The organism is Psychrobacillus sp. MER TA 171 (genome assembly GCF_023713305.1).
Lineage (GTDB): Bacteria > Bacillota > Bacilli > Bacillales_A > Planococcaceae > Psychrobacillus.
Map to the genome: position 1 here is coordinate 57,672 of NZ_JAMAWN010000007.1, position 115,343 is coordinate 173,014.

Below are 115,343 nucleotides of genomic sequence, written 5' to 3' on the forward strand. Positions count from 1 at the left end.
TAGAGGATACAGAGATTCTTATGGAAGAGAGTCAATTTAATGAAAATGATTCCTACTTAGTTTCTGTCAAAGGAGTTATGTATGCAGATTCTGAGAGGGAACTAGATAAGTACAGTGAGTTTATAGAGGACTCGATGTCTTCCAAACACATGAAAATTGTCTCCACTTGGGGAAGAGTAAAGAAAGGTCTTCGCTCTGTTACGCCCTTCAGTAACAACGAAATTAAAGACTCTGTACGGAATATAGACAGAAGAGCACTTTCTACTTTTTCAACCTTTATCAGTGGTAATGGCCGGTTTAATGGCGGTATACCTATCGGTATTAATAAGATAACCGGTCAAAAAGAGTTCTTTAATGCGTTTGGAACACAGAATTATCGTCCGGATAATTATAATATGGCTATATTCGGAGTATCAGGTTCAGGTAAGTCGTTAGGAATGAAACTGCTCCTTTCAAGGGAGACAACTGGTTTAGGAGTTTATTCAAGAATAATAGACATTGAGGGAGAATTTGTTTCTATTGTTAAAAGGCTTGGAGGCGTGAATATCACCTTATCAGAGGAAAGTGATATAGTCCTGAATCCTTTAGCAATGAATGTTACAACTATACCTTACGAAGAGGACGACGAAGAGTTAGAGCTATTGGAGGATGAGGATGCTCGTGAGTATTTTGAAAAAGATGGGAAAAAGTATATTTCCTTTGTGCCTTTAAGACAGAAAATTAATGAAACAATTGACTTCTTTGACATCATTTGTCGAGGTAAAAACCAAGAAGATGATGGAATAAATGTTTTCGAACGTAATTTCGTTGAAGAAGCAATGAAGTATTTATTCGGACCAGATAGATTTAATTATACTACTCATCCATCTTCCTTATATGAAAAAGGAATACAAGATATAGATGGAAAGATAATTCAATCCATGGTAAGAAAACCAGAACCAACTATTAGTGATGTTTATAATTATCTTTTGGACCACTACAAAAATGAATACAATGCGGAGCGTTTATTAGCAGCAATTAGGCCTTTCCTCAGAGACGGTTCTAAACCAATATTTGATGGACAAACATACTTAGGGAAAAATACAGATTCTATTGATATTCATACTGCTAGACTGATCAACTTTAATTTAAAGCATTTGGATGAAGGTTTTTTGCGTCCCATAGCTTACCATGTCGTTTTAAACTACACATGGGAATATTTTATGAAAAACGTAGACAATGAGATGCTAAAGAAAATTGTATATGCTGATGAATTTTGGAAATTTGTTGATAATGAACAAACTGTATCATTTGGTGAGAATATCGCCCGTCGTGCAAGAAAAAGAAATGGTGGCTTTAGAATTGCCTCTCAGGATTTTGTCCGTATTTTAGAGTCTAAGAAAGCTCGAGGGATTTTACAAAACACACATTCCTATTTCTTCTTAAAACAAAATAAAATTGACCTTGAAGAAATTCAGAAAAATTTTGATTTATCAAAAGGAGAACTTAATATCCTCTTCCAAAATCCAGACAAAGGGGAAGGTATCTTACGTATAGGCCGTTCATCTGTTCATTTACAGACGGATCCATCTGCTGAAGAGATAGAATTTATTGAAAGTAATGCTGCGGTCTTAGCGGAGTCCAAAAAACGTCGACAGTTTATGAGTAGGTCCTCTTGATAAAGATTTTGGAGAAAGGGGGGAAATAAGTGCAATTTGTTGCTGATAAAATTAATGATATTTTAGAGGCTATATTTGTTTGGATCGTGGAGAGTATCAAGAAACCATTTGAGTCTCTTAACTCTCTCAAAGAATTAGTATTTGGAAAAGCAGGAAACGGTGAATTGGTCTGGGGTACTTTTCATCCCTCTGATTTAACAGATGCTTTAGTGCCGGTCTATTATTCAATAGCCACCATAGCAGGGTTCGTATTAATCGCGTTTATAGCAGTTCATGCAATGCGGATAGCGAAGGCTAGCATTAATCCTGGTCGTCGTAATGAGATGATACACTTCTTTTTTGACTTAGGAATAGTTTCGATTGTCCTACTTAATCTACAGACATTTTATGATTTACTTTTCCAAATTAATGGAGGAGTAGTAAGTATATTTAGTGGTTCTTATGAAAGTAATCTAGATACACTAAATGATCAACAGTTTGACGATGGACTGGAAGGTATTTTAGGGTTTTTGTTAGTTCAATTAGTATTACTTGGATTAATGATATGGGCTAACTTTTATTACTTTATGCGTAAAGTAACACTTATTATATTAATGGCCATGGGTCCATTAATGTTAGTGTTCTATTTAAATCCTAAATTCAAGCCTATTACTGGTTCTTGGATGAAGGAGCTTATCGGTTCTATATTTGTGCAAGCAATTCATGCTTTTGTATTTTGGGTTGTCGCTACACTTTCTGCTACTAGCGATGGACTTATCGAAACCGTTATCCTTTATGCTATCTTTATTCCTATTTCAGAAAGTCTAAGAGGACTAATAGGAATGGGAGGCGGTATGCAAGGCACTCTATCTAAAGCAGGAGCTATGATGGGTATGGGAGCACTTGCTGGTGTGTATGGAGCTGCCAAAGGAGCAATGGGTGGCCAAAATGTAATGGATGCTGTAAAAGGTGCAGCAAAAGGTGCCAAAGGTCAAATTGGTGGAGCAAAAGGTGAGAATGGAGATCCAAAGGATATAAAAAATACGCTAGGTTCAAATCCTGGTAGCGATATAGGTACTACTTATAAAGCAGACAAGATGCTTAAAGCTGGTGACATCTTTAGTAGAGCAGGAAAGGCTACTATGGGAGCAGCTGGAGCAATAGCAGGTATGGGACTAGGTCCAGTTGCCTCTATGACAGGAGCAAGTATAGGTACTGTTGGTGGAGATATAGTCGGAGGAGCAGTAGGTAGAGGCGGAGCTGCTTTGGTACAAGGTATCGGAGATCGAATAAGCAAAGGGAAAGAAGCTATTAAAAATAAGCAAGGTCTGCAAACTACAGGCTTTGAAGATGGTTTGGCTAACTCTATTGCTAATCGTGAGACAACTAGTTGGGCAGATTCACACAAAGCAGCTGTCATGAGTGATCTACAAGAAAGGTTTCCGAATGCCTCACCTAAGGAATTAGAATCCCATTTTAATGATATAAAAACAGCGAAGAAAGAAGAATTTAAACAGCAGGCTAAAAGCAATATAGCTTCTCTTAAATCAAGTGGCGGAAATATGGCTAGTGGTAATGCTATGGTAAATGCCTCTTCCGCTGCAATGGCTGAAAATTGGGGCTCTGCTAACCAACAATCATTTAATGAAGCATATGATAAAGAAAATTTAAACGGACAAGCTTATACTCAGGATTATTTAGCCAAACGTTCCAATGCATTTGCAAGTAAAAAAGCGGAGATGAAAAATGCATTTGCTGACATAGGGAATCAGTATGTTTCAAGGAATGCCGTGAATGGTACAGAACCAATTTCAAAAGCAGGATTCCAAAAACATATGAGTAATGCAGTAGCTGGGATGGAAGGTGTAGGTAATGCTAGTGCACTTATTGGTGCGAGTGATAGTGCAATAAATCATGTCACTGGTGCAAATCTAATGAGGGCAGATGGGAAACCAAATACAGGATTCATTGTTGGAGGTTTAGCTGCTCAGAAAACGAATCAAATGAGACAAAGTTATATTTCTTCTCAAACGGCTAAAGGTATTAGTGAAAATGATGCTTCTAGAGATTGGCAACAAAATCATCAAGGAAACGTGCATTCAGCCAATGTAGCAACTTTCTCAGATAGTCTAAATTCAGCTAACAAGGGTCTACAAATGACTGCAAATTCCAGTAGCATAATGGGTAAAATAGCGAATAGTAATACAGCAGCTTTTGTTTCTGGAGCAACAGGTTTTGCTTCTTTAAAACAAGTAACCTCTTCAGCAGCACAGGGTGCTTCTGTAGCACTTAATACAAATAGCGGAGGCAGTTTCACTCAACAGGTAAAAGCAGCAGTGCAAGGCGGTTTTTCTGAGGTTGTACAACAACAAGGTGGAGTAATTGAAGCCCAACAAAAATTACAAAATATGAGTGGTTACGCATTAGGAACAGTTATGGGTGTCAAAGGCTACCAAATTGGGAAACAGGCTGCTACTTCCATTTCTCCATTTATGTCACGTGTACAAGAAAGTATTAGTACGCCTAGTGAAGTAATGCAAATGGCTAGGACGATTACAGATTCCAATGGCAATGTTCAAGTTGCTCCTGGTGCAATTCGCCAAGTTATAACACAAGACAGTTCTTATATAGAAGTACAAACAAAGAGTGGCACGACTCAAATGGTATCTAGAAAAGGTGCTGGTCATAGTGGATTGAAACAAGGGGAAGTCGTATATCAGGACTTACAAGTAAGTAACGATTCGTTAATGCCTATGGCCTCCAAAAGTGGTCAATCATCTGCATATCGATTAGATAGTGGTGGAGCTAGAATTCCTTCTAGAGTGCAAGTGACACAAAATCCAGTTTCTTTATTAAGTGATAGTGTTCAAGGTTCTATGAAAGCTGCTCCTATTCAGAAGGCCCAATTACCAATATTTAACCACCAAGTAGAGAGTGGTCAGTTCTCTGTTGAAGATTTAGGAAGTAAAGGTTTTGAAAATGTACAACTAGTAATGGAGAAAAATAGACAATTTGTTACAGCTAATAAAGAGGGAATTACTTATCGAGTATCACCTGTTTTTGCAGGAGATACACGGATGGGTTCGAATGAGACTATTCAAATACCAGTTACAGTTAGCGGTTCTCAATTGAAACCACAAAGTATTCCTAATAGCTTAAATGCAGTTGCAACAAGTGAAGGAAAATCTTATTACTCCACACAACGTTTCGATGATCTTATCGTGGGATTAGACGAGATAATGCCATCTAAGTACCAGGAACATGCAAGTCGTTCCGTTGCTCGCAGAGAATACCTTGATTCAGTTAGAAGAAAACAAGGGATATTGGGGTGATTAGATGAATAATGAGGAACAAGAACAACGGAAACCCACGATAATTGAACAAAAAGGAAAGCAATTAATTCGTAAAAAAGGAGCAGCTGTTGCAAAGAAAGCAGCAAAATTGGCGGCTAAATTAGCCGTCAAGGCTGCCGTGGCTCTTACAAAATTACTTGTTAGCGCACTAGCATACATAGGAGGCCCAGTCTTATTAGGAATTGCTGCTGTGGGTTTACTAGTGTTGGTAATTTATATGATTGTCACCCTGTTTTATTCTAACGCTCCTGAAGCCTTGGATGAGGAAGCTTTAGGATTAAGAAATCATATCGTAGCCGTAGCAGATGCAACTGTAGATATGTCACGTCCTGAACAAGTAAAGTATCGAGTACCTCATGAGTTAATTATTGCTGCTTTACAATTATACGATTCAGGTGAATATGGAGTGTCAGAGAAAGAAGCAGCTTCTATAATGGCAAAAACTTTGGCCCCGCTGTTTACTTATGAAAAATATGAGGGGCATATAGAAAATGTAATAACGACTTGTGTAGACGGTTCATGTAGTACGGCTACAGAGAAAATACCTTTTATTCTTGAACCTTTGGTATATGTAGAAGCCTGGAATGTAATTATGGAGGCAACTGTTACTCCTTATACAACGGAGTGGCAAACCTCTACTAGTTCATCTACTACATATGAGTCTAGAGAAAAAACAGGACCAGATGGAAAAGTAATCCCTAATGAATATGAAGCAGTTCCAGTAACTACAACAGTAACTAGAAAATCTCGCTCGCATACTTTTTTAGTGGACGAAGTAGAAACAGAAGATTATACCTACTATGATCGTGTCCTATCACAAGAACCATTTGGTTATGGATTACAGGATAGGCTAATAGTAGAAGCGATGTATGAGGTTACAGGGGGATACATCAATTATACAGGCTGGTTGACTGGTAACTCTCTTATTGGTTTTGACGGTGTTGTAACTCCTGGAGCAGGAGTGCCCTTAGAATTTATGGAGTATTACCTTGCTGCAGAAAAGAAATACAAAGTGGATTGGTACTACATAGCAGCTATTCACTTCGTAGAAACTGGGTTTTCTACTCACCCTACCATGATCTCTAGTGTAGGTGCTGAAGGACACACACAGTTTATGCCTTGTACTTGGCTTGGATGGTCATATCCTGCTTGTGGAGGCGTAGGGTATGCAGATATTCCATCTTCTATAAAAACTGATCCATTTCAAATAAAGAAATATGGTGGACTTGGAGTAGATGGTAATGGGGATGGGAAAGCCGATCCGTGGAACGTAGTAGATGCTATATTTTCAACAGCTAATCTATTAAGCAAAAATGGTTTTTCCAAAAACATAGATTCGGCAATAAGGGCATATAACCATTCCGATACTTACGTAACAAAAGTAAAGAATAAAGCAATGGAACTAAAAAACTCTTCCTCCTATGCAGCTGGAGATGGAAAAATACCAGCATTGGCACCTGGTTCCTTTATGCGTCCTGCAGTAGGTAATATTTCTTCTAAATATGGTCCTAGAAATTTGAAAAATGGTTTCCATTATGGGGCTGACATTCAAAATAGTACAGGTACCCCAATAGTGGCTATGGCAGATGGAAAAGTAATTAAACAGTATTCTGGATGCTCAAATAACGGAAGCCTCTTGAGTAAATGTGGAGACGGTTGGGGAAATCATGTGTACATTGAACACGTAGTTGGAGGTCATAAATTTGTAGCCGTTTACGCTCACTTTTCTAAAACAATAGCAACAACGGGTCAAACTGTTAAGCAAGGACAGGTTGTAGGTGCGATGGGGGCAAGTGGAAGTGTTACTGGAGTCCATCTTCATATTGAATTACACAATGGCTCTTATAAACGTCCCCAAAATGTATTAAATCCTGCTTTGTATATTCCATTGTAAAGAGAGGAAGGATTAAATGGAGAGAAAACGTTTGTTGATAGCCTTGTTCATACTTCTATTTATCCTTCTTCTCCTTTATCTCCTATTAGGTAAGGATACTGCTCCTAAATTAACAGATAAAGTAGAAGTAATAAACAAGAATCCCATGGAAATTACAGAGGTAACGGAAAAATCAAAGCATATTGATGAGTTCATATTATCTAAAATACCAAATGGCGAGAATATTTTTTTTAAAAGAGAACAGCATATGCCTCATTCTGAAGAAGAGAAAGTAACACTTGAAGACTTGAAAAAAGAAACCATCCAATTTGTATATTCATCATTTATCTTACAAGATTTAGATCAGTTAACCGTAGCTTTTTCTTCTGAATCTATTCGTTCCTTACAGGACAATCAGGAAAGTGGTAAGCAAGAAGATTTATTGCAAAAGTTAACCAAATTTCTTCAATTGATGAACAGGAATGGCATGTTGGAGAAAATAGATTACCAATTTGAAATAGACAAATACAAACAAGAAACCAATAAGGGATTAATAAATGTTTATTATACAGACAACCTTCAAATCTCTATAGATATTGAGGTTCAGCAAGTAGGAGATGATGAACACTTAGCCTATGAAATTATTACTCCTTTAAAAAACTTTGAGGAAATTATATTAAAGGCTAATTAAAAAAAGGTTCACCCCTTTTAAAATCAGGGTGAACCTTTTTCCATTTGTAAAATATTAAAAAGTATTCCAAATTACGTATACTTAGTTCATAATATAATTAATATGGACTACAAAGGAGGAAAGTAAATATACCTATGTCTTTAATCTATATGGAACTTGTTAAATTAGTCGATGATTATTATAAATGTGATAACGAAACAGTAAGAAGTCAAATACTTGGCGATATTCAACTACTTACTGAAGCGGTGTGTAGTGTAGAAACTGTATCTTAAGAATGATATACTCTGTGTTTCATTAGGTTCCAGGAGTTAAAATAAGCAATGATGGTCATATGGGTAGGTAGCTGCTTTTCTTTTGCAAGCAAATTCCATTCCTTTACTGTCGGTGGTTTAGAAGGGAAATTACTTTTAATGAGCTCTCTTAATTTATCCTCGTCCCATTTAATTGTTCCTCCCGCTCCCGTTTGCTCCTCCATAAACTCTTTTCCCAAATAACGTTCAAATGTTTGAAATGCTGGTAGTTGGTTTTCTGAAGCAAACATATTCCAATCATATATATTTGTAAATTTAGACTTATATTTATCTAAAATCTCCAGTAGTTGCTCTGAATTGTATTTTACTGGTCTATGGGCTCTAGCTTGCTCTAGTGAGAAAGCTTCTTTAGTTAAATTCCAACTTCCAAAATTTTTAATAAGCGTAGAGGAATGAGGTAGCTGATGTTGTTTTGCATACTCATTCCACGCCTTAGTACTTGTTAAATGCTCTTTATGTTCTTGAAGAAGTAATAACAAGCTATCTTTGTCATACAAATTTTTTCTGTTTCTACCCAATTTATATTCTCCTTACACATCCTGTGCAATCCAGTTGATTGCCCATTGTTTATTAGCGTTCGCATAGGCGATAATACGTTCTTTTACATCCGCAGCATACAAAGGAGCAAAAGTATCAGCATTTGGAACTTTTGAGACTAAATCATTGTAATATCCAGTATAACCCCATTCTTTATCATCTGTGTTATTTGGATATGCATAAGGGATTAAATACATAGCTATATGTGTTTCTCTAATAGCTTGTTTAACATTTTCTTTCTTACTCACATCTTCGAAAAATACTTCCATTCGGGCGGAATCAATGTAATACACGTTGAGGTGATCTAAAACCACTGACATTACTTCTGCTCCATCAATAACTCTAGGAGAAACAGAATAACCGTCCCAAACGAACTCAATTTCTATAGCTGGAACATAGTAGTTATCAAATGTAGCTGCAGAGGGATACTTCCTGTTAAATTCAGATAGAAGGAAGTTATAAAGATGCTCTCCCTTTGGAGCAGCATGATAATCTTTTGAAAATAACTGTGAACCTTCTTTATAGCAATCATCTAGAAAGTATTGAGACGCATATGCAGGTAAAGGGTTAGGAAAAAGGATATAAAATTTATTTATATCTTCGCTCTCATTATCTTTACGGAAACCAATTAACCAGTCTTTATCGGTATCAATTGACGCTACAGCTCTATTTAAGTATGCATATGTTTTATTTTTGTTTTCTACTACGACCATCTCAGGCTGATACCATAAATCAAGCGTACTATTCTCTCTAGTTGATTGTTCTTCAAATAAGCGAAACATTTTAACGTTTTCATATTCATGTTGGTATTTCTTTAGTAAACCATTTAATGCTTTATCCTTGCTGTATGCATGTTTCATAGTTGTAGGTTTTATATATCCATTTTCAAGGTTGGCTTTTTGCTCTTGTTTCTGTTGACGCTTAGCCTTGATAAAGAGGGGAAGTACCACTGGAAAGAATAATACAAATAGCAAAGTTCCTAGTACTAGGGAGCCAAAATTAGTCTGACCAAATAATAATAAAAGAGTGCCTAAAGCTAATAATAAGCAACAAATCAAACCAATTAGCACAATACATACAAAAATAAACAAAGCTATATATATTACAGTTAAGGTAGGAATACCATTTGCTACAAGCCCTAGTTTATTCGCTAATTCTACCGCTCCAATTTTATTAAATAGAGGATAGAACCAATCATCCCATTTAACAGCCACTAAGAGTATAGACAAGAAACCCATAATTCCTGCTAAACCGGCTGATTTTTGAATATCATACTGTTGCTTAGCTCCTGCTAGCCATAATAATTCGTTTATCATACTTGACCCCCCAATACTCTCTTTTTATATAAAGTAATGTTATTTTATAAATTATAACATATTGGTCGAATATAGTCAATTAGTAGTAGTGGGGCTGAAAGTATGGACTATATCGGAAGGGTTTTAGATTTTATTCTTCTAATTCATCTATTTCTTGTACCTCTGAAATAGACATCCTATTTAAAACATTCCTCTGCTCCTGTTGAGATAGGTTGGTGTAGAGGGTGGTGGTTTCAATCGTATTATGGCCTAACTGATCTCGTAAGCCTATCAATGAGCCGTTATTATCTAACCAACTATTAGCAAAAGAATGGCGTAATTTATGGGGGCTTAATCTTTTACCCTCTAGGAATGCTTCAGAATACTTATTTATAAGACTTTGAATCGTTCTTACTCCAATAGGGTTTGCAACCCCTTTGTATTTAGAAACAAAAACATATTTGTTTTTCTTATCAGGCTTATAAACCTCTTCTCTAACGTCTAAATAGGCTCTTAAATCCTTTAAAGCAGTAGGGGTGAGGCTAACTGTATCTAAATCATTTCCCTTCCTTACAACGTTAATATCACCTTGTTGAAGGTCTATATCAGTTAGGAGCAGTCCAGCTAGTTCATTTACACGAATACCACTGCCTAAAAAGAGGGAGATAATAGCTGTGTCTCTATAGCGGTCACGTTCAAATCTCTTTTGATTAGCAGGCGATAAGCCAAGAGCATAATAATGCTTCACAAATTCTAAGAAGCCTTTCATTTGTTCATTATTAAGTATAGTTGTATTTATACGTTTAGCTCTTCGTGCTGCCGTTTCTTGTTTTTTAGGTGTTTTTATTTTAGCCATAACATTACGGTAAAAATAACATTCTCCGTCTCCTTTTTCACTCTCTGTGGTTAGATAATTGAATAAAGACTTAAGAGATTGAATAAAACGCGTTACGCTTGCATTTGATCTTTGAACGAATACGTCTTTCGATTTTTCAATTTTAACGTCTGTTAGTTTTTCGATAAAAAATTCTACATCTATTTTAGATAATTTCTCTAGGTCTTCATAAGGTACTTCTTCTGGCTTTTTAGCTTTAGTCTTACCTTCCTCGCAAATCCATTTAAAAAACTCCTTATAATCATGCAAATAACCACTTAATGTAATGGGGGAGTATCCATTACGCTTTTTTGCACGAACATATTCGGAAACATAACTAGGTAATTCTTTTAATGCACGTTCTATATGCTGCTCAGCTGATAAGGTCTTTCTTGTAGGTGCTGGCAATTTTATCTCCTCCTTTTACTATAATTTCTAATTCAAATAGCTCTAATTCTTTAAACCAATGTTCCTTAGTTTTAATCGCATCTGTTCTTCTAAGAATCAACTGGATAATTGTCTTATAATAGTTTAAGAGAGAGATCAATGGTAGCTTGGCAGTAATTTGCCGACCACTATATACTTTCTTTTCTTTAATTTCTACATTTAAATTACAATCTCGAATTAATCTTTTTAACAGAGTATAAAAGAGTTTATTCGTGTTAGTGTAATAAGTTGTTTCTTCAGGAGTGTTTTCATATAAGTTTAAAAAACCATCTTTGAACCATAATGTTAGACAATCATAAATCTCTTTTCTTTTCTTTAATTTCCATATTTCTAAATAGGCGGTGGGGGATAGCTCCATGGCAATAGCTTTTTTCTCATGGACTAAAATTAACCCAGGAGATAGTCTTTTAAATTTTCCTGATAATTCCTTAGTAAAATTCCTTAGTAAAATTCCATAATCATAAAAAAATATTTTATCAAACATATAAACATATTCACTAAGCTTGTTCATTTTTCTCCTTTTCGCTCTAAATCTAATTTTAGTGCAATTATATCAGAATAAATGAATAGTAGAAAGGGGAGTATTTTTGTCTGTATACAACTCAATTGTACCCTGGTGTGTGGACAACTTTTAAGATAAATATGTAGATGCAATACAGATATTTATTTAGTACTGGAGGAGGGGGAGTTAAAATAAAAGCCAATATTATATTGAAATATTGGCTTATTTGAGTTTAGGTTATATTTGTGTGTAATTAATTCTAATATCCGTAAGATTATAATAAGACAACCCTTTTATTACGGTATTTCCTTCATCAAAGATAACTAAATTATTATTCAGTCCTAAAGAACTTTTAAAAACTATTCCATCATAGCCTAAAGACTTTATAAACTCAGTAAGAAATTGAGAAGGTATATATTCGATTTCTGAAGTGTTTGGATTAACCGGTTTAGATAACATTTCTTGCAAATTTAACAATAATTTTCTACTTGTTAAAACCTCCCGAAGGTTGGATGTAATAAACGGAGATTCTAATTTTTCAACACTGGATAAGTCGACTAAAACTAAGTCCTTTGTTGGATAAATAGTAGCAACAGTAACTTCTGCACCTTTCCACGGACGCACTTCAGAAATAGCAGTCTCGGGCGTTTCTGCGCAGTATAATACTGAAATACCAACAGGGTTAGCCCGTCCACCCTTAAGAACCTTTTCAAAAGGAGGGGCCTGTAAGTCTATGATCTCAGTGAAATGTCCAATCCTAGAGCGATAGATGGAACTATCTTCGGATATACTAACTTTTAAATTAATCATTATATCCTCTAATAGACCATAAAGTTCATTTAAAGAAGTAAAAGTATCAAGTTCTTGGTTAGGAAAGAATCTATTTTCTTTTATTAGTCTTTTTTTAAATGTATTCCATAGATCGCTTCCATCTCTGTAAGTAAACGTCTTTTCTACTGTCGAAAAAAATGTCGTTTCGTCAATAGTTTCCCCTAATTCATCATCTTTATTTTCATTCATTATGTCGTATAATAAACTTTCTCCAGTACCATCGGGGAATATTAGCCAATCATCTTGGAGCATATTGTATAAGGTGTCCCCGAAGCCTGATATATCATTTACTAATTGATACGCATAATGTTCTCCATGTTGGGATACCTCATAATAACTTTCTATATTCTTAAAGTATTTATAGTATAATTCAGAAGTGTAAACAACTTGTATATCCTCGTCACCACAATAATGACAATTATCAAAGATGGTACTATGTTTCTCAATATAGTCTCGAATTACTCTATCTTGAAAGCAATTAGCACAACAGTACACTCTTGTCACCTCATCATTTTTTTATTTTTTATTTCCTTTTAATTTTACTCCAAAACAAAGCTGCTACTAAAATTGTGGCTCCTAAATAAGCAAATTTTTTATTTGTTGGTTGGAAGTCATTTTTTAAAGTAATATCAACATTAATGTCTAATTCATTAGTAATAGGCAATGTTTGTTTAGTGGATGTAAGTTCAGAAGTAGATGAGGACTCTTCTATACTTTTTTGTATGCTCTCTAATTTTTTTTCGGTTTTTTTTTGAATAACTGCGTTATCGAGGCTAGATGCCATTTGAATAAAAAAAGCAATGAAAACAGAAATAAGAACAGAACCACTAGCTATATAATAGTCGTTTCCTTTAGATATACCATTGACTAAAACTGCTAATCCTACAAGGGTAGCTACAAATGCTCCCGCTGTTGTGAAAATGGTGATAAAATTATACTCTTTGTATTCTTTATCTTTTAAATTTGATATCCAATATACAACGTGGGTTATTAGCAGAATAGCAACAAATAAAATAACTAAGTAAAAATAAACCATCTATACATCTCCTTATATTAAAATACATTTTCCTCATATATATATCGGTTTTCTTCAAATAGTTATAACCCTTTATTTGAATTCGTCTAAGGGGACGTGTACAATGTTGTACTCTATTTTATCTGTAAAAAAAGAGGTGTACTCAATAATTCGAGTACACCTAAAATTAATTTATGATTTTTCGTCTTTTAAATGCTTATGCATTTCTCTTTCTGATAGAGGTATGAAAGAGTTAGAATTAATGACATGAAGCTTTGCAATCCCTCTAGCAAATTTCCCTACCACAACTTCTTTGACTCCTTGTGCAGTTTTGATATAAGCGCTATATCCCTCAAACCAGTAGTTATTCTGTTTGTCTAATTCATTACGTTTACTTCTTGCTTCTTCAAAAGTTGCGGTGCTACTTTTGAATGCAGCTGGAGGTCCTTGAACCGAAATTCCATTTTTAAGAGTTACATTAATCGTTTCTTTGTTTATTGCAGTAATTATCCCAAGTTTACCATCTGTTGCTTCTACAATTTGACCAGGGAAGGCTGTATCAAAAGTTAGCACGTTATCTTCATAAACTCCATAAGTTATATGAGGGAATATACCAGTATTAAGTTGTTCAACAAGAGCTTTTTTAGCATTTTCTAAAAATTCTTCGTTACTTTCACCAGTTACTTTAAAATTCATAGTTGCTAGTGTTAAAGCAACAGTTTTTTGTGTAAGTTCTTTAGAGTAGTTCGTCATTTTATTTCCTCGTTTCTTTTTAAATTTTATATTTTCGCACTAAATTTGAATTAAGCGCAAACTTAATTTACAAATTAAAAAATTAAATTAGTCAAGAGATTGACTTTCTAATTCATCTAACAGTTGGTGCATACCTTCTTCGCTAACTAACATACCAGGTAATAATTCTTTTAGTTCAGATGATTCTTTTCCAGTAACAAAACAAACAGGCAAGTATTTCTTTAAAACAATTTGTTCGCCTTTACGATAGATTTCTACCTCGTCAGTATTTACATCAACCTTAATTTTACGGAAGATATTAATAGGTATTCTGATTTTTCCTAGCTTATTAATTCGAATAACTTTCCCAGTGAAATACAAAGAAATCCCTCCATGTTGTAAGGTCAATTATTCAATTTTTTGCTTCTAAACAGTAATTTCTCATTAATATACACTCCTTACTTATAGAATTAGATATAGTGATTTATCCTCCCCATTGTTAAGATTTATAAAATAATATTATATTATAATTTATAATAAGTCAACTTTTAACAAAAAAAGAAACCCTATATAAGATTATAAGGATTTCTTTTAATATTTATTATGATTTAAACTGGTCCACCTGAAGATCCTAACATTGCACCTGCAGGAACTTCCCATTTCTTCATAATTAAGTCTTTTTTATTAAAGTTTCTATTCAATGCTAATTGTTGTGGTTAATTAATTGAAAAATCAATATTTTTAGATTTCTTTAAGACGTACTAGAAACATAATTAGCACTATACGAGTGATTAAAGAACTTACCTTCTCAAATAGATTCTAATACTTGCTTGAGCATTTGATGTATTAGTCTTTCTTTAATCGTAGGTATTCCTAGAGGTCTTAACTTGCCATTTGCTTTTGGTATCCAAACTTGTCTAACACTGTCGGATCTAGCAATCATTGAGGGAAACTTTAATTGATTCTAAGAACGCGGATTGATTAGATTCCGCTAGATTCAATACGTTTTCACCGTCAGTTCCTTTAGTTGTCGTACCTTTGTTTGATTTTGTTTGTTCTGTAAGCTAAGAGAATGTTTTAATCAGATAAGATAGTTTCTAGCAAATTTTTGAATACTTTTCCTTCTCAACTATCTTTATAGATAGTTGAATTTCATCGAAGTTATAGTACTGCTTTATCCTAGTCTTTGCGCTCATAGGCGTTAGGTAGGAGTTTCTTTCTTTCCACATTCCAATAAGTGTCGCTTTGCATATACTTTTAGGTGTCTACTTTAGACCTGTAAGTTTATAACCTCAATTGCTGTTATCCCGAATTTCATAATGTCAAATCGTACTTTTCGGTAACTTACACATACATTATGTAGCAGCTCTCTTTTGATAAGCTCAATAATTTAGATCCGTACATTCGCAGTTTAGTCAGTACACAATTGGACATTCTGACCACGAGTATTTTATAGCATCCCGGATTATCTTTAACCTTATTCCGAAGGGAACTTAGGTTAAAGATAATCCGACTTCATCTGGCTTCATACCTTATATTGCTATCACAATAAGAGGCATGTAGGAGACTTAGATTGTTGGTTTCAGCTCAGCGTGACGGCTTTCATTCCCAACTTCCACTTATTAGTTATCCTAACTCTTTACGAATTAGTCCCTCATTTCACGGGTACACCGCTTATAAAGAAACGTGTAGCACTGACATTCATTTCGTCGACTAGTATCGCTGAGTTTGTCATACTACTTAGTGATATTTGAGTTGGTGATGGAAAAAGCGGAAGGACATCAAATACCTGTAAAGGCGCACCATGTCCATTTCGTTTTTCAATCATATAACACCGCTCATTTTTTTCATAAGGCACTGCTGCAATATCAATGTCATCGTGGGGGTACACATACCATTCTTGCTCCTTAATAAAACGGTAAGGAGACAAATCAGGTAGTTTACCTTGTACAAAAATCTCTTAATACTGCGGCAGTTAAACCTTTTTCTTTTGATGCGAACATAGACATCCTTTAACCCTTTATTGGTAATGGACTGTTCACATACGACTGGCCAGACGGATTGCATCTTCATACTTTTACTCCCCTTTCCATAAATTTGAGCATAAAAAAACGCTCATTTGTAAAGGATTGAAAAATGTAGACATAAAGATGTCTTTCAATAGCTTACAAATAAGCGTATAGCAAAAAGTTGCTGTCTAAGATTTCTCTCCCGCCTGGGTGAGAATAGATTAGTAAAGAGTGATTAACTTAGATTGTTAATACCACGTATTCCATAAAAGATTTTTTTAAGTGTCCCCAATTATTATGAATGATTCAAATGTTCATTATAAAATTTACATTAAAATGATGTTTTGGGTTATATTAATAATCAACAAATAATTAAGAGGAGGAAGTCTAATGAAAAAAAGTAATTCATTGTTTGTTTTATTTTTATTTTTTTTATTATTTTCGAGCTTATCTGTTTCTGCCCAAGAAACAAACTCGTCCAAAATAATGTACCAAGGTGAAAGTGAAAACTGGAAGGGTGATTTTACAATTGAAATTTCGGAGGGGGCAATAACAAAACTGGGGAAGATAAAGTATAAAGGGAAAGATGTTGACTCTGTGGGACAAGTTTCATGTACGTATGAAACAATTGCCGGTACAACATCAACTAAAGCTCTATTAGCAGGTCTGGATTCAATTGATTCACCTATAGGAGAAAAGGGTACTCTTTCAAGTAAATCAGTTATAGGAAATAGTAATTTATATTCCAAAATAGACGTTATTCAAGTGACTGTAAATTGGGATGGGAAAACCGAATCATTTGATTTATACAAATGATAAAAATTGCATGAACTATAAATAGATTGAAAATATATCATCAAATAACACCATTCTCTAATACTATAGAGATGGTGTTATTTTCTTGATCGGCAATTCTTCATTGCAACTTTCCCATAGGATTGAATTATTTAGTCTTTAAAAGACATAGAGTAGGCAATTTCTAAACAACAGATTACCGATATTATATTTAAAATCATAAAATCATAAAATCATGTATGTTTTTAATTTTATTAAAATCAAATAAATATAATTAATTTTTAAAAAGGAAGGAATATTCAGTTTATTGTCTAATTAGTAATGTATGCCATGTATAATTTGGGAAATATGGATGTCAAACCAAGTACCGTACTGTGGCATTGTCATCTCCTTTTTTATTATGATAAAAACTCCTCAAATAAATTTTCAACTCTTATTTTTTATTTGAGGAAACCAAATGAAAAAGGAGAAATTATTCTAAGAAAGGAGATAAGAAATCATTCAAAAAAATTGATGATAAGCTTTACGGGTGTTAAAAAAACATTAGGGAGTGAAATACTATGAAGAAAAAGATATTGTCTTTGTCATTAGGTTTATTTTTATTAACTGGAACTTCCGCTTTTGCTGCAACAGGTCCAATTAATACCACTTCTTCAAATACGACTGTTTATGATTTTAACGATGGTGAAATATCTTCTATGTCTGGGACAGTAACGTCTTATGCTGTCGATACAATTAAATCGAAAAATCTTTTTTACAGAGGGGGAACACTTCTAAGTGAAAATGAAGAAGTTGATTATAATAACCACTTTGTTTTAGCGTACAGCCCAGATTTCAAACTTATTAGAGGGTTCACGTACTACGCTGCAGGTATTCACACTGTAATTCATAATGGAGTAACATATACTCATTCTTCCTCTAAGGTCGTGGAGAAGAATTAAGTCTGTTTCTCATTCTTGGGAAAGGAATCGTTTATAAATTGGTATTTTAGATTTACTCTTGGTTGATTACTTACAGATGTGCTAGATCTGTGAACTTCTTTGGCAAAAGAGTGCATGAATCTTTGGTTAATACCCGTTTTATGGACAAACGTCATGGAGATGGGGAAACCCATCTTCTATTTATATGCTTTTATTATATGATATAGGGAGAATTAATATTCATGAAAAGTAACTGTCTCTATAAGATTATACTTTATTTTCTGCTGATTATTTCTTTAACAGCATGTAACAATGTTAGACAAGAAACACAAGAAACAAAAGAAGCCTTAACTCCTTTCGGACATTCTAGTGAGGATTCATTAAAAATTGGATTTGGCGTTACTTCGGATAAAGCAATATCGAATAAAAATTTTACATTTTCAATGAAAAGTTCAGAAATTTTCAGTCCCGAAATAACTTTAATTAATGATAATCCTGATGGGAATGACTTTTCATTAATCTTCCTTCTAGACTATAAACAAATACCAATAATAACAAACAAAGAGAAAAAACTTATTGTAGAAAAAAATCTAAAACCTGTTTCTGAAGAGAAATTTCAAATATCGTTACCTGAGCTTACAGTTGGAAGACATGATTTTTTAGCATTAGCCATTAGAAATTCAGAAGATATTAATTCAGACAACATATATATGTACAGAAGAGGAACTATAATTGTTGATCAGGATAAAGATGTAGAAATATCTTCAAGCAATTTGGATTCTGAAAAAAGTACAAATCTCCCAGAAGGGGTTATATTTGCATCAAAGGAATTACCAGAAACAATAAATGATAGTGTTATAAATTTTACCAAAGATGATGTTCAAAATTTATATTTAAACTTTCATTCTGTTGCCAATAGAAATTACGTTATATTAACGTTTTTAAATAACAATCTCATTAATGAATCAATAGCAAATCCATACATTTCAATTTTAGAAAGCGGAAATAATCACGTTCCTGTAACCATGCCTAAAAGAAGTCTCGCATCCTATAACGAGTTGTTTTTTGCCATTGTTGAAAACCCATATGACCGTGTTGAGGATGATAATGGTTCATTAAAAACTATCCCTTGGGATGTAAATTTTTCAGATAAAATAATTATCAAATAAATTATATTTTTATCATTAATTCTAACTTAACATTAACAAATGAATATACTTGTTTCGTCGCAGTTCTAACAAACAAATTAATTCTACAATAATTCCTTGGAACAACTATTAGAATTCTCGAGGACTCAAAAACTCTTTTTCAGTAACAGATCGAGAACTTCGATAACTATCTCACGTCTGTATTTCAAAGGTTCTTTCAAGAATAATTTAACTGTTTTCTTAAATCTCTCTTTCGTTAAATAGTTCTCATTAATCGAGTGTTGATATTTCTAGACCATTCTGTGCTGCCTGGCAAGCTTTTTGAATACTAAACCTAACCCCCCTTTCTTTCTTAACGTAGAAAGTGGAATTGCCATGCCATTCGGTCTTCACTTACCATTTCTAAGTGAAGTTTGTAAATATATCCCACAATTGGTTCTCCATCTTTTAAAAAAGCTCCTATCACTATAAAGTATGTGATTGAACGAAGAAATAATCCATGTAATCGATGAATTCGATATTTGAATTATAACCAAAAGAATTTAATAGTTCGTTGTCACTTTTCATTTCTTTCTTCCAAAAACTCATTATTCCTATGTACATTCCTCCTTATTAGTCAACAGATGGCAGATTCGATTTTGCCAACATTTTTTTATTAAAATAGTTAGATAATCCGTATAGCATTAACAAGAAAATATAACAGGACATAGTAACGTCCCTTAAAGCCGAGAGTATTAGGAAGGGATTAAAGGATAGTTCCTATAGTGAAAATCAGGGAGATACAATACAATGGAAGTACCAAAAAACAAAGCTTGTAGTCAGTACTAAAACTATTTTCTAATGGTTTATGCATGGCAGCAATTATCATTGCAGAAGAAAAAGCAATTAATAATAAGACAACAGTTTTCAATTTTATACACTCTTTTTCAATAAAAGGAGCGGATCAATTATCCGCTCCTAAATTCTTAAATACCTCTTGGACCTTTAAAAACTCTTCATCGTCTTTAATGTCCTCTAACCTTGTTGTATTGTCATATTCTTCTGACCCTTCCTATCGCTGTTCCAGCTTCATCTCGGACATAAGCATATTGGATATCATCTATAACGACAACATGGGATACCTTTATTAAATCTAATTGAACAGGTTGAAAAATAAATTTTTTTGCTCCTCCGTCATGACCCTTACCTAGAAAATCTTTGATTTTATCTTTATAGTAATCAAACTAATAATACACTAAGGCATAATGATGAAAATCCCCCGAAATTATAATGTTTTCTTCCTCACTTTTTATCGCGTTCTTTTTCATATACTAACACCTTTTCACCTTGTTTTTATTACGCTTCTAACTCATAAATATAGTTGTCCTCTAATAAATCTTGTTCACGGGCAGATACGTGACAGTAATTAGCTTCACAATGAACAGCACTAGCACGGAGAACAGGCGTACTTGTTCCTACCTGAAAGAAAAATCATGTTTGAAAGGTTCATATGAAACCACCTGGTCTAATCCGCTAGGACAACTTTGGTTAACTCTTACTACCTTGCCTATCACAAAAGTATGTACTTCTTGCTTCTTTTTACGTATAGCAGATGCCAGCTTCACCTACAATAAATTCACAATTTGTAAGAGTAACCGAACTACAATGAGCTAAAACTAATTTATTAGCAGCACAACGGATACTAAAAGCATTTTCTACATTCAAATTCCGATAAACTTCAACTGTTTCACCGATCTTAAATGTTCTTCCTCTGTACCTTTTAAAAAATTGCTCCATACTACAAACATCCTTTTCATTTTTTACATTCAATAATTATTATTGGACGCAAAAAAGCCCTTGGACTGTCTGATTTACACAGTAAACTACCCTGTGTTACACAAACGCCCAAAGGCTAATATTAATCGTCACCGTAGAATCACCCGATAAGAGGATTTACAAAAGAAATAAAAATAATTGAATATATTTATATTTTAAAGGATTAAAGTTAAACAAACAACCTATACTTACACCACTCCTAGTTAATCCCTGATAGTATTAACTGAAGTAAAAGGTGATTGTTCAATTAACTCAAGATATTCATTAAAGCAAGAATTGCAATAAGGAGATCCTTCCCAGATAGTAAATGATTTTCTAATAACCTTGTGACACGTATGACAAATATTCAAATAGTGTACTGTAGCGGTCATTTATAACACCCTTTCCCAATAACATTTAATAAAAGCCAAAGTTACATTAAAAAAAATAGTAGATACATTAAGAATCAGCTTTTTTTGCTGCTCCGTCTTCTTTAAGAAACTGAGTAGCTAGATTTACCATCACTTCATTGAACGTTTTCTTTTCTTTACTTGCGTAATCATTTACTGCTTTAAACAAACTCACAGGAAGATCTATAGAAGTCTTGTGATAGCCACTTATAAATGTCCAATGGTCTTCTTCCAATACAATTTCACCAGCTCCACCCTTTAAAAAAGAACGGATAGTTTCTGAAGAGAAGTTTTGGGGAGCAGAAGTATGTATTTTCATGGAGCCAGCTTTTACGGAAAGAGCTATATAGTCCTCATTTTCACGTACTCGAATGTTTTCTATGCCTCTAAATTGATAAATAAAATCAAGAAACAGGTAAGATAAACCATTTTCTTTAGGTAATAATAGATCCGTGTAACCATTCACACGTTCCATAGGTTGGTGAATGGAATATGTTCGCTTGTATCCAAAATGTTCAGCTTTTTCTATGGGGATCCATTTGGTAGAGGTTAGAAAGAATCCCCATTCACCCTTTTCATTTTTAATAACCCGTGTCTGAAGATGCCCGTCTGAAGAAGTAAATAACTGATAAAGAGCGATGTCAAAGCGACTATGATAAAATTCTGTTCTCAAGCCACGAGTTGGAGCAGTTTCTTCTAGCTTGCCTTTAATTTGGTTTGCAGAATCATGGGGAATTACATAGCGTTTTTGTTCATTGCCATAAGGGATTTCATGGACCTCTATATCAAGTTCATTAATTAATTGATAAATTTTTTGTTTCGTTACCCCTAATTTTTTGGCTAATGCTGCGGGGGTAGTTCCGTCCCTTTTCTTCTTCTTTTTAATCTCAGTAAGAGCATCAACTTCCTCTGGATAATACCTGGTCTTTCTATGGTTTCGATAAGGATCTTCTACTTTTCGTATTTTCCCTTTTTTCGCATAATGGTAGACGGTAACTGTGGAGATTCCAAGTAGTTCAGCTACTTCTTGTTGAGTATAATACTTTTCATTTTTATCGGAAGAATCGAACATAGTTATCTCACTCCAAATTTTCTGATGTATATTGCAACATAGCAATTACGAAATGTACATTAAATTACGCTTATTGTTCTAAAACCTATCCCTAAAATCTTGATTAAAATCCCTTCTCTTTTATTACCTGTGTAATGTTTTAACTTTATAAAAGTATCTGGTCTCATTTCTTTTTTTTGCTCTCCTTTACTGACACATTATGGTTCTAGTACGTCGCAATATCTAGGTTATGTGAAGTAAAACCTATTCAATTCTAAAATCGTACTCAGTCATACCCTGATATAATTCACCGAGTTCTTTTAAAACCTCCTGATAGGACATTCCTCTGCTACTGATTCATAGGTTGGTTGTATAATGTAACCTCTCGTAGGTAATATCTATTGTTCCATTAATATCTTGAAGTACTAGTTCTCGTTCATTATCCATACTACAAGCTCCACATATATGATGTGGGTTTACTGTCAAGCGGTCAAACATTAACTTTTTAACACTTCGCTTTTTTGCTATGCAAGAGCGATGTTGCCCATCTGATAAACCAATATGGCCACAAGCATTTCTGCTTCCTGAAATCCCTGTCCTATTTTCAAAATCATTATTGAGATTCATACTATCAAATATTTCTCTGCAATATCCCACACGGGATTCTTCATAATGATGGGCTTTGCAATTTCTAGAGGCGACAGTGTATTCTTCTTCACTTAAATCAAAAGTACATTTCCCACTCGCTAATTTATGGCAGTCTAATTCACTGAAAGTGAAGAAAAATGATTCTCTTGCTGGGTTGATTAATACTTCAGAGTTATTTTTACTCATCTTTGTTCCCCCTGTGATTCTCTGTCTATTGTTCTTTTAGACTACTTATTTATTGCGTAATATTCACGATCTATACATCACCACTTCTTTTCATGAAAATTTAAATTAGAGTCGTGGAGTGTAAGAGTCTTTTTATTAGATTTCTTTCTATCTAATAGGAATATACGTTCTATTTTACTTGTGCATTATTGATTAATATACTATAGTTAAATCATTACATATATTGGGAGGAAATATAATGCTATCTAACAACTTACAATCTTCCGTAGTACTAGTTGAGTACACTGATACATACCATGAACACTTATCCAACTACCATTTAGGTGAGGATCAACTCCAATTTACCAGTATGCCTTTGGATAAAATTAAAAATCCTAATGTCTCTAGCAATGCTAAACATGTATTAATTCTTGAAAACAGTGTACCCGTAGGTTATTTTGCTTTAGAAGATGGAGAAAAGCTTTTTAAATACAGCAATAATTCTAATGCTCGTTTGCTGACAGCTTTCTCGATTGATTCAAGAAATCAAGGTAAGGGATTAGCAAAGAGCGGACTTCGGCTTTTACCTGAGTTTGTTAAAAATAATTTTTCCGAAATTGACGAGATAGTCCTAGGTGTTAATAAAAGAAATATACCTGCTTATAATCTTTATTTAAAAACAGGATTTGAAGATGAAAACGAACTTTATGAAGGTCCAAAAGGTCCTCAACATATTTTGCATTTGAGAGTATAACAGGAGAGCTATAAAGCTCTTCTTTTATTTATTCTTTTATTTACTAAGACGTAGTATGGTTCTAGTACGACGTAATACTTGTGAGTCCATTAAATACATTTGACTAATGTCTTCAAGAATCCGCTGATTTTTAAGCTTTCGAATTTGTTTATTCTTATTTGTTCTTTGTACTGCTAAGAATAGTGGCATCTTAACCCAATCGCTCACTTTTCTTACATTATCCTCAATAGTGGGTATTTCTCCTGTAAAAGGATTTTTAGATTCCTTTGTGATTTTAATTAGTCGATTGTCTTTTTCTCCAGTTATATTCACGTTTTTAACCCATACGTTCTCATTCTCGTGTAAATAAGCTACATTTAACTTATCGAACATTCTATGTGACAAATTTCCATTATGTTCTGCTTGTCTAATGTCAAAATGATATAAAAAGCAAAAACATCCTTCCATTAAATTTTCCTCTAATTCTGGAATAATGTACTTGGATTTGTCTAGATTTTTAACTTGGTCGTTTAATTCATCAATTGTTGTATCAATAAATCTTTCAGTATGTTTATAAACCCCTTCTTTTTTATAAGGCTTTATATTGAATCCTTCGTTTGCAATTCTAGTGATTCGAACGTAATTTCCTAGTTTTGTCGAAATGACAGGAGGATACATTTTTAAGAGTAACTCCTCATAAATAAGAAAAATTTTCCATTTACATTCATTATTACTACCGTTTTCTTTCGATTAATTTTTTTAGTTTCCCCAATTTTTAATTTCTCTTTCTCCTAAAGGGCTACCTTCTTTTTAATATGAAACTACCCTTATTTTAATAAACTAGTTTTACTAAATTAATCCTTGGTAAACCACGTTTATAGTTGTTGGAGTAGATAATGCTGTATCTATTACTTCCGAAAGTCCTCCAATTGTGCTGCAATTGACCATTTAACAGCGATCCATGCTAATCCCCTTACTTTCTTTTCAACGGGTGTTCCACCTTTTGTTTTGCTAAATTATGGGGTCAACATCCCAAACTGACTCGCAATAATGCTCTGTGTCTGGATGATTAACCTTATGTATAGAAATAGCAGCTGAATTATGATTAATGGCAATATCTACGGACAGACCAGTAGCCATTTCAATACCTGTTCACTGGCTCCACCCACCACCCCCTTCAGCAAAGTTGTCTACAATAATTTCTCTGAATAAATTAAATTGTTGCATCGCTATCCCCCTTTTCTTCCCCTAAGCCTCTAAGCATAATTAATAAAATTACTTTTCTTTGTATGTAAAGAAATATTTGGTATATCTAGATTGTAATATAACATTATTTTATAAGCAATTATAATATGTATTAAAATATAATATAAAATAATAAATATTTAATTTTAACTAAACAAATACCCTATTTTTTTATTTAGGCTTTATATATGTATATTTTTATATTATTATAAAGTTACAACTTAATGGAAAATGTATATTTTTAAAGGTTAGATTATTTTTAAATAAAAGGAGGGTGAATGATTTGAAAGTAATTAAACAAAATGTTCCAATGGTAGATTCGCTAAAAGAGCACCTTCAAAACAAAGAACTAGTTCCATTTCTGCAGCAACATTTAGATGAGGCTGATAAATATAATACTCCCAAATTTCAAAGGTTTACTGATACAGATATGATGGTATGGTTTTTACATCATCAAAGTAATATTGACAGGAAGAAAGACCGTTCTGATAGAACCATTAGGGAATACGAAAAAGAGTTAAGTCTTTTTGTGGAACAGCTAGTGCAATATGCGAATGACATCAATTTAGACATTGACAATATAATAGAAGGTTCTCTTTTCAAATCTCTGCAGACGAGGCATTTAAGACGTTACCAGGAATGGCTGGTTAGCAGAAGCCCTTATGTTTTAAAAAATAAAAAGTACTCTCCTGCAACAATTGAAAGGAAAACGACTATTATAAAATCTTTCTTCTCATTTTTGTACAAAGAAGGCTATATTAACGAACCTATTCATTTCGGATTAAAGAAAGCTACCGTTCGATTGGATGAACGTCCAAATAGAGACTTGGGGCCACAAGAGGTAGAATTCATTCTAGATGCATTTAAAGATAGCAAGCATTTCATTATGTTTTCTATTGTGTACGTATTGGTTACTACTGGCATTAGGAATGAAGAATTTTGCAAGTTGCAGGTAAAGGATTTGAAAAAGGATACTATACTGGGAGGGTATTATCTAGATGTTTTAGGGAAAGGAAATAAGCGGAGACATGTACCTATAAAGTCTAAAGTTATTGATAGTATTAAAATGTTTAGAAATGTTAGAGGGATATTACATAATGAAACTGCAGAACCTAGTGCGCCTTTATTTTGTACAAACTCAGGTAAACCATACTCTCCATCGTATTTATCTCAATATGTTTCAAAAGAAATAAATAAAATGTATATAGAAAGAAAGGGAGAAAACATTAAGGTCACGCCTCACTATTTTAGGCATGCTTTTGCAATCATTTCTCGATTAAATCAAGTGGACGTACACGACATTAAAAGATCACTTGGTCATGAAAGGCTAGAAACAACAGAAATCTACTTATCCAAAGTCTTTGAAAAAGAAAATCATGCTATCCATAGTTGGAAACCTGGTTCACTAGGTGAGTATATATAATAGAAGAAACTCAAAATCACTTTTAATATTAAGGAAAGAGATGTTGAAAAGGACGGGAATGTTTAAATACATTTTACGTCCTTTTTTATGTTTTATTTTTATCTTTAACAATCCTTGGAAACTGGACGCAAAATTTTATTTTTATTAAATTCCGTGAAAAAAATAAATTTACTTTTAAAATGCTGATATGTATTTACATTCCTCTGAATACAAAAGGAGGAATAAAAATGAGCAAAAAAAATGAGCTTATGATTGAGATTGAGAAAAAAAAGGGAGTTAAGATTACTATCAAGATACCAGTACCACAAATATTAAGATTAATATCAATAATCTTAAAAGTTCTTTTATATTTTTAATTAAAATCAATCCAGTCATTAAGAAACGTGCATTCATTTAGTTGTTGCACGTTTTATTTTATTTCACTAATAATATTTATTATTCTATTGAGCATAAGGCTTCTTTTTTATTCTATTGAACTTTATAGAAAAATAAAGTTCAATAAATCCGATAATACAACCCATACTTAAAATCAATGTAATAATCTTTATCAAGTAATTAGGGTGTGCAAAGTTAATAGAGATCATTAAAATACCCAGCATTAACCACACGTCTAATACCTGTTCTAATTCCTTATGCAATAAACTATCCTCCTTTTCCTCACTCATTACGAGGTAATTCGCGTAATACACGAAATAAGTTTTCTTTCGTTTAAATATAGTAGTTTTAAATACTATATAAATTAAAATTCCACTTGCAGTTAGAATACCTGTATACAATGACCTTAAAATAAATTATTTTCTCCATCTGTCCAAAAGTTCCTGAATTGACTCTGAGAAATTGTTACTACCAGTTAAAAATTCATCAATTATATATAACCATCCTGGTAAAGCTAAAACAGTACCCATAATAGTTCCTAAGAGAATCCAATGGCCGTGTATATTCCAAAGAGAAGTAATATTATTAATAAATAGTTCGATAAAAGTCAGAGTTTTTGACTTCTTATATTGATAACGTCTTTTTCGTGATTTTATATCTAAGTTTGCAGCATTATCATCTTGTTTTTCAGTCATAGCGGTTCATCCACCTCTTTTATATGACATGTTTTCTACGTAATGCGTATTAACTCACCTTTACAAAACACACTTTTAAATCAATCATCTTCATCCAATTCGTCTAGCTCGCTACAATCGAAATCGTGCTCGAAATCAGTATCTAATTTACCAAAATCAGTATCTTCAGGATAAAGTTCAATAACTATACGTTCACAATTTATACATCTAAATTCAACTTCTACCATTTTCATTGTGGAATACTCCTTTTCGAATTGTTTATTAAGACTCTTCGATTATTCTCTTTATTTCTTCATATCCACCTTCAATATCTTTTCTTTGGTCATCGTCTAAATCGGATGACTGATAGTGTTCTACAAGATGGTTTAAAATATCCACTAAATCTTCTTTTAGAAAAATGGTCACATTATTCATCTCCGTTTCCTACACATTTTGGTTCAAATGTGTCGCAATATCTACGAACTGCGTCATAAAATTTCTAATTATTTCTAATCCCTTCTTGTGAAAATTTCAACTCTATTGTACCCTTTTAAAGAACAAACGTTCTTGAATATTGGAGGGATGGATCGATGAAAAATAAAGCTATATTGGTTATTGATGTACAGAACGGAATGTTTCCATATGAAAATTCCGTTTATAATGGAAAGGAACTATTAAACAATCTGAAAAAATTACTGATGAATGCCCGTACAACTAATACTCCGGTCTTTTACATTCAGCACAATGCTTCAGAAGGAAAACACCTAGAAAACGGTACGGAAGGGTGGGAAATTCATCCTGAAATCTCACCTGAAGAGTCTGATGTAATAATTCAAAAAGATACACCTGACTCTTTTTTTAACACAGACCTAGAGTCCGAACTGAAAAAGAAACAGGTCAATCATTTAATAATTACTGGCATTCAAACTGAGGTATGTGTAGATACAACTACCCGAAGAGCATACAGCATGGGTTATGATGTAACTCTTATAACAGATACTCACAGTACTTGGGATTCTAAAGAAATCACTGCTCAACAGATAATAAATCATCACAATCAGGTATTACGCTGGTTTGCTGACACTAAAACCTCAACGGAATTCGAATTTTGATTAATTAGGTTGCTATTAGCAGCCTCTTTTTATTTATTCCGTTGTTACGTATAATTTGTCTAGTACGTCGCAATGTTTACGTAGTGTGAACTTATATTTTATTAAATCTTTGGTCTGTCTCGTACAAAGTACACTTAGCATAAAACACTGGCTCTACTTTATTTTCAGCTATTTGAACTAAAGAGGTTTTGTACATCTCGGCACGCTTAGCCTGTTCTAACAGCCATTTAATAGTGTTAATATCACGTTCCTCAATGGTTTGCTCTTCATCATTCTCCAACGAATATTTTAAATCAGTAATTAAATCCTTCGCATACCCCAACATTTTGCACTCTTCCAAAATAACTCCTCCTTGTGACGTTCTTTGTTTCTAGTACGTCGCAATATTTACGAACTACCCGACAAAAGTTACCTTAATTCTTGCCTTAGAACCGTATAGACCTTTTGATTTTAATAAATCCAATGTTAGATTTTGGACTAAAACAAATTCCCCATCAATTAATAATTCTGCTGAATTCACTGGATATTCATTTGATCCTTCATCTAAAACTAACCCTTTGATTCCTGAATAAAAAATATAACCATAAATATACCCGTCTTTCTTTCCTGATTGAAAATCGCTCACTATAAAATTCCTCCTTATTACGTTTTTTGATCCAAATGTGTCACAATATCTACGGAATGTGCCTTAATCGTTCTGCTTGTTTTCATTCATAATCTTCTTCCATTCGTTATCTCCGATAATCTGATTTATATATAACTCGGACGTCTCTTTTATAATGTGTACAGTATCAATATTGTCAATTTCAACATCTACTGAAGCTAAGTCAATGTTCTTAAACGCCTTGTCCTGTAGCCATTCTTTCAATTTGTATTCATTATCCGCTATGTCTGGTTCAACCAGTCCCATTAAAACATTGCAACTAACCTCGAATTTTTAACAAACCTGCAATAAAGCCGATGATTAAACAAGCTAAAAGGGGTCCTACCAACAAAACGCGGAAAACATACGCTAAGCAAATTTCGACATGAAGAAAGCCGATTTTCCCTACGCTAAGGAATTATCGGCTTTTTAGTCATTATTTTTGTCGTGTCACTCTATTTATAAAACCAGTTACATTACCAAGACAACAAGAACCTTGAGGGTTGTTTACTTCGCATCCACATCGATTTGCCTTTATGTGCATTGAGATGTTCTGTACAATGGTATTTTCCTCGGTTTTATTACTTTCTTCAGAAACAATTTTTCTTGTCCATCCAAAACAGTAACAAATTGGCGTATTTTCTTTCTCGTCTTTTTGAAAGACTGGTATTTTCAAATCACTTTTAGTAAATATCTGTTCCTTTTCGTTAAAATACACAACATCACATTCTGAAAAAGAGCAAAATTGATAACTGGTATCTGGTTGCAAATTTGCTAAAGCTTTAGGAAGAAGTAAACTTTTAAGCGTTATTAATTTCATCTGTTTCCCTTTATTTTTACAAGAGGGGCAAACAATAGACTTTTCCTTTTCATTCAACTTGGAACAACAATCCTCCATTTTTACTTATATCTCCTTTTTCTTAAAAATCATTTTTATTCTTTAACCTTCAATAGTCGTAAACTGTTTAGAGTAACTAGTAATGTTGCTCCCATATCGGCAAAAATCGCTATCCATAACGTTAACCAACCAGGCATAACTAATAGTAATGCTACTAATTTAATTGCTAAAGAGAAGGTAATGTTTTGCTTGATGATGGCTAAAGCCTTGCGGCTTAATTTGATAGTATATGGTAATTTACTTAAATCATCAGACATTAATGCAATATCAGCCGTTTCTAATGCTGTATCGGTTCCAGCACCACCCATTGCTACACCGACAGTGGAAGCTGCAAGTGCTGGTGCATCGTTTACACCATCTCCAACCATCGCTACACTTTGATGTTTTCCACGAAGTTCTTTAATGAAATTCAGTTTATCTTCTGGTAGTAAATCGGCTTTAATATCTGAAACACCCACTTGTTTCCCGATGGACGTTGCTGTACGTTGGTTATCACCAGTCAGCATTACTGTTTCAATTCCCATATTGTTCAATTTACTGATGACTGTTTTTGATGATTCTCTCATTTCATCTGCTACTGCAATTAACGAAAGGATCTTTCTTTCCGTTCCTAGCACCATCACGGTTTTTCCTTGGGTTTGCATTTCAGTAATCTTTTGTTTTCTATCACTTTCAATGCTTCCGTGTAATTCCTCAAAAAGATTTGGACTTCCTACATAATACATTTCATTATTTACTTTGGCTTTTACGCCTTTACCAGTAATAGACTGGAACTCTTCAACTGTCACACCATTAAAGTTCAACCCATTTTCTTCTGCTTTTCTCATAATGGCTGAAGCAAGTGGATGTTGTGAACCTTTTTCAATTGCTGCCGTTATGGTCATCCATTCATTTTCATTTCCAGCGTACGTCACGATGTCCGTTACAGCCGGAACACCTTTTGTTAATGTTCCTGTTTTATCAAAGGCAATGGCTTTAAGGGCTCCTGCTTCTTCTAAATGGATACCACCTTTTATTAAAACACCATTTTTCGCTGCGTTTCCTATTGCAGTAACAATTGAAACAGGAGTGGAAACAACCAATGCACACGGACAACCAACCACTAATACGGCTAAACCTTGATAAATCCATTCGCTCCATTCACCACCAAATAGTAATGGAGGAACAACAGCAATTAAAAGAGCCAAGATTACAATAGCTGGTGTATAGTATTTCGCAAATTTATCGACGAACGCTTGAGAAGGTGCTCGTTCTGCTTGAGCTTCTTCTACAAGATGGATGATTTTTGAAAGAGTCGTATCTTCCACTCGTTTTGTTACTTTTACTTCGAGTAATCCTTCTTCATTCAAAGTTCCTGCAAAGACCTCATCATCAATTGTTTTTGTTACCGGAACACTTTCACCTGTAATCGCAGCCTGATTTAACGTAGATGTACCTTTAATAACTAATCCATCCATCGCTAATTTTTGACCAGGTTTTACGATCATAATATCCCCGACTTGAATATCATCAACGTGAACCATCATTTCTTTATTCCCACGTCGAATTAACGCTTCTTTTGGAGCAATATCCATCAATGATTCAATAGATTGACGAGCTTTATCCATTGAATAACGTTCTAATGCTTCACTAATAGCAAATAGGATAACAACGGTTGCTCCTTCACCCCATTCACCAATGATCGCAGCGCCTAAAATGGCAATGGTCATTAGCGTATTCATATCAAATTTTAATCTGCTTAGATTTTTAAGACCTTTAATAAATAGAGAATAGCCACCAATTAAAATGGACGCTGCATAACCAATTGTCGGAAGAAAATGCTCTTCTCCATATTGCTCCCCTAAAAACCAACTAATAACAAGCAATATCGCTGAAATATATACTTTAATGTTTTCTTTTTGCTTCCAGAAAGGCTCACGCTCTACCCTTTGTTCTTTTTCATCCCGAATCTTTAGATTCTCAAAAGCTCCTGCTTTTTCTAATGCTTCAATTGTTGTTGTACCTTTAACATAAACTTTAGATGCTCCAAAGTTTACTTTTGCATCCTGAACACCCGGCAATTCTTTAACGTTATTTTCAAAAATTGCTGCACAATTTGTACAAGTAAATCCTTGAACACGATAAGCTTTCATTTCTTGTTCAGATAGCTTTGCTTGTTGATCAGACATTGGCTTTCACCTCATTTTTATGAGCTAAAGCAATAAGGATTAATTGTTTGATATGTTCATCATCAAGTGAATAAAACGCCAATTTTCCTTCTTTTCGATACTTCACAATCCCTTGTTTGTGAAGGGTTCGTAAGTGATGAGATGCTGTTGCTATAGAAGACCCAATGATATTGGCAATGTCACACACGCATAACTCCCCATCTTGGCATAAGGCATAGGTAATTTTTGCCCTATTTTCATCTGCAAGTGCTTTAAATAATTGGGCAACACTAGATATATCTTCTTTTTGCAATTCCCCTTGTATTCGATTGACTTTTTCTTCGTCATAACAATAAATTTCACAAGTATCTTTATTACTCATATCATCAACTCCATTTCATTCAAATGTTTATTTGAATATATTATACCCTTTTTGTTCTTTTCATTCAAATATTTGTTTGAATGAATTTTAGAAGATCGTTTCAAAAAAATTCTTGTGACAATATCAAGTACCGAAAACGACCGTTTTTGGTTATAAATAGAGAAACTCTCTAAAAACTTCGAAATCCACTAAAATTCATAACCAAAAATATAACCAAAAACTAATTACCAATATATCTATCTATTACCCCTTTTTGGTATAGTTAAGGTATTAAAAAGGGGGGATTCTTGTTGAAATTTGGATATGCACGTGTCAGTACACAAGATCAATCATTATCGTTACAACTTGATGCATTGACTCACTACAGAGTGGACCAGACTTTTGAAGAAAAAGAATCAGGTAAGAAAAAAAACCGACCACAGTTAGATGAGCTTCTTAAAATTTTGCGTAAAGGCGACACGGTGATTGTCCATAAATTAGATCGTATCAGTCGGAGTACCAAACATTTAATTGAACTTATGGAACATTTTGAATCAAATGGAATTCATTTTGTCTCTATACAAGACAAGATTGACACCACAACTGCTATGGGACGGTTCTTTTTTAGAATGTTAGCCAGCATAGCAGAATTAGAACGAGATATTATTAGTGAACGAACGAAAGATGGATTGACGGCTGCTAGAGCTAGGGGAAGAAACGGAGGTAGACCGAAGGTTGATTTAAAGAAAATAGAACTTGCTATAAAAATGTATGATAGTAACGATTACTCTTTATCTCAAATTAAGACGGCAACAGGGATTGGAGCGACAACCTTATATCGTTATCTAGAAAAGAAAAAGATATCTAGCAAGGAGTTGTAGCATGAGAGGGAAAGAATTACTAACAGAAGATCAAAGAACGGAATTTGTACGAATTCCAGACGATATGAGCGAAAGTGAACTAGAAACTTATTATACTTTTTCACAATATGACCTTGAAATTATTAAACGACACAGAAGAGATCATAATCGTTTAGGCTTTGCTGTTCAATTATGTGTTCTACGTTACCCAGGATGGTCCCTTTCAGATGTTGGACCTATACCAGATTACATAATCCAATACATAGCTAGACAAATAAATGTTAATCCTAATTCATTTTCTTTATATGCCCAACGAGAGCCAACTAAACATGAGCATATGGAAGAAATCCGTCAAGTTTATGGTTATCAAAATTTTTCGCTAGGGAACTACCGCAAGGTAGCCCAGTTTCTGTTGAATCATGCCCTTCAAAATGGAAATTCAATGTATCTTCTTCGTACAGCACAAGAAGAACTACGGAATCAGAAAATTATTCTCCCTGGTATGACTACTATAGAAAGACTTGTTTGGGAAACTCGTCAACGAGCAGAGGAAAGAATTTTTAAATCATTAACTTGTACTCTATCTAAATGGCAAAAACAAAAGTTAGATAAACTTATTGATCCATTTGTAGACAATAGAAAAACCCCCTTAGCATGGCTTAGAGAACTTCCCGGCCAATCTTCACCTGAAGCCTTTTTAAAAGTAATAAAGCGCTTAGAATATATTCGAGATTTAAAATTAGAAATAAATTCAGAACATATCCATCCCAATCGTTTACTTCAATTATCTCGTATTGGAGCAAGGTATGAACCACACTCATTTCGAAGGTTTAAAGATAAAAAGAAATATGCAATTCTCGTGGCATATCTTGTGACTCATAGTCAGGATTTAATTGACCAAGCAATTGAAATTCATGATCGACAAATGATGATCTTGCAATCAAAAGGACGTAAAACACAAGAAGAAATGCAAAAAGAAAATGGAAAAGCAGTGAATGAAAAAGTCGTACATTTTGCAGATATTGGTTCAGCACTTATCCAAGCACGAAATGAAGGGCTTGATCCATTTAATGCTATTGAAAAGATTATGCCGTGGGATAAAATTGTTTCTTCCGTCGAAGAAGCTCAAAAATTAGCCCGACCGATGGATTACGATTATCTAGATTTGTTAGAAAATCGTTTTTCTTATCTAAGAAAATATACTCCTACTTTTCTTAAGTCTTTTGAATTTCGTTCTACACAAGGTACAGAGCCACTATTGCAAGCCTTAAAGACGCTAAATGAAATGAATGAATCTGGTAAAAGAAAAATTCCAAATGATGCCCCGGTAGATTTTATTCCTAAACGTTGGAAGAAGCATGTTTATGGTGATGATGGAATAATTAACCGACACTATTACGAGATGGCTGCACTAACAGAGTTGAAAAATCATATTCGTTCAGGCGACATATCCGTAGTCGGTAGTAGACTTCATAAAGATTTTGAAGAGTATCTTGTTCCTAAAGAAGATTGGACAACAACTCGTCTTACGGATACTAAACTAGCCGTTCGTTCATCGGCAGATGAATATCTTGAGGAAAGAAGAAAGTCACTAGCTCAACGCCTTACATGGGTTTCAAATAATCTTGATTCTTTAGAAGGAGTAAATATCGAAAAGGCTAAGATCCGAGTGGACCGTTTGGAGAAGAATACACCCGAAGAAGCGAGAGCTTTTAGCCTGTCTTTATATAATATGTTGCCAAGAATAAAGCTCACTGATCTTTTAATGGAGGTAGCACACTGGACAGGATTTGACGAAATGTTGATACATGCCTCAACCAATCGCCCGCCAAAGGGAGAGGAAAAAGTTGTTCTCATGGCTGCTCTCATGGCGATGGGAACTAACATAGGACTTACTAAAATGTCAGAAGCGACACCAGGAGTTACTTATCATCAAATGGCTAATGCAGCACAATGGCGTTTATTTGATGATGCCATAAGTCGTGCACAAGCGACATTAGTAAATTTTCAACATAAGCTTAAACTAGCTTCCTATTGGGGAGATGGAAGTACCTCTTCTTCTGATGGAATGCGCGTACAGGTTGGTGTTTCATCGTTACATGCCGATGCCAATCCACACTATGGGTCTGGAAAAGGGGCAACCATTTATCGATTTACCAGTGATCAATTTTCAAGTTTTTATACGAAAGTCATTAATACTAATGCTCGTGATGCTATCCACGTTATTGATGGATTACTTCATCATGAGACAGATTTAAATATTGAAGAGCATTTTACAGATACAGCTGGCTACGCCGACTCAGTATTTGGATTGAGTCATTTACTAGGATTTCGTTTTGCACCAAGGCTACGTGATTTAGCTGACTCTAAGCTATTCACCATCCAAACGCCAAATGAATTCCCAAAACTAGAAAATATCCTCCGTGGCCGTATTAATACTAAGATTATTCAAGAGAATTTTGATGACGTATTGCGTGTAGCTCATTCTATTCGAGAAGGAAAAGTGTCTGGTTCACTTATTATGGGAAAATTGGGGTCATATGCGAGACAAAATAAACTTGCAACTACTTTGCGAGAAATGGGGAGAATCGAAAAGACCATTTTTATTTTGGATTACATATCTAACGAAACACTACGCCGTCGAATTCAGCGAGGACTAAATAAGGGGGAAGCCATGAATGGGTTAGCAAGAGCCTTATTCTTTGGAAAACGAGGTGAGTTACGAGAACGGGGAATACAAGACCAACTACAACGTGCAAGTGCTTTAAATATTCTAATAAACGCTATTAGCGTATGGAATACCGTTTATCTTACAGAAGCAACAAAATTATTGAAGGAAAAAGGGAATTTGAGAGAAGATTTACTTAAACATGTTTCTCCGTTAGGATGGGAACACATTAATTTTCTTGGTGAATACAACTTTGATACAAGTAAAGTAGCAAGTCTAAATGCACTACGCCCTCTTATTCAATAATACTAAAAGCCGATGATTCCTTAGCGTAGGAAAAATCGGCCTTCTTCATGTCGAAATTTGCTTAGCGTATGTTTTCCGCGTTTTGTTGGTAGGACCCCTAAAATCAAAAATGGACTAATCCAACCTATTAAAAGTTGTTTTACAAGAACCATATTCCCATTATTATACGCTTGAATAATAAAGTAGCTGATAACTAGCGATCCAGAGAAAAGCAGTGGATAGAAAATTTTTTTCATTTTGGTAATCTCCTTTTTTTATAGTAATCATTTCGGTGATGCCTTCATGAGTAATTGTTTAAATTTGAAGTAAATAATCTTCTGACATTATAATCAAACCAACATACAGTTCTGGCTTATCACATAGTGAAATTTGTTCTTTAATGCAATTGATGAAAGCTTCAATTGTTTGCTCTTCTATATCGAATTTTAGAAATAGCGAGTGTGCTTGATTAATGATTTTCATTTGTGTCTGTTTAAAATATGGTTCTACTCCATCTAAATTTCTGTTTAAATAAAGATTAAAGTCTGCATAGTCTAGTAGGTTATTCAGTAATTTGTATTTCCACTTATTTAACTCCATATCAGTCTTCATTATTTTTCCTCCTTATTTCACTTTTTGTATCAACTGTGACGCTGTATCGAAGATCTTTCTAATACTCTTCAACAGAACATTTTCTTACAAAAGATGATTCATTCAAAACTTTATTCATAGCATTTTCTGCATTTTTCTTATGTTTAGCATCTTCCTTATTTTCTGCTTTAATTAATGCATAATATGGGTCTACCACTTCCAAAAACTTCATATCCATTCTCCTTACCATTTCATTTAATTCAAGTAAGATACTGTATAAAATAAATTTTCATTGTCTAGAATGTAACTAGAGCCGAAAAGCAGTCCTAGGAAGCCTGTTGATTATGCCGATCTAGGCTCTTATATGTATTAATATTCGCTATTTGAATAACCACTACTAGTAACAAATCCTTCAATAGACCAAATTCCTTTACCTGATGTTTTTGCCTGTTCTTCTGCATTTTGTAATTCATCTAAATACCGTGTATTCGGTGGGAATACGTAGCCTACTCTAGCAAGACCATTCTCAACTAAAGAGGTTTGGAGCATCTTACCGTCCACTCGTACATACAATAAGGTTCTACCATACCGGTCTATTTTTTCACCTACATCAAACTCACCTGTAATTTCTCCCCTCCCTATTAAACTCTCTGCAAATTCTTTGGCTTCTTTTGCAAAAGGTTGAGGTTCCCCATTATTCTTCTCATCTTTCATTTCGCTGGAGTCTACCAATAGAAGTCGTATTTTTACGGTTTCTCCTTTATTTGGACCTTCTAGAAATTTGGCAGTGAAAGTGTCCCCATCATATAGTGACTTAAATTCCATCTTATATTGCTCTGTTGTCCCTTCAGAATGAATAATCTCATTAGAGTTTTCTGGTTCATTCCCTGTTACTAATTCTTCGATATTTGTTAAGCTATCGTTGATCAGTTTATCAGCTTGGTTCTTTGCCTCATCCTTTACAGATATAATCGCTTCATTGATTTCTATTTCTACCTGGTTTGATAGCTCATCAGCAATTTCTTCTTTAGTAGTATCGGAGCAGCCAGCCAATATTAATAAAATGAACAAAATATAAGTTCTTCTCATCCCCATTAGTAACACACCTCCTCTTTACTTTCCGAACAATATTAATTGTTCATTTAGTTATAAAAATTCAATATATTTATTACTTTTAATAATCATTTCCGTTGCGGGTTTTTCTTTATTAAATTCATTTTTCTTTAGATATCCATAGGCTAGTATGTTTCTGCCTACAAGCTCGGCATCTTTATAAGTAAAGTGGTGGAAGTACTTTTCAAAGACAACCAATGAAAAATATGTGTCTTCTATAGTATCCAATTTTATAAACCATACTTTTTCTCTTCTAATTACTTTTTCAATGGTACCGTGAATAAAATAAGGCAAATCTAATGTCATGTTCTCCCATAAAGCTTTATGGGCGTCCTTGCTACTTCTAATAAGTTCAGATACGGGTACTTTACTCCCTTTTACAGAAATGATAATACTGGCCAATAAATCAGGCTCAACAGTAGTGAAGAGTTTCTTCACGGTTTTTAGTGAACCAATTGACTTCGGGGTGGGAGCGGTTGATTTTAGTACCTTTTCGTCTAATTCAGCTACTTCTTTCTCTTCATTTGACTCCCTGTTTATCACTCGTGGTTCATAATCAGGATCTATAGTATTCAAATTCAATCTAACCAAAATCTCTCTAATACCCTGCTTCCCATAATCTTCTTGGTATTCATTAACCTTGGAGAGTGCAGCTGCGAAATCAAGATCCTTACCGAAGCCACACGTTGCTTTATGTATAGACTCACCCTTACCGCTTGTTTTAAAGTGAGCTGCCACACCCTGTCTTTCAGGTATATAAATTACAGGGGCTCCACAAGACTTATCCATACACTCTAGGCACTTACCGTGAAGTTCTTCATCATAAGATTTAGCAGTAATAAGTTTTTTACTATGCATTAAAATGGCTGAATGCAATTAAATCACTCCTTAAAAGAATTGTTAAATCATTGTTCTTCCGAATTCATCATTTCTTTTTCATAAGGTTTTAGCTTTCCGGTTTCAATCCATGATATAAAAACAGCATCTTCCGCAAATATTTTTTCTCTCTGTGCATTTTTAATTTCTTGAAAACTACCCCAAAAATGCAGGAATCTTTTATTGACTGTCCACTTTAAGGATGAATACACTCTGTAGCTTGCTTCAAATTCGGACATATTTATTTTGTTCACTTTAGCGTCACTTCCCGATAAAGAGAGAGTTAAGTAGGTTATCAACCGTTTGATAAGGAATGTTCATGTCCACTTTTATTCTCTTCAGTATAGATATTTTGATAATTGAATAAGGAGTGAGTCTCTTTACAACTGGGAGTGCAATACATACTTGAAAACTCATTTTCAGTATTGAACTGAAAAACACGGCCACAACCAACACAGTCTTTAGTTTTTATATTGCCTTTTATCATGATTTCCCCCCTTAATTGGATTGATTTACGTTTACAGTAACCCATAAATAAGAATAGACGGAGTGTACAACAGACTTGTTAATATCACGAGTAAAAGGGTCGTGTAAATGACCATGGAAAAAATGTGAAATTTGATTCCCCATTAAAAGTGGATTGTAGGATTTAAACCCCCTATGTGCATCATCCAAATTCATGTCTCCGTACGAGGGGTTTGAATGACTGATAAATACATCAACATGTCTATCTCCTAGCTCTTTTATAAACATTTCGCACTCAGATTCGGTATGCTGACCAACGCCATCACTTTTATAAGTAGGAGCTCCTTCAAATCCAGCAAACGTTATTCCATTTATTATTTGTATTTTGCAATGCATATTTACTACTTCCGTGTCTTCGAAATTTTTAGGATGGCAATGGTTACCAAAGACACCTAGCTTATTACACTTATATTTTTTATTTATTTGACTAACCGTTTTAGATTGAATATCTCCTAGTAGTAGTACAACGTCTGGCTCTACATCGGGTAATTTTATTGTGGTTCGAGTGTCTGCAAATGCTAATATCTTAAGTTCCATTGATTTATCTCCTTCGACTGCTCCATGAGCGTGTTTTAAGTTGCTTATTTATTTTCACTAATTGATAAAACCTTATAGACTTCTTTGTTGGCAGCTGGAGCATATTCCGTTTGTGCTCCTTGAACATATACATAGCCAGCTACTGAAATAGAGATAATAAAGAGAATAAGAGACTTTTTTATCTTTTGTTTCATCATTAATCACCCCGCTATGGCTAGTAAGCCATTATTAATAGCACCACTTGCCCCCTTTCCTTTATGAAAGATGAGCGTTGTATTTGTTTCTTTACAGAGTTCTCTAACTAATTCCATCGTAATATGTCCCACGGATCCTAGGAGCAGCACAACACAATCTGCCTTGTCGATGAGTGGTCTAAAAACACTTTTTACTCCTCCATTTCGTGCTTTTCCTGAATGAAACAATACGTCGCACCCTTTTTTGTTGCCGATTGTTTGAAAAGTCTTTTCTTGATTACCACCAATAATTACAATAGTGCTTTTATTCATCTCAAAAACTCCCTTTTATATTATTTATTAAAGTTATAATATAATATTACTTTATAAATGTAAACAATAATATAAGAAGTATCTACTTTTTGGGTGCTTTAAGGAAAAATCCCCCATTTAAAATTAACTCCATAGTTTCTTTTATTTCTTTTAGAGAGGTTTCACTTGTTTGTATCAATCCTTGTACTTTCTCTTCGACTAATCCTTGAAAATCAGCTAAGGAATACTCATCGATGATACATAAAACTGGAATGCCTTCTTTATTGCATGAAGTAGAAATACATTTTAAATCTCTTGCAATGGTTTTAGAGAAGTAAAGGACCAGGTTTAATTTTTGGTTGCCCAGCTGCTTTGACTTTTCTACTTCCTCTATCCAATCCCTATGTGTACAAAATATTTGATTACTCTGTGGGAATAGAAGAGGCATGAGTTCCTTTAAAAATAAATTTGGATTCGAATTATTTTCTATAAATAAAATATTCATAATACGTGTAACTCCTATCAACAAAAATACCCCTCAAATATCACATATCCAAAAGTATGGAATGTGTATATTTGAGGGGTACACCCTTTTAATTATTTATTTCTTTTATTATACCAAACTCAACTACTCTTAATCTACAAGAATTATACTTGTGGAAAAACGTTAGGTATTAAAATAGAGAGGCTGACCATTATGACTGAAACCATAAACAAAGTTTTGGAGCGCCGATAAAACTCAGGATGCTTAATTAATTTATGACCTAATTTAAACATTAGACCGCAGGCTAAACTGATTACTCCTAAGTAGACTGCTGTGTAGCTCAGTGAGACTATAAATTCGTTAAACAAAGAATCAATATCATTCGTATTCCTAATAGATAAAATTAATATAGGCAGCCCTCTTAGTAATAAAAGAGAAACAAAGGACCAGAACATAGAATTTTGACCTAGTTTTTGCCACTGACCATTTTTAAAAATAGCGGAAAGGATCATCATTAAGGTTCCGAGAACAAAAATTGCTGTTAATGCAATAATTCCCCAGCTATATAACTTTACGCCCAATTCAGTAGAAGATGATATAAGGCCGTCAGTATTAAATTCTTTATTAGGAGTAAATTCTCTACTTCCAAACTTAGGTATATTGGATATGGCACTTAAAAGTGTTGTATGCATTTAAAATCCCCCTAAAACAGTTCTTGGTGTTGTAAAAAGATTTTCTTTTCTTTTATATCCCATATAAGCTCGCCATCTACACAGGGTAAGGTAACATTAAATTTATATTGCTTTTTAACTTCTTTGTAAACTTTTGTTGAAAAAGAGTACCATTGCTTTTCCGTGCGAGGACCGACTATAGGACAAGCTATGACCTCTATAAAGTCCTCTATAGACAAAGTTAAATCTGCTTCGATTACAGACAGTCGAAACTGATGTCCTCTAACGGACAAAGAATTTGTATAGTCTGCGAATGGCCTCAATACTCTAAATGATTCTTTAAATGAATTTAAAACAGTATAACTCTTCGGATTTTCAAATTTTGGGAAATCAATCTTAATGGTTACATCCACAAAATCTAAATCGAATTCTCCTTGTTCAGATATATTGATTTTCATGACAAAATTACTTCTCAGTTCTCTAACACTAGACTTAATGGTACGTTTGAGAGTTGTTAATTGTTTTTGTAACATTTCATAATAAGAGTTAGTAATCGCCATTGGTTCACCCGGTACACCAGAACACCTAACGATAATTATGCCCGTTTTTTTCTTGTATTCTAGTTCAATTTCATTAAGAATGACTTGTTCTGCTTTCGCTAAAGCAAAAACTTTATTTTGTTCATTCCTTGAAAACTGTGAAATTTGTATTACTTCATCCAAATCACTTTTCATTTTAAGTTTGCCTCCTAATAATGGCACGGATATGTATTATTTTAATATTCTTCCATAAGGATAATACATATCATTGTACCTAATCAATCAAATGTTTCAATAAAACTAAAGAATGGTAAAATAAAGGATAAATTACCTACTAATTATATCCTTTCTACTTGATACTTATTTAACCATTAACAAATACCGAGTAGAAAGGACCCAATTTTGCAATTGGTATCCTTTAAATAGGGCATGGTTAAGATGCAATTGAGCTATAATCCCTATCTGCGCCCATATCCCCATAATTATGTTCCTCTATTGCAAAATGCATTGATCTTTCTTGAAGAAGATCGATAGCTTTAGCAATCACATGATTTTGCTCGTTTCTATCTACTAACATGGACAGAATGTCACCTTTATTAAAAGTTCCAAATTCAATTGCATCCACCCAAGCTCTAGCGCTTCCATCACTTACATGAAGATAGCCTTGTTCCTCTCCAACTACTTCTATGACCCATAGTTGTTCACCAAATTTATTATCCAAAATACGTGTATCTGCTTTAGCTGCTAGTCTTTTATTTACAGAAACAGGAGTAGGTTCCTCTTTCCAATCATCCATAGATAACATTTCGTTTTCTACTTCTTCATTAGAAAGAGGCGTTATACAATCGTTATGAATATGATTGATTTGGCTTAAGAAACTAGTTAAGAACTGTTCTTGTTCTGTGTTTAATTGAGATGCTATATATTTTACTGGCTCTTCCACAGTGCTTTGTGAAACCATACTTTCATTAGATTCCTGTATTAGCGGTTGAACAGTTAATGCATGATAGCCCCATAGTGGTTGTACTTCTACTTGGTTCGGAAGCTCGAATTTTGCAAAACTATAATAAAGGGTTTGTCCCATTGTCATAAAAAACAATAAACTCTGTATTGCTAATTGTTCAATCAAGAAAATCATTTCTTTTCCTCCCATATTTTGATTGTTTTCAACTCATATAATTTAGTTATCCAAACAAATCGAATGCTAATTGTCCGTCAGAAACTGCTGTCTTTTTCTTTTTCTTTTCTCTCGCTTTATCAAGAGATATAGAAATGATAGGAGTACTAGACTCTATTTCGCTGTTAGTCTCTTTTGCTAGTTTTGACTGTTTGTTCAAGTTAGTTTGTGGTAAACATAGGTGTCTTAGTATAGCTCCATCTGAAACGATGTCTCTCTCAAATCCAAACGCTTCCACAATATCTATTTTTAAAGTTTTCCCATTCCAGACAAAGCCAGGAATAAGTTTTTGCTCAATATTGTCTGCCAAGACCTCTATTCGTTCTAGCATACATTGCTTTGTAACTCCCTCTTTGATTTCACGGGTTATCCAGTCTTCAAATTGTTTTAAGAGAGATGGCTTTTTCTTTTTACCAATGCCAGCAAGTAATTCTCTAGCCCGGTCAGAGCTTTGAGCTATCCAATCCTCTGCAGAACCTCTTAATGCACTCCCACCTTGCTTGACGCTTTGAATTAGCATGGATTGTAAATCTCCATCATCCCCAAGCATTGCTGATAAACCATCACTTGAAATTTCGCCGTTAATGGCAGCTGTAGCTTTATTTTTCTTAGCAATGATTTCGGCCATATATTGCTGAAAACTATCTTCATATGCTAAATAGAATAGTCTACATTCTTCAGTTTGACCGATGCGCCATGCTCTTCGGCTAGATTGATTGATAGTGAATAAACTCCAAGAGAATTGATAGTAAATTAAAGTAGGCGTACATAACAGATCTAATCCCGTCTTCACTAATTCTTGTGAAACAATACATACGTCATAATCTTCATCTTCTATTTTCTTCTTTAACCATTCACTTCTGGAGTTGGTTTTGGTACTAGACGTATCTAATATGCAAACTTTGGCTCCAATTTCCTCTAGTTTTTGTTTAATCCTTGGTCGAATGTCTCTCCCCGCCACTGATGATCCAGTATCTCTTACATAGACGATAGACTTCCTGCGCTCTTCCATTTCTCCAGTTATGATTTCTTGGAGTTTTGCTTCTTTCGGTAGTGTAATATCTTCACTAAGATGTTTCGCACTCCATATAAGTTCGCGTACTCCATTTGTCATCTTGTAGTATGCGTCAGGAAAAGTAAAAGGATTGTCAGGGTAAGCAATACCATAATCAGTCATTGGTAAATAAAGCATTTGACCATCTTCCCTAGTATCAATTGCTTCTTCAAAACAATAGATCATTTCTTCATATGCCTCTTTTAACTCGGGAGACATAGGAACAAATATAGTAGGTGTATTCACAAGCTCCACTGGATCCGGCCACACATCTTTCAAGCGAACATTAATTATATTTTGGATCATGTATTTGCCGAATATGAAAGGTGAAATGCCTGGCACTACCTTTTGAGTTCTTCGATTATCTCCACCTCGAGAATGAGTATTTGTTTGTTCAATCGCTTCACCTTTTGATGTATAAATGGTTTCTTCGATATTGCCAAACTCGTGATTAAATCTAGTGACCTCTTGATATTTATATCCACTCTCTACCATCATTTGAGGAAATAGTCTCCAAAGAAGATAATATATGTCCTCTGCCTTACCCCCGAAGAGCGTACCTGTACCAGCTACTACTTTTTTAGAGGCTCCTACTAAAGATCCGAGCGCATTCCCCTGAGCAGTATTACCAGACTTTAATTCATGAACCTCGTCTACAATTGCCATATGGAACCACCCTTTCATCTTTCGACGGATGTATTCGATTGTAGCAATTCGACGCGGTAAGCCTGTTGCTTTAGGGTGTTCTGGCAACTCACTTTGTATTTGTTTATATAACTTAGGATTTTTTTGTTTAATTGCGTGCGATATACGTTTTTCATGAGCTGTCCATTCTTTGAAGGAAGAAAACCGTTGAGGAACTCTTCTAGTCCATAAGGAATCTCCACAATGAGAACAAAACGCATTTGCTGGCTTTACTCCATTTTGTATTCGTCTACTCTCTCCAAACTCCTCAGCAGTCATATTGTGAGTAAGCTTTTCCTCCACTTCAAATCCATCTGCATTTATTCTTGATATAACTGCTTCTATGGTTTGATGCGGTTTCCCACAATTAGAACAATAAATACCTTTTTTATAAGAGCTATTAGCTGCTTTCTGTATTGCTGTTACCTTATGTTGGTATTTTACAGCTGGAGCAATTTTAGAATCACCGCGCATCGCAGTAAAGGAAATAACAAAAAATGTTGGAACTAAGGGTTTTTGTCTTCCTTTTGCTACCCACTCCCGATGATAAGCAATTAACTTATCTGCCTTGTCTATTACAAAAATTTTGGCATGGGGTAATATTTCTCTGATTTCACTTGGCCACTTACTTGTTAGGGATGGAGGGCACATTAGGCAAACATGGTATCCTCTCATTCCAATTGAATGGTGGTAACCTTCACTAATAGCAGTCATCATAGCACTCTTACCTGTGGACATTTCACCCTGTATTATCACGGCTTTTTGTTCTTTAAGCCTTTTGACCACTGCTGTTGAACTGTGTCCTTGTACAGGAAAAAGCTCTCGTGGAAAGGAAGAAAAATGTTCTAAAGAATTATGCTCTAATGGATTATGTGTAGGTGTTACTGATTCAGATAGTTTTTTAACCATTGCTTCATTGTAATTTAACAAGTACGTAGTTAACTCTTCTGTTTCTTCTACTTTCTTCCCATCACCTTGACGAGGAAAAACTATTTTCTTTTCTATTAGCAACCGTTCTATAAATTGGTCGGCTGCTTCTTCCGTAAGATCTAAAGAAAATAAATCAACACCCTCTTGAAACAATTCACCATCATAGTAAATCTCATGTTTTATCAGATGTTTGCTCTGAATTAACTCATGTAAAACGGTCTCTTTCCATTCGGGCAAAATATGAAGTCCGAACTGAGATCCACCTAGTAACTGAGCTATATCATTGGCTGGATTTCCCCCTATTGATAAAACATATCCACTATTATTAAGTATTGATTCGTGTACTATAGCAAGAGCTTTTCGAGTCCTGCTAAGAGTCATGGGATACATTTCGTATTTACCTTTTTCACTAAAGAGGTATTTTTCTCTCTTAAATAAATAGTTAGTATTAGTTTTTTCACCATTACCAAAACTAATGCCTCTACTCCCAATATCAATGGATGCTTTAATGGATTGTAAAGCAGAATCGCTACCACTGATGATGGTAAATAACAATTTTTCACCTTGACCTTTGTTTCCTTCAAGACTAGCTAAGCCATAGCAAAGAACCTCATGGTACGCTTCTTTTAAAAATACTTGAAGCATTTTAGGGTTATCTTCTGTTTCTTGTAAGTATTTAGTCATAAAATACACTCTCCTTAATAAAAAAAACAATTTAAACCAGGCATCGAATAAAATGCACAGTTAAATTGTTACTCCTCATAAATTATCTTTGATAATTCATATTTTCATTTGTTATTTTTACGCTACACTCTTGTTTTGTTCCACATCTCTCATTCCGTTTAAGGGCATACAAAGAGCTGTTGCTACCCGTTCAAAACCTGCTATTAATGAGCTAGCAGTTTCTTGAATCATAGTACCGTATTTGATCAAAGATTCTCCTTTATCTTTAGACCAACCGTAAACATACTCAAATGAGTAATTACTTGTGTCTAGGCCAAAGTAGGAACAAATGATAAAGGCGGTACCTTCTGCAACACATTCTTTCTCTTCTTTTGATGATTTAGTATCATGACGATGAACTCTGCTATGAACCAATTCATGCACAGCTGTTTTTGCTCGATGGTTAATACTAAGGTTTTGATCGACCATTATATAATGTTCCACCCTATTGTAATAACCACAAGCCCCCTCCGCATCTCCGTTCTTTAATGGACAATTATCTTCAGAAGCGAGTAGCTTAACCCATTCAAATATACGAATAGCTTCTTCTGATTCTCCAGTTAGTTCTAGTTTATAATCATCAATAGGTAGAGGATCACCATCTGTTTGTGATACATCAAAAACTGGTACACTTGTATATCCAATTAATTTAGATTCCTCGATTCCTGAAGCTTCGTCTATCTCTTTAATAATACGAGGTGCTAGAACACGCAATGCTTTCTCTCCTTTACGCACAGAACGGTTTAATTCTTTCCATTTTAGAAAGGAAGCAATAAATCTAGCATGTGGCATCTGAGCACGTATTAACATCATATTCCTAAATGAATAGGTTGGTATTAACGACTGCATAGCTAACATAGCTTTAAAAGCTTCAGGTTCATATTGAAAATTTAGTACCCCCGTTTGAAGTGTATCCAGTAATACTTGGACCTCCTCTTGCATTTCTTCGGCTGTTTTTCGTTTGTACGAGGTTTTAGCCATTAATTAACACCCTTTCCCAAAGTTTTATATATTTTTTTCTTACAACAACAAAAAAAGCCTTTGGAATGATTGTTTATATAGCGTAAAAAACACTATAAACACAATTAGTCCAAAGACTTTATATTAATCGTCACCGCAGAATCCCATAAGAGGACTTGCAAAAAAAGAAAGAAAAAAATATTACATTTATTATAACTCACACAGGAAAGAAAAACTATAATTACTGTTAAATAATTGAGACATTTACATTTTCCTCTTCTATAGGTAAGTGGTAATTGGAGATTCCACTAAACTTCAAGCCGTTACAATTAAATCCTCTTTGAATAAAACTTTCTGCAATGTTCTCTGCGTTTGATACACCTTCAGTAAAATCTAAAGTCCTGGTCATGTATGATTCATGGTGAATAACCAAAACTTCCACAGGCTGCATGGGTTCTTCTAAATGTACAATTAAGCCAAATTCATAACCTTTTATTTCATCTAAGCTAATATAATCAATCTTTGTGATATTTTTCATTTTTCATTTCTCCTTTTTCTGCAAATTGACCAATAAAAAAAGCCCTTTGAATACCAATATGTAGAAATCTACATAAGGCTCCAAAGAGCGTAATTAGTCAGCACCTGCGGATACCAAATGGGTATCGCTTTTAACAATGTCATTATAACATTTCAATTATAAATTGAAAAGCCAAATTTCGACAGGTTAAAGTATGCAAAAAATTCTTGTTTATCCTCGGTCAATATGATTTATTAACTAACTTTCTAGAAATCGGAGAAATCATATGACTGTTAAAAATCATTTTTTCACCCTTCTCTAGGGAGTTAGGAATAAAATCAACTTTCATATTTTCAATATACAATGGTTCATCTCCGTTTAAAATATCGCACATGGAATCAGAACGAATAGCTCCTCGGTATTCAAATGCTATATCCAGATCACTACCATGATTGTGTGTTCCTTTAATTCGACTTCCTACAATTGCAATATTTTTTAATTCAAAATATTCGTCTATAGGTGCTAACCTATCCGCAATATGTTCTCTGACGATTTGAAAAATATCTTTGATCATTATTTGTTCTAGTCCAATAGTGTTCATATCACTAACTCCCTTTAATCTAACGTAAAGAATAAACTCACTTACTTTTTTTATTATGGCCAACTTCAAATAAATATATCTCTCATTTCTCCGACATATCTATATTTGATATTTAGCTTATCCTTTGATTTTAGGAGTTCTTTTTCTGAACTAAATCCTATTGCATTTTGATTTTTTCTCTGGTCAAATGTCTTTGCTATTAGGAAAGTTCCTACAATATCTCGATGGAAATTATCAATTGTTAATTCAATGATTGGAGTATTCACCATCATAAAAGCATAACCATCAAATAAGATATTAACTGAATCAAAAAACGTTGCAAATGATGGACAGATTGAGTTTAAATTATTTTTAATAAATGTTTCTCTAGACATATCACCTAAAGGTTCATAAGTAATTATATCCTCTATAATTTCCATACTCTCATTTACTTCTATTTTCAAAAAATACTCTAATTTTCTATTCATCATAACCACAACCTTTTATTAAAATTGGTCTTACTAAATTTATAAACTCACTCATAGCAGCATGAATCCGATCCTTTTCTTCTCCCCCTGGATAAATGTTTCCTCCGATACCACATACTAAATAATCACTAGTCCAGCGAAGCTGTTTTAATTCTTTTATTACATAGCTTTCAAATGCTCTAGCGACCAGTTCTACATTTGAACTCCAGTACTTTCCGAGAATCCCTTTATCCATTTCTATTGAACTTTGTAAAAGAGCCGAATGGTTTACAGTGTATGGAACTCTGAGTACTTGCTCACCAGTCTTTTTAAAATGGTATTGAGCTAAAGCCTCAGCTTTTTCTCGAATAAATCTCTTACGTTTAGTAGTATACTTTTTAATCTCTTTTTCTCTGTACGTAGTCGGTACATACCCATCTAATTGTCGCTGTACCTTCCCGTCAAAGTCTCTAATCTCAATGTCCATAAAAGACTGAAGATTACCTTTTACTGCTTGGTACAAAGCTTCAAAAGGTTCATAAACGTTATATGTGTTTTTTACATTTCTCACATCTATGTGGGCGATAGAAGTACCTTCTTTAATAGCTTTTAGCAAGTTGTTCATCTGGTCTTGTACTTCAAAGATGGCTGTTCCTTCTGTTGTTTTAGAGAGGAATCCCATCTTGCCATTTTCAAAGCTATGACTAGCATTGTATAAATAGCTGTCTAATGCATGGAACCATTCATGAGCTAAAATACCAAGAGACCCATTATGTTTGGTTAAGTTAATGACATTTTTAGAAGCTTCATAATGTCCTAATGCTCTTCCACTACCTCTCGCACCAAAGGCCATTGCTAATAAACCATTAAGGCTCACTGCTTTTTTTGGTATAGTTAAAATCTCTGCCAGATCAATGTATGCTTCAGAAGCCTTAGTCAGATGGAAAGCTGCTTTATCATCCTCCACCCAATTGCCAAATTCACAAGCTCGAAAACCATAGGCATGTACAAATTCTTCTGGAGTGGAAATGTAAAATGAACTTCCTGCATTTCTCATTGGACTACTAGGAATGTCTCTCTTCCAACTATGTCCTTGTGGCTTATTACTCGTTTCTTTATTCGCTTTTGGAGTTGGTAGAACAGCATCCCAATTTTCCTCATTAATGTATTTGAAAATAGAATCTTGGGAGGACGTTTTATAAAAATAATTTTTAAAAGGTCCTTCAAAGTCCTTCAATGCTAAATCATCTGCTAGATCTTTTAGCATTAAATATCCTTTTTCTTGAGACTTGAACTTTTCATGACTCCTTGCTCTTCTGACGAAATAGTCTGCAGATAAAAGAGCAGAAATATATCTATAGAAACTTAAAAAATCCTCAACAGTATGAACTCCCTCTAGTCCTTTACTTAAGATTAGTAGGGTACGAGTATATCTCTCACGTGCTTCAGCCGAATCAGAAGACTCCTTTGGTATACGTCTAATAAACAACTGCATAGCCTTAGCCACTCCAGGAAGGACTCCGCGCTCCCTACAATACTCTAGGGAGAACCAGGAAAAGAATGTCTCTCTCTTTAGTACCTCAGCTGCTACACGTACATCCATATTTTCTATTTCCTTTAAAAGTGCCAAAGAAGGTTTCGATAGAAAATTTACTCTATATGCACTTATATCTTTTGCTGCTCCGCCTATCTTTTCGCCCACGTCATAGGAAATGGAATTGCCTTTTTGTTTATCCGAGCGTATGTCCTCTATTTGCTTCACTGGTGGAATTGTTAGCTCACCTGATAATTGTTCTAGAAATTCAATCATTGTTATTTGGTTTGTTTGCATTGTTTTTTCTCTCCCTTAATTTTTTTAATAAAAAAAAGAATCCTTAAAAGGATTCTTTTTTGCTGCCTCTCTATTACCAGGTATATCGTTTATACTTTGTTGATATAAAATCGATATTAATAATTACGATGGTTAATAAAACTTGTCGCTGTCCATCTACCATACGTTCTCGTAGGACACCCGGATTATTCATTGTAGGAGCTTTAAACCATAGGTCTAATAATAAGTGCTTACCTTCTATTCTCGGCCTCATGCTCGGCCCATCCACTAATTCAAAGCTTACTAACTCAAACGTTAAGCTAGGTTCCGCTTTAAAATATCCATTTTTAATTCCAATAGTAGAAATCGTTTTTTCTGAGATAAGTGTGGAAAGGCTAACTAAATTTTTTTGATTGACTACCCTTTTTACTATATCTTCACTTTGTTCATCCCACTCAAATGATTTATTTATATTAGCTGACATGCTACTCTCCTTTTTAATAAAAAGAAAAGGATTCCATATTCAGAATCCTTTTTTCTCTTGACTAAGTTATTTGAACTCTCTCAGGCTTCTTATATCATTTCTAATATATTAAGCAATTTTTTTAATAGCTAGTAAATATAACGTTCCATCTCTAAATCCTATTGCTAGCTCTACAATTTCTCCAAATTTATCCGCAAGGTCTTTTCCCACTACTTCGGCAATAGAACCAATATAGCGATAGATAAAACCTTGCTTAGGACAATGCTCAATATAACTCCCTTTTGTTTTTAATAAATTTAACACTCCCTCTTTCATAGCATTCATTCTTCCTTGTAGAGTAGATTCACTCATACATAACACCCTCTCCCAAAATTTTTACTATCCCTTTTATAAATGAACACAAAAAAGACCCTTGGGTTGATTATTAACATAGTAAAAAACTATGAAACACAATCAGCCCAAAGGCCATAATTTAATAGTCACCGCAGAACCATTCATGAAGGAAGGTTTGCATAAAAAAGAAAAGAAATAGTATTAACATTATGTTAGCAGATTTGTTTATGTCTGTAAATAACAGGCTTTTAAGGATAAAATGATCTTTAATGAATATGCAATATAACAGGGTTTTTTACTGCGTCAATAACTCCCGCAATTACTATCTCTAACTGACGCAGTATATGAGGCAAATATCCTTTCACTATTTTCCGGGTTTTAAGGAGCGGAACACTTCACTTTGAAACCTACGGATAAAAAAGGAGGTAAATTTACCTCCCAAGTTTTTCAAAATACAAATTCTAGTTGTTCCTCAAAATCGATTTGAAAATTAAATAATGAGGATTTGTTAATCAGTTACAAACTACGGAAAGAATTAGCTGCTAAATAAAGGGAAGTCCGTTACCTTAATGATAGTGGTTTTTTACCTTTATTCACCTTGTAACACTTACTCACGAATTTCTAAGAAGATTTTACCCAAACTTTATATCTTCTATCATCTTCATCCAATGTGATTTCTGTAAGGACTCTTAATTCCTTCATCCCAGCAAGTCTAAAAGCTAAGGAATAAGCAATTTTATAATCAGGTGTGTCATAACCATCATACAGTCTTGCATAAATTTCATTTCCTATTGAATCAGCCCATACATCTGCTTCGTAAAAACTATCGAATATAATATTTTCTCGTTTCCATTTTGGCATCTTTTAACCTTCTATCTGGGAATTTTATTTTACTGCACATTCAAGGTTAAGCAACGTGACATTTTTAACACCGTTAATCGATGTAGGGTTAGATCCTGACCAATAAAGTCTAACTATATCACCGGATTTAAGATTATAATTTTTACCTGATACCTGATAAACCTTCATACTACCATGAAAATTATACTCCGGGACTTCATAGTGACCTGGGTATGGTGAATTAGCTTTAACATTATTTACCCATGCCGACGCAGATACATCTACTCCAGGTCTGTATTTGTGGTAAGCACTTGGTTTTATGAAAAATCCAAATTGTATTGAACGATTAACTGAACCAGTGTTTGTTTGTATGGTCACATAAGATTCTCCATCGGGACTATTGAAGGTTCCTTGGCAGAAAGGAAGCTCATCATCTTCCCCTAAGGGTTCTATTAAATCAATAGGATACTCAACACTAAGAGTCGAATCGGATTCTGGGCTATCAGCTAAAGCAGGTTTTAACTGGAAAGAAGAAAATGATAATAATACGAGTAAAAAAATAGAAATAGACTTTAATAGTTTTTTCATAAAAAACCTCCTAAATTTTGTTACTTCTATTATAAACTGAATTATCATAATAATCTACTAAATCAATTAGATATTTATATTATGCTAAATTCCATTAATTAAATGAATATATATCTGGAGGGAATATCCCATCTTTAGAGGAAATTCCTTGGTTTTTCTATAAACTCAATGATATGAGGTATAGCATGGGGCTATTATACTTTAAGCTAAAGTTCTTTCTTACCGACTCTATACGGTATATTTATGATACTACATTTCTATATAATATTTAAAAATAGCAAGGAAGCTCTATCTCATAGTTAATGGGATAGAGCTTTTCTTTACTCGCAAATGTTAGGAATGACATCATTAGATTCCTTTACCTCTTTTTTACTTTAAGAAAAAATTCATTTTTTTGATTCTTTTATGCCCACTTTGCATATGTTATAAAAAAAGCAAAGGGTGGTAACATGAATGTAAAGCTTAGAAAAGATAGTTGGACTCTGGAAGACGACAATCTTTTAAAAGAAATAATCTTAAATAAAATAGAGCAAGGACAGACACAAATATCAGGTTTTGAAGAAGCAAGCATTTTATTAGGTCGTTCAAAACAAGCCTGCGCTTTTAGATGGAATAAAAATCTTCGTCCCACCCTTTTTAAAAGGGAATCAACTAAAAAAGAAGTATCACTATCAACACAAGAAACAACCGACTCACCGACTATAGAAAATCATCTGCAGTTAGCGATGAAAAGTTATGATGAGATGAAACAAACTTATGAAAAAATTACTCTTGAATATAACTTGTTAAAAAAAGATTACGAACAAATAGTTAATTGGGTGAAGCAGGGGAAAACGTATGTATAACATTTAAGAAGGTTATTATTATAAAGTATTCTGGATATTACACCTTATAAATAGTATGGCTTGAAAACAGACGCATAAGTGGTATAATAATGGTATAAGATGAATAAATAAAAAAGACTACCTGATGTTCCAGCATCAAGTAGTCATGTAATAGTATCGCTTCCAAGGCGATTAGCGCATTAGGTAAGTAAACCGTCCCAAATTGCTTTCACGGCTAAGGGGCGGTTTACTTTTTTTGTGAAAAAGTAAATGACAAAGCAAGTATAGTTACGATTAGTGTACTGAAACCAATCATGATACTTAGCGATTCAAAAATCGTCATGTAGATCATCTCCTTTCCCTTCACATTTAGTGAAGTAATGGAAAAAAAGATGCTCTAACCGCCCTCGAAACCGAATTCTATTACTCTCTAATTATACCATATTTAATCATATAATACTTCTAATTCCATATAAAAAGGGAGGTAAATTTACCTCCCAAATGTATCAAAATACAAATCCTAGTTGTTCCTCAGAATCGATTTGGAAATTATAAAGTTGCTGAGTTGCCTCTTTATTTTTTCTTGTACGATTCACAAAAAATACCTCTGCAATTTTATTCGCAATTGCTTGAAATATGCCTCCATCTACTGACTGCCCTATCATCTCATATGAACGAATTTTACCAATACTATCTGGATAAGAAAACCAGGATGGAACCTTAAATATTTTCATTAGTTCTTTAAGGGTTAGAAATCTAAAAGATTTTTCATCTTCACTTAATATATACGAGTTAGATGCTGATTGGCTTGTATAACGTTTTGGTATACATTGAAGCTCTGTCGCATTGCCTTTAACAAATGTCTTATCAATACTTCTGTCCTTCCAGGAACCGCCGTTTTTACCACGCTCATTAAAGTTATTAAGCCAAGTATCTATAGGTTTCCACTCATAATTAGGAGAATCCTTCTTATCAAATAATTCTCTCACTTTTTTTCGACGTGGTGCAGCTGGTGGTTTTGGAAAACGAAAGGCTAAGAATTCTTCTTCTGTTTTAAAAGCACATGCATAACCTCTTTTTCTTCTGGCAATAGAACCAAAATCAAAACTCTCAATAGTTGCTTCGCTCCAAAATGGATACTCGTCAAGCAGGAGTGATTTCAGACGTAAATATCCTTCAGTTTTGTACCATTTCGGCACATTTTCTAAAAACACAATTCTGCTCTCTGCTGCTCTTATAATTTCAGTTGTCGCAAGGATTAAATCATCCATGATTCCTTCCATCCCTTCACCTAACGTACTCGCCTGATTGCACGGCAAAGTTGCAAGAATAACATCCGCTTTAGGTAAAGCAGCAACGTCCCTTAGATCTCCATTGAATAAATAACTATTAGGAAAGTTATGAATAAACGCTTCAGCGCTGTCTTCCTCTAATTCAATAGCTCCCACACTCGTAAATGCTCCAGTTTCTTCAAAAGCAGCTGTTCCAAAACCAGCTCCGGAACATACGGATAATAGCGATATACGATTATCAGATGGTTTTACAAATGTCTCCTTATCGAAAATATTAAATATCAACGGTCTGATAACTACTTTACAATCCAGTGTTTGTAAGTCTCTAAAAACGTTTATTTCTACCTTTTGACGCACCCTAATAATCGATTTATAACGAATACTAGCTGTATCTACTAATGGTTCGACAATAGGACTCTCTCCTCTACCTATTGTACGACCACTAACCGAAACGGTTGTGTCCTTATTAGTAATGGGTTTAGTTTGGATAGTAATTTCTTTAGTTTCTTCGTCTATTGACACATATAAACTTTGCCCTTTCTCGAATCCAGCACGCTTGCATACTAGAGATTGTAACCAGACTCGTGGAGTCTCAGGATCATTTTTACTTGATACGGTGTAAACTTTCTTTAGTAATAATTCGTAACCTTTAGCTCCCTCTAAATCTCTACAATTGGTTTCAGTACCTCTCTTAATTGTTGTCATTACTAACACCCTTCCCAAAGAATTTTATCTTCCCAACAAAAAAAGCCTTTGGATAATTTGATAAAATAGCTAATAAGCTACTACACAAATTGTCCAAAGACATAGTTAGTTATCTCCACAGAACGTAATTTTCTACGTTTGCATAAAAGAAAATTGAAAAGATTTATATAAATATTAGCAGAAAAATGCCTTGGCGTAAATGTTCTTCAAAAAAGTACTTAAGTACATATAATAATATTTCTTGACATTTTTAATATACCTTAAAGGTTTCAAATTATTTTTATCGAACCATACATCATCGTTATCCAAGTAATGTTATAGATTCATAATGGGTGCTTATAATATTACAAACGTTTAAGGAGGTGTATAGTTTATGTCTACTTATGAAGTACTAAGCATTAGGTTGTCGCTTGTAAACATTCTAATTGCAACAGTTAATATCATTATCGTCGCTGCTTACTAAATAGAAAAGTCCTACGGGGCTTTTTTTATTTAACGGGAAAGTATTTCCTATCTTTCTTATCCTTCTCATGGGTAACTTTAAATTCTCCGGATTGTACATATGATTCAAGATGCATCGCGATGTCAGGATATATTTTAGGTTTTCCTGTTAGAAAACGTTCTCTAGGAGCTCTATGTTTCTCTATGAGAACCTCACAAATTACTCTAGTGCTAGAAATGCCGCTCAACACCATTTCGTGGGCTTTATCTTGCAAATATGGAATTGAACTAAATACTCTATCTGAGGTACCAAAGTCTAAATCCAATGCATTGTTTACGAAAAAGGATGTCCTAGAAGCATTTGTAGTCTGAAATCTATTAATGGTTATAGGTTCATTATTAACTTCATCTATTGCTGGTTCTCTTGAGTCATGAAATTCATTTAAGTCTCGAATTAAAGCATCTATTTGACGATCCAAGAGAGGTAAATCAAGCTCCCTCATATCATTCAGTTCTGGTTTTAGAATATACCCCTCTGGTAGCTCACCAATATTCTTCTCAAAAGACCAACCACTCTCTATTTTTTGGAGCACTTCATCTAGCTCATAGTCAATTTTTAAAAAGCCTTTTTTTACAGCAGATACAACCTCAGCTGGTAATTCCATGTGTTGCTCAAAATGGTTCAAGCCAAACTTAAGTACCTGGTTAGTGGTTAAATGGCGAACAACATATTGATACCTTAAAGGTCTTCCACATTCGCAACAGGTTTCTTTGTTAACAAAACCACTATCTATGTAATCCTCTAAAATCCATTCCTCTAATAACATTTCAGTTTCCTGACTAGTAACATCTTCCGGCAGCACCATTCCTTTATAGCTGGCCATAGCATTTGCAAAAATGGTTTTTTTACCTCGTTTTAATAAAAAATTAAGATAGTCTCTTTGGGCAGGAGTAGTTAAATCTAACAATTCTTCCCGTTTGTTTATTGGCAAATATTTTTCTCTTCGAAAGGAATCACGATGTGTTTGGTATTCTAGTAGATCGATGTTCATTTGTTCATCTCCAATTAATTATAATCTTTTTGTTATTATACAAATTTCCACAACTAATTGGTATACTCTGGAAGAAAAGTTCTATGTTTACTCCTGGATTTTCGGTCTACAAATATAATCATTGAATTTCTATGATAAAATAGGTTAAAATACGAACATATATTCTTATTGAAGGGTGGTTTTTCTCAATGATAGATAAACGTAGAAATGTAAAATGGACAACTTCTATGATGCTTCCAGAACATGTGGAGTTGTTAAGACAGTATAAAGAAGAACAAAAATTAGTTGCTAAACCCTACATTGATGAATATGTAGTTGTAGAGCTGCAGGAGGACCTAGAAAGGGCTTATTTAATGAAATCAGATGTAACAGTAAGGACTTGGATAAAAGGCAAAATAAGACAATATAGGGGCGAAATGAAGGGTGTTGATATTTCAAAGAAATCAATAGCTCTAGAGGATCCCTTTAAAATCCATGATATACAAGTCGAAGATATTGTATATGTTCAAATAAATAATTAAAACCAACTAAATCTTCTATTATTTAAGCAATTTTTTAGAAAAAAAGTATAAGAAAATCATTTTTTTGGAAACCGAGGTAAAATTATAGAAAAGGAGGAATTATAGATGGCAATACCTATTACTCAACTAGAAACCTGGTCAAATCAAGGAGCAACGGAAACTCCCAAAGCATTACGAGAAAGGATAGAATCTGCTCTAAAAGGAAACAGTTCCCTTATTACTAATAAAAATTCGGTGTCTATTTACCTGCAAGGTTCTTATAGAAATAGTACAAATATTTATGGTAATAGCGATGTTGATGTTGTTGTACAGACAAATAATATGTATTTTGATGATATTTCTGCTCTGAGTAGTACTGAAAGGGATCTATACAATGCTCATACTTCCCGTAGTAGTTACTCCTGGTCTGAATATAAAAAAGAAGTATTAGATACACTAGTAAACTCTTTTGGTTATAACAATGTGGAAGTTGGTAATAAATCTATAAAAATAAATACAGGTACTTATGAAGCTGATGTAGTCCCATGCGTCCAGTATAGAAAGTATAGAGTTTACCAGGGAAATACTGAAGATACTAATACCTATAGTGAAGGTATGAAATTTTTTACTTCGAAAGAGAATCGAGAGGTTATTAATTACCCAAAATCACATTATGAATACGGCGTTCAAAAGAATCAACAAACAGAAAAGGTGTACAAAAAGACAGTTCGAATTTTTAAAAATATGAAAAAGACTCTAGTTAGTAGAAGCGTTTTGGAGAAAAGCACTGCTCCATCTTATTTTATTGAAAACCTATTGTACAACGTACCTAATGATCACTTTGTTAAAAATAACTTACAACAAACAGTCTATAATGTTTTATTATGGTTAGGAAAAAACAATAATAATATGAATTCATTTGTATGCCAAAATGAGATGCTCTATTTATTTGGCAATACAAAGGAACAGTGGAATACAAGCGACGCCAGTAAGTTTATTAATGAATGTACATTGTTATGGAATGGATGGGGGGAGTAATGCATCAATATAGTGTAGATTATGATAGAAAGACAATATACTTTCTCTTGGTTACGGTCTCTATACTCATTACTAGTGGGATTAATAGCTTTTTCTCTTTAAATAATATTCATATTTCGATTACCTGTTTTTCTATTTTTGGTGTTCTCTTCGTTTGTTTTGATAAATGGATTTGGAAATGGAAAATTCTCCATACGCTAGGTATAGTGAAAACACCTAATCTATCTGGTACTTGGAAAGGTTCTTTATTTTCGTCATATCATAAATTTGAAAAGGCTTTACCAGCAGAAATTCACATTAAACAAACCTGGACACAAATATGCATTTCAGGAAATTTCAATCAATCAAAATCGTATAGTATTAGTGCTAATATAGAAACTAACAATGGTGCTAGGACCATACTAAGGTATGTCTATATGAACAAAAATAACCTGGCAAAGTCTGAAGGTACTATGAATTCTCACAGCGGTCTTACTGCTTTAGAGTTTACCTTAAAAGAGAATAGCACTGAAGGAAAGTATTATAACGAGCCCCCGGATAATGTTAACTATGGTGAACTTCAATTAGTAAGAAATTACAAGACCCATGAAGCTGTTACACATCTCTCTGATGATGAAAATAATGAACAATAAAAAAATCATCTTACCTTTAGTTTACTAATAAGGTAAGATGATTTTTTTCTATATTACTTAAATATACATTACAGTCATACTTTCTTGATCTCTATACTCGTGAGTTAATTGATACATCATTTCTGCTACTGCAGTTGTGTTTAAATCTAATGCTCTAAATAGATTTTCATAAGTTAATGTTCCGAGATTATCGGATCCACCTTCAGCTCTAGTAACTGTTTTTAAACCAACGCCCGCTTTTTCAGCAAGCTCTCGCTGAGTTAATCCCTTCTCCATTCTAGAAGCGAAAATTATTTTCCCGTAGACTGCTCCTAATCCGTATAGCTTTTCCTCTAGATCAGAGTGTCCTGCAGTTAACTGGCCATCTAATAAATTTCTTGGTTTCTTTTTCATATTAATCCTCTCCCTTTAAGTATAATTCAGGATTAGCAAGAACTCGTTGGAACATTTGATAAGTTAAGTCCCTCATCTGATCTGTTTCATCACTAGGAGGTTGCTTAGTCTTCTTAAAAACCTTAACAAATACATAGGATTCTACCCCATCATAAAAGAAGGGAAAGAAGGTGAAACGTAAATGTTCATTTTCGTTTAAACCATAACGTAATTCATAGATAGGTTTGACTCCTAATGGTTTGACTATTTCATACCGTTTGGTCCGTTCCATACCATCCAGATCAATCGTTATCTCCACGTTGTCTTGTAAAACACTTAATGGTGTTACCGTTAATAGGTCTAACGCACGTAATATAAATAATAGATGCATTTTAGCTTTTACCGAATGAAAAGATTGTTGTCTTAACCTTTCTAAGAAATCAGATACTACTTCCTGATTGTTCTCATCTGCTATTGTGATTATTGGTCTGTACTTTATCATAGTATGCTCACCATACCATATATGACTCTTATTTTCAAATAATTTAGGTCATATATGACTCCTTGTTTTTTTATTAAGCTGCAGCTAACATCCAAACTCCACGTTCTACAGAAGTAAATTCTTTATTTAGTTGCAGGATTTGGCGTACTTTTGCCTCAAAATTTGGGTTTCTTTTTGCTTTATTTGTGTCTCTCAAAATATTATAAATATCTGCAAGCTTCGCTTTTCCATTACAAGTCTGCAATGCTGCTTGTACGAGATCACGCCAAGTTGCTAATGTCGAATCCTGGAGATTTTTAATTACTGTCATAGTTCTCTGTACGGGAATGGACCATATACTATTCTTTTTAAAGACAAGTAGATGTTCATGAACAATTGGTATGAACTTACCATTATAATTTTTGTTCTGAGAACGAAAATTGTGCTGTTCCTTTATTATGTGGCTGTCAATATCTCCATACCAAGCTAAGTCTTTAATCATGGAATAGTATTTGCCTTTTAATTTCATATCCCCAATAAGCATTGCGTGTCTCCCTCCATTGAGAAGTGAGTTGTATATCTTCGAATTACAGATATTCATTTTATAAATGAACTCCTCATAACTGGAGCAGCGACTCAAATCATCTGGATGGGCTTCACTTCCCCACATTTCCCCGCTGTATGTGTGCATGGTGTGATAAGGGGGATGAGAAAACACAAAATCACTTCCGGATGGTATTTCATCCGTCAATATATTAAAGCTCTCTCCAAACTTCCCATTTAGATCCAGGTGAATAGAATTTTGGTACCCCAAGCTACGCGCTACTTCAAACCCTGTTCCTCCTCCAGCAAAAACCTCTACAAAAAATTTAGGCTTGTACTCATTTAACAAATCTTTAATTAGATACCCTGTACAATTCCCTTTGTATTTGTTATTTCCCCATTTACCTCTATCTGGATAAGATACAATTGATTGCATTAAAATGTCTCCCTCTTTATATAGTTTAATCTCATGAAGTTAATTAGTAAGTATCATGGCAATTAGGCCAAAGAACAGAAAGCATACAAGACAATCACTTGTATGCTAACCATATGTTCAATCACTGTTCGCAATGTGGTTTAAAAGTAATTGATATTCGTAAGAATTCTTTTTATATCCGTACTTCTTTGCTACCACTTTTGCTTTCTTATTAATATCCTTCTTCCATGAACGAACATTTAGATAATGTTTTATAGACTCCCTACCTTTTTTCACATAAGAAACGATTGATTTCATTCTATTGACTCCCCTCATTTATCAATAATTAAATACTCTTCGTTAAAATAAACTTAGTTGTATTGGCTTTTCCTCAAATTTGGACACTAGTTGAAGACTGACAATCACATCTGAGAAATAGGCTTTACTCCCATCGATTTTTTGAATATTGCCTATACGTTTGGCATGGGACGAGAATGAATAGAAGACCTTTTCTCCTTCTTCAAAGCCATAATCAATGTTGTCAGTAAGTACTCTATAAAAGTGAACATAGGCATTCCTAGCATGAGAGTTCAATTTAGCGGATTCAACCATTTGCTTGCTTAACTTCCTAATAGCCTGCATATGCTCCGATCCAATCAAGGAATACATGAATGTATTCACAGTTTCTTTATAAATTAACTCTTTACTATATATCAATTTTTCGTTAGATGCCTGAATTACTCTTTCTATAAATTCTCGCGAAATTATCATACTTGCCCTCCTAAAAGATGCAAAAAAGCATACAAAAATCTTATTGTATGCCTTCTAACAACTCTTCTTGTTTATCTAAATCAAAAAATAGCGTTCATCTTTTAATCCTCGCTCTAGCGTAAGAATCTCTCCAAGTTCTTATTTCTTTTAATTTCTTTTCTAAAGAAATAGAGAAAGGATAATTCTCATCCATGTTTGCTCTAACATCGTCTGCAGCAGTCATATAATATTCAGCCAGTTCTTCTAAACTTTGAACAAGCTGAATCATGCTGCTTAATACATATTGCTCTTGTTGTTCCAAATTACTCTCTCCCCTATTACACGAGCTTTTTAACTTTAGAAGGTGTGATGATCTTTACAGAAACTTCACGCTTCGTTCGTTTTTTAGTAATCGTCGTATATTCAGTATGCTCCTCTGTTACTTGTGTAGAGACAGTCTCCATTCCTTGAATTGCATGAAGTGAATCACCTTCACCGAGTAATCCATTAACCGCTCCCGAGGCCAATAGCAATGCCATCTGACCTTGAGCTATGTTAATGATTGGGTCCCCACCAATTTCTAACTGTTTAGGTTTAGTTCGTTGAATAAATGCTTGAAATCCTTTATTTTGCTGGATAGCTGGTATAAAGTCGCTTTTATTCTGAATACGACTATAAAACGTTGGTACCTCGCTAACCCCAGCAGGAATACTCCAAGTTTTGTGGCCTACTAATTTGTTAAGCGGGGAAACTTCTTTTAATACAAAAGGCTCGCTCTCCATCCGCTGCAAAAATTCAAAACACTTTTGATTTAAAGAAATAGTGTCTGGATCCTTTTTAATACCGATAAATACACATTGTCGATAGTCAGGATAATCCTCATCAGTAAAACGGGTAATTCCAATCTGATCAAAGTTGGAGGATAAAAATCTAGCAATCTTTTTATCTGCAAAGCGATAAGAAGGAATTACATACATCATCAGACCACCAACCGAAAGATAACGACTGTTGCGAATTAACTCTGTATACTCTTTTCTTTCCGTATGTTCATCGCCAACGCCTAACATAGTATTGTCATATGGCGGATTGAGATAAATCATTGAAAAGATTCCGTGGGATATTACCATTGATTCAATAGGAGCCTGGATAGCAGTCTTAAGGGTTTCTTTCGCTTTAGCAGCTCGCCCTTTGTCCAGTTCAACCCCATACGTATGAATAGTAAAATCACTTTCCTCCCTGGCTTCCGTTAGTTGTTGTAATATCAACCCTTCACCACATGTAGGATCAAATACAGAAGCCTCTCCTTCAAATGATAGCAATCTTCGTAAATACTCCCCTTGTCTTGGAGGGCTAGCAAAAAACCCCGCTTTAAGTTTGCTTCCTATCTGTGACACAGTGCTGCCCCCTTCACTAAGTAAGTTGGTTCAGACAAATTAAGTTGTTTTTCCTCTTTTGTTATTTGTGTGTGTTGACGTATCCACTCTATCTGCTTTTGACTAAGGGATACAGACCCACCATTCTTACCGTGTCCAACCATAAAGATACTTCCGAATAACTGTTTAGTATAATCCTCTACTGGATCGACTATACAAATATTCTCTTCTTGTTGTTCTTGACACTTTGGATGCCTCATCCATAAGTCGATATCATTTGTTAAATGTAGACAATATAAACGTCCACCTATAAGTGACATGACCTCTTCGTAACACGTAAAATTAAACTCTTTCCAGTAGCTACTACCTGGTTGCATGATTAGTACTTTTAAATTCAAAGTATCTTCCCCTCTCAAAAATAAAAGGTATATCTGCATATAAGCGATATACCCCCTACATTTATTATTTTAATTAGTTAATCTACATCTTCGAGGTCAAAAAACCAATTCAGTCCTCGTTTGAACTTAGATACTTTATTAACCGGTACATTTAAACTCCAATTTCTCTCTCCAGCCATTCTCCAAAGGATACGGTCATCATTGCTAGTAAGCAGTTGTTTAATAATTTTAACTGCCTCTTTCCGTGCTGCCGCTTTATTTTGAGTTCGTAACCCATAATAACGGATAGCTCCATCCGACGTTCTCACTTCAACACGGTAAGTACAATCGACTCGTGGTACCGTATTGAAAACCTCTCTTCCTACTCTCTCCATAACTGAAATTTGTTGTACTGCTCCGATGTTTTTAGACATCAATAACACCCTTTCCCAAAGTTTTTTTACTAATTAAATCCTTTTGGGCGCAAAAAAGCCTTTGAGCTGATTAATAGCATAGCAAAAGATAAAAATTGCTATGAAACACTAATCGCCCAAAGGCTATATTTAATCGTCACCGCAGAATCGTTTCCAAAAGGAAGATTTGCATAAAAAAGAATTTAATAAGTATGGTTTTATTATACCATCCTTGTTTAAAAAGGAAACTTTATTTTCCGTGAAATTTGGGGGAGATTAAGAAAATAAATATAAAATTCTCTTTTTAATTTAGATAACTGATTGGAAAATGATAATAAGTAATGGAAACTAATGTTAAAATAGTTGAATAAAAGTTTTTAGGGGGGATAAGGTTGAGTAATTTTACGTATCAGTTACCTTTTACAGAGGAAAAATTACTAACTGGTGTTTTGTTGGAACTTAAAAGAGCAAGGGAATCAGAGTTATCTATGCATTTACAAAAATCTGTTCTATCCATAGAAGAATTAGGTATGTCTTATTATATAGACAATTCTTCTGATAGCAGATGGAATGCAACGGGGATAAATATAAAATTTATAGTAAATCCAAATTATCTAGACAATCTTGATACGATGGAAAATAAAATTAAGTTAGAAACTATATGTCAACGGCTTATTCCTGCAACAGTGGGTTTTGATATTAAAGAAATTCTTTTTGTTCCTGATTTAATTTCAGATTTTGAGTTAGAGGATGATATTCTTCTGGAATTTGAAACACGAGTTAATACTAGTTCTAATTCTATTTTGAAGAGTATCCTTCCTGAAGATATAAGAGAAAAAGGTTTGTATATGGCTGAAACGTATACTTATCTATACTTAGTTGAAAACTCTTTGAGGTTGTTTATTGAAAATGTAGCAAAGGAATCTTTTGGAGAGGAATACTTTGAAAAACTTACCATTTCAAGTTCGTTAAGAAATACTATCACTTCTCGAAAAATTAAAGAACAGAATCAAAAGTGGCTGAGCGTTCGAGGTGGTAATGATTTATTTTACTTAGATTTTAAGGATATTTCGACTTTAATAAATAATAATTGGAATTTGTTTAAAGAATATTTTCCTTCTCAAGAATTTATAAGTCAAAAAATCACAGAGATGGCCGATTGTCGAAATCTTATAGCACATAATAGTTTTGTATCCAAAGATGAAAGAGATTTAATGAAAGTTTATTATAACTCTATATTGAAACAGATAGAGCAAACAATGAAAAAGAAAACAATCGAATCCCTATTTTAAGGTAAAAAAGATCATTACAATATATATGTAATGATCTTTTTTTTATTTAATAATTGAATTTTGTTGGTTCCACAAGTAACTTACAAACTGGAATATTTACAAAGCCTGAAGGTACATAGAAAGCAGGCTGTTCTACTACTCCTGCTTCTATCAGAAAATCAAGCACGCCTGTATTCTCAGAGTAGTCCCTGATTGCAACATGGTTTTTGGGTACCCCTACACGAAGTCCGGTAGTAACAGTAGCTATATCCACTTTTGTTCTAGGATTTTTTAAATCAATCCATGTCTGTCCCTCATATTCTAGTACCTCAATCAATACTTTTTTTCTCCATTTTTCAAAACGCATAGTCTTTTTCATATAAGCACTCCCCTTTGGATTAATAAATTTTTCTCCCAGGCATGTAATTGAAACTAAGACACTGATATGGTTTTCGGTCTGCAATACAAACCAAAACTAAAGAATTGTTCCAAATTAACATATTAGATTTATAAATATAAATTTTATTTTGTGGTCTCATATATTCTTCGAATTCATCTATAAATTGAATTTCCACGCTCTCTAAGTGACGATCAAATGTAGTAACGCCAATAGTGTTTTTTTCTTCTACTATTTCTACTTCAATTGGTAGTTGATAGCTCCCATACATTTCTTTAAACGCTTTAATTGCTTCCTTAACACAGGTAGTCTCTGCTACGTAAAAAATGAATTTTTGTTTGCAATTTTTACACATGTTTATTCACTTCTACATAACATGTTTCATGATTTATGTTATTTTTTACCCCTCGCTTAATCTGTAACGCTCTTCTCTGTGAAACTGGTTGTTTTGTTAACAAAATTACATCAGTATCGTTATGAAAATTTTTAATTACTACATTAAATTTTTGTACCATGATTAAACTCCCCTTTTATAAATAGTCTTTGATTTACTACATAAACCAACTTAGTGTAAGGATTTCCTCATCTACAGAAAGATGTAATAGACTTCCGTCTTCATACATGGCCTTGGCATCACTTAGGCTCACTGTTCCTACTCGTGAGGGATTTCTTAATACAAGAAATAGATTGCCGTTACAGTCCCATATCGTGTCTCCTATAGCAATTTCACCAACATCTCGACCAAGCTCTTTCCAAAAAACTAGTTCATTGACTACCTTAGAAATATCAATCTTATTTTCTAAATCACATAGACGGCTGCTTAAAGCAGTATTTACTATGTCTTCTTCATTGTTTGAGCGAGAGTTAAAAGAATCTTCTCTGATTAACTCTCTTTTAATACGATTAATTACTGGTCCAGGTAGTTGTTGAACAAAAACAGCTGTATTCATTTTTGTTTTCCTCCCATTAATAAAAACAAGGAAAGAGTTTCATCCTCTTCCCTTGTAGCGAATGATATTTAATTATTTTGGCACTCCCGATAATCTGTAACTACTACCAAAAAGTCTATGCATAATAAACTTCTTGCTCGTTTTCAAGAAATGAAAAGAGGTCAACAGCTTTAGGTTGAAACGCAGCTGCTACAGACTCAATACAATACATTAATTTGCTTAAATTAAAGCTATTGATTTTCCGATTTCTAACCTGCAGGTTTACTTCTCCAGATGGCATAAGCACAATCCCTACTCCTTTATGCTCGTATAATCCATACATGGAACAACGCTCGTATCGTTCCTCTTCAGCCAATTTCACTAAACTTTCTTGGGAATTTTTCGTTTGATTAATCCACTCGATTCCACTGAAAAATGGTGTAAATCCTCCTAAGAAATGATCCATCAACTTAACAAATGTATCTGGATTCCCATGATAGAGAATACGATAACCCATGGAATCAGATCCTTTTGAAGAAAACGGAATAATTTGTAACCTGGTTCCGTTTTTTTCCCATACAATAGATTCTCGCTCGGCCCATTTGAAATGTAGTGGAAGTAACAAAGGAAATATCTCTGATGGTTCTTTTTCCATAAAACAAGTTACTCGATAGTAAGGTTGCATAGCATAATCCCCCCTATCTTTTGATAAATAGTTCTACTGTTAAAACCATTTAACATTCATAACACCCTTTCCCAATTTATTTGTATATCAATTATTTTTAGACAACAAAAAAATGCCTTTAGGCTGTTTGATCACATAGCAAAATAAAAATGCTATGAAACACAAAAAGCCCAAAGGCATAAATTAATCATCACCACAGAACTACTCTTAAAAGAGTGAGCTTGCAAAAAAAGTAAAATAAATTGATATATTATAAATCATATCAAACGACTATTTATACTTCAAGTAGCTCATTAAAATTATTCTGAATAGGACGCGAATGCAATAAAATTAGCTATTGCCAAAATTTTCAACTTCTCAAAAGTCTCTTTAGATATATCTAAGTATAATTCTCCATCTTCTAACTCTTTATATTCTTTAGGAGCTTCCTCTAAAGGAACCCTAATTATTTCAGATACCACGTCTTGAACTTGCTGCCTATTTACATCTTTAGTGACTTGTCTTTTATATAGAGCTAATTCCACGTAAAGAAAGAGTGTTGATGTACCATTTGATTCTTCAATGTTTTTAATTCTTGTGTATGTATAACTCATTTCTTGGTAAAACAACAAGATAAAACACTACTTTCTTTTTTAAATATCCCAAAATTTACCATAAAGCATTAATTATGGTTTTTGAGTTGCTTATCTAATAATAGAGCAATATTTCTTATAAAACAATAATATTTTATTATCAAGTGTTTACAGTTATGTTAAATATCTTTTAAAATTTACTCATATTGCTAAATCTTGATTCTATATACCACTAATAATGACTTGGTTTTTTCCATTGTGCTTAGCTTTATACATATTTTCATCCGCTAATTTAATTATTTCTCTACCGTTCCCATTTCCACCTGCTACTCCCACACTAACAGTTACTTCTGTTTTCTTCTCTACTTGTTCACGAAACTGTTCTGCAAGTCTTTTAGCATTTCCATTTAGAACAATAGCCACCATTTCTTCACCACCAAAACGACAGACAAATCCCTTATTATTAATAACTGATTTAAAGATTGCCCCAACTTGTTTTAAAATTCTATCGCCATGTTCATGACCTTTCGTGTCATTTAAATATTTAAAGTTATCAATATCTATGAAGATAATAGAAATGGATTGTTCCTCTGCTAATTGTTCTGCCTTTTTCAATAAAAATCCTTTATTAAATAGCCCTGTGAGTGGATCTGTAATGCTATTCATACCAGCACTCCTGAATAGCTTTACCATTCTCTCGAAGTACCTTAAACATTCATATAGCAGTAAAAATAGAAGTAATACACTATAAAAAAAGCCCCCGCTTTCAAAAGGCAGCCATTGTCCGATACCGCTAAATAATCCTATAAATAAAATTAATAGTGCTCTAATTCCATCTTCTTCAATATTCCCATTCTTAATACTGTATAGTTGATACACTCCATAACCCAAAAATAGTAGTGTAACAAGCGTTCCTGCAATCAAATAAGTAAAGAAGTAAGAAAGAAAAACAGCTATTAATAGTATAAAAAAGAATAAATTCTCCCTATACTTGGGATGCTTTTCTTTGAATACTGCCATAGGAAGTAATGTTAAAAGTACTACTATACTTGCTATATGATAGGGTTTGTCCCAAAAAAACAACCGTTCAACATTAATATACACAAATAAAAAAGTAGATATTACAGTGGCTAACAAGTATCCAATCATCATATATAAATCATTTTTTAGCTTCATTTTTACGTATAAATAGCATGAGAAAATACTCAACAATAGTGCTAATATCGGAATATACAATAAAGGAAACAAAGATATTTCTATAATCATTTAATTACTCTCCCCTAATATTATTTATAAAAAAATCTCCTACTAAACATTGCTAGCAGGAGATATTTTCATATTTATTAATGTGTTACCGCGGGATCAAAATCTTGTAGACTTGATTGATCTCCATGATAGAAAATTACATCACCATCGATAAGCGGGAAAACATAGCCATATGGATCTGTGAAGCTGTATTTAAAACCTTCCCGTTTCCATTGATTTGTCAACTCTGCATTTATATATTGCAAATGAGGTTTCGATAAGTCTCCATCTTGAATGGACTCGATATCAAAATTAACAATTAGATACCCGTCACGTAAAAAAATAGGATGTGTCTTATTTAACCTGTGAGTGAGACCATAACCTGCTATATCTCTGCCCTCTTCTACTATATAGAGGTCATTTGGTAAGCTGTATTCTCCGTACCATTGCTGCTCCGATGAAATAGCATCATCTTGTGGAACCATAGCATTAGCTGGCACTGAGTTAGCTAATGGGCCTATGAATGTACGTAACTTCCAATGAAGAATCTGATCTCCATAAGGACCAGTGGCATTCTCTTTCTTTGAATAATCTCTTTCAAAATTACGTATAAAGGTATGAATGAACTGATTGTTTTTTTCATTCACATAACCATACTTATCAGCATGACGGTAATAATAGTCTGCTGTGTTATGCAATTGAGAAGTTGGCACGTTTCGCAAAGGTTCATTTAATTTAACCATTCGATACTCTTTATCCTGGCTCGAACCAACCTTCACAAAGTAGTTGGAATCATTATGATAATAAACATCTACTTTTTGTCGATTTTGTCCGTTTTTATCTACAAAATAGAAAGTAGGAGTAATGTGTACACCATCATTCTGCTCCCTCATATCTCCTTTTGTCTTTAGATCAAATTTAAACTGATAGCCTGTTTTGACTGCAACATTCTTATATCCATCTGGATGGCTACCATGACGAATCGGTAATCTAAATGGTTCTGCAAAGGTAGTACGAGGTTGTCCATCAATCATTTTGTCTCCAACCCAATAATGATTACCAGTATGCTCAATTAATCCACTAGTAGTACGGAATACAGATTCCCAATTGTAATCAAGTACATCTGTTACACGAAAATCATATAATCTACCAACTACATCAACTTCTATAGTGTCATAGGCAACGTGGTTCTCCATCACCCCGTTAGGAGTACGATAGGTTAAATTCAAATTGGCATGATGTTCTTCAGGCAATTCAGCTGGAGCATTAATTGCAATGCTACGGAATTTCACTGTATATTCCCCTTCTGGCACCCATACAGGCATAAAGAATGTTACTTCTTTTTGATTTAAAGGAACCTTAATCCATGTTTCCTTGGGATAAAAAGCACTCTTATCAGCTGTATAAACATCAAATGGGAACTTAACTTGTTTCCCATCTGTTTTTGTATACTTAGCATAATCTCGATTGCCATAACCAGGAGCCATTCCTACATCTAAATGTTGTCCTTCTGTAGGTAAAGTAACGGTAAATGGTCTATCTAAGATAAATGCGTGTCTGTCTGTGTCTGCATTTGCAGGAGTAGCTCTATTCGGCGGATCTGTTCTTTGGTCATGTTCCTTATCATCTGAGGCTTTAGCATACATAACAACAGGTGTATGAACAGTAACAGTATTAATCTTGGTAGGTGATGTACCTGTAAACTCTCTGGTACCTCCACTTGTGTTCACTGTATGAATTGTTTCATACCTTGCTGTTATAGAACTTGGTGTTTGCCACTTATTCACTTTAGTCGGCTCAATCTGTAAAGATGATTGTTCTACTTTTACCTGCGGAGCCTTTGGAATAGGTGTTGGCGTTGGAGCATTCTGAGATGCCATACCATTAGGCATCGAAGTATAACCGTCTACATTTACATAGTCATTTTTTACATCTGGAGGACGGCTACCTTTATTAGCTGAACCTTCAAAATCAGGAGATGGAGCAGAAGGCTGCGTCTCCCCACCTTCTATTGTTTCTAATCCTAAGTAAATACTTTGACAATCTTTAGGGAATACATGATCACCTACGCTTGCACTGTGATTAGAGTTAGCTGAGACCCGTTGAAAATTGGGTACAATAACCATCTCATTAGGCAGTGCATAATTTCTAAAGATAGCATCATTAAAGGAATACACAGCTAAATGTCCGATTTGCCAATAAGAAACGCTATAACCATCGCTTACGACTTGTTCTTGGCGAACGTGTTCATATTTGTAGGTATTTGCTGCTTTATCCAGCCATCTAAGTATATAGTCTTTAGTCACTTTAACTTGATAAGTAACCGAACCACTCATACCTTGATACCTATAATCACTTAAATACTTTTCGGATTGTCCCTCTACCTTTAGATATTCAGATGATGGTATTCCATATTTTAAAACATTAAAGATACCACTTTCGGGAGATTCAATTATCTTACCGTTGGGGTCTGCCAACATATTACTTTCTCCCATAGAACCTGAAGCTCCTACACTAACATCTCTTGGACAAGATTCAGTAGGCGGTGGTGACACAGGCGGTGGTCCAGGATCAGTAGGAGTCGTTCCTCCTGGTGGTGGATCCGTTGGCGGTGTAACAGGCGGTGTAGTACCACCTACTGGCTTAATACGAAAATCATATGCATATAAACGCTGACCAGCATCAAATATATAGAAAGGACCAGTTTTTCCTTCCCAAGTTGCTTCTTCTCTATCAAAAGCCCAAGAAGATTGATATATATCATTTACTGCCCAATGGTTACTGTTTAAATGACCTTGATAAGTAGTTGGGTGACATTTCCCTAACCCTGGTTGAGTCCATGGTGCTGTTCCCGTTCCAGTTGGTTTACCTTGGGTAAACTCTGTACAATCTCTAATACTCACTGGATAATGTCTAGGTGTGTACACAGGATACTTTAAAATACCTTGAATTTCCCATCCAGCAGGAGGAGTATAGGCATTTTCACTTTCAAAACCAACTTCTACTCTCCATGTTGGATTACCATTTTGAACATGCCAATTATGCCAATTATTTCTTGCTGTAGTATAGGATGATAGTAACCACCTTAATCTCCCTTGACTATCACTAGATAAAGAACCACCATAAATACCTAGCCCCAGCCTAGCATCTTCTCTTCGATGGACATAGGATTTATCTCCTCCAAGACTATCAATTGTAGGAGCCGCCTCCACTGCTTGCAAATCTCCAAACAGTGGTGATAGCGGTGCCATTAATATTATGCAAAATATAATTAATGACTTTTTAAGCTTTTTCATTAGTAGCTTTTCTTACTCCTCACCGTACATTATTTGAATTAAACGAAGATTTCGTTTTGAAGGAGTTTCATACAAAACATTAGTTGCTTCACGTTTGACATACATCCCAGCACCAACACCGTAATATCCATTACCTTCATTAAGATAACGATAAACTCTAAATTCATCGCCCTTTTTTAATTCACGTACTATTGAATATTTACCATTGTCATCGCGTTTCCAAAGCTCAACAGGACGTTTTATAGTAACTTTTCCTAATTGACCTTTCCAAAGTTCGGTTTTCCCCCACATAACCTTATTCATCAGAGGAAAAGTACCACCAGCCTTGGCTCTTTGCATAGATTCTTCCACTATATCTACGTTATGAAAAAAGTATGCTTTAACTTGACCTTCTTCACGTATTCCGCTCATTGCGAAGTAGTAAATTCCATCACTGTTATATTTTTTGGGTAAATTTACTGCAAGAGCAGCGTAATAATTCGAGTTAGAGAAATCACTAAACTTCATCATCCCCTGTCGAACTATTCCACCTTCTAAAGACCATTTATCTGGCTCTCCTTTAAGAATATAATCTGTTGTAAATATAATTGGAGCTTGTTTTTGTTTGCTGGCTAAATCATTATTGAAAAGTAAGCTTGCATTTACATATTTAGGTTTTTGAATTGACCAATTAACCCACTCTATATTCCATTCTTTCTTCGGTGGATCAACACGAATTAAAAGGGTCCCTTTTCTTTCACCAACGTGGATTTCCTTATTTTCAAAATCAAATTTCAACTGCTCAATTAAATGATTATCTGGAAGATTTTTTGTTGCAGCTTCAACTTGAATTGGTTCTTGTCCAACTCCTTCTACTACTCCACCCAAAATACTCAGAGCTACTGCTCCTACTACTGTCCACTTACCTACTGTTTTTAACATTTTTCATTTCCCCTTTCGATTATCCTAATCTCTTTATAAAGAAATACAACATAACCATTTCTTACCTTAATTATACTATAAAATTCCATTAGGTGCAAGCACTTGCAAGCACTTAAAGAGAGATGTATAATAAATATAAATAAATGAGAATGGAGTAATCGTATGGCTAAAAATAATAAGTTAGTAACTCGTACAAAATTTTCTAATTCACTTAGAAATGATTTGAATCACTCATTGTTAGCATTATCAAAAGAAACAGATATTCCCATGTCAAAGCTATTAGATCAAGCGATTGAATTACTTCTTAAAAAGCATAACTTTTCAAATACTAAAGAATAAGCTGCCTTTTGGTAGTTTTTCTTTAGCTCCTCACTCCTTTCGTCTATTACAAATAAAAAACCCCCACACAAAGTCTCTGTACTATTAAGCACAGTAATTTTGCGTGAGGGTATTCCTCTTTGCCATATTATGTAATTTAATTTCTTTAAGGTGAATCAATATTTGGCTGGTTATTTTTCACCAAATTACATAAATAGCATACTAAAATTTCTCTACTTCGTCAATCACTTCTGCTATCCTATTTTTTACTTACCCACACATGGTTATAAAAAATGTGATGCTTCTAAAATGTAGGAAGGCACCATTCTATTTAAAATATAAAAATATTTTAATACTTATTTACAACCACATCCATCATAACTTTCGGATCCATTAGGTCTTAAAATGTAAAGTGCTGAACAATCTGTTGAAACTGAACAACATTCCCTTTTAGCCTTACAAATGTATTCACTTTTTGTTGTAAATTCTTCTTTTTTGTTATTGTTATCCTTATCCATTTCTATCACCTCCTTTAATAAGATTTTAAGGTGACAATCGGATTTGAACCGATGATGAAGGTTTTGCAGACCTTTGCCTTACCACTTGGCTATGTCACCATTGTAATAACTTTACATTTAATAAAGAGCAATAAACTATAAAAAATTCAAAATAATTTAATATAAATTTACATGATTTCTTTTTGTTTTTAAGGATACATTCTCCTCTTTATAAGGTGTAGGAACAAAAAACCTATACATTATTTCAGAAAGGGGAAAATTTCATGATTTTAGATGGTAAAAGGTTAACCGATCAGAAGGATGTACAATTCGCGTTAAAAGAATTAAAAGAGAAGGAGGATTTTAAGAAAATAGTTGAATCTTTACAAAAAATTACCTCGTTTAATTTAGAGCATTTAGATGTAAAACTGGTTTATATTTTCGATACTCGTTCTTTAATTACTGGAGAATTAGCAACTGGAGAAATGATTATTGTACGTGTTAAAAATAATGTCCAAATTTACTATGTTAAGTATAAAGATCAAAATGGGAACATTTTAGGTGAAGATTACACAATTGAAGTTTCTAATAAAAATGGGTATCTTGAAGTGTACTCTTATATTAATAAAATGGAACATTTAAAGACATTTGAAATTAATGCATTAGAACTATTTGAGAAAAAAATAAATGATAAATTAATTGAAAATAACGATTTTGTTCCGTTTTCAAGTTTTATAGAACAAGATTGGGGGATTCCGTTTTGTCTTATTGGATATAATCATTGTGGTCCGGGTTGTGGTGACGGATTGACTTATGGTGGTGGTATACCTGCAAATGGAGTAGATAATTGCTGCCGTGCTCATGATCGTTGTTGGTCAAGTTTTGGTAATGGTGATCCTTGTTGCGATAAAATATTAGTGGATTGCGCTAAAGCAAATAGCTATTCCGGAACTAATGCAGCTGGTTTAATTGTGGGATGGTTTACTACGAATGCAAACAGATGTTAATTTAAAATAAATTACAGAATAGATCACATCTATAGATAGAGCACTTATAAAAAGTGTTTTATCTGTAGGTGTTTTCATATACATAATATATGGCGATTCTGCAAAGGGTTAGAAATAATAAATAAAATAATAAATTCACACTGTACACCTTTGGTGTTTCAGAACATGATATACATTAATTAATATTTATAAGATGTATTAAGCTGATCTTTGGATATGTCAAGTCAACATATTAACTACTTATAATCGAACAAAGGGGGATGTTCTTTCGATAAAGAAGAAAAATTGTGTACACTCATAGAAATTCAACTTTTTTCAACAAACTTAATAGGATATTTAAATTATTATTTGCTTTTATTTATTTTCATTTTTTAAAATTTTCAGTTACAATATACTTGTAATATTTTACCACGCCTAATACAGAAGGGAGTGAAAGTTTTGCAAAATTTTGTTTATATAACGATAGCCACAATTATTATAGTTACAATTATATCTTCCATACTACGAAAAAAGAATTATTCCAAGTATTGGTTACCAAGTGTTATATTAATAGGGATATCATTTCTAATAGCTTTAATAAGTTTTTTTACATTAGACGGCTGGGCTTCAATGAGTTTTTTGTTTATGTTTATTTCAGTAACTATAGGTTCATTTATTGGTACCGCTATTTCAATGCTAACAAAATTCAAAACAATTTAAATCAAAAAAGCAAAACGTTTTTGCGTTTTGCTTTTTTGACACATTTTTTATACTATGCTTTTGGACTGCAACAACATTTTAAACCATATTCTCTTTCAATAAAATGTTGAAAATTTTTCAAACGTATTGAATAAGTTATTGCTAAGTCTTGATAAAAACATTTTTCGTCTTCTTCACAACAATCAATACATTTTCCAATATTCAATAAGTCTGTCTTTAAATCATTATATTTAATAATATCATCCTCTATTTTTCTCATAAACGAATCTCCAATCTCCCTTATTTTTTTCTAATTGCGTTACGTAAAGTCGCTATTGCTTCTGTTAATTGTTCCAGTTTTATTTCTAAACGGACCAGAAGATAAATAGCGAGTGCAACAGGAAAGCCAAAATTACTTACAATTGTTACCCACATTGGAAAATCAAAATAATCCATGGGAACTCTCCTCTCTTAAGCAAGCTGTATTAGTCCATTACCCTCTTCTAAGTAAGAATTTCCTAGTTTCTTTGCATGTTTAAATAAATAAGAATAACTTAAAAAGGAAGAGATAACAGGATCGTGATGTTCTTTGTGTAAATTTAAAATTAGTGCTAACGCTCCTGACACATAGGGAGCAGCCATTGATGTACCTGATAATAGGGCGTACTGTCCGTTTAAAAATGTAGATAATATTGCCCCTCCGGGTGCTACAAAATCTAAATTTATATTTGTATTTGAATACGAGGACAGTGTTAGGTCTTCATTTATAGAACCGACTTGTATAACCTCCTGGTAGAATCCTGGATAAGATATTTCTTGTGTATCTGGCCTACCGTCACCATCATTTCCGGCTGCTGCTACAATAAGAACACCCTTTTTTCTTGCCTCTTTTATCACCTCATAAAGCTCTTCAAAATGTTGAACTCCACCTAATGACATATTAATAATAGATACTTTTTGGTTCTTAGGACCATTCCATCTAATCGCATAATTAATTGCTTTAATAACATTTTGTAAGTTACCTTTTCCGTTTTTATCAATTGTCTTAAGAACAAGTAATTGGGATTTGGGAGCCACACCAATTATTCCTTGATTATTTTCTCTAGCGGCAATAATCCCTGCAACATGCGTTCCATGTCCACGGTAGTCCATATAAATATTTACATCTCCATTATCATCAGTTGTAAAATTATAACCATCTATTATGGCTTCTTCTAAATCAGGGTGATTAAAATCGCATCCAGTATCAATTACAGCAACTATAATACTTTCTCCTTTATTACTCTTTTCCCATGCTTCTCTTGTTTTAATAAGATCAATTCCATATGGTATTCTCTCAAGTTTATTAACGATAGATTTAACTTGATAGGGTGATTCTACTATTTTTTCCATATAAATTCTCACCTCCAAATGTTTATATATAAAAGTGAAATAAGTAGTATAATATTAAAAAGATGGCACTTTATAAGTGCCATCTTTTTAAATAAACTCTTTGGTATATTTCTCTTTTGAAAAGCCAATAATTTTCTTTTCCGTCTGTGCATTTTCATCTGTTATGATTAATAATGGAATACCAGGAGAGTTATACCCCTTAAACTCATTGAAATTACTTAGTTCTTTAGTATCCTTCATTGTGAAAGGCATATTTTTTTCAGTAAGCCAACCTTTAGCTTCTCTGCAAAAACTACATTCATCATTCCCGTATAAAACTATATTATTTTTCATATGTTTTCCTCCCCTTCTTATAAATTAAAGTGAATCATCTGCTTTAAAAATAAAAAACTAAATATAAAAAGTTTCAAAATTTACTTCATCAGTATTATAAGATAGAATATAAAGAAATGGGAACATACATTCTTTTTTTATACATTTTTTTGATTATTCCTTCCAATCTTTCTCTTTTATAGATAAAGGAGGAATTATGTTGATGAATAAAATACATGACTTCTATCTTAAAAACAAAAAGAAAATGAGCGAACCAATTATTAAGAATTTTTTGAAAGATAAAAAAATAAATTGTTGTTTAACAAAGCTATACAAGAGCCGACTAGTTACAATGAGGAAAAATTAAATACATCATTCGCTAGATATTATCGTAAAGTAAAAATTATTAATTACATTAGTAACTTAATATACTACTACTCAATTGATTTTGATAAAAAATTATCTAAAAATTCTAGTCGACAGTTACTGATATTGGATTCTTCGACAAAGTCGGATGGAAATGACTTAAACTCAGTGAATAAAGATTTCTTATTAACTTCAAAAGAAGATTTAACGTATAAATCATTTAATAATAACAACAGTATTAAGGAGCAAATTATCAATCAAAACATATATTATGCATTATCTCATTTATCACCAAAGCAATTGAAGATTTTAGATTTAATATATAGTTATAATTGCTCCAATAAAGAAGTCGCAAAAATACTAAATGAATCTGAACAAACTATTTCTTACAATCACAAAAAAGCAATTGAAAAGTTAAGAAATCGAATCAATAAAGAGAGGAAGATTCAATGAAAGAGCCTAATTGTTGTTATACAGATGAAATCTTATATCTTGAATTAATAAAAGAGTTTAGGCCGAAAATAAAAAAGAGTTTACAAAATACTCCTGTTCAGGAAAGAGAGGATTTGGAACAAGAGATAATGATAAAAATTTATGAAAAAATGAATTTTATCCAAAGCCTTAAGGCTCCAAACTTTTTTGAGTTTATTGAAGAAAATAACTATAAAAATACTGAGAACGACTAATTACGTAATATATCACAATAGGAAAGTGATTTCTTGTCAAATTATATTTGTAAATTAAATATCCCTCCATTATCGAAAGTTTGGCCTGCCACACTAACTAATAAGATTTAGATTAGTAAGGATTCTTATAGAATCACCTAAGAGACAGCATAAAATATTAAAAAGTTCTAAACCAAATCTTTTATTACAGTCAGATTGGCCATTCTTTCTTAAACTATTTACTTTCCATTTCATTTTCAAAATTAAAAAATCACCTTACCCAACACTGGATAAGATGATTAATGTATTTTACTAGGTATACAACACTGTCATAACTCTTGTTCTCTGTAATTGAGACATCATCTTCTTTCCACCTTTTATGTTATATTCTCGAATAATTACAGGAATTTATTCACTAATTCTTTAAGTGGTTACATTAATTCTTTATGTTTAGCCATTACAATCATTTCAAACGGTTTAAAAAAAAAGGGACATATATAGGTTTCTATAACAATGAAAACTTAATGACAGTTGATAGTGTTCTCCCCCCTTCTTGAATAAGAAAATAAGGCACTACTTAATCTCTGAAGTCCCTAATTGGCACTTCTCTTATTGTTTTTTTAATCTACTTACTTCGAAAAAATTAGAAATGACCACTCCAATCAAACCACCAATTATAGCCGTACTAATTGCTGATAGCACAAATACTATTACAGGAGGATTGCGATCAATTAATATATATATCGTAAAAAAGATTCCAAGAATGGAGCAGACAGTAGCATATAGATAATGCCGCTTGACGGATTTAATGGTTGACCGATTATCCAATGGAACGACCTCCTTTTATCTAAGAGACAACATAACTATGATAAAGATCTAAACCCAATCGTTTATAATATTCAAATTGGTCATTCCTTCTTAAATCATTAACTTTCTTTAATATTGTTCCATGCGTTCTACCCAGAACTCTCGATATACTATCCTTTTTAGTAACTTCCCATATGGAACATATGTAAGCGAGCTCTTCTTCTGTAAACGGTTTTCCATGGTTTTCGTGGAAGCTTGAATTATATTTCATTCTATAGTTTGATAACGTATATTCAAACCCATTTAACATATAAGATCTAGTCAAAATAAATCACCCTTTCTAATTAACTCAATGGATATAATGAAGTCGTATTCACTTCTCATTAAAGGAGAAATGAATACGAACATCAATCGAAATTATTTAGTTTTTCAAGAAAGTGAACTTAGTAAGCTCCCGCTTCACTTTGTATCCTCCGCCAACATGTAAATATTCATCATCTGCTCGATAAATTCGATATTTCTCTCCGGCTTTTAAGGTTCTTTCAGCTGTACCATCTGGTTTGTACAAAGTCATTGGCTTATTAACTGTCATCCAGCCAAACACATAAGTCACTCCGTCTTGTACCTCAATAAACTCTCCGCCTCCGATAGAATAACGTTTATTATCATAGGAATAAACTTTATATTGTTGTCCCTTTTTAATAGTTCGGATGAAACGACCATTCTTATCATAAACATTCACACTATCTTTCCTTACTTCCCCTTTGCCAATATGGACAGTAATTGCCTTAGATGGAGCAGCATAGAATCCATCCGCTAATTTGTAGTAGCCTTTAAACGTATCATACACGAGATGTAGAGAACCTTTATCGGCTTTCCCACTCCGAATTAAGTTTCCGTCTTTGTCTAGCTTAAATAAGGATAAATCTTCATTTGCTTTCATCGTTGCAACTGACATTCCATGTATATTAGGTAAAACAGTATTAGGGATAGCTAAATCCTTATAAACCGAAACTTTTACTGTATTCGTTTCTAGGTTAGTACCGTTGGCTACGAAAACGCCTTTTAATATATACTCTCCGTCTTTACCGAACACTAGATCACGATCTACTTCAATGACGCCTTTATCCATTTTTCCTAAGTCTATTTCAACTACTTTTCCATTGGCTCCGATAATTTGAACACCTGGGTTCGCTGTGAGATTAGTTGCTGCTCCAAGTCCTCTAGTTCCTGCTGAATTGGCATGAATATATAGTTTAGAACCATTCAATAAATCTTTCGCATGAATCTTGATTTTCACTTTAAGTTCTGATGTTTCAGATACTTCAATTTGAGGAATTTCCATCACAACAGCCGCATACTTATTTTCAACTACCATTACCTTTTCTGAAGGTTTAGGAAGAACAATCTCCACAGGTTTTTCAATAGGTTTGTTCACTACTGGAGGTTCTGTTACTGGCGGTTGTGGTTTCGGCTGAATGGATTTCCATAATGTCTCCATTTCCGCTAATGCGTCGTTTTTCCACTGGCTGTCTACTACCAAATTAATCTTCTCCTTAGCAAACTCAATGGTTGTCTTTGTAGGATTTTTCTTTGCCTGATTCATTGCATTTATTGCATCAATTACGGCTTGAATTTGCTCTTTCGTTAGTTGTCCAACCTCATCCGTGATTGCACCAACAGCACCCTTATATGAGTCAAAATCACCCTCCACTAGATTTTCAAATCCAGCATTGATCCAGTCAGTATAATCGCTACTACCTGGAGCAGTAATAACATGCTCTAAGTATGCTCCTCCTACGCGAGTTTGGAATCTTGACTTTAATTGGCCATCTTCTAATTTGATTAACTCTGCTTGTGCAAGAGCTACTGTTTCATCTGTAGGTTCTACAATTGCCGTTAAGACTTGGGCGAAGGATTTAGCCATTTGTTCAAGATATGCTTTGTCACTAGTAGTGACAAGTTCAACTTCCTCGAAAGCCTTTCTCACATTGTCTTTGTTAAAGTATTGTTCAGTTGTAAATAATTGATTAAGTGCAGCGAATACTTGAAGCATATTCTCCTTCATGACAGATTCTTCTAGCTGAGTAACCATTTCAGATAGTTTGTTACGATCGGCTTGGGTTAAATCTAATTTGGTTTTCTTCACTTGATTAACCACATTTACTACTTGTTGAATAGCTTCCTTAGTTAAAGGAGAAATATAGTCAATTAAATTTTCCTGGTATTGTTCTTCTAAAGAACTATCCACATTATCAAAGCCACCAATAATTAACTTTTCAACTGTAACATCAGTAGGATTTTTAATAATATCCTCTATTACCAGATCCCTTATCTTATTTAGCAAATCATCTTTTAAGGAACCATCAGGTAATTTGTTAATTGCCTCAATAGCTTTTTTAATATCTTCACTGTTGCCTGATTCTAGGGCATTTTCAACCGCATTTACTGCATCGATAGCGTTTTGAACATCCTCAAATGTTAGATTGCCTCCTAAATCATCCTTCAACTTGGTTAAAGCATCTTGATACTCTTTTTCAAGAGCTGGATTCACGTTATCTAGTCCTAGGTTAATTAAATCATCAGCTGTAACTTTATCTGGATTCAGAATAATACTATCCATTACCTCAACATTTAAAGCAGAGAGCAGACTTTTTCTTAATTCTCCGTTTTCAAGTGTTCGTACAGCCTGTAATGCTTGTTGTACATTCCCTGTAGTAGAACTATCCATAGCAATTTCTACTTTGTCAGTAACTGAGATTACTAAAGCTACTTCGGTGAGTGAGAAATTTGTTCCCCTAGTATCCTGAATGTATTTGGCCATATTGGTGTTATAAGCGTTTAGGTTACTTTCATTAATAGAAGTTTCTAATCGGTTATAATCATCTTTCTCTTGTGTAGAAGGACTAGCGATTAAATAAACTAGCGCCACGTCATCTACAAGCTCTGACATTTTAGTTTTAAAGCTACCATTTTCTAACGTTTGAACAACTTTTTCATACTTTAAAACATTCGGTTTAGAAGGCTCATTTATAGCTTTTTGGTAGGCTGCCCATACAGCATCCACAAGATCAATTAGTTCCTGAAGTTGTTCTTTTGATACAGGTTTAGGCATACCTGGTAAGACATCGTTCAGATATTCGATATAGGAATCGATTAATTTACTGTCCGTATCTAAGTTAGCAAAATCAAGTAACTCTTCTGTAATGGCACCCGGATCGTTCACGATGTATTCAATAGTTATATCCTCTAACTCCTGTAATAGCTTGTCTTTCAAAGTACCACCGTCTAGATTATTTACTACGTCATGTGCATTACGGATAGTTTCTGCAGAAGGATTTGTTTTAGCATCTTCCACGCCATTGATAGCATCAATTATCTTTTGAATATCTTCTACCGTTAGATTATTCGGCTTATGTTCTTTAGCGTATTCTTCTAGGGCTTCTTGGTACTGTGGAAGACGTTCAGTTAGTACATCTTCAATTCCAATGTTCTCTAATTGTTTTTCCGTTACATTTGTAAAGTCACCATTTATTTTATCTAATATGGAGCCATTCACTGCCTGCTTAGTGTCTTTTACAATTTGTGCATTAGAATCTAAACCAGCTAACAGGTCATTTACTCGTTGAATGTTCTCATCTGTTGGATTCTCTTTAACTTGTTCTACTGCATTTACAACATTGATAATTAGCTGCAGCACTGCTTTAGTAATATCTTCTTTAGCAACATCCCTTAGGTAACCTTCTAAGAAGTCTTGGTAAAGTGGAATGTGATTTACATCATAATTCACACCAATAGTATCTAAGGCAGGAGCAGTCATAGAAGAAGGACTATGAACTACCATAGCTAAGTTCATCTCAGGACGCTTATCTTCTTTACTAGATTTATAGTTCCCATCTACAAGGGCTTTAACAGCATTTTCATAATCTGTGAGTTTAATTTGGGTTAGTTCTTTTTTGAATTGACCGGTAACATCTACTACATTGTCTACAGATTTGATAACCTGTTCTAATAATGATTTCGTTAGTGAGCCTTGAACTGCTATAACATCTGCTAAATAAACTTGGTACTCTCCTTCTAGCTCTGCATTAATAGAAATGTCTAAGAAGTTTTCTAAAAGGTCCTCTGTAAGTCTAGTCGGATTTAACTCGATGCTTTTTAAGAAACCACTCTCAACATCTTTTAAGAAACCATCTTTTACTTCCCCGTCCTCTAGTTGATTAATTAAGTCTAGGGCAGCTTTCCAATCGTTTATCTCATTCGTCTTTTGTGCTTGATCCAACGCATTTACAACATCAATAACTAATTGAATATCCTCCGCTGACAGGTCTCCCTTTTCCGTTAAATATTCTGCTAGTTTGTTGTTATATTCTGATACCAGGTTTTCTTGAACATCTTTCATTCCAGCTGTTTCATAGTCTGACTTAGTTGCACTGTCTAAATTGCCTTTCAAATAATCTAACGCATTTCCAGATATAGCTTTATAGAAAGTTTCTTTTACTTTACCCTCGGCCAAAACATCAACCTTAGGTTTTACTAGTAACCATTCATCAGGATTATTTGTTTTCTTTAATCCTTCTATAGCAATATAAGCCTCTAATAATACTTCGTGTTCAGACTTAGTGAAGTCTTGACGGTCTTTTTTAATATCCTGCTCATATCCGCTAAGAGTAGATTCATATTCTGCAGGTGTGCCTGGCAACTTAATAACATAATCGTCACTAGATAAGTCTGCTGTTGAACCAAACGGATCCTCTGCTTTTACTGTAATCGTGTAAACTCCAGCTGAGAGTTCTTCCTTACCAAAACTAATAGACCAAGGATCTTCTTCTCCTGTTGTTGGGATAACAATAGATTTAGAGATATTATTTAATGTCACAGTAACCGTAACATTTTCTTTATCTTCGTCTTTTACAGTACCTTCGATAAGAACGGAATCCTCTTTCCCTACTACCTTTGTTTCTGCGTCTTTAAATGTAAGGACAGGTGCAAAAGAACTCACTTCGATTTCAAAAGAGATTTCCTTCGATGTACTGTATTTGTCGCTTGCTGTAATGCTAATAGTTGCTTTCCCTTGTTTTAGAGCCTCTACCTCTAAAGTTGAATCCGTTACCTTAACACCTACTTCACTAGGATTATTAGAAGTGACAGTATACGTTAACTTGTCCCCTTCTGTATCCTCGAATAACGTTGATAAATCAATCGTTTCTATTTTAAATTTAGCCAGCGTTTTATTGTCTACCTTACTTAAAATAGCAGGAGTATGATTTACATGGAATGAAACAGTTTCAACTGTTACATTTCCGGCTTCGTCTGTAGCTTTCACCGTATAAATATAGGAACCACTCTCTTTAATGGTTGTGCCCGTAAATGATTCGCCATTTATAGTCACTTCCGAAGTGAATTTATTTTGTTCTTGTACTTCGAAGCTAAGAGTAACTTCATTTACATAAGTCTCACCATCCACTACCCCTTCAATTTTAATCACTGGTGCCACAGAATCTACATTGGATATAGTAAGAGTGCTCTCTTCTGAATAGTTTCCGGCTCTATCTTTTGCTCGAGCAAAGACTTCTGTATTAGTCGATACTTTAATTGGACCAGTGTATTCTCTCCAGGTGCCCTCTGCTCCTAATTTATACTGTTTCTCATGAGCATCATTTGGATATTCAATAGTAACAGTCACTTCTTTATTGGTTGGAGCAGTATTGTCTACTGAAATAATTGGCTTGTCAGGTTTCTCAAAATCTAGGTTAGAAACAGTGACAAATTCAATGCTTTCATTTCCTGCTGCATCTTTTGCATAGACGGTATACGTATCATTTTCGCTTACCATAAATTTATCATTTTCAATAGCCGTGCCATTTATATGGAAATAGCTTATTTCTTGTGTCCCTTTTGCCCATTTCTTCTCAACTACCGGGCTTCCGTCTGTGACTAACACATCAACATGTATTTCTGTATTAATTGGATCTATTGTCTCTGGAGTTAGAGTAATTACAGGTGCGTCACTGTCAATATTTGTGATATTTACCTCTGTTATTTCAGAAACATTACCAGCAGCATCTTGGGCTCTTGCAGAAACTTTTGTATTTTGAATTAATGGAATCTTCTCTGTGTATGAATTCCACTCTCCATCCCCCAATTTATATTCTTTTACAGCAGCATCATTTGGATAAGTAATTTCAACTATTACCCCTTCTGATGTTAGTTCTTGGTTATCTATTTTAATTTGTGGTTTTTCAGGAGCAGTAAAATCGATATTGACTGGATTTGGAATAGTAGATTTAGTAATTGCTCCATTAGAATCTACGGCTCTAACTTCTATATTGGAGAATGTACCTTCTCCAATTTCATCTACATTCCATTCAAGTTTGTAGGAACCTGTCCCTGTGATAACCGACGACTTAGTAATTCCATTAATAGTAACAGTTACAGTAACTTCATCCCCATCTAAGTCCTCTATTGAACCAGAAAGTATAACCTTTTCTCCATGTTTATAATTAATTTTATTTAACGGCTCTAATTGAACTGTTGGTGCTTGGTTAGAAGTTCGTACACTTTTAACTTTGACATTTGGTTTTAAATACATAGTTGGTCTCAGATAAGCTGCAGGATAGATGGTATCTGATGTTCTTTTTGAAGCTGTTTCAGATATATATCTACTTGAATCAACTCGAGCTCTAAATCCATGATTGTCAATACCGTATCCACTATACTGATAAACATCTCTTAACCAAAACATAAATCTCTCATCCGAATTTATAGTTAATAAATTCCCATATCTCCTAAACTCTTCTACTGACATTAAACCAAATCTAGCATTGGAAGTAATCGTACTTGCAGTAGTTTGTTTAAAAGCAGGAGTTTCCCATGTACTTAGATTTATTTGGCCCATATAAGGTCCCATTTCTTCAGCAAAACGAGTGATTGTATAATATCCTGGGCTTTCAATTTGCTGATAAGTAGGAGATCCTAGACTATAGGTTTCAGAATAATAACCTGGTTCAAAAAGTTGAGGAGCTACATAATAATTTTGCTGGAATATTTTTTCCGCAATCAAATAGCGGGATTGCGGGTCTAATACTATCCAAGTCTTACCTGCAAACTCTATTACATCACCAGCTTCAAAATTTTCTATTTCTTTATTATAACTAGGGTTTATATATGGTTCATCTACGGATTTATATGATGCTAGCTCTAGAGTGCTAGTTGGATTTAAATACATAACTGGAATAACCCCATAAAATCTATTCTGAGAAGGATCTTGCCCTGATGATGCATCTACTCTTGAGTAATAACCAACACCAATAGTTGTATTATTTGTACTAGTGGTTAGTGTCCACATTCCAGAAAAGTCTTCTGTACTTAGTACTCCTGTTTCAGGATTAAAGTGCTTACTGTATTTCTCCCATTCTGTAGCTGTAAGTAATCCGACTTTGGATGAAACTTTACGTGAAGCTTCATTATTGCGTGGCCCTATATTCCATTGCGTACTTTGTACCTGTGCTTTTTCAGCTTCAGTCAATATAGCCATCTGGCCAAAGTAATATTCATTTAACGTTTTTCCTAATCCATTCGATATATTGTAGAAATTGTTAGTTCTGGAATCACCAAAAGACCAATTTTTAAATAAAAATGATTTTTTAATGATCATTCCCTTAGAAGGATCTAATACTATCCAATCTTGTTTACCAAACTTAACTATATCGCCAGCTTTGAGAGTATTAATCACTACTTGTTGTCCAATTTGATTTGGTTCTGCTGCAAATGCTTTATTATCTCCTTCACCCTGAATAATTAACTCTAATCCCCCACTAGTCCCTAAACTTGCGACTACTGCAGTGGTCATAATCACTTTTCCAGGAGTAGAATTTATTACATTAAATGGAGTAATTAATTTTTCTTTTTTCTGTTTATTTACTTTCATCGTTAATTCCCCTCATCTTTTTCTTATTTATATATTTATTGAATTCAACATTACCTAGTAAAACTGCTCCAATTAGAAATAAAATTGCCCCCATATAGGTGAGTTGAAAACTTAGGGAAATCAGCGAAAGGCAAACCGATAAACCTAAAACAATAGTGGCCTTATTTTCTTTTATCATTTGTACGACTCCTTCTTATTTCTTAACATTGAGACAAGATTTTTCTATATATCCAGCTTTAGCAGCTTCTTTCTTGGAAGGGTAAATTTCCTCCACTTGATAAGGAAATCCACAAGATTTATTGAAGAAGATCCTTTCCCCATTAACGGTCGCTGCTTGTATGACATCTTCTTTTAATAATTTGGTACCAGCTAATGCAAATTGATTAAATGTTCCCTCTGCACGCTGATAGGGATAACCCTGTAGGAATGCAAATACACCAATATCATCAACCGTGTTGTACCAATCATCTTGAGGAATTAATGGAAGCATAAATTTGTATGTAATACCTAACCGATTGGTATAAGTATTATGTTCGTTGATGTAGTAGGCTAGTTCTTCTTGAAAAGTATTTACAATAGTGTCTCTGCGGATTCTTTCAAAAGTATCTCCATCGTGCAGGAGTGGTATATTTACATCTGTTTTTATTTCATTTCGATTACCACTAACCCATTCATTCATACCAACATCAAATACGGTCACATAATCATCAAGCGTAAAAGATATAACGTTTCCTAAATCATCATGGTAAGTAAAAGGAATTTTAGGTAGCCAGGTTCTTTTTAGTTCTTTTAAGCCTTGTGCATTTGTAAACTCTCGGTACACATTAAAATGTGCTCCATCATAGTCAAGGATTGCGAATACAGGTATATATCTCGCCATAACATCTTCAGTAATCTTGTCTTCTACTTCCATATTTAAAGACAGTGTATGAATAAAGGTTTGAAATGCTGGCTCTGGATTAACACGGTTAAATTTTAGCGAGTTATAGCCCGCTTCTGCAGAAGGGTTTACATTTGTTCTTAATTGATCAATTGCATCATGTGATGCTACGGTCATTGCCCTGTCATATTGTCTATTTAAATCCGTGAATGCTTTTGTATCTTCATAACGCCATAGAGTAAATACAAGAAGGGTAGAAATGATTAAAATATAAATTACTGAAAAACTAGTAATCCTCATTTAAAACCATCCCTCCATACGGTATGGAAATCACTACATCATTTCCTCCTATGCCCAAAGTGAAAAAGTCAAACATCATAGTTGCCTTTGTTTTAGACATGTTTTCTACATAAACAGAGAAAAAATCATCCTTTGATAGCTTATACATTCGCTCATTTTTGGGAACAGGATTAGATTCATCAAAAAGAAAGTTTTTTATCTGCTCCCAGTAATATTCGTCGTAATCAACTACATACTCGCCTGTGAATGTAGCTGGATTAGTTGGATCTGTATAGATAGGGGTATAAACCTTTTTCTCGTGCTTTATTTCTGTTCGGAATAAGATAAACCCTAGCTCTAATTCCTGTTGAAAATCTTCATACATCTTTGGTGTTATGTAGCCCTTAGTTCGTACATTATCTACAAAGTCCGTTACCGCTTGTTCTGCTTTTAACTTCTGTAGATTTTCTTCATTTTTGAAAACATAATAGGTAGGTACACAGAATAGGAGCAGCAACGCTATAAAATAAGATAATAATTTAGTAAATGAATCTGGCACAGTTGCCCCCCCTTTAGATCACAACTTAGTAAAATTAATTTTGATAATTTCTCCACTATCATTCATTTCAAATACTTTGCTATATTGAGCTTCTAAATCAACGGTTTGTTGATAGGTCAATACATCTGCTTCCGTCTGAAATAAAATTCCGTCCACTTCGATTAAAATATTCTCTGTGCTTAGCCGATACAGTTTGGCTACAACCTGGTTTCCGTTCCAACTAACTTCTTCTGGAATGTGTGTCTCTTCTATAAAAATTGTTGCTGCAGAAGGAATATGCTCATATGCAGAAGCCCATTCCGTCATGGACCAAAATGTATAGGCTAAACTTAGCAGCATCAATATGAATCCCAATGTAAACTCAATTGTGCGATCAATAGTTTCATTCATCATAAAAATATGGGGGATACTAAAAGCTGTATCCCCTTCCTCCTTTTTAGGTAATGGAGTAACATACCATTAAACTTGCTTAGTTTTGTTGGAACTTAATTGCTCTTATAACTTGGTTAGAGTCACGAATTACTGTTGCTTTAAATAATCCTGATGGATTGACATACTCTGCATGAGTATTATTGTTAACATTCGTTGGTTTTGGAGCAGCAGTTATGGAATTACCGTCACTTGAGACAGTATTGTAGTACCATGAACCATTTCCAGTACCAGTTTTTACGTAGATTCCAAGAGTTCCACCAGCACCGTCTTTTTCAAATTTACGTAAAGCATTTACCACTTGTGAACCTGCTACTTCAGTGCTGTCGAACGTTAAATACTTTGTATCTTTTAACTCGGACGTAACGCTACTAAACTCGGACGTTGCTGCCTTACTACTGTCTGTTGCTAAAATGAATACACCAACCACCAAAGTAATTAATGCTAGAGCAAGAAATATGGTTGCTCCAAATGATAGGGATCTTTCTGTACTGTTTTCCATTTCTTATTTCTCTCCTTTTTTGTTGAAAATGTATTGCTCTATATACTAAACAAGTCTATTGACTTGGCCGTACCATTAAATAAAGTACTGGAACAAAGCAAAGAAGATTATTGAAGTAAAAGTGATTGCCGATATAATCAATGCCTTCATTGGATGTTTGTCCATTTTATTGTTCTCCTTCTTTATTGAATCCGTGAAAATAGTTCTACCGATTCGGACAAAGCAAGATATACCAATGGAATTACGAGATAAAGGAACGTTAATGTGTATAGCGGAGCCATTGCTAGCTTGTTCGCCCACATACCTTTGGAATTTAAGGAACGAAAATTCGCCTCTTCTCTTTGCTCTAAGTAATATTCTCGTTCCATCTCTATATCATTAAAGGACTCGTATACAGAAATTCGAATGACCGCTAGCTTTAACCTCTCTACTATTTGTTGAAAAGGTTCAAAGCTTACTTGATCATTTAACTTTTCTAGAGCTTCCTCGGGACCAGCATCATAGTTTTGAATTGCTTCTTGTAAGGGTTCTTTAAAGATAATTCCAAACCGTTCTAACCAGGTCAGTAACGTAAAGACACTAGTGCGCTCGAATTCTTTTAAGATGTTGAGTATGACCAGATAGCGATAAACTTCATTTTCCATATCTTTATAACGAATAGATCGTTGAAAATTTAGAATAAGGATTGGGATTTGAGCAGCACCAAAAGCAACTACGAATGAAATTAGAACCTCCCACCACTTAAGGAATGCATTTTCAACATCAACCCATTTATCAGTAATTCTATTAACGGTCGCTTTAAACTGTTTATCTCCTTCATCTGTTACTCCTAATTGCTCGGCTACATAACTTTGTAACTTCTCAGGTGTTAAACCTTCCATCTTTTGAAGGTCCTCTATCACCCTTCTATCGAAAGCTGCTGTCTCTTCGAGTTCTAACATTTCTTGTTCTGCAATATTTCCAGTCATTAGCGATTGTGGAATTGCTGAATATAAAGAGGAGTGTTTTTCCCTTGCATGACCTAAACTAAGCCCTCCTACAAGTAATAGAAATACTCCTACTGCTATTAACATTCTTTGAATCGTTAGCCATTCAACTTTTAGTGGTGAATTAGCATCCTTTAATAGCTTGCTAAGAGTTAAATGTTGTTTTGTATTTTCTGCTGGAGAAAACATTTTTGCTAAAGTACGAACAATTCCTACTTTTTCAAACAACCATTTTTCTATTTGAACTTTTTTTAATTTGGCGCGGTATTTGGCTTCTGTGATTTCACTGATTTTTCTAATCAACAAGTAACTTAGTATTGCCACGCCATATACAAGTATCTCTGCTAAAAACCCCAATCGAGAGGTATAAAATGTCTCCATTATCGGAAAAGAAGAAATACCCCATTTTTGAAGTGGTAAAGCTAAGAAGACTGGAGTTAATGCAATTAAGCTAGAATAACGAACACGGTAAGATAGTTTCGCTCTAAGAAGTATTTCAGAGTTTAATAGTTGATTTACAGCTGTTAACCCCTGTAGAAAGGCACTTCCTTTAGTTTTACCGCCCATTTGAATGACACGATCACCCTGTTCCTTAATGGTTACTGCTAAACCAGCAACAATTTTTAAGAATTCATTAGGGGCAACCTCGTCATACTTGTTTAATTCTTCTGTAGGATCAGCACTCGTTAAGATCTGATACATTCTATCTGCTTGTACTTTCATCTCCGGACCAACAAATTGCATACTCTCAAAGATCGCTTCATCGACCATTTTGGTCTGAGTATAATAAAATCTAACTCGGTTATTAAAATCTCTTTGTTGCTTTAACAGTCGGTTCTCTACTCGATAAACGAAAAAATCTAGCATTATCCCTGAGACAAACAGAAGGCCAAGCAATATCCAAAAGACAACTAACCATCCTGGTTGAAGAACAATTAAGGAGAGAACTACTAACGTAATAACCGCAAATATTTTAAATACGATGGTCATTACAGCTTCACGAAGGTTATACATATCGTAGACTGCTAGTGTCTCTATTCGAAGACTAATTCTTGCTAAAATCCCTTTAAGTACAGGAATACGCATGAAAAAACTATAAGACTTCTGAGCAAATTCCTGATAGCGCGTCTTCCAATGAGGCTTGCTTGCAAATACATCTAATTTATTGTTTTTCGATTTATTCCCTCGAATACTGTTATAAACGTATCCAAGGGCTATAATTACCATCCCGCTTATAGAGATAAACAAAATGATTTTCAGTAGAGTCATGAGGCGTCACCCCAGTGTTTCTCAATAAATTCTTCAAATTCTTTTCGATCTTCTTCAGATAGTTTTCTTTTAATTTCTTCTTGTCTTTTCTTACTAATTGGATTAACCGCCACATACTTTCCTTCTCTAAACTCTACGATATTGCTTTCAACGAACTGTTTTCGATGAGTTTGTTGCTGAAAGTATTTAGTAGCAGACTCAAGCATAATGTTTAATCTTTCTTCTTGTGACTTTGGTGCAGGTAGTTCTTTGTATACTTCGCCATTCCCATATACAGGGATACATTCAGTTATACGCTCAATAAATCGTTCTCCTACATAGTTCTGTTCTGGATGAATATCAAATTCAATTACATTAACCACTTCTTGTTCAGCTGACTTTTCATCTGAAAATAGTTTTTCTCTCATCAAGGATCTTACTAGGTCATTAACTAAATCTTGTAGGGTTTTTGCATGGTGAGTGAATAATGTAAACAAGCTTGCAACTTGAGCAGATTGAACCACACTTGCCGCTACTGGAGAAGTAGCTGCCTCCCCTACAATATTTACATGGCCATCTGTTTTCTTTATGAAGCTCATTAGATCCTCACCTGTAACAGTTTCAGTTTCTTGGAATGTTAAGATGTTTCGTTTGGGATATAATTTTCGTAGACCTAACTCAAACATGGTTTCTACTACACGAAGGTTTAATGATTCGTGTATATATCCAACTACTATTTGAAGTAAGGTAGTCTTACCAGAACCTTGTGCTCCTGTTATAGCTGAAACTCTGTTTCCTTTGACAAGGAATTTTATTACGCCGATAGGTAATTCCGCATTCTCTTGTGTAATCAATTGTTCAATTTCTAGCTTTTTACTGTCATATTTCTTACGGATAAAAAAGTTCCATGACTCTGCTGCAGCTGGTCGAGAAACTGTTACACGAGAACCGTCGTGCATCTCATTAACCATTAATGGCTTTGATTCCGACAGTTGACCAGGATAGTTATACTTGTAAACGTTCCCGACAATCCTACGGAGTTCCGCTACTGTTTCAAAATCCAAGAAACTAATATGGATAGTCTTACCTTGATACATTATCCAAACACTTCTAAAACCACTGAAAGTATTGTTCACCATACTTGTAACTAGCAGTTGTTCATCATCTATATTTTCAAAACTAGAAGGAACATCTGATACTCCTCCGGACACACCATCGATAGCCATATCACGTATTTCATCAATCACTCCGAAACCTTTATATGAACTATAATTTCTCTGTGTGATGACACGAATTTTGTCTTCAAGAGAAAGGTTTTTTACTTTTTCTTTAAAAATAGTTCGTATTTCCAATTCATTTATCCGAAACCCGCCACCTTTTTTAGGTTTGGCAAGTTCATATTCATCAATCATTGTTCCAAGAGCATATTTTCCATGCTTTTTTTGATACACATATAACAAAATGTCAAAGCACTCACGGGCACTTAATTGATTAGGTCTATCGAAAGGAATAACCCAGTTAATATTGTCTTCATTAAAGCCATAGCCTTTCGTTAACTCATCAAACATAAATTCCCGAACATAGGTCTTAGCCGAGATGTTACCCGTATTACAATTTCTCAGCATTTCTTTGAGCTCTTTTTGCCTCTTCTTTTGACGTTCAAATTCTGTAGGGTTAAGCCCTAGACTATATAAGTCCATAGTGGTTAATTCCGTCATACGATTGGATATATACCTTTGAATTGCTGGAAGACTGTATTTTTCTCGTTCGTGCTCGTTATCTACTGTTACAACGTTTCTGTTTTGAAAAAAACGAATACCGACCACTAGCACAACAGTAGATATTATGAGAAGGATGATTAGTAAGTTTAATTGGAAACTCATAAACCATCTTCCTCCTTATCAAGCCCTAATGCTTTCCTTACAGTTTCATTGACAGTTCGAATAGCTCGTATGAAGGAGTATGCTGGATCACCATTTTGAATTCGATTTACTCGGTAGAAAAACTCCGCCACACTGTGATTATTCATTGCATCCAAATAAGTTGGTGAAAAAGGTACAGGAAGGATTGGAACTTTCACTTTATGAGCTCTTTTTATATTTCTTACAGTGAGAGAAGAATTTTCCTCATATCTACTAATCAAAATAATATAAGGCTTATTTCTTAACTCCGACGGAAAATAATCTCCTGTGAAAAAACGCTCAAGTACATATTTATTTTGTGGTAAACAAACCACAACTAAATCTGCTGCTTCTAATAGGGTCTTACTAGTTTCATTGTGTACACCTGCATGTGTATCGACCCAAACGGTGTCATAATGTCCCTTAGCTGAATATAGTATTCTGCTTATCGTGCGAAGGTTATCACTTGCTGAATCCTCATTTTCTTTCAAACTCCCAATGAGTAAATCCATTTTTCTCTTGTAGATAGTGTCCGTATAATCTGGAATATCTTCAGGTTGTAATAAATTACTTTTTACTTTTCGTTCAAGTGCCTGTATTCCTGAATTTTCAAAACCTACCGCTCTTTTCTCTTTGCTATAATATGAATCCAATGGAGAATAGGTTAGCTGAGTATGAGTAAGTAAAGAATGACTAGACTGTTCTAATGAAAACAATGAAGCAATCGCTGCAGCATTTGCAGATGTTCCTCCTTGCCCATGAATCGGGGACCAGAAAACTATTAATTTTCCCATGTTACCCCTCCTTTCTTTTTATGCTTATTTCATTAATGCCGGTTGTTTTTGTTTACGGCCAAAGTTGAAGAACGAAGGCTTCACTGCCTCATTGATTTCTTTAATATGCATTTGATATATTTCAGAAACTATTTCGAATAAAATATCTTTGTATTGCTTATTTAACTTTTTGAAAGGAATCATCTGCTCGTGCTGCATTTGAATGCGAAGCGATTGTTCCAGTTCATCCGGCTCTATTAAGTAATTGATAGATCTCCAAGTAACTCGATGGTTCATTAGATTATCAAAATATTCATCTAGTAACTTATAAGTAGAAGTAAAGGTGATCCGCTTCATTGTGGTACTTTCTGTTTCATCAAATAAGAAATGGAGCAGTTCTACATCACGGCTTTGATTAATTTTTTCATCATCACCTACATAGAAACGTTCACTAAAAGCGGGCCACTCATTTATGAGTAATTCAGTAGAGTCTATGTCTACAAAAATCACATCGTAGTTTGTTGCCTTTTCGTTTTCACTTCGGAGCAGTTCCTCTACTTCCATCCAATTTTTAGCCCCGCACAGGATGTCTATATTGTGAAAGTCATAAAGTGATTGCCCTTCTTCTAAATGGGTATAACCATTTTTGTAAAACTCTTGGGAAGTAGCGTCTATGACTAACACTCGTTTTGAAAGGCTCGTAAGTACATGGCTAAAATAAAACGTAAAATCTGTCTTATTCCGGGTTCCAATTAACTGAATTAGTTTCATTCTGATTCACTTCCCTCTTCAATTTCACTTTCTTGATCAAATTGGTTTAAAGCATTTAATTCATCAGTTTCTCTTTGTTGTTCTGTACGCTCTTGCTTCACTAAGTTTTTATTAGTAGCTTCACCTTCGCGTAATTTTTGTCGTTCCTCTTCTGCCATTGCTTCTAAGCCCATTTCTAGATTTGCTCGATTTTGCTTTTCTAAATTAAGCTTTGCTATATTGACAATGTTTGGTGAGCTTTGTATTAGAGAAAGAACATTTTGTTTTACTGGATAAGTGATTTGAGAACCTATTTGCATTTCCCCATCTACATAAGGTAAAGCATAAATCTTCGCACCCTCTAAATAAGCATCTACCACAGCTGAACTCATTGATAGAATCTCAGCCTCGTCATTATCCAACCACATTGTAAGCCCGTTTCTTTCCTTCACTTTCTTTTTAGAGAAGATAATGTAATCATCCCCATTAGGAAACTGGATACGAACATCGACATATTCATTAGGAGCTAGCTTAGTTGGTAATTCTATCAATGAATACTCTACTTCTCTCACGTCATTTTCCACGTTCACATCTTGATAGACAAAAGAACTGACCATTATCGTTTTTTCCTCTAAATCTGTTCGAGCAAAAAATTGAGCCGTTTCAAACTGTGTGGGAATCATAATGTTTTCTGCTTTTGCTGCAAAAGGAAGGGACACTTTTACCAACATGTCTCTAGTTATCTGATCTCCTCTTTCGACTTTCCTTGTTAAGGCATAGCCAACCTCACTCTGTAGGGCAGTTAATTCTAACTCTTCCATCTGTTCCTTATATTGCTGTTTGAGGGCAAGTTCTCGTTCCTGCGTTTTCTGATAGTAGAAGTAACCACCTACGCCTGAAATGATGAGCATAGTTGCAGCACCGATTAAACCAGACCATATTAATTTCTTCGTTCTTAAACGAATTTTCACGTTCTTATTTCCCCCTTATTTTTTCACCTAAATTCGAACTCACATGATGTAACTGAGATATGTAAGAAAACAAAAAATACCCCAATCAAATAGATAAAGTCGTCAAAAGACGCTCATTCTACATGATTGGGGTATTCCCATTTTTTTATATTCAATTAAGTTTCAAGAAGTTCAATTATGATAGGTATTCCCTTTTATTACAAAATTTTATTGAAAAGGGAATCCTTGAAAAGTGTTATCCATAATTTATCATGCACCTATTTAAAAGTCAATAATTGATAATAAAAAAGTGGGTATTATTCTATACCTTGTTGACCTACTAGGTGGTGCTATAGTAATTGTTCTTATAAAAGCAACTTATCGTGGAAATCGATTAATTATTGAGAAATTACAGTAGGGAAATACGAAATTAAGTTTTGAAAATCTGCTGTACTCGGTTTTTTTATGATTGCCAAAATCTTAATATCATTTTTAGCTGCATTTTTAATAGCCACTCCTATTTCATAAGGATGATTATCATATACATATTGAAAATCATTAATTACTAAGCAATTTACTATAGAATCGTTTATTAAACGTTCCATATGTTGTACTTGCAACGAATCATTTTGTAAGTATTGAATACAGTATAATTGTTCATATTCACCTGAAGAAATCTCTTCGCTAAGAGAAATTACTCTACCATTAAGTGCGTTAGTCAAACCACCAAATTCCTTTTCATAATCATAGACAACAACTTTTTGTCCTTCATTAACTAATTGCGTAATATAATTCTTTACGGTCGCGTTCTTACCAGTGCCTATTTCACCAACAATCGCTATGTTACCTTTTACCATTTTAAGCTCATGCTCTCCAAAACTTTGTTTTAACACATGAATTCCTCCTCTTATTATCCAATGATATAAAAAACTCCTAATACAGCTACCGTAATAGCTACACTAACTACACTTGATATAATTAACATGCCTCTTGAGAAGGTTTTCTTAGGTGACTTAATAAATTCACCCAGCACATCATAAAGAATCTCCTCTACATCCGTAGATGGTTCATAAGGGCTTGCTTGAATGGGGAAAGAATATACAGAACGCCATTCTAACCTTTCCTCTAAGTCCTTTCTAACACTTTCAACTGCTCCAGGTATGAGATAACATACGTCTTCATGATTCGGATATATCTTTTGGAAAGCCTCAATCCAATGTAACTTCCACTCATCTCCTGAGCATACAACGCATTTCACATGGGAGCGTCTAAACTCTTCCAGGTAAGGAGTGTCTTGTATACTCCCTAAATCCAATACTACATATTCATATAGCGGAAATATCTCATATAAATCTTGTCGTTCTCTATATTTGTAATGAGTAATTCCTTGCATCTCGAATGTGTTTATACTGGATAGCATTCTTTTTTCACCCTCGTATAAGGTGTGAATACGATCATAATCCTGTGATTCATTACCTTCTACCAGTGCAACAGAATGTCCTAAATCCTTTAAATAACTTGCTATACTTATAGCGGTATGGGTTGCACCTATATGAGGGACCACGCCTGCCACACTTATTAAAACTGTGCCAATGATAGCGGACCGTTGTTGTACCCTCTCTATAGGCATAAACTCAATAATGTCCCCTAATTCCAACTCTGTCTCAAACTGTTTTTCTTGCTTGGCTTCCGCCTTTGCTTTGGGTATCTTTTCTTTTTCTACTTTTGGAGTATCATTACGCTTGGGTAATGATACTTTTCCGGCCAATTCTTTTAAATCCTGGGTTCTTTCCGATAGTTGCTTACCAATAGCTGCTTTCTTTTCACTAAAATCAATTTTAGGCTTTTTAACAGTGGATGCTACAGGTACCGCAGTAACCTCATTATTTTCCCCTACTTCTAATTCTTCTTGTTGTTCTCCTTCACTGGTATCTGTTGTTTCATCAAAAGATAGAGTAAGACCGCCAACTTTGAATTTTGAAACATTAGCATATCTAGGTGGAGCAGTTAACTGTTCCAAGAAATTTTTAGCGATTATTTGTCGTTCATTAAAAATATCAAGTACATTATGTGCGACTAAATCACCTAAGAACGGATCGTTTTTTGGCCTCTCACAAATGAAGACCACACGCATATCTTCCCGATTGACTCGCCAAGAATTGATAAGGGTTAATAATTCTTTTTCCTTATCTTCTTTTGTATGTAAGTCACTTGGTAAGTAAATATCATGTAAAATAAGGATATTTGGATTTTCTAATTCAATAATATCGTTTAAGTATTTCCGATGATGTACGTCATTGTCTATTACTTCAAAAGCGCCCTCTTCAAAGTATTTCCGCAAAATGTTCGCCATAGACGGCTCGCCTACTGCAAGGAGAATGGACAATATAGAACCTCCTTCAAACAAAAAAATACCCCAATGATGTAAAAAAAGAACGTTCAGTACGTTCATTTACATCATTGGGGTATTCCCGTTTATTTATATATAATTAATGGTTAAGTTTATATAGGGAACTGGAAGAATAAGTTTCCGCTTACTCTTCCAGTGTGTTCTCTTCGCAAGATTAAAAACCTTGAGAAAAGGTGTTATACACATAATTTATCATTAAACATATGCTAAGTCAATATAGCCTGGAGCAGCTGATAGTCTCTTACTACTTTGCTAAATAAGAAATCCGAACACGTTGTACTTGATCTTTCTCCACCTTGCCAAAGGCAGTCTCTAGTCCTTTACTTTCATCAAACCATTCGTCAATAACGAACCATACGTCAAAAGGAAACGTATTTAATCTCAGTTGTTCGTGAATGAATAGGGCCATACTTACAGAGGAAACAGAAATGGCTACTACTTGTAGATCAGTATGAGCAAATCCGTCTATTTTAATTGTATTATCCCTGTTATGCAGATAACGTAACTCTTCTAAACGTGATTGGAAGTAGCCAATAAAATTTTGAGCCATTTGAGCTCTCTCCATAATAATCTGCAATTCCCCTTCTGGGCTATTGACCTTCATCACTGCAAAAGGTTTCTTATACTTGCTAAAACCACCGACATAAGGGTACCAAGACCAACCTCTCACATTTTTGGACTCAATCCCTAGACAACGAATTTCATTCATAGCAACGTATCTTTGTATACCCATTGAATTGTCTAACCAGGATTCCGCTGCAATGAATTTGGACTCTGGATAAAGATGAGAGAGAAGCTTATATCCCCCTATCCCAAGTGTATGAGGACCTGGGGGACGGATAACTTCTTTTCCATCTTCCTCAATAAAAGCTAATCTGCACTTATGACGTTGCACAAGACCATACTTAGCTAAATGGCGTAGGTGCTTACTGGTAGCCGAAGAAGATTGCAAGGAAGACATATATCTCCTTAATTGATCTTCATTCGCTGCTCCGGCATCTCCAACTACTTTAAGTACCGTTAACATATCTTTATTCAGTTTAGAAGTGTTTATTAGCTCCAATACCTGTTCCGTCCTAGTCAAGGGTATGTATGAATCGGGAAGCGCTACCGTTGACTTGAAATTGGGATGGTCCCAAATCGAAATGGTACCATCCTCCCGAGGAAAAAGTTGGATCATTGCCTGTTCCATTTCAACAGGCGAACTTGTTTGATTAACCATTATTCGTCAAATAAAAATGAACCAAAGTCTTTTTTATTCCGCTTCCCTCGTGGGTAACCAATAATAATTACTCTTCCTCTACGAGCTTTTGTATCTATCTTCTGCAAACGACATGAAACAAAATCATCAATACTAGGCTCATCCAGTGCTCCAACTTTGCTAGCCTTCAGTTCTACTCCATCTTCAATTTGTACATAAATACCATGAATAGGGTGAACTTGCGTAACACGACCAGCAATCACTTGCCCCACTTGAAGCATATCAGCAGCTATTTCCCATGGATCTTTAATTGCAGCTTTTCGAGAAACACGAACTGCTCTCTTTTCTTTATCGAACATTAAGACTTTAACCGTTATTTTTTCTCCTGGTTGTGCATCTACTACATCTCTTTCTCTCCATGACCACTCATTACGGTACATATATGTGTCTTCCCCATTGATATGTACATAGATAATACCCTTTTGCTGATTATAGCCAGTGATAATACCATTAAATTCAACACTATCTAGTAGGTTGTTCTTCTGTAAATCTTCTAACTGCTCCCAAAATACTTCTCGTAATTTTTCTGCAGCTTGTTTCTCTGAAAGAATAGCTATGCTACTAGGTAAATCTAAATGAGTAATAACGAAGGATTCTTGTAATGTAACAAACTGCTCCAGATTACGGAAACTACGTTCTTTAAACTCCGAAGCAGGACAATAACCAGTGATTCCACCTGGTAAAGCTACAATCAAAGTGCTCTCTTCTTGCATCTTTGGAGGTAATTTCATTGATTTAACACTGCGAATAACCCCTGTAACAATTTCACCATTTCTCTGGTGATTTGCTAACTCTTCTAATTTCGCATTGGATTCCCATGACTTAGATACTTTCACTTTCGGAGTAACTTTTTCAGTAGTAGATGATAATCCTTCTGAATTTACTACCTCAGTAACCTCTTCACTAGTTTGTGTTGCTATTGTTTCCTCAACTTTTGCCTCTTCTGATTTTGAAACCATGAAGACACTTCCTCTCTGTTTGATTTAATTCACTCAGTATTCATTGGTAATTCAATCATTCCCTCGGCAGAATCATGCCTTCTGAAACACATAAAACCCCTCATTAAGAAAACGATGGTTACATCGTCTGCAAAATGAGGGGTACACCCTATAAATTTATTAAATTATTCTAACCGATTGACTATATTGTACAAATACATCTATACTCATGCAAGATTTTTTTTATTTAGAATCAGTATCATTGGCTTTTCCAGTCAATTTCTGAATGTCCTGTATGAACTGTTCACCCTTTTCGCTCAATTGACTTTGTGTATAACCACTTCTTGTAACAGGAGCAGGAGCAGATGTAACACTTGATTCAACCTCTACAGGTTCATATAGCTTTGAAAGTTTCGCCTTTTTCTCTTCCATTACGTCCTTCTCGCTCAAGACTTTTATAGGCTCTATTGGAGCAGCTTGTACGCGTGGAGTAGTAGGCTGACTTTTTAAAGAGATTTGAGAGAAATCAATTATTTCAGGCATAATCTCTTTAGAATTTGATTCTTTGTCATTTGAGTCAGTACTCCTAGGTGAGACGGGAGCAGTTGATCTATCATAAGTATGAGCAGGAGCTATATTGCTATCCGTTGAATCGCCATATCGTACCTCGTCTCTAGGTTGCGTATCCATTGCAATATTAACGATACGTTCAATTTCATCTACATCAGACTCATTAATTTTCTTAGCAAGTTCAAGTAAATCCTCTTCACTCATTACCACCTGTTCATTCTTATAGTATTTATTATTTTTATTCTCTGTTTCTTCTATGCTTTCAATAACATCTAGAGTACCTGCTCCTAAACGATAGTTTCGTCTGCTTTCCAACCATACATTTAACGATTTCTCATCTGCTACAATTTTTGCTTTAGTATAACGTTCTTCAGGAATAAAGTTAGCATCTATTTGTACGACTGGCATAGGTTTATTATGGACAACCAATTTAACCGCACATTGAAAAGCTTCTTGATACATAATTTCTCCGCTCGTCATTGCCATATCCCTTACCTTAGAATAAGACGAGCCTGAACGTGATACTGGATCTTCTTGTAATGGAGAGACTGACATCTCACTTTGCCCTTCTTCATAGACGTATTTTTCTCCAAACATCTTAGAGAAAAAATCAGCATCATAAGGAGACACATCCCCATAAACCATACGGTTACGCAAAGTACCTATAATAGTCATCATATAGAATTCACCAAATTGGTCGGCCATTTGAGCAAGAGATTGCATAATCGGCGTGATGATAACCTTATATTTACGTGCCTGTGCTGGGAACTCTCTAAAGGAACTATAAAAATAATCCGGTGCTTCATCTATAACAATATGGTGAAATGGTGATACCTTTGGTTCTCGTCTGAATGTACCGTTTTGCAGATTCATTAAAACAATCTTCCCTAGCACTTTAGCTAAGTCTACTAGCTCACCCTTAGCTGTATTAACAAGGAGCAGTCCACCCATCTCGAAATGTCTATCAAAGTCAAAATCACTGTCACCGAACAGCACTCGACGAATCAATTTATTCGCGCCAATATCATTTAGGATGTTTCTTAATCCCTTAACATCTGTCTCAAGGGCATCCATATATATAGGATCTCCACTATCATTTCGTTCTTTAATTACGGAATTACCCTGTCTAATAACCTTAGGAATAAGATTTAAGTTAAACCAATCGTCAATCCCTTTAACAATCTTCCAATGATTTCTCTCATCTCTATTTACTATTTCATTTATTTTATCAGGAATAGTGGTCTTTAAAGCAAGGTGCATTGTTCTTACCAGCTGAGGGTCATTATACATATCCAACAACATATCCAAATTGACATCTTTATTAGGATCATGCAACTTCAATAAGTATATATGGTGTTTCAAATGGTTACGTTGGGCTTGTTCGAAATAAAAACTGCCTCCCCCGGATTTGTTGTCACTCAACCCTGCTATAATTTGAGCAAAAACTTCAGCTACTTTATCTACAGGCCCTCGCATTGGGTTAATACTTGGCGTGTTAGGGTCAAGTGGATTTATATATGTTATAGCTTCATCAGGAATTCCATGAGCTTTTGCCAATTGGTAGACATTTTTACATAAATCGTTTGATGGTTCTATGATGGATAGACCATTCAAATATCTCCCTAGTACATTTTGAGATTTATAATCCGCACGCTGCGATATGGTCGGATATGCTTTCACAAAACGAACCATATGGTCTAAATCTTGGTCGATTATAGGTTCTGCTAAAGCAGCTGTTTTCCCAGTTCCAATACTACCTACAATTACCGTCCCAAGTGTTCTGTCTCCTCCTGGTGAAGTAACCATCTCCTTATCCACGGATGTTTCCCCTAAGTATATATCCGGCATATAATCTGTTTTTTCCAACTCGCTGAATTTTTGTAACCATCTGCCCCTCCATTGGAAGTTAAAGAAGGCCTTTCTTAATTCCACATCAAATTCAACATACTTATTCAATAAAAAATAACTAATAAAGAATAAAACTAGTACAGGTATTATGGTTATCATCAAATAAAAACCTTGTACCTGTCCTATTACTAGATTTTCAAGAATACCGTTTGTATCTACGTTGTTACCTTCAAATATATGTGCAAGCCTCTTATCAAAAAAAGGTAATAACCTTCTTCGTGCTTCAGACATCCCATAAGCAGCTATACTTCCCCATAGGGTCAATAACGAAGTAAGGAATATTAGTACTCTTAGCTTTGGTGTTTGAAAAGCCTTAGCCCTTGTACTAATCAACCAACTGAATGCTGTTAATCCCATTACTAGTAAGACTGCTACGACACTAACAATTTGACTGTCTCCAAAAAGGAGCGGGAAATAAGCTGTTTCTACACCTATCTGCTCCGTTCTGAAATATGAGGCTACCCTTACCCATGACCGCATACCAAAATATAGAGTAGTTAACCAGAAAAGGAAGACTGTTAGGAAAGGAAACCATACACTCCATTTAGACTCGTTTATCATATAAACAACTTCACCTCTTCTTTCTTATAAGGCGAAGCAAATTTTTTGGAGTAAACTTGTTTCTCAAGGTCACCTTTACTTATATCAAGAGAAGATATGTCCCTTAAATAGATGTTTTCATACAATTCATGGCCATATACATCTTCATCCGCTGACAATTGTTCACTGTAGATTACATTCAAATATAAAGGATTATCTCTATTGCTTGGAACTAAGTTATATTCATTAGTTAAATAAGCATTATTTCTCATACGTTGATAGCTGCTTACTGATCCTTCTTCCGAAAATAAAATTAAATGTCTAGATACTAGGACTCCTTTTTTCTTCATTTGAAGGAGTAACTCTCCATCTAACCTCTTATCTCTATTAGGGAGCAGCACCTCGTTTAATTGCTCTATCTGTAAACTGTAGTCTGTTGCAATATGTTTTTGCATCTTGTCATACCAGGAGCCTGTACTAAAGATGCGATCAATAGAAAGTATTGGACCATTGTTTAATAAATGCTTCACTATGCTAGGAACTCGCTTGGCTGTAGCAACATAAAAGAGAAGGTTTTCTTTCCATTCTGTATAGGGTGGAAATAACTCTTTTAAGGAATTAATTCTTTTATCCCTATTTTCTTTTCGCAAGTCTTTGCCGACAGCAAAATCTAAAATACTCGAATCAGTAACAGCGAAAATAACTATTAATTCTTTACCTATGCTATCCAGATATTCAGCCATTTTTAGATATCGAATATACTTTTGATTGATTTTTTCACCACGTTGGCTACCAGTGTCAACCTCAATAGCAATAATTCTATTATCTTTTTCAAAAACCCAATCTGGTACTATTAAGCCTTTTATTTCATCAGAAACTGTTTCTTCTGATACCCCTAGATGAGGATGCCTACTACCTCTAATATGTGAGAATCCCTCAACACTTATTGGATTACTTAATAGTTCCAAAAAAGTGATATTAGCTAAATATGAGGTTGCTCTAGTGTGCAATGAAGGTAATCTTCTTCTCTTTGATAGCGTCATAACTTTCCTTGCTACCTCTTGTTCAATAAATCCATGACTTGTCAAAACCTCATACCCTCGTTTGTTTAAGCGATAATGATAGTAGGTTAAGCCAGCCAGTTGCCCTTTCTCACTTAAACTTTCTTGCAATCGGTCCAATAACCCAGATTGAACGAACTTTTTTAACCGATTAGAAATCCAATTGGAGTTACGTTCTCTTCCGTAAGTCATTTGGTAAAGGTCATGAATACTTGGTGCTCTCATAGAACCGTGTATATAAATTTGTGAGAGTAAGAGTAGATCCTCGCCTTTTAATACAATACCAGTCCATTGTTCGTCCTTTGGCAACCGTATAGTAGGATAATCATTGTCTAATAACTGTTTATACATAGTTCTCCTTTCTAAACGAAAAAACCCCGACAACAAATAAAACAAGTGCTGAACTTGTCTCATTGATTGTCGGGGTACTCCCGTTTTTCTATATAAAATTTTCACTTCGGGAGAAGTATAACATAATACAAAATCATTGCCTATAAATACTTACATTAATGTGTATTTGAATGTAAAAGTGCTTTTTCTTTTAAATTGTTTTTAGTGAATAATGACACTGTAATTAATTACAATCTAAAACAAGTGGACTCACATGCAGTTCTAATATTTAGTATCGCTTAGCAAATGTCTATTTACTTTGGTCTTTTATAAGTTAGAAGATATCTTAGGGTGAACACTCTACACACACGGTCTTTACACACACCTTTCTCCCCTTCTTTAATGTGTGTGCAGCAATGCCCTTTATAGGATGTGTGAAGATTATTTATAGTAAGTGCCATGAATAATATAAGAAAATACTGAAAAAGAATAAAAAAACTTTTAAATAAAAAGAACAAAAAGAATAATTTTTGCCCACTCATTAATGAAAAGAAATAATTATTCCGTTGAAGAAAAAAGATTCCTATTTGACCGTTAAAAGATAAATCTTTTTATACATTTACAATGTCTTCGATGATGAACAACAAAATAAGAGAATCTGAGAAATTGAAAAGAAAAGAAAAGAAAAAAATAAAATAATTTTCCCTATCGTTTAACAGATAGGGAAGTTAAAGTTTTTTCTATACTAGATAGAGGATATTACGGATGGAGCCCCTAGAATAAAAAGTATCTCACGGCTCTTAAACACGTAGAAAGGTTAAAGTAAATATTAGATATATATAAACTAAATTTGAAAATGAAGGAATAGATCTAATAAAATTATTAGTGAATTTATTTCAAATTTTAATCTTTATTAATCTATATTCTTCAATTACTGCGGAAGTAACTGCGTTATTAATAGCGTAAGTTACTATCGCTTATTTTATAAGTGTTTATAGCATTAATTTTTAGTTGCATTTTCTATAAAAGACGTTTATTATAAATCTTATAATAAGTATTGCGTCAGTAATTGAATCAATGATGGCGTGAATGAGGAAGTCATTGAAGCATAAATAGATGCAGTAAAGATTTTATGAAAGTAGAGGTGATACTATGCCGTTAGAAAAGAGAGATATATTCGAAATATTAACCAATAGTCTTTCAGAAGAAAGTAAATGGTTTTTATTTGCCTTATCTACTGAAAAAGTACCTTTACACAAGGAAAATTTAAGAGACGTAGCAAACGAACTTTTCAAGCGAGTTAACGCTCATGATAAAAAGAAACAATTAATTACTTCTCGCCATAGCTTAGACATTCATACAGCAAGATTAGAAGGCGCAGGACTAGTTAATGTCCAAAGAATCGGTCAAATACGAATTTATTCTTTGACAGAGTTAGGTACGGAATTATTAAATTATTTAACAAATAAACAGACTAATTAAGAGACGGAGTGAAAAAGATGAACAACCAAAAAAGTTCAATTTTAAAAGATGAAAATATAAAACTAAGCCTTAGATTTGGTTTCCTTGGTTTAGGTATGGGTGGCGGTTCAATTGCCGCAGCATGTTCGGAAACTTTAACAAGTGTTACTAATGCTCGATACCCTTACACAGCATTACTTATTAATACAAACTCACTGGACTTAGATAAAGTGGAAATTAAAAATCCTAACACATCCAAACTTCTTATTGGAGATGGTCGTGGAGCTGGAAGAAACATTGAATTAGGAGAAAAGATATTTACTGCCAATACTGACAAAATAGTGAGTAGTATAAATAAACAATTTAATAATACAGATTTCCTTTGGATCGTTGCTGGTTTAGGTGGAGGAACTGGTACGGGATCTATTATAGAAGCAATCAAAATACTAATGACTAATGGGTTCAACAAGAAGTTTGGACTTATACTTACCCTTCCACGTAAAAATGAAGGACAAACCGTGTTAGCCAATGCATTACAACGATTACAACAAATTAACAATGCTATGAAAGGTCTGGGTTCGATAATCCTTGTCGATAATCAAAAATTATACGATAATTTCAGTGAACATAATCCCAATGCTTCTGTATCTGAATATCTTCAATTTTCTAATCGTTTTGTTGCTGAAACTCTTCATGAAATGAATGTGGTAACATCTACATTTAAACCAGTGGGAGAAAATCACTTTGATAGTTCAGAGTTTTTGAATTTAATTAAAACACCAGGAGTTTTACATTTCGCTCGCTTCACAAGTAAAGCATCAGAAATTGATTCTTCTCAAAGTATTTCCCATATAGGAAAGCTAAAGGAACAAATCGAAGATGGCGTTTTGTCTGATGGTTATAATTTAGGAAAGACTTCTAGACTTGCAGTAAGTATTTTGGCTAATCAATCAACAGCAAATAGATTATTTAACTTTGAATTTGCTAACTCTATTGAGGAAGAAATCAACGACTTGGCTCCCCTGTCTAATGAAAGACCGATAGCACAATATGTATATCAGAATAAAGAAGTAAAAGATGTTTATTTCTATGCAGTCTTTGCTGGACTAGCTTTACCAAAGAGAATCAATGAACTTGTGCAAGAAAACAATAGATTAATAGAACTTCAAGAAAGTTCATTCAATGAACCCGAAGATATTTTCGCTGGTTTAAAGCAAAAACAAAGCAATGAATCAAATGAGGATGCTGATTTTTCATCTTTATTTGGGAAAAAAGAAACTAACAAAGATGAAGGAAAGTCTGAACAGGAAATGTTTGAAGCTTTATTCGGTAAAAAAGAATAATTTTCTCTTTTCTTTTAAAAGGGTTAGAATGGTCACCCCTTTCTAACCCTTTTTACAAAAGAATAGAAAAGAAAAGAAAAAAATAATAATAGACGAAGTGAAAAAAGAAAAGAATAGAAAAGAATATTTTTTTTAAAGTTCCATAACGTTAATTTATAAAATATTTTTTCCTATCCTTTTGTTTTATCAAAGAAGAAAAGAAAAGATTATTTTTTTCAGTAAAAATCTTTTCTTTCGAAGAGAATATTTCGATTTTCTTTTCTAAAAAAGAAAAGAAAGCCATTGAGAAAACTTTTACAATTATGATACTGTAAACATACAGAGTTTGGTCGTTACAGGAGGAATGTAAGATGGAGATAAAAGAAAAAATAGAACATATCAAAGAAAACTTGAAATTTGATCCTTTGTTTGAGGTCATTCAAAATGCCAAACTTGAAGATGAATTATTCCAAGAAGAATTTTTACAAGAAATTGATATTAAAAAGCATTATGGTACCGTCAAAATAGCGGAATGGTTTTCAATGAGTGATTCTGGCTTACGTTATTATATAAAACCATTTCCTTATTATCTATTTGATGAAGATGCACCTAATACAGATACAGCATATCGATTAAGTTTTATTTCTATAATCAAGTTGAAAATGATCACGATGCTAAAGGATGAATACAAGATAAAAGGTCTGGAAAGATTAATTGGCGGAGCTCATATTTCTTATTCTGATACTACTACCTTGCCGACTAAGAACCCATTTGAACCTCAAATAGAAAAACTAGCGTCAATCGTTGAACAAATAACTAAAACAGGGCTATTCCAGATAGAAGAAAATAAAGAAGAACTGAATATCTCATTAAGTGATAATTTTTTAAACTTTATAAAGTACACACTTACTCCAGCTGAAATTGAAGTAAATCAATTGAAGGAGAAGGAAAACAGGTTACTAGCAGATATAAAGATAGAAAATCTTCGCCTTGATCACACTAATTCAAGAATTGAAGACATTTCTAGATACATTCAAGTGATGGAGTTAAAGGATCAATCTGAAAAGAATAAAGGTTTCCTTAGCAAACTTTTTGGTTCTACAAATAACCAGAATGATACCATTGCTTTTATTTCTAAAGCTAAAGAAGAATATGAGTTTTTGAAAGAAAAGTTAAATGTAGTAAAAGAGACAATAAAAAATCAAGAAGTAGAGTTAAAAAATACACGTTTAGAAATAGTTCAAAAACAAAAATCTATTGACTCTAATAATCATTTTTTAGAGGAAGGAGAAGATAAAGATGTTTAACATTCAACTTTTTAATGTAAATAACTTAGCTAAATTAACACTAGTGGGTATGGTACTATCTGCGGCTGCTTTATTTTTAACTAAATTAATATAAACATGAAAAAAGCCTCGGTACTTTTGCACCGAGGCTTTCTTCTGACCACTCCACCCAAATAAAAAAGTAATTTAAATGAAGTTCCATAATTAAGTTGTTTTAATCGTACCAAATGTTTTATTAAAAGACAAGCAAGATTACGAATTTATTTGTAAAACAAAATATTATTGCGATAGGCTTAATATTTTGTTACTCTATAAATGACCACTCACAACGAACATCGTCAAATAATGATAAATTCGGCTGAAGAAGCTATTATTTTATCGTATTTGAGGATAGTCGTTTATTTCTGTATACATTTTACAGAACCCAAATATAAAAGTATTTTTTTGTTGGTTTCTTTTTAAAAATGAACAGAAAAAAAGAACTTGCCACCACAACAAGTTCTAAGGTCTTTCCTAAATTTTCGATTGAATGCACGTACAGCTACCAACTGTACCCATCGGCCTGGCTTGCTACCAACAAGTAAGAGCTGAGAAATTAAATCATAATCTCTTTCACTTGGATCATTCTCAAAAAACGAGAAATTCCGGGGCGTCTTTCTTATTGCCAAAAAAGGTATGTGCAGTTATTTATTATAATAACAAACTCAAACCCTTTTGACAACTAGAAAAATTGGCCTTTTTGAAAGAGTAATATAGTGTACTTTACTGTTGTTTTCGACAAAATATGACACGTACTCTTCGACTTAGCTGCTTCTTTAGGTTTTTATTCTAAGATTTTACCACTGTACATATTTACAGTGATATTTTTTCCATAAATATAAAATCTGCCTACAAGATGTAGAAGGTCCTACAGAAATAAGGGGATATTAACATGAGTAATTTATATGCTTTAAAAAATGATATAAAAATTGGCTACGCTAAACCATCCAAGAAGCATATGTTTAGTTTTGCTAAAGGAGATCTTCCACTTAACGGGAGTACTATGAAGTTTCTTTTAGCCATGTCCAAATATATTGATTCAACCAATAGAATAGTAATTGACGTTAATATACTCGCAAGAAAATTACATATACAAAGAAAAACTCTACAAGGAATTTTGAGAGAAGCTAAGTATTACAAGCTAATCTACTTAAAAGATGGTTTTTATTATTCAAATTTTCATGTAGTTACTAAAGGTAATTCTACAGAAATGGAGTACATTCGTTTACTGGATGAATACACTTCTCCTGTATTCTTAAATTACACATTAAATCTCCAAAGATTACTCTGCTATTTTTTAGCTGCTTCTCCTATGGGGACACAGCAAACATACAATATTGTTCAGTTATACAACAATAAAATGAAAATGAAAAAACATCGTGGGATAGATACTGTAAAGAAAACTGGTGGACTTGATATTTTTCCTACCTTCAAAGACTTACTTAACGGCTTATCTGTCTTAGTAGAAAATGATCAGATTGAGTTAAAGCTAATAAACAAGGCAACCGGCCGTAGTATTAAGCTTAATTCATCGAACAAAAATACTAAGGATATACTATTTGCACATTTTAATATGACTGAAGATAAAAGAAAGAATAGAATAAATAATGATGTACTTTACAACGAATTAATTCAGGTGAAAATCAGTAAACGCTTGTGTCAACAAAACTGTAAAGTAATTGCTACAGAATATGAGATTGAAGAAATGGCCCTTGCTAATAACTTCAGTTTTTTCGATATGCCCGAAACTCAAAGAAACTATTTAATTGGAATTAAAAATAGTTTAATGGGTTTTTGTCCTCAATCAGGTGCTACACTTTTTAGAAAAACACTACTAAACTATTTTTCTGAAAAAGGTCCCCTGGTTCTTTATCATGCACAAAGAGAAAAAGCAGTTAATTACTTCGTTGATTTTTATCTATTACCAGAAGTACGTAACATTTTAACTGGCGCTGCCTTACACCAAAATATTATGGCTACACAATTACGTGACATTAAGTTCAACGAAATACTTACAGCTGGGTATATTGTGTCTTTAGGAGATATTTGCGGTTTTATAAAGTTTTATTCTAAATATGGTTCCACAGGGGACATGTATTTGTTACATAGCAATTTGAGAAAGCATTTCATAAATACCAGTACTTTTAAACATGAGGGTTGGTCCAAATTTAATGAAAAACTGGATTTACAAGTAGAACCAATAATTAATACCTGTAAAACTGTTTTTAAAGAAGACGTTCGTTCATTAGATACTTATCTAACTAAATTAGCTGAAAGTGGCGTTATGTCCAATAAAGAGAAGCTAGAAAAAGAGTTAGATAGACTATTAAATATTGAACCAATAATAAAAGCGAATTTAAATGAGTTAATACTCAATATAGAGGATGAAGATGAAAATAGAATGAAAGTCCCTTTTTATAATTGGTTAGAAGAAAGAGAATAATTTTGAAAAAAATTCTAATCGCACCTAGAAAGATCTACTTATTATTCGTAGGTCTATTTGTCATGCTTTTAAATATTCTATTTTGTAACCAAATTTTTTTATAACTAAAATCTAATAGATTTACCGAAGAGATTCAATTTCCTATGCCCATTACTTCCATTTTTTAACTTATTAAAAAGATTATAATAAAAACAAAAAATATATATTTAACTTTAATAAGTTATATTGTTCCAACTTTAGTTAAATGTATATTGATGTATATTCCATTTTTTTACTTTATGTTTAGAAAGCCTATGTTTAATAGGACTCTGCTCGGTCTATTTTGTGCAATATAAATTATGTATAGGTTTTGATATTTTATTTGTTATTAATTTTGTAATTAAATTTGATATATAATAACTTAAAACAAACTAAGAAATATTCGATATAAAAAAATATGCTAGACTAAACATAAAGAAAAAAGAAAGGAGAAAACAGTATGCCATTTGGCTATGAAAATTATCGTTTAAAAAATGGAATTAGCCCAAAAACTGTTGTGAATGAAGTAAGTCTCATTCAATCCTTTTTAAAATTCGTGGATGAATATTATAATCGCTCAGTTGCTCCTCATGAAATACGACCAATAGACGTTAAAAACTTCTTGGATATTCAAAGAAAAAAGCCTATAAAAGATTCCACTGTAAACAGAAAGCTTGTATATATAAGAGTTTGGTTTAACTACATGTGGGAGCAAGGGAAGATACCTGTAGACTTTATGGAGAAGTTTAAATATGATGTATTAGATCTCACACCTAAAACGCATAAAATTACTTTAAATTATTTTGAATTACTCAGTAAAAGAGATAATGTCTATAAGAACTCAGAAATGCCTTTAAATGCAAAGCTATTTTTTTTATTTGATTTAAGGGGCATGAGAAGAAGAGATACATTAGGAGTGACTATAAAAGACATAACAGATCTTGGAGATGAATTAAATGTCCTTGTAGAAACAAGAGATGGGACTGCAACCTTTAATCTTACTCATCCAGGAGAGATTAGTGTATTGCTACAAGCCATAGAGAGAGCCGTATTTAGAGACACCCAATACCTTTTTACTGTCAAGAAGAAGGACCAGTATCTTCAAGAGCAATTATCATCTTCTTCAGCAACCAACAAAGCCTTAGCTAAAGTGCTAGGATTTAACTTACACTCTGAGGTAGTAAGGTTTGCATACGTACACTATTTACACATAGCAAAACAAGCAAAATTAGAAGAAATACAAGAATTACTAGGTACAACCAGGGAACGAGCTGCAAATATATTAAAAGAGGCTCTTGTTCGAGTAAACAATGTAGATTATAATATGCAAAGAACCTCTTAATTTTGACTATAATAAAATACTTATAATGGGAGCACCCCATAGTAGACGTGAAGAGAATACTTCGCTTACTATGTGGTGCTTTTTTTCATACTAAACATTAAAAAGGGGAGGAATATTAAAAGCATGCATTGTATCCAAACATACAAAAATCCTAAACAGATTAATCAATTACAAGCACTAGAAAACTTGACTATCGTTTTGTTACTTCAAAAGCCCATATTTAATAGTTCAAAGAGATTAATACAAGTACCGTTCAATGAAAATAAAATACTGTTCCTCGAAGAATATATTCTGAGGTATAATCTTAGTTCTCATGTGACTTATAAAGAAAACTTAGTAACATTACATCACTCAATAACTGTAGAAAATCTTGTGAGAGATTGGACTCCAAAAGGACAGGTAATAGGTATTAATCCTAATAAAGTATCTAGTGATTTATTTATGCTTTGGATATGTCTATTTGCAAAGAAGACTGATAAGAATGTGATAATTGAAACAGAATTAGAGGATCAAGTGAAACTTACCATATGTCGATTTTTCCGTTTATATTTACAAACAAACTTGATAGATAGGGGTAATATTTTTCAGATAAGGCCCTTTACAAACCTTATCCTAAAATCGTACCAGGAAAATAGATTTTTAGAGGAAACAAAAGAGCTGAACAACTTATTAACTGATAAAGATAGAAATAAATTAAAAAAGATATTGAACTCTTGGGAGGATTATAATGGTGTCTCATAAAAAAAATAGCTACTTATTTTTGGTAATAGCTGCTTCGTTAAGTTTAAGCGCTTGTTCTGACTCGATTTTTAAAGAAAGGGTTTCGGAGAATGAAACAAAGAATTTAAAAATAGAGAAAGATGAAAGTGAAAAAAGTAATGATGAATCTCCACCAGCTGAGGTTCATATATCAGATGAACAAAAAGAAGTTATAACTGATTCTGAAACAATAACTTCTGCTGAAGATGCCGTAAAAAACAGTGAGCTATCGCTGAGACAAGAATTAGAAATTATCGAAGTGCCAGAGAAGGATGTATATACCGACGTTAACGAATTTTCTCAGTACGTAAATGGATTGTTTTTTCTTTATCATTCAAAACAAATAGATGCTGAAACATTCTATAACAAGATAAATCCTCACTTTAGCAAGGAATTTACAGAGTATCTACCAAAGGATAAGGAAGAACAAATTCAAGTGTTTAATGTACTTCAGAAAACTTTTATAAAACAA

Annotated in this window: 123 protein-coding genes, 1 tRNA gene and 1 pseudogene (2 of these 125 cut by a window edge); 30 read left to right on the plus strand and 95 right to left on the minus strand. The window is 33.9% G+C overall.

Features of this window, described 5'->3' with window-relative positions:
- The 4 genes in view from M3627_RS08535 to M3627_RS08550 are tightly spaced (at most 29 nt apart) and all read left to right on the plus strand, a layout consistent with a single transcriptional unit that may run on beyond the window.
- On the plus strand, window positions 1-1,658 hold the 3' portion of the coding sequence (locus tag M3627_RS08535; RefSeq protein ID WP_251554140.1) for a VirB4 family type IV secretion system protein. Its footprint begins 460 nt before the window's first position; only the last 1,658 of its 2,118 coding nucleotides appear in the window; its start codon lies off the left edge, out of view; its stop codon occupies window positions 1,656-1,658.
- A 29-nt stretch (window positions 1,659-1,687) separates the two neighbouring features.
- Window positions 1,688-4,969, plus strand: coding sequence for a type IV secretion system protein (locus M3627_RS08540; protein WP_251554149.1), 3,282 nt, complete (start codon window positions 1,688-1,690; stop codon window positions 4,967-4,969).
- Window positions 4,970-4,973: 4 nt separating this feature from the next.
- Complete coding sequence (locus tag M3627_RS08545; RefSeq protein ID WP_251554166.1) at window positions 4,974-6,884, plus strand: peptidoglycan DD-metalloendopeptidase family protein; 1,911 nt, start codon at window positions 4,974-4,976, stop codon at window positions 6,882-6,884.
- A 16-nt stretch (window positions 6,885-6,900) separates the two neighbouring features.
- Entirely contained in the window at window positions 6,901-7,554 is a 654-nt protein-coding gene (locus M3627_RS08550; RefSeq protein ID WP_251554171.1) for a hypothetical protein, read from the plus strand.
- A gap of 268 nt (window positions 7,555-7,822) precedes the next feature.
- Here M3627_RS08550 and M3627_RS08555 read toward each other — a convergent pair whose 3' ends face one another.
- The 10 genes from M3627_RS08555 to M3627_RS08595 all read right to left on the minus strand — a co-directional run bounded on the left by M3627_RS08555 (window position 7,823) and on the right by M3627_RS08595 (window position 15,989).
- Window positions 7,823-8,383, minus strand: coding sequence for a hypothetical protein (locus M3627_RS08555; RefSeq protein ID WP_251554173.1), 561 nt, complete (start codon window positions 8,381-8,383; stop codon window positions 7,823-7,825).
- A 12-nt stretch (window positions 8,384-8,395) separates the two neighbouring features.
- Window positions 8,396-9,718 carry a hypothetical protein gene (locus M3627_RS08560; RefSeq protein ID WP_251554175.1) on the minus strand — a complete coding sequence of 441 codons (1,323 nt, stop codon included), beginning with the start codon at window positions 9,716-9,718 and terminating at the stop codon, window positions 8,396-8,398.
- 130 nt (window positions 9,719-9,848) lie between these two features.
- Complete coding sequence (gene xerS, locus M3627_RS08565) at window positions 9,849-10,979, minus strand: tyrosine recombinase XerS (protein ID WP_251554386.1); 1,131 nt, start codon at window positions 10,977-10,979, stop codon at window positions 9,849-9,851.
- Window positions 10,945-11,529, minus strand: a complete 585-nt coding sequence (locus M3627_RS08570; protein ID WP_251554388.1) for a hypothetical protein — start codon at window positions 11,527-11,529, stop codon at window positions 10,945-10,947. Before M3627_RS08570 ends, xerS begins: the two co-directional genes overlap by 35 nt.
- Before the next feature lie 228 nt (window positions 11,530-11,757).
- A complete protein-coding gene (locus tag M3627_RS21045; protein WP_251554414.1) occupies window positions 11,758-12,846 on the minus strand; it encodes an RES family NAD+ phosphorylase in 1,089 nt (362 codons plus the stop codon).
- A gap of 28 nt (window positions 12,847-12,874) precedes the next feature.
- Window positions 12,875-13,387 (minus strand): hypothetical protein, encoded by a 513-nt coding sequence (locus M3627_RS08580; RefSeq protein WP_251554416.1) that lies wholly within the window; start codon window positions 13,385-13,387, stop codon window positions 12,875-12,877.
- Window positions 13,388-13,558: 171 nt separating this feature from the next.
- Window positions 13,559-14,119, minus strand: coding sequence for a hypothetical protein (locus M3627_RS08585; RefSeq protein ID WP_251554424.1), 561 nt, complete (start codon window positions 14,117-14,119; stop codon window positions 13,559-13,561).
- Window positions 14,120-14,206: 87 nt separating this feature from the next.
- Window positions 14,207-14,479 (minus strand): transition state regulator Abh, encoded by a 273-nt coding sequence (locus M3627_RS08590; RefSeq protein WP_251554439.1) that lies wholly within the window; start codon window positions 14,477-14,479, stop codon window positions 14,207-14,209.
- A gap of 427 nt (window positions 14,480-14,906) precedes the next feature.
- Entirely contained in the window at window positions 14,907-15,041 is a 135-nt protein-coding gene (locus M3627_RS20820) for a hypothetical protein (protein ID WP_285841676.1), read from the minus strand.
- A 711-nt stretch (window positions 15,042-15,752) separates the two neighbouring features.
- A complete protein-coding gene (locus M3627_RS08595) occupies window positions 15,753-15,989 on the minus strand; it encodes a hypothetical protein (protein WP_251554441.1) in 237 nt (78 codons plus the stop codon).
- Window positions 15,990-16,497: 508 nt separating this feature from the next.
- Here M3627_RS08595 and M3627_RS08600 point away from each other — a divergent pair.
- From M3627_RS08600 to M3627_RS08610, 3 genes are all read left to right on the plus strand, one after another.
- The gene (locus M3627_RS08600; protein ID WP_251554443.1) at window positions 16,498-16,923 is read left to right on the plus strand and encodes a hypothetical protein; all 426 of its coding nucleotides are present in this window, start codon (window positions 16,498-16,500) and stop codon (window positions 16,921-16,923) included.
- 539 nt (window positions 16,924-17,462) lie between these two features.
- Window positions 17,463-17,843 carry a hypothetical protein gene (locus M3627_RS08605; RefSeq protein WP_251554446.1) on the plus strand — a complete coding sequence of 127 codons (381 nt, stop codon included), beginning with the start codon at window positions 17,463-17,465 and terminating at the stop codon, window positions 17,841-17,843.
- Window positions 17,844-18,064: 221 nt separating this feature from the next.
- A complete protein-coding gene (locus tag M3627_RS08610; RefSeq protein ID WP_251554456.1) occupies window positions 18,065-18,991 on the plus strand; it encodes a hypothetical protein in 927 nt (308 codons plus the stop codon).
- Between the two features lie 444 nt (window positions 18,992-19,435).
- On the opposite strand, the gene M3627_RS08615 is transcribed toward M3627_RS08610, so the two are convergent.
- The 4 genes from M3627_RS08615 to M3627_RS08630 all read right to left on the minus strand — a co-directional run bounded on the left by M3627_RS08615 (window position 19,436) and on the right by M3627_RS08630 (window position 23,059).
- On the minus strand, window positions 19,436-19,573 hold the full coding sequence (locus tag M3627_RS08615) for a hypothetical protein (RefSeq protein WP_251554458.1): 138 nt from the start codon (window positions 19,571-19,573) through the stop codon (window positions 19,436-19,438).
- Between the two features lie 975 nt (window positions 19,574-20,548).
- Window positions 20,549-20,746 (minus strand): hypothetical protein, encoded by a 198-nt coding sequence (locus M3627_RS08620; RefSeq protein ID WP_251554460.1) that lies wholly within the window; start codon window positions 20,744-20,746, stop codon window positions 20,549-20,551.
- Between the two features lie 477 nt (window positions 20,747-21,223).
- Window positions 21,224-22,246 carry a helix-turn-helix domain-containing protein gene (locus M3627_RS08625; protein WP_251554476.1) on the minus strand — a complete coding sequence of 341 codons (1,023 nt, stop codon included), beginning with the start codon at window positions 22,244-22,246 and terminating at the stop codon, window positions 21,224-21,226.
- A gap of 336 nt (window positions 22,247-22,582) precedes the next feature.
- Window positions 22,583-23,059 (minus strand): hypothetical protein, encoded by a 477-nt coding sequence (locus M3627_RS08630; protein ID WP_251554478.1) that lies wholly within the window; start codon window positions 23,057-23,059, stop codon window positions 22,583-22,585.
- Between the two features lie 238 nt (window positions 23,060-23,297).
- Between M3627_RS08630 and M3627_RS08635 the strand changes: the two genes are divergently transcribed.
- A complete protein-coding gene (locus tag M3627_RS08635) occupies window positions 23,298-23,792 on the plus strand; it encodes a GNAT family N-acetyltransferase (protein WP_251554495.1) in 495 nt (164 codons plus the stop codon).
- A 36-nt stretch (window positions 23,793-23,828) separates the two neighbouring features.
- On the opposite strand, the gene M3627_RS08640 is transcribed toward M3627_RS08635, so the two are convergent.
- Window positions 23,829-24,449 (minus strand): hypothetical protein, encoded by a 621-nt coding sequence (locus tag M3627_RS08640; protein WP_251554503.1) that lies wholly within the window; start codon window positions 24,447-24,449, stop codon window positions 23,829-23,831.
- A gap of 263 nt (window positions 24,450-24,712) precedes the next feature.
- Window positions 24,713-24,998 (minus strand): annotated as a pseudogene (locus M3627_RS08645) (DNA cytosine methyltransferase); the annotation flags it as partial.
- Between the two features lie 292 nt (window positions 24,999-25,290).
- Here M3627_RS08645 and M3627_RS08650 point away from each other — a divergent pair.
- Together M3627_RS08650 and M3627_RS20825 are read left to right on the plus strand one after the other, a co-directional pair.
- A complete protein-coding gene (locus tag M3627_RS08650; protein ID WP_483315284.1) occupies window positions 25,291-26,439 on the plus strand; it encodes a tyrosine-type recombinase/integrase in 1,149 nt (382 codons plus the stop codon).
- Window positions 26,440-26,666: 227 nt separating this feature from the next.
- Entirely contained in the window at window positions 26,667-26,795 is a 129-nt protein-coding gene (locus M3627_RS20825) for a hypothetical protein (RefSeq protein WP_285841677.1), read from the plus strand.
- An 84-nt stretch (window positions 26,796-26,879) separates the two neighbouring features.
- Here M3627_RS20825 and M3627_RS08655 read toward each other — a convergent pair whose 3' ends face one another.
- The 4 genes from M3627_RS08655 to M3627_RS08670 all read right to left on the minus strand — a co-directional run bounded on the left by M3627_RS08655 (window position 26,880) and on the right by M3627_RS08670 (window position 27,914).
- Window positions 26,880-27,077 (minus strand): hypothetical protein, encoded by a 198-nt coding sequence (locus tag M3627_RS08655; protein ID WP_251554521.1) that lies wholly within the window; start codon window positions 27,075-27,077, stop codon window positions 26,880-26,882.
- 153 nt (window positions 27,078-27,230) lie between these two features.
- Complete coding sequence (locus tag M3627_RS08660) at window positions 27,231-27,509, minus strand: hypothetical protein (protein ID WP_251554533.1); 279 nt, start codon at window positions 27,507-27,509, stop codon at window positions 27,231-27,233.
- Window positions 27,510-27,589: 80 nt separating this feature from the next.
- Window positions 27,590-27,742, minus strand: a complete 153-nt coding sequence (locus M3627_RS08665; protein WP_251554542.1) for a hypothetical protein — start codon at window positions 27,740-27,742, stop codon at window positions 27,590-27,592.
- A 28-nt stretch (window positions 27,743-27,770) separates the two neighbouring features.
- Complete coding sequence (locus M3627_RS08670; RefSeq protein WP_251554551.1) at window positions 27,771-27,914, minus strand: hypothetical protein; 144 nt, start codon at window positions 27,912-27,914, stop codon at window positions 27,771-27,773.
- 164 nt (window positions 27,915-28,078) lie between these two features.
- Between M3627_RS08670 and M3627_RS08675 the strand changes: the two genes are divergently transcribed.
- Window positions 28,079-28,600: a cysteine hydrolase family protein gene (locus M3627_RS08675; RefSeq protein ID WP_251554560.1), complete on the plus strand. Its 522-nt coding sequence runs from the start codon at window positions 28,079-28,081 to the stop codon at window positions 28,598-28,600.
- A gap of 91 nt (window positions 28,601-28,691) precedes the next feature.
- Here M3627_RS08675 and M3627_RS08680 read toward each other — a convergent pair whose 3' ends face one another.
- From M3627_RS08680 to M3627_RS08705, 6 genes are all read right to left on the minus strand, one after another.
- Window positions 28,692-28,940 carry a hypothetical protein gene (locus M3627_RS08680; protein ID WP_251554581.1) on the minus strand — a complete coding sequence of 83 codons (249 nt, stop codon included), beginning with the start codon at window positions 28,938-28,940 and terminating at the stop codon, window positions 28,692-28,694.
- Window positions 28,941-28,994: 54 nt separating this feature from the next.
- Window positions 28,995-29,225 carry a hypothetical protein gene (locus M3627_RS08685; protein WP_251554590.1) on the minus strand — a complete coding sequence of 77 codons (231 nt, stop codon included), beginning with the start codon at window positions 29,223-29,225 and terminating at the stop codon, window positions 28,995-28,997.
- A 63-nt stretch (window positions 29,226-29,288) separates the two neighbouring features.
- Entirely contained in the window at window positions 29,289-29,510 is a 222-nt protein-coding gene (locus tag M3627_RS08690) for a hypothetical protein (protein WP_251554592.1), read from the minus strand.
- Window positions 29,511-29,679: 169 nt separating this feature from the next.
- Window positions 29,680-30,141 carry a putative iron-sulfur cluster-binding metallochaperone gene (locus M3627_RS08695; RefSeq protein ID WP_251554624.1) on the minus strand — a complete coding sequence of 154 codons (462 nt, stop codon included), beginning with the start codon at window positions 30,139-30,141 and terminating at the stop codon, window positions 29,680-29,682.
- Between the two features lie 35 nt (window positions 30,142-30,176).
- Window positions 30,177-32,309, minus strand: a complete 2,133-nt coding sequence (locus M3627_RS08700) for a heavy metal translocating P-type ATPase (protein ID WP_251554634.1) — start codon at window positions 32,307-32,309, stop codon at window positions 30,177-30,179.
- Window positions 32,302-32,670, minus strand: a complete 369-nt coding sequence (locus M3627_RS08705; RefSeq protein ID WP_251554645.1) for an ArsR/SmtB family transcription factor — start codon at window positions 32,668-32,670, stop codon at window positions 32,302-32,304. Before M3627_RS08705 ends, M3627_RS08700 begins: the two co-directional genes overlap by 8 nt.
- Before the next feature lie 290 nt (window positions 32,671-32,960).
- Between M3627_RS08705 and M3627_RS08710 the strand changes: the two genes are divergently transcribed.
- Both M3627_RS08710 and M3627_RS08715 read left to right on the plus strand, forming a co-directional pair.
- Window positions 32,961-33,530 carry a recombinase family protein gene (locus M3627_RS08710; protein ID WP_251554648.1) on the plus strand — a complete coding sequence of 190 codons (570 nt, stop codon included), beginning with the start codon at window positions 32,961-32,963 and terminating at the stop codon, window positions 33,528-33,530.
- Window position 33,531: 1 nt separating this feature from the next.
- Window positions 33,532-36,483 carry a Tn3 family transposase gene (locus tag M3627_RS08715; RefSeq protein WP_251554663.1) on the plus strand — a complete coding sequence of 984 codons (2,952 nt, stop codon included), beginning with the start codon at window positions 33,532-33,534 and terminating at the stop codon, window positions 36,481-36,483.
- 20 nt (window positions 36,484-36,503) lie between these two features.
- Here M3627_RS08715 and M3627_RS08720 read toward each other — a convergent pair whose 3' ends face one another.
- The 24 genes from M3627_RS08720 to M3627_RS08835 all read right to left on the minus strand — a co-directional run bounded on the left by M3627_RS08720 (window position 36,504) and on the right by M3627_RS08835 (window position 53,430).
- A complete protein-coding gene (locus M3627_RS08720; protein ID WP_251554665.1) occupies window positions 36,504-36,719 on the minus strand; it encodes a hypothetical protein in 216 nt (71 codons plus the stop codon).
- 58 nt (window positions 36,720-36,777) lie between these two features.
- Window positions 36,778-37,074 carry a hypothetical protein gene (locus tag M3627_RS08725; protein WP_251554667.1) on the minus strand — a complete coding sequence of 99 codons (297 nt, stop codon included), beginning with the start codon at window positions 37,072-37,074 and terminating at the stop codon, window positions 36,778-36,780.
- A gap of 58 nt (window positions 37,075-37,132) precedes the next feature.
- Window positions 37,133-37,285 carry a hypothetical protein gene (locus M3627_RS08730; RefSeq protein ID WP_251554669.1) on the minus strand — a complete coding sequence of 51 codons (153 nt, stop codon included), beginning with the start codon at window positions 37,283-37,285 and terminating at the stop codon, window positions 37,133-37,135.
- A 137-nt stretch (window positions 37,286-37,422) separates the two neighbouring features.
- Window positions 37,423-38,148 carry a thermonuclease family protein gene (locus M3627_RS08735; RefSeq protein WP_251554674.1) on the minus strand — a complete coding sequence of 242 codons (726 nt, stop codon included), beginning with the start codon at window positions 38,146-38,148 and terminating at the stop codon, window positions 37,423-37,425.
- Between the two features lie 51 nt (window positions 38,149-38,199).
- A complete protein-coding gene (locus tag M3627_RS08740) occupies window positions 38,200-39,042 on the minus strand; it encodes a hypothetical protein (protein ID WP_251554676.1) in 843 nt (280 codons plus the stop codon).
- Window positions 39,043-39,071: 29 nt separating this feature from the next.
- A complete protein-coding gene (locus M3627_RS08745; RefSeq protein ID WP_251554678.1) occupies window positions 39,072-39,296 on the minus strand; it encodes a hypothetical protein in 225 nt (74 codons plus the stop codon).
- Between the two features lie 41 nt (window positions 39,297-39,337).
- Window positions 39,338-39,529: a hypothetical protein gene (locus M3627_RS08750; RefSeq protein ID WP_251554680.1), complete on the minus strand. Its 192-nt coding sequence runs from the start codon at window positions 39,527-39,529 to the stop codon at window positions 39,338-39,340.
- An 11-nt stretch (window positions 39,530-39,540) separates the two neighbouring features.
- A complete protein-coding gene (locus M3627_RS08755; RefSeq protein ID WP_251554688.1) occupies window positions 39,541-40,104 on the minus strand; it encodes a metallophosphoesterase family protein in 564 nt (187 codons plus the stop codon).
- 44 nt (window positions 40,105-40,148) lie between these two features.
- Complete coding sequence (locus tag M3627_RS08760) at window positions 40,149-40,298, minus strand: hypothetical protein (protein ID WP_251554690.1); 150 nt, start codon at window positions 40,296-40,298, stop codon at window positions 40,149-40,151.
- Between the two features lie 6 nt (window positions 40,299-40,304).
- Window positions 40,305-40,610 (minus strand): DUF2325 domain-containing protein, encoded by a 306-nt coding sequence (locus M3627_RS08765; protein WP_251554699.1) that lies wholly within the window; start codon window positions 40,608-40,610, stop codon window positions 40,305-40,307.
- A gap of 82 nt (window positions 40,611-40,692) precedes the next feature.
- Complete coding sequence (locus M3627_RS08770) at window positions 40,693-41,094, minus strand: hypothetical protein (RefSeq protein WP_251554708.1); 402 nt, start codon at window positions 41,092-41,094, stop codon at window positions 40,693-40,695.
- Window positions 41,095-41,237: 143 nt separating this feature from the next.
- Window positions 41,238-41,765, minus strand: a complete 528-nt coding sequence (locus tag M3627_RS08775) for a hypothetical protein (protein ID WP_251554710.1) — start codon at window positions 41,763-41,765, stop codon at window positions 41,238-41,240.
- Window positions 41,766-41,776: 11 nt separating this feature from the next.
- Complete coding sequence (locus M3627_RS08780; protein ID WP_251554717.1) at window positions 41,777-42,478, minus strand: hypothetical protein; 702 nt, start codon at window positions 42,476-42,478, stop codon at window positions 41,777-41,779.
- Window positions 42,479-42,716: 238 nt separating this feature from the next.
- Window positions 42,717-43,421, minus strand: a complete 705-nt coding sequence (locus M3627_RS08785; protein ID WP_251554719.1) for a hypothetical protein — start codon at window positions 43,419-43,421, stop codon at window positions 42,717-42,719.
- Window positions 43,422-43,467: 46 nt separating this feature from the next.
- Window positions 43,468-46,812: a DEAD/DEAH box helicase gene (locus M3627_RS08790; protein ID WP_251554728.1), complete on the minus strand. Its 3,345-nt coding sequence runs from the start codon at window positions 46,810-46,812 to the stop codon at window positions 43,468-43,470.
- A 117-nt stretch (window positions 46,813-46,929) separates the two neighbouring features.
- The gene (locus M3627_RS08795) at window positions 46,930-47,832 is read right to left on the minus strand and encodes an ArdC-like ssDNA-binding domain-containing protein (protein ID WP_251554737.1); all 903 of its coding nucleotides are present in this window, start codon (window positions 47,830-47,832) and stop codon (window positions 46,930-46,932) included.
- 226 nt (window positions 47,833-48,058) lie between these two features.
- Window positions 48,059-48,349: a hypothetical protein gene (locus M3627_RS08800; protein ID WP_251554740.1), complete on the minus strand. Its 291-nt coding sequence runs from the start codon at window positions 48,347-48,349 to the stop codon at window positions 48,059-48,061.
- Window positions 48,350-48,569: 220 nt separating this feature from the next.
- Window positions 48,570-48,929: a nucleotidyltransferase domain-containing protein gene (locus M3627_RS08805; protein ID WP_251554750.1), complete on the minus strand. Its 360-nt coding sequence runs from the start codon at window positions 48,927-48,929 to the stop codon at window positions 48,570-48,572.
- A 65-nt stretch (window positions 48,930-48,994) separates the two neighbouring features.
- Window positions 48,995-49,396, minus strand: a complete 402-nt coding sequence (locus M3627_RS08810; protein ID WP_251554756.1) for a hypothetical protein — start codon at window positions 49,394-49,396, stop codon at window positions 48,995-48,997.
- Window positions 49,389-51,206 (minus strand): LPD1 domain-containing protein, encoded by a 1,818-nt coding sequence (locus M3627_RS08815; RefSeq protein WP_251554758.1) that lies wholly within the window; start codon window positions 51,204-51,206, stop codon window positions 49,389-49,391. The genes M3627_RS08810 and M3627_RS08815 overlap by 8 nt, the downstream gene beginning before the upstream one ends.
- 73 nt (window positions 51,207-51,279) lie before the next feature.
- Entirely contained in the window at window positions 51,280-51,669 is a 390-nt protein-coding gene (locus M3627_RS08820; RefSeq protein WP_251554760.1) for a hypothetical protein, read from the minus strand.
- Between the two features lie 108 nt (window positions 51,670-51,777).
- Window positions 51,778-52,020 (minus strand): hypothetical protein, encoded by a 243-nt coding sequence (locus M3627_RS08825; protein ID WP_251554762.1) that lies wholly within the window; start codon window positions 52,018-52,020, stop codon window positions 51,778-51,780.
- Window positions 52,021-52,623: 603 nt separating this feature from the next.
- Window positions 52,624-52,863: a hypothetical protein gene (locus M3627_RS08830; protein ID WP_251554764.1), complete on the minus strand. Its 240-nt coding sequence runs from the start codon at window positions 52,861-52,863 to the stop codon at window positions 52,624-52,626.
- Window positions 52,864-52,887: 24 nt separating this feature from the next.
- Window positions 52,888-53,430 (minus strand): hypothetical protein, encoded by a 543-nt coding sequence (locus M3627_RS08835; RefSeq protein WP_251554766.1) that lies wholly within the window; start codon window positions 53,428-53,430, stop codon window positions 52,888-52,890.
- Window positions 53,431-53,879: 449 nt separating this feature from the next.
- Here M3627_RS08835 and M3627_RS08840 point away from each other — a divergent pair, with 449 nt between their 5' ends.
- Window positions 53,880-54,275 carry a transcriptional regulator gene (locus M3627_RS08840; protein WP_251554774.1) on the plus strand — a complete coding sequence of 132 codons (396 nt, stop codon included), beginning with the start codon at window positions 53,880-53,882 and terminating at the stop codon, window positions 54,273-54,275.
- A 226-nt stretch (window positions 54,276-54,501) separates the two neighbouring features.
- On the opposite strand, the gene M3627_RS08845 is transcribed toward M3627_RS08840, so the two are convergent.
- The 3 genes from M3627_RS08845 to M3627_RS08855 form a co-directional block, all read right to left on the minus strand.
- Entirely contained in the window at window positions 54,502-54,597 is a 96-nt protein-coding gene (locus tag M3627_RS08845; protein WP_251554782.1) for a putative holin-like toxin, read from the minus strand.
- Between the two features lie 163 nt (window positions 54,598-54,760).
- Window positions 54,761-56,251, minus strand: coding sequence for a DNA cytosine methyltransferase (locus tag M3627_RS08850; protein ID WP_251554785.1), 1,491 nt, complete (start codon window positions 56,249-56,251; stop codon window positions 54,761-54,763).
- 488 nt (window positions 56,252-56,739) lie between these two features.
- Entirely contained in the window at window positions 56,740-57,744 is a 1,005-nt protein-coding gene (locus M3627_RS08855) for a DUF3895 domain-containing protein (protein WP_251554795.1), read from the minus strand.
- Between the two features lie 188 nt (window positions 57,745-57,932).
- On the opposite strand from M3627_RS08855, the gene M3627_RS08860 reads away from it, so the two are divergent.
- From M3627_RS08860 to M3627_RS08870, 3 genes are all read left to right on the plus strand, one after another.
- Window positions 57,933-58,265 (plus strand): YolD-like family protein, encoded by a 333-nt coding sequence (locus M3627_RS08860; RefSeq protein WP_251554802.1) that lies wholly within the window; start codon window positions 57,933-57,935, stop codon window positions 58,263-58,265.
- A 105-nt stretch (window positions 58,266-58,370) separates the two neighbouring features.
- Window positions 58,371-59,282: a nucleotidyltransferase domain-containing protein gene (locus M3627_RS08865; protein WP_251554805.1), complete on the plus strand. Its 912-nt coding sequence runs from the start codon at window positions 58,371-58,373 to the stop codon at window positions 59,280-59,282.
- The gene (locus tag M3627_RS08870; protein ID WP_251554807.1) at window positions 59,282-59,914 is read left to right on the plus strand and encodes a Cap15 family cyclic dinucleotide receptor domain-containing protein; all 633 of its coding nucleotides are present in this window, start codon (window positions 59,282-59,284) and stop codon (window positions 59,912-59,914) included. Before M3627_RS08865 ends, M3627_RS08870 begins: the two co-directional genes overlap by 1 nt.
- A 57-nt stretch (window positions 59,915-59,971) precedes the next feature.
- Here M3627_RS08870 and M3627_RS08875 read toward each other — a convergent pair whose 3' ends face one another.
- The 9 genes from M3627_RS08875 to M3627_RS08915 form a co-directional block, all read right to left on the minus strand.
- The gene (locus M3627_RS08875) at window positions 59,972-60,307 is read right to left on the minus strand and encodes a helix-turn-helix domain-containing protein (RefSeq protein WP_251554822.1); all 336 of its coding nucleotides are present in this window, start codon (window positions 60,305-60,307) and stop codon (window positions 59,972-59,974) included.
- 1 nt (window position 60,308) lies between these two features.
- Entirely contained in the window at window positions 60,309-60,788 is a 480-nt protein-coding gene (locus M3627_RS08880) for a hypothetical protein (protein WP_251554824.1), read from the minus strand.
- A 73-nt stretch (window positions 60,789-60,861) separates the two neighbouring features.
- Window positions 60,862-61,746, minus strand: a complete 885-nt coding sequence (locus M3627_RS08885; RefSeq protein ID WP_251554826.1) for a DNA methylase N-4/N-6 — start codon at window positions 61,744-61,746, stop codon at window positions 60,862-60,864.
- Window positions 61,747-61,863: 117 nt separating this feature from the next.
- Window positions 61,864-62,043: a hypothetical protein gene (locus tag M3627_RS08890; protein WP_251554828.1), complete on the minus strand. Its 180-nt coding sequence runs from the start codon at window positions 62,041-62,043 to the stop codon at window positions 61,864-61,866.
- Window positions 62,044-62,085: 42 nt separating this feature from the next.
- Entirely contained in the window at window positions 62,086-62,496 is a 411-nt protein-coding gene (locus M3627_RS08895; RefSeq protein ID WP_251554830.1) for a hypothetical protein, read from the minus strand.
- A 94-nt stretch (window positions 62,497-62,590) separates the two neighbouring features.
- Window positions 62,591-62,797, minus strand: a complete 207-nt coding sequence (locus M3627_RS08900; protein WP_251554832.1) for a hypothetical protein — start codon at window positions 62,795-62,797, stop codon at window positions 62,591-62,593.
- Between the two features lie 16 nt (window positions 62,798-62,813).
- Window positions 62,814-63,869 (minus strand): DUF6094 domain-containing protein, encoded by a 1,056-nt coding sequence (locus M3627_RS08905; RefSeq protein WP_251554849.1) that lies wholly within the window; start codon window positions 63,867-63,869, stop codon window positions 62,814-62,816.
- Window positions 63,857-64,246, minus strand: coding sequence for a DUF3846 domain-containing protein (locus M3627_RS08910; RefSeq protein WP_251554863.1), 390 nt, complete (start codon window positions 64,244-64,246; stop codon window positions 63,857-63,859). Before M3627_RS08910 ends, M3627_RS08905 begins: the two co-directional genes overlap by 13 nt.
- 77 nt (window positions 64,247-64,323) lie before the next feature.
- Window positions 64,324-64,659, minus strand: a complete 336-nt coding sequence (locus tag M3627_RS08915; RefSeq protein WP_251554877.1) for a DUF6018 family natural product bioysynthesis protein — start codon at window positions 64,657-64,659, stop codon at window positions 64,324-64,326.
- A 371-nt stretch (window positions 64,660-65,030) separates the two neighbouring features.
- Between M3627_RS08915 and M3627_RS08920 the strand changes: the two genes are divergently transcribed.
- Window positions 65,031-65,930, plus strand: a complete 900-nt coding sequence (locus tag M3627_RS08920) for a Swt1 family HEPN domain-containing protein (RefSeq protein WP_251554884.1) — start codon at window positions 65,031-65,033, stop codon at window positions 65,928-65,930.
- A gap of 46 nt (window positions 65,931-65,976) precedes the next feature.
- Here M3627_RS08920 and M3627_RS08925 read toward each other — a convergent pair whose 3' ends face one another.
- The 8 genes from M3627_RS08925 to M3627_RS08960 form a co-directional block, all read right to left on the minus strand.
- Window positions 65,977-66,288 carry a hypothetical protein gene (locus M3627_RS08925; RefSeq protein WP_251554886.1) on the minus strand — a complete coding sequence of 104 codons (312 nt, stop codon included), beginning with the start codon at window positions 66,286-66,288 and terminating at the stop codon, window positions 65,977-65,979.
- A 19-nt stretch (window positions 66,289-66,307) separates the two neighbouring features.
- Window positions 66,308-66,661, minus strand: coding sequence for a hypothetical protein (locus tag M3627_RS08930; protein WP_251554888.1), 354 nt, complete (start codon window positions 66,659-66,661; stop codon window positions 66,308-66,310).
- Between the two features lie 196 nt (window positions 66,662-66,857).
- Complete coding sequence (locus M3627_RS08935) at window positions 66,858-67,256, minus strand: hypothetical protein (RefSeq protein WP_251554890.1); 399 nt, start codon at window positions 67,254-67,256, stop codon at window positions 66,858-66,860.
- Window positions 67,257-67,371: 115 nt separating this feature from the next.
- Window positions 67,372-67,920 (minus strand): hypothetical protein, encoded by a 549-nt coding sequence (locus M3627_RS08940; RefSeq protein ID WP_251554892.1) that lies wholly within the window; start codon window positions 67,918-67,920, stop codon window positions 67,372-67,374.
- A 299-nt stretch (window positions 67,921-68,219) separates the two neighbouring features.
- A complete protein-coding gene (locus M3627_RS08945) occupies window positions 68,220-68,513 on the minus strand; it encodes a hypothetical protein (RefSeq protein WP_251554894.1) in 294 nt (97 codons plus the stop codon).
- 201 nt (window positions 68,514-68,714) lie between these two features.
- A complete protein-coding gene (locus M3627_RS08950; protein ID WP_251554902.1) occupies window positions 68,715-69,758 on the minus strand; it encodes a GGDEF domain-containing protein in 1,044 nt (347 codons plus the stop codon).
- A gap of 77 nt (window positions 69,759-69,835) precedes the next feature.
- Window positions 69,836-73,033, minus strand: coding sequence for a DUF5704 domain-containing protein (locus M3627_RS08955; RefSeq protein WP_251554910.1), 3,198 nt, complete (start codon window positions 73,031-73,033; stop codon window positions 69,836-69,838).
- Between the two features lie 12 nt (window positions 73,034-73,045).
- Complete coding sequence (locus M3627_RS08960; protein WP_251554911.1) at window positions 73,046-73,954, minus strand: hypothetical protein; 909 nt, start codon at window positions 73,952-73,954, stop codon at window positions 73,046-73,048.
- A 162-nt stretch (window positions 73,955-74,116) separates the two neighbouring features.
- Between M3627_RS08960 and M3627_RS08965 the strand changes: the two genes are divergently transcribed.
- Window positions 74,117-74,293, plus strand: coding sequence for a ribbon-helix-helix domain-containing protein (locus M3627_RS08965; RefSeq protein WP_251554913.1), 177 nt, complete (start codon window positions 74,117-74,119; stop codon window positions 74,291-74,293).
- A 335-nt stretch (window positions 74,294-74,628) separates the two neighbouring features.
- Here the strand turns inward: M3627_RS08965 and M3627_RS08970 are convergent, their stop codons facing one another.
- Together M3627_RS08970 and M3627_RS08975 are read right to left on the minus strand one after the other, a co-directional pair.
- On the minus strand, window positions 74,629-74,790 hold the full coding sequence (locus tag M3627_RS08970) for a hypothetical protein (RefSeq protein ID WP_251554915.1): 162 nt from the start codon (window positions 74,788-74,790) through the stop codon (window positions 74,629-74,631).
- A 28-nt stretch (window positions 74,791-74,818) separates the two neighbouring features.
- Window positions 74,819-74,889, minus strand: a tRNA-Cys gene (locus M3627_RS08975).
- 164 nt (window positions 74,890-75,053) lie between these two features.
- Here M3627_RS08975 and M3627_RS08980 point away from each other — a divergent pair.
- Window positions 75,054-75,776, plus strand: coding sequence for a phospholipase A2 family protein (locus M3627_RS08980; RefSeq protein WP_251554917.1), 723 nt, complete (start codon window positions 75,054-75,056; stop codon window positions 75,774-75,776).
- 429 nt (window positions 75,777-76,205) lie between these two features.
- Window positions 76,206-76,475, plus strand: coding sequence for a YesK family protein (locus tag M3627_RS21050; RefSeq protein ID WP_353056458.1), 270 nt, complete (start codon window positions 76,206-76,208; stop codon window positions 76,473-76,475).
- A gap of 52 nt (window positions 76,476-76,527) precedes the next feature.
- On the opposite strand, the gene M3627_RS08985 is transcribed toward M3627_RS21050, so the two are convergent.
- The 4 genes from M3627_RS08985 to M3627_RS09000 all read right to left on the minus strand — a co-directional run bounded on the left by M3627_RS08985 (window position 76,528) and on the right by M3627_RS09000 (window position 78,179).
- The gene (locus M3627_RS08985; RefSeq protein WP_251554918.1) at window positions 76,528-76,734 is read right to left on the minus strand and encodes a hypothetical protein; all 207 of its coding nucleotides are present in this window, start codon (window positions 76,732-76,734) and stop codon (window positions 76,528-76,530) included.
- A 20-nt stretch (window positions 76,735-76,754) separates the two neighbouring features.
- A complete protein-coding gene (locus M3627_RS08990) occupies window positions 76,755-76,910 on the minus strand; it encodes a YvrJ family protein (protein ID WP_251554919.1) in 156 nt (51 codons plus the stop codon).
- 15 nt (window positions 76,911-76,925) lie between these two features.
- On the minus strand, window positions 76,926-77,846 hold the full coding sequence (locus tag M3627_RS08995) for a S8 family peptidase (protein WP_251554920.1): 921 nt from the start codon (window positions 77,844-77,846) through the stop codon (window positions 76,926-76,928).
- Between the two features lie 87 nt (window positions 77,847-77,933).
- Window positions 77,934-78,179, minus strand: a complete 246-nt coding sequence (locus M3627_RS09000) for a thioredoxin domain-containing protein (protein WP_251554921.1) — start codon at window positions 78,177-78,179, stop codon at window positions 77,934-77,936.
- A 291-nt stretch (window positions 78,180-78,470) separates the two neighbouring features.
- Here M3627_RS09000 and M3627_RS09005 point away from each other — a divergent pair, with 291 nt between their 5' ends.
- Window positions 78,471-78,977: a sigma-70 family RNA polymerase sigma factor gene (locus M3627_RS09005; RefSeq protein WP_251554922.1), complete on the plus strand. Its 507-nt coding sequence runs from the start codon at window positions 78,471-78,473 to the stop codon at window positions 78,975-78,977.
- Entirely contained in the window at window positions 78,974-79,210 is a 237-nt protein-coding gene (locus M3627_RS09010; RefSeq protein ID WP_251554927.1) for a hypothetical protein, read from the plus strand. The genes M3627_RS09005 and M3627_RS09010 overlap by 4 nt, the downstream gene beginning before the upstream one ends.
- Before the next feature lie 588 nt (window positions 79,211-79,798).
- On the opposite strand, the gene M3627_RS09015 is transcribed toward M3627_RS09010, so the two are convergent.
- From M3627_RS09015 to M3627_RS09105, 19 genes are all read right to left on the minus strand, one after another.
- Entirely contained in the window at window positions 79,799-80,017 is a 219-nt protein-coding gene (locus M3627_RS09015; protein ID WP_251554929.1) for a hypothetical protein, read from the minus strand.
- A gap of 19 nt (window positions 80,018-80,036) precedes the next feature.
- A complete protein-coding gene (locus M3627_RS09020; protein WP_251554931.1) occupies window positions 80,037-80,321 on the minus strand; it encodes a DNA-entry nuclease in 285 nt (94 codons plus the stop codon).
- 96 nt (window positions 80,322-80,417) lie between these two features.
- On the minus strand, window positions 80,418-87,926 hold the full coding sequence (locus M3627_RS09025; RefSeq protein WP_251554941.1) for a hypothetical protein: 7,509 nt from the start codon (window positions 87,924-87,926) through the stop codon (window positions 80,418-80,420).
- Window positions 87,913-88,104 carry a hypothetical protein gene (locus M3627_RS09030; RefSeq protein WP_251554943.1) on the minus strand — a complete coding sequence of 64 codons (192 nt, stop codon included), beginning with the start codon at window positions 88,102-88,104 and terminating at the stop codon, window positions 87,913-87,915. Before M3627_RS09030 ends, M3627_RS09025 begins: the two co-directional genes overlap by 14 nt.
- Window positions 88,105-88,119: 15 nt before the next feature.
- Window positions 88,120-89,106 carry a hypothetical protein gene (locus M3627_RS09035; protein ID WP_251554945.1) on the minus strand — a complete coding sequence of 329 codons (987 nt, stop codon included), beginning with the start codon at window positions 89,104-89,106 and terminating at the stop codon, window positions 88,120-88,122.
- The gene (locus M3627_RS09040; protein ID WP_251554947.1) at window positions 89,093-89,644 is read right to left on the minus strand and encodes a hypothetical protein; all 552 of its coding nucleotides are present in this window, start codon (window positions 89,642-89,644) and stop codon (window positions 89,093-89,095) included. The genes M3627_RS09035 and M3627_RS09040 overlap by 14 nt, the downstream gene beginning before the upstream one ends.
- Window positions 89,645-89,662: 18 nt before the next feature.
- Entirely contained in the window at window positions 89,663-90,037 is a 375-nt protein-coding gene (locus tag M3627_RS09045; protein WP_251554956.1) for a hypothetical protein, read from the minus strand.
- Between the two features lie 76 nt (window positions 90,038-90,113).
- A complete protein-coding gene (locus M3627_RS09050; protein ID WP_251554964.1) occupies window positions 90,114-90,575 on the minus strand; it encodes a hypothetical protein in 462 nt (153 codons plus the stop codon).
- A gap of 182 nt (window positions 90,576-90,757) precedes the next feature.
- A complete protein-coding gene (locus tag M3627_RS09055) occupies window positions 90,758-92,830 on the minus strand; it encodes a hypothetical protein (RefSeq protein ID WP_251554966.1) in 2,073 nt (690 codons plus the stop codon).
- Complete coding sequence (locus M3627_RS09060; protein ID WP_251554968.1) at window positions 92,827-94,692, minus strand: ATPase, T2SS/T4P/T4SS family; 1,866 nt, start codon at window positions 94,690-94,692, stop codon at window positions 92,827-92,829. Before M3627_RS09060 ends, M3627_RS09055 begins: the two co-directional genes overlap by 4 nt.
- Entirely contained in the window at window positions 94,689-95,504 is an 816-nt protein-coding gene (locus M3627_RS09065) for a CpaE/TadZ family protein (RefSeq protein ID WP_251554977.1), read from the minus strand. The genes M3627_RS09060 and M3627_RS09065 overlap by 4 nt, the downstream gene beginning before the upstream one ends.
- A gap of 24 nt (window positions 95,505-95,528) precedes the next feature.
- Window positions 95,529-96,254: a hypothetical protein gene (locus M3627_RS09070; protein ID WP_251554979.1), complete on the minus strand. Its 726-nt coding sequence runs from the start codon at window positions 96,252-96,254 to the stop codon at window positions 95,529-95,531.
- Window positions 96,251-97,204: a hypothetical protein gene (locus M3627_RS09075; RefSeq protein ID WP_251554981.1), complete on the minus strand. Its 954-nt coding sequence runs from the start codon at window positions 97,202-97,204 to the stop codon at window positions 96,251-96,253. The genes M3627_RS09070 and M3627_RS09075 overlap by 4 nt, the downstream gene beginning before the upstream one ends.
- Window positions 97,205-97,581: 377 nt before the next feature.
- Complete coding sequence (locus tag M3627_RS09080) at window positions 97,582-98,076, minus strand: AAA family ATPase (RefSeq protein ID WP_251554983.1); 495 nt, start codon at window positions 98,074-98,076, stop codon at window positions 97,582-97,584.
- A gap of 17 nt (window positions 98,077-98,093) precedes the next feature.
- On the minus strand, window positions 98,094-99,569 hold the full coding sequence (locus M3627_RS09085) for an eS30 family ribosomal protein (RefSeq protein ID WP_251554985.1): 1,476 nt from the start codon (window positions 99,567-99,569) through the stop codon (window positions 98,094-98,096).
- 268 nt (window positions 99,570-99,837) lie between these two features.
- Window positions 99,838-100,815 carry a hypothetical protein gene (locus tag M3627_RS09090; RefSeq protein ID WP_251554995.1) on the minus strand — a complete coding sequence of 326 codons (978 nt, stop codon included), beginning with the start codon at window positions 100,813-100,815 and terminating at the stop codon, window positions 99,838-99,840.
- Window positions 100,815-101,813 carry a 30S ribosomal protein S1 gene (locus M3627_RS09095; RefSeq protein ID WP_251554997.1) on the minus strand — a complete coding sequence of 333 codons (999 nt, stop codon included), beginning with the start codon at window positions 101,811-101,813 and terminating at the stop codon, window positions 100,815-100,817. The genes M3627_RS09090 and M3627_RS09095 overlap by 1 nt, the downstream gene beginning before the upstream one ends.
- Before the next feature lie 222 nt (window positions 101,814-102,035).
- Complete coding sequence (locus M3627_RS09100) at window positions 102,036-104,831, minus strand: type IV secretory system conjugative DNA transfer family protein (RefSeq protein WP_251554999.1); 2,796 nt, start codon at window positions 104,829-104,831, stop codon at window positions 102,036-102,038.
- Complete coding sequence (locus M3627_RS09105) at window positions 104,828-106,222, minus strand: replication-relaxation family protein (protein ID WP_251555000.1); 1,395 nt, start codon at window positions 106,220-106,222, stop codon at window positions 104,828-104,830. The genes M3627_RS09100 and M3627_RS09105 overlap by 4 nt, the downstream gene beginning before the upstream one ends.
- Window positions 106,223-107,353: 1,131 nt before the next feature.
- On the opposite strand from M3627_RS09105, the gene M3627_RS09110 reads away from it, so the two are divergent.
- From M3627_RS09110 to M3627_RS09140, 7 genes are all read left to right on the plus strand, one after another.
- Complete coding sequence (locus M3627_RS09110) at window positions 107,354-107,683, plus strand: hypothetical protein (RefSeq protein ID WP_251555002.1); 330 nt, start codon at window positions 107,354-107,356, stop codon at window positions 107,681-107,683.
- A gap of 17 nt (window positions 107,684-107,700) precedes the next feature.
- Window positions 107,701-109,005 (plus strand): FtsZ/tubulin family protein, encoded by a 1,305-nt coding sequence (locus M3627_RS09115; protein WP_251555004.1) that lies wholly within the window; start codon window positions 107,701-107,703, stop codon window positions 109,003-109,005.
- 350 nt (window positions 109,006-109,355) lie between these two features.
- Window positions 109,356-110,291: a coiled-coil domain-containing protein gene (locus tag M3627_RS09120; protein ID WP_251555006.1), complete on the plus strand. Its 936-nt coding sequence runs from the start codon at window positions 109,356-109,358 to the stop codon at window positions 110,289-110,291.
- Between the two features lie 910 nt (window positions 110,292-111,201).
- Complete coding sequence (locus M3627_RS09125) at window positions 111,202-112,752, plus strand: hypothetical protein (protein ID WP_251555009.1); 1,551 nt, start codon at window positions 111,202-111,204, stop codon at window positions 112,750-112,752.
- A gap of 478 nt (window positions 112,753-113,230) precedes the next feature.
- The gene (locus tag M3627_RS09130; RefSeq protein ID WP_251555017.1) at window positions 113,231-114,112 is read left to right on the plus strand and encodes a site-specific integrase; all 882 of its coding nucleotides are present in this window, start codon (window positions 113,231-113,233) and stop codon (window positions 114,110-114,112) included.
- A 123-nt stretch (window positions 114,113-114,235) separates the two neighbouring features.
- Window positions 114,236-114,853 (plus strand): hypothetical protein, encoded by a 618-nt coding sequence (locus M3627_RS09135; protein ID WP_251555019.1) that lies wholly within the window; start codon window positions 114,236-114,238, stop codon window positions 114,851-114,853.
- A protein-coding gene (locus M3627_RS09140) for a hypothetical protein (protein ID WP_251555021.1) crosses the window boundary here: on the plus strand, window positions 114,840-115,343 show its 5' portion. Its footprint extends 231 nt past the window's final position; the window shows 504 of its 735 coding nt (coding positions 1-504); the start codon lies at window positions 114,840-114,842; the stop codon falls past the right edge of the window. Before M3627_RS09135 ends, M3627_RS09140 begins: the two co-directional genes overlap by 14 nt.

Excerpts from the sequence above, each read along its gene's own strand:
- M3627_RS08705 (WP_251554645.1), bottom strand. The coding sequence starts at position 32,670 with ATGAGTAATAAAGATACTTGTGAAATTTATTGTTATGACGAAGAAAAA.
- M3627_RS08585 (WP_251554424.1), bottom strand. The coding sequence starts at position 14,119 with ATGACGAACTACTCTAAAGAACTTACACAAAAAACTGTTGCTTTAACA.
- M3627_RS08695 (WP_251554624.1), bottom strand. The coding sequence starts at position 30,141 with ATGGAGGATTGTTGTTCCAAGTTGAATGAAAAGGAAAAGTCTATTGTT.
- M3627_RS08600 (WP_251554443.1), top strand. The coding sequence starts at position 16,498 with ATGAAAAAAAGTAATTCATTGTTTGTTTTATTTTTATTTTTTTTATTA.
- M3627_RS09115 (WP_251555004.1), top strand. The coding sequence starts at position 107,701 with ATGAACAACCAAAAAAGTTCAATTTTAAAAGATGAAAATATAAAACTA.
- M3627_RS08570 (WP_251554388.1), bottom strand. The coding sequence starts at position 11,529 with ATGAACAAGCTTAGTGAATATGTTTATATGTTTGATAAAATATTTTTT.
- M3627_RS08790 (WP_251554728.1), bottom strand. The coding sequence starts at position 46,812 with ATGACTAAATACTTACAAGAAACAGAAGATAACCCTAAAATGCTTCAA.
- M3627_RS09000 (WP_251554921.1), bottom strand. The coding sequence starts at position 78,179 with ATGAAAAATAATATAGTTTTATACGGGAATGATGAATGTAGTTTTTGC.
- M3627_RS09130 (WP_251555017.1), top strand. The coding sequence starts at position 113,231 with ATGCCATTTGGCTATGAAAATTATCGTTTAAAAAATGGAATTAGCCCA.
- M3627_RS08755 (WP_251554688.1), bottom strand. The coding sequence starts at position 40,104 with ATGGAACTTAAGATATTAGCATTTGCAGACACTCGAACCACAATAAAA.
- M3627_RS08955 (WP_251554910.1), bottom strand. The coding sequence starts at position 73,033 with ATGAAAAAGCTTAAAAAGTCATTAATTATATTTTGCATAATATTAATG.
- M3627_RS09030 (WP_251554943.1), bottom strand. The coding sequence starts at position 88,104 with ATGATAAAAGAAAATAAGGCCACTATTGTTTTAGGTTTATCGGTTTGC.
- M3627_RS08735 (WP_251554674.1), bottom strand. The coding sequence starts at position 38,148 with ATGGGGATGAGAAGAACTTATATTTTGTTCATTTTATTAATATTGGCT.
- M3627_RS09035 (WP_251554945.1), bottom strand. The coding sequence starts at position 89,106 with ATGAGGATTACTAGTTTTTCAGTAATTTATATTTTAATCATTTCTACC.
- M3627_RS08865 (WP_251554805.1), top strand. The coding sequence starts at position 58,371 with ATGGCAATACCTATTACTCAACTAGAAACCTGGTCAAATCAAGGAGCA.
- M3627_RS08620 (WP_251554460.1), bottom strand. The coding sequence starts at position 20,746 with ATGGAGCAATTTTTTAAAAGGTACAGAGGAAGAACATTTAAGATCGGT.
- M3627_RS08775 (WP_251554710.1), bottom strand. The coding sequence starts at position 41,765 with ATGCATACAACACTTTTAAGTGCCATATCCAATATACCTAAGTTTGGA.
- M3627_RS09095 (WP_251554997.1), bottom strand. The coding sequence starts at position 101,813 with ATGGTTTCAAAATCAGAAGAGGCAAAAGTTGAGGAAACAATAGCAACA.
- M3627_RS08610 (WP_251554456.1), top strand. The coding sequence starts at position 18,065 with ATGAAAAGTAACTGTCTCTATAAGATTATACTTTATTTTCTGCTGATT.
- M3627_RS09100 (WP_251554999.1), bottom strand. The coding sequence starts at position 104,831 with ATGATAAACGAGTCTAAATGGAGTGTATGGTTTCCTTTCCTAACAGTC.
- M3627_RS08945 (WP_251554894.1), bottom strand. The coding sequence starts at position 68,513 with ATGAGTTATACATACACAAGAATTAAAAACATTGAAGAATCAAATGGT.
- M3627_RS08960 (WP_251554911.1), bottom strand. The coding sequence starts at position 73,954 with ATGTTAAAAACAGTAGGTAAGTGGACAGTAGTAGGAGCAGTAGCTCTG.
- M3627_RS09050 (WP_251554964.1), bottom strand. The coding sequence starts at position 90,575 with ATGGAAAACAGTACAGAAAGATCCCTATCATTTGGAGCAACCATATTT.
- M3627_RS09045 (WP_251554956.1), bottom strand. The coding sequence starts at position 90,037 with ATGATGAATGAAACTATTGATCGCACAATTGAGTTTACATTGGGATTC.
- M3627_RS08990 (WP_251554919.1), bottom strand. The coding sequence starts at position 76,910 with ATGGATTATTTTGATTTTCCAATGTGGGTAACAATTGTAAGTAATTTT.
- M3627_RS08550 (WP_251554171.1), top strand. The coding sequence starts at position 6,901 with ATGGAGAGAAAACGTTTGTTGATAGCCTTGTTCATACTTCTATTTATC.
- M3627_RS09055 (WP_251554966.1), bottom strand. The coding sequence starts at position 92,830 with ATGACTCTACTGAAAATCATTTTGTTTATCTCTATAAGCGGGATGGTA.
- M3627_RS20825 (WP_285841677.1), top strand. The coding sequence starts at position 26,667 with ATGAGCAAAAAAAATGAGCTTATGATTGAGATTGAGAAAAAAAAGGGA.
- M3627_RS08730 (WP_251554669.1), bottom strand. The coding sequence starts at position 37,285 with ATGAAGTTTTTGGAAGTGGTAGACCCATATTATGCATTAATTAAAGCA.
- M3627_RS08780 (WP_251554717.1), bottom strand. The coding sequence starts at position 42,478 with ATGAAAAGTGATTTGGATGAAGTAATACAAATTTCACAGTTTTCAAGG.
- M3627_RS08660 (WP_251554533.1), bottom strand. The coding sequence starts at position 27,509 with ATGACTGAAAAACAAGATGATAATGCTGCAAACTTAGATATAAAATCA.
- M3627_RS08800 (WP_251554740.1), bottom strand. The coding sequence starts at position 48,349 with ATGAAAAATATCACAAAGATTGATTATATTAGCTTAGATGAAATAAAA.
- M3627_RS08885 (WP_251554826.1), bottom strand. The coding sequence starts at position 61,746 with ATGCAATCAATTGTATCTTATCCAGATAGAGGTAAATGGGGAAATAAC.
- M3627_RS08915 (WP_251554877.1), bottom strand. The coding sequence starts at position 64,659 with ATGTCTAAAAACATCGGAGCAGTACAACAAATTTCAGTTATGGAGAGA.
- M3627_RS08845 (WP_251554782.1), bottom strand. The coding sequence starts at position 54,597 with ATGACGATTTTTGAATCGCTAAGTATCATGATTGGTTTCAGTACACTA.
- M3627_RS08810 (WP_251554756.1), bottom strand. The coding sequence starts at position 49,396 with ATGAATAGAAAATTAGAGTATTTTTTGAAAATAGAAGTAAATGAGAGT.
- M3627_RS08895 (WP_251554830.1), bottom strand. The coding sequence starts at position 62,496 with ATGATAATTTCGCGAGAATTTATAGAAAGAGTAATTCAGGCATCTAAC.
- M3627_RS08880 (WP_251554824.1), bottom strand. The coding sequence starts at position 60,788 with ATGATAAAGTACAGACCAATAATCACAATAGCAGATGAGAACAATCAG.
- M3627_RS08635 (WP_251554495.1), top strand. The coding sequence starts at position 23,298 with ATGCTATCTAACAACTTACAATCTTCCGTAGTACTAGTTGAGTACACT.
- M3627_RS08765 (WP_251554699.1), bottom strand. The coding sequence starts at position 40,610 with ATGAATAAAAGCACTATTGTAATTATTGGTGGTAATCAAGAAAAGACT.
- M3627_RS08625 (WP_251554476.1), bottom strand. The coding sequence starts at position 22,246 with ATGTTCGATTCTTCCGATAAAAATGAAAAGTATTATACTCAACAAGAA.
- M3627_RS08840 (WP_251554774.1), top strand. The coding sequence starts at position 53,880 with ATGAATGTAAAGCTTAGAAAAGATAGTTGGACTCTGGAAGACGACAAT.
- M3627_RS08690 (WP_251554592.1), bottom strand. The coding sequence starts at position 29,510 with ATGGGACTGGTTGAACCAGACATAGCGGATAATGAATACAAATTGAAA.
- M3627_RS08750 (WP_251554680.1), bottom strand. The coding sequence starts at position 39,529 with ATGATAAAAGGCAATATAAAAACTAAAGACTGTGTTGGTTGTGGCCGT.
- M3627_RS08935 (WP_251554890.1), bottom strand. The coding sequence starts at position 67,256 with ATGAATACAGCTGTTTTTGTTCAACAACTACCTGGACCAGTAATTAAT.
- M3627_RS08925 (WP_251554886.1), bottom strand. The coding sequence starts at position 66,288 with ATGAAAAAGACTATGCGTTTTGAAAAATGGAGAAAAAAAGTATTGATT.
- M3627_RS09060 (WP_251554968.1), bottom strand. The coding sequence starts at position 94,692 with ATGAGTTTCCAATTAAACTTACTAATCATCCTTCTCATAATATCTACT.
- M3627_RS08805 (WP_251554750.1), bottom strand. The coding sequence starts at position 48,929 with ATGAACACTATTGGACTAGAACAAATAATGATCAAAGATATTTTTCAA.
- M3627_RS08640 (WP_251554503.1), bottom strand. The coding sequence starts at position 24,449 with ATGTATCCTCCTGTCATTTCGACAAAACTAGGAAATTACGTTCGAATC.
- M3627_RS09010 (WP_251554927.1), top strand. The coding sequence starts at position 78,974 with ATGAAAGAGCCTAATTGTTGTTATACAGATGAAATCTTATATCTTGAA.
- M3627_RS09070 (WP_251554979.1), bottom strand. The coding sequence starts at position 96,254 with ATGAAACTAATTCAGTTAATTGGAACCCGGAATAAGACAGATTTTACG.
- M3627_RS08715 (WP_251554663.1), top strand. The coding sequence starts at position 33,532 with ATGAGAGGGAAAGAATTACTAACAGAAGATCAAAGAACGGAATTTGTA.
- M3627_RS08560 (WP_251554175.1), bottom strand. The coding sequence starts at position 9,718 with ATGATAAACGAATTATTATGGCTAGCAGGAGCTAAGCAACAGTATGAT.
- M3627_RS08860 (WP_251554802.1), top strand. The coding sequence starts at position 57,933 with ATGATAGATAAACGTAGAAATGTAAAATGGACAACTTCTATGATGCTT.
- M3627_RS08700 (WP_251554634.1), bottom strand. The coding sequence starts at position 32,309 with ATGTCTGATCAACAAGCAAAGCTATCTGAACAAGAAATGAAAGCTTAT.
- M3627_RS08760 (WP_251554690.1), bottom strand. The coding sequence starts at position 40,298 with ATGAAACAAAAGATAAAAAAGTCTCTTATTCTCTTTATTATCTCTATT.
- M3627_RS20820 (WP_285841676.1), bottom strand. The coding sequence starts at position 15,041 with ATGATTGCTAGATCCGACAGTGTTAGACAAGTTTGGATACCAAAAGCA.
- M3627_RS09110 (WP_251555002.1), top strand. The coding sequence starts at position 107,354 with ATGCCGTTAGAAAAGAGAGATATATTCGAAATATTAACCAATAGTCTT.
- M3627_RS08995 (WP_251554920.1), bottom strand. The coding sequence starts at position 77,846 with ATGGAAAAAATAGTAGAATCACCCTATCAAGTTAAATCTATCGTTAAT.
- M3627_RS09065 (WP_251554977.1), bottom strand. The coding sequence starts at position 95,504 with ATGGGAAAATTAATAGTTTTCTGGTCCCCGATTCATGGGCAAGGAGGA.
- M3627_RS08820 (WP_251554760.1), bottom strand. The coding sequence starts at position 51,669 with ATGTCAGCTAATATAAATAAATCATTTGAGTGGGATGAACAAAGTGAA.
- M3627_RS08835 (WP_251554766.1), bottom strand. The coding sequence starts at position 53,430 with ATGAAAAAACTATTAAAGTCTATTTCTATTTTTTTACTCGTATTATTA.
- M3627_RS08950 (WP_251554902.1), bottom strand. The coding sequence starts at position 69,758 with ATGATTATAGAAATATCTTTGTTTCCTTTATTGTATATTCCGATATTA.
- M3627_RS09120 (WP_251555006.1), top strand. The coding sequence starts at position 109,356 with ATGGAGATAAAAGAAAAAATAGAACATATCAAAGAAAACTTGAAATTT.
- M3627_RS08580 (WP_251554416.1), bottom strand. The coding sequence starts at position 13,387 with ATGGTTTATTTTTACTTAGTTATTTTATTTGTTGCTATTCTGCTAATA.
- M3627_RS08830 (WP_251554764.1), bottom strand. The coding sequence starts at position 52,863 with ATGCCAAAATGGAAACGAGAAAATATTATATTCGATAGTTTTTACGAA.
- M3627_RS09025 (WP_251554941.1), bottom strand. The coding sequence starts at position 87,926 with ATGAAAGTAAATAAACAGAAAAAAGAAAAATTAATTACTCCATTTAAT.
- M3627_RS08980 (WP_251554917.1), top strand. The coding sequence starts at position 75,054 with ATGATTTTAGATGGTAAAAGGTTAACCGATCAGAAGGATGTACAATTC.
- M3627_RS08770 (WP_251554708.1), bottom strand. The coding sequence starts at position 41,094 with ATGAATATTTTATTTATAGAAAATAATTCGAATCCAAATTTATTTTTA.
- M3627_RS09125 (WP_251555009.1), top strand. The coding sequence starts at position 111,202 with ATGAGTAATTTATATGCTTTAAAAAATGATATAAAAATTGGCTACGCT.
- M3627_RS08815 (WP_251554758.1), bottom strand. The coding sequence starts at position 51,206 with ATGCAAACAAACCAAATAACAATGATTGAATTTCTAGAACAATTATCA.
- M3627_RS08630 (WP_251554478.1), bottom strand. The coding sequence starts at position 23,059 with ATGAGTAAAAATAACTCTGAAGTATTAATCAACCCAGCAAGAGAATCA.
- M3627_RS08795 (WP_251554737.1), bottom strand. The coding sequence starts at position 47,832 with ATGGCTAAAACCTCGTACAAACGAAAAACAGCCGAAGAAATGCAAGAG.
- M3627_RS08785 (WP_251554719.1), bottom strand. The coding sequence starts at position 43,421 with ATGATTTTCTTGATTGAACAATTAGCAATACAGAGTTTATTGTTTTTT.
- M3627_RS08930 (WP_251554888.1), bottom strand. The coding sequence starts at position 66,661 with ATGTGTAAAAATTGCAAACAAAAATTCATTTTTTACGTAGCAGAGACT.
- M3627_RS09105 (WP_251555000.1), bottom strand. The coding sequence starts at position 106,222 with ATGTATAAACAGTTATTAGACAATGATTATCCTACTATACGGTTGCCA.
- M3627_RS08855 (WP_251554795.1), bottom strand. The coding sequence starts at position 57,744 with ATGAACATCGATCTACTAGAATACCAAACACATCGTGATTCCTTTCGA.
- M3627_RS08965 (WP_251554913.1), top strand. The coding sequence starts at position 74,117 with ATGGCTAAAAATAATAAGTTAGTAACTCGTACAAAATTTTCTAATTCA.
- M3627_RS09090 (WP_251554995.1), bottom strand. The coding sequence starts at position 100,815 with ATGGTTAATCAAACAAGTTCGCCTGTTGAAATGGAACAGGCAATGATC.
- M3627_RS08970 (WP_251554915.1), bottom strand. The coding sequence starts at position 74,790 with ATGGATAAGGATAACAATAACAAAAAAGAAGAATTTACAACAAAAAGT.
- M3627_RS08850 (WP_251554785.1), bottom strand. The coding sequence starts at position 56,251 with ATGACAACAATTAAGAGAGGTACTGAAACCAATTGTAGAGATTTAGAG.
- M3627_RS08875 (WP_251554822.1), bottom strand. The coding sequence starts at position 60,307 with ATGAAAAAGAAACCAAGAAATTTATTAGATGGCCAGTTAACTGCAGGA.
- M3627_RS08615 (WP_251554458.1), bottom strand. The coding sequence starts at position 19,573 with ATGTACATAGGAATAATGAGTTTTTGGAAGAAAGAAATGAAAAGTGAC.
- M3627_RS08545 (WP_251554166.1), top strand. The coding sequence starts at position 4,974 with ATGAATAATGAGGAACAAGAACAACGGAAACCCACGATAATTGAACAA.
- M3627_RS08675 (WP_251554560.1), top strand. The coding sequence starts at position 28,079 with ATGAAAAATAAAGCTATATTGGTTATTGATGTACAGAACGGAATGTTT.
- M3627_RS08665 (WP_251554542.1), bottom strand. The coding sequence starts at position 27,742 with ATGAAAATGGTAGAAGTTGAATTTAGATGTATAAATTGTGAACGTATA.
- M3627_RS08940 (WP_251554892.1), bottom strand. The coding sequence starts at position 67,920 with ATGCAACCTTACTATCGAGTAACTTGTTTTATGGAAAAAGAACCATCA.
- M3627_RS08720 (WP_251554665.1), bottom strand. The coding sequence starts at position 36,719 with ATGAAAAAAATTTTCTATCCACTGCTTTTCTCTGGATCGCTAGTTATC.
- M3627_RS08725 (WP_251554667.1), bottom strand. The coding sequence starts at position 37,074 with ATGAAGACTGATATGGAGTTAAATAAGTGGAAATACAAATTACTGAAT.
- M3627_RS08870 (WP_251554807.1), top strand. The coding sequence starts at position 59,282 with ATGCATCAATATAGTGTAGATTATGATAGAAAGACAATATACTTTCTC.
- M3627_RS08825 (WP_251554762.1), bottom strand. The coding sequence starts at position 52,020 with ATGAGTGAATCTACTCTACAAGGAAGAATGAATGCTATGAAAGAGGGA.
- M3627_RS08890 (WP_251554828.1), bottom strand. The coding sequence starts at position 62,043 with ATGAAATCAATCGTTTCTTATGTGAAAAAAGGTAGGGAGTCTATAAAA.
- M3627_RS09135 (WP_251555019.1), top strand. The coding sequence starts at position 114,236 with ATGCATTGTATCCAAACATACAAAAATCCTAAACAGATTAATCAATTA.
- M3627_RS08985 (WP_251554918.1), bottom strand. The coding sequence starts at position 76,734 with ATGAGAAAAATAGAGGATGATATTATTAAATATAATGATTTAAAGACA.
- M3627_RS08605 (WP_251554446.1), top strand. The coding sequence starts at position 17,463 with ATGAAGAAAAAGATATTGTCTTTGTCATTAGGTTTATTTTTATTAACT.